Origin of the sequence: Microcoleus sp. Pol12B3, from assembly GCF_036701355.1 — a bacterium.
In the GTDB taxonomy this organism is placed as follows: domain Bacteria; phylum Cyanobacteriota; class Cyanobacteriia; order Cyanobacteriales; family Microcoleaceae; genus Microcoleus.
Map to the genome: position 1 here is coordinate 1 of NZ_JAUBQS010000028.1, position 92949 is coordinate 92949.

Sequence of the window (92949 nt, forward strand, 5' to 3'; positions counted from 1 at the left end):
TACTCGCTCTACTTGAATGGCCGATCCTTTTTTTAAACGAGTAATTAAATGGATATCTCGTTCAATTAATTTGAGCCAAAAGCTAAAATGGTAAAATCCTCTATCCAGTAAGAGTAAGGTTTTAGTTGGTACTAATTGCAGGATGTTTTCTTCAAGCTTAACATGACTAAGCTCGCTTAGTTTTCCTGAAACCAAATATCAACCGGGAGCCTGGTCATTAAATCTATAACTGTTGCCATTTTCCCTGCCAACTGCCCTTTAGGTAGATATTCCAGGCTTTTGATCTTGCAAAACAATGCTTCGAGGGTTGAACTATCTACTATCCAAATTCTCGAAAATTTGGTCAAGGCAAATTGAATGCTTTCTGGTAGGGGTCGTTGTTTTCTCTGGTACCAAGCAGTTCTTAAACTTGGCAATAAGTTTTTAAAGACTCCCTCAAATAATGTGGCGGGAAAACTTAGAAACCTTTGAGACATAGCTTGTTGACTGACTGTCGTAGGTCGGCACCATAAAAAACCTTCTCTTGCCAGCATTCTTGTGAGCTCTGTTACTCCCGCTACATCTCGCCATAGCAGGGTTAATACCGCTGCTACCATCAACGGTAGGTTAAGAATTCTCCCTCGTAAACCTAGTTGGCGGTAGTAATTTTCTTGTGAGGTAATCGCCGGTGTTAGTAACGCCGATAGTTGCGAGGCAATCTCCTCGTCCTCCACCATCGGTTTTGTAGTTTTTTTGGCGTGGTCACGGTTGGTTTTCTGACTTTTAGCCATATTTACTGACCTACACAATCGCTCAATTATTTGTCAATTATATCCTTCGATCGTACCAACGCTCGCCATCGATCTCGCTCGCGGCAACGCTGCCATGTACTTGTGGTGCAACCCGGGATCGATCGCCCGCCATTACTATCGATCGCCCGCCATGATTATCGATCGCCCGCCATGATTAAGCTGTTTCGCATTTAAACTGGTATAATAATAAATCACAAGTCACAGATCAGCAAGAAGTATGCCAGCAAAAAATCATCTAAATGCAGAGCAAGTTAAAAAGCTTCAACAAGCATTAAAACAAGAAGATAATGGAGAAATTAGGGAGAGAATCTTAATCTTACTATTGCTCAATGATGGAAAGACGCAAAAAGAAATTGCTAAATTTATCGGGTGTTCGCCCAACAAAATCTGTTTCTGGTGCGTGCATGGCGAGCCAGATAATTTAGAGAGTCTTAAAGATGAGAAGATGAAAGGAAACCATCACAAAGCCACAGAAAAATATATAGAAATATTACTAGAAACAATTGACAAATCTCCTCAAGAGCTAGGATATGAATTTGGTCGATGGTCAGCTAAAAGATTGGCTACTTATTTAGAAGAAGTGACGGGAATTAAGTTAAGTGGCTCACAAGTATGGAGAATTATTTCAAAAAAAAAGTACGTTTACCTGTGGTCAAAATATAGTCTAGAACACAAACAAGATCCCGAGAAAAGAAAAGCTTTTAAAGAGAAACTAGAGGAATATTTAAGAATAGAAAAAGAAAGTCCTAATCGCCTTCAGGTATGGTTTTGGGACGAAAGCGGATTTAGTTTAAGGGTGATAAAAAGAAAGACGTGGTGCAAAAAAGGACAGCGCAAAAAAGTGAGAGGAGATAGAAGAAAAGGAAGAGTAAATGTCATGGGAGCAATTAGGTATTCAGACAAAAAAAGATTTGTTGAATTTCTCAGTAAAAGTAACTCTAACAGTTTCTATAAAGTCTTGAAACTCTTCTATCAAGATTTAATAAGTGAATGGGTAGAAGCGGGAAACAATCGAGAAGATTTTACAAAAAAAGGGTCTAAAATAGTGATCGTATTAGACAATGCCAGCTTTCACAAGAAACAAGACTATATCCAGATAATAAAAACAGAAATGCCTAATATTCATCTGGAATACTTACCTGAATATAGCCCCGACTATAACTTGATTGAATTGGTATGGCATTCAGCCAAAGAATATATTGCTAATCGACTTTTTAAATCTATTGAAGAATTAGAAGTTTTGTTGCATAAACTTTTAAATGAAGGAGAATTGGTTATTAAATGGGGACGAAAACTCAAAAACAAAGGAAATGCTGTTATCACAATTTAAATGCGAAACAGCTTATCGATCGTGATGCAACGCCACTCGATCGCACAACTTATTAACAATGATAATCGTGCTCTGGTGAGAGAGTCCGCCACAGGCGGACTCTCTCACCCTTTCCCCTATTTGATTATCATTATTATTCCCTAATATTTCTATCTTAAGAGGTATTGACAAAATCTACTTCTTTCTAACTTGTTAGCAATGCGGTGCCCGTAATTGTAAATAATAACCCTGCCTTTGCGCGCAAGCATTCCAGGCAGGGTTATTATGGAGTATTCCGAATTCTCAAGGGTGAAGCGAGGATGCTACTGCCGACTTCGGCTGCCCAGCAGTACACTACTCGCCCAATCGAGTTATTTTAGCGCTGCGTTCGGCCAACATCAGCAGTACATAAATAGTCATTACATAGCCGGCGGCCAGAATGGGAATAATTAGAGGAATATCGCGATAAATCATAATTAGAACCAAAAGTCAAGGACGAGGAGGAGCAGGACAAGTTCAAGACCTACTACATTAAGTCAGCACGCAAGACCATGCCTTGGTTCTGAAGGCTGTTTTTCCATATCAAGCCTGCGGGAACCTTTAGGCGTTCCCGGTCATCAATAATGATTTACTGCTTTACAGATGCTTAAACAGCCTAAAACCATCCACTTGAGCTGCTTTGAGCTACCGTGCACATAAGATGCGCTACTCTTAACTTCTGATAAATTTTAGCTGCGAGGAACTAAAAATCTGTACCAGAAATTTTGGCTGCGATCGACTAACAAGGCTGGCTCTACGAAACTTTTACAGGCACCTAAAAGCTACCTGCCAGTCTGGCTGTACTTAATGTATAGAATTGTTTAAATCCTTAATACCCATAATAACACAGGGTTTCTGGGATTTAGAGATTTTTTGGCAGTGTCCTTAACAATTCGATACAATAGGGGCAACCCCTCTGGCAGCCGGCGACTCGCCTCTGGCAGGCGGGTGACTCCCATCGGGTGGCAGATGACAAATAACTGCCGATCGCCTAGATTTTTCTTTTCTATTGCAGAGAATTACCTTAAAATAAAGATATGATATGTAAAATTTTGTTACTTTACGGCTTGAGTCGGCGTATCCATGATCTCTAGCACTCTCCTATTTTCCTCGGTTGAAGAAGACCTGCGACTGTTGACAGAAAACTTAAAACAGTTAGTGGGTGCCCGTCATCCCATCTTGTACGCGGCTGCAGAATACTTATTCGGCACAAAGGGAAAACGAGTGAGACCCGCAATCGTTCTGTTGATGGCCAAGGCGACTATGCCCGATCGGGAAATCACGGAAAAACACCGCCGGCTCGCTGAAATCACAGAAATGATTCACACAGCTAGTCTCGTGCACGACGACGTGGTGGACGAGTCGGATCTGCGGCGGGGAGTGCCGACGGTTCACAGTCGGTTTAACAACCGAGTGGCAGTATTGGCGGGAGATTTTCTGTTTGCTCAATCTTCCTGGCATTTGGCAAATCTAGACAACCTGCCGGTAGTCAAACTGCTTTCAGAAGTGATTATGGATTTAGCTGAGGGGGAAATTCAACAGGGACTCAATGGATTTGACACCAGCTTGTCGATCGAAGCGTACCTCGAAAAAAGTTATTACAAAACAGCATCTTTAATTGCCAACAGTTCCAAAGCAGCGGGCTGTTTGAGCGAGGTTTCAGCGGAAATAGCAGACGATTTGTACAACTACGGTCGCAACATTGGTTTGGCATTCCAAATAGTAGATGATATATTGGATTTCACCGCTTCAACGGAAACTTTGGGGAAACCTGCAGGCTCGGATCTCAGAAGCGGTAATCTGACAGCACCCGCACTATTCGCCCTAGAAGAAAAACCTTACTTGGAAGTTCTCATAGAACGCGAATTTGCCCAAGAAGGAGATCTAGAGCAGGCCCTGGCGCTGGTAGAAGATTCTAGAGGCATAGAGCGATCGCGAGAACTAGCCACAAATCACGCACAGAAAGCCGTCGAATACTTAGCTGCGGTGCCGCATTCAGAGTCCCGTCAAGCTTTGATTGATTTGGCTGAATACGTTTTGAGCAGACTTTATTAGAGGTTAAAAAGTTACACTTTATTGGTAATGGGGAATTGGTAATGGGTAATTCCCAATGCCTCATGCCCTGTTACCAATTAATAGAAAATTGAGTTGTCTAGGCAATATCCGGCGGTGGAGCCGATCGATACTGTTGCAAGTAAACATTAATTAAACTCTGTACTTGCTCGCGAGGGATTTCCGTCCCGACTTCCTGATTTCCGGGACTTTCAAAAAAAACAATGCTGTCAAGACCTTCCAGAGCTATCATCTGAAATAAAATGTGAGTGACAGGCAAAAGTACCGGTCTGAGGCGATCGCCCCCAGCCGCCGCAGCCTGCGACGCATCTTTAAGACTGTTCCAAGCATAAATCACCCTCTTCTCCCGTCCCGGTTGCTTGAGATTGCTCAAAACCACGATCGCCCAACTTTGGTCTACCGCTTGCAGGATCGAGTATTCGAGGTGCTGTAGCTGTTGCGCAATTAACACCAGTGCCGGGGCGATCGCCTTTAAGATTTGTGGCGTCGAACCGTCGGGCGGAGCTTTTTCGATCAATGCTTGAATCTGTTGGTCTAAATCCATCAGTCAGTTCTTTGATATCTAAAATTAAAAATTTCAGGTTAGCGGGTCCGCATCCAAGTATATATTACCCAGCACTGCCCTATTAAAGATAAGCTGACACCCATCTAAATTTAATATTTTGCAGCCTAGAGTCCTTGTAGCGAGCATTTGGGCAAAAAAAATTAAGTGCGTAACAGCTTACACAATGTCATCCCAAAAGTCTAACGGTAGGGTGCTGAGCGCTAGCGCTGTCAAGGCGTGTTAAATCTGAGGCGGATCAAAAGCCGAAAACGGTTATTTCACGTTCGGATTTTGCACGATTAAAGCTATAAAAACTGTTTGGGGGAGTTTGGTTTCAAAATAAAAACGCCCAAAGTTAGTAACCTCATGAGCGGGCTGGGTGTTTATGGCGCACCTTACCCCAGAGGGCGGCTCAAAGGATTTGTTGGCCGTACTCCTATATATCTATTGTTCATATTTATAGTTGGTCGATCGTCCTTGACGCTACTCCAACCTGCCGCTGCACCTCTGCCTCATCAGCTACACCCCTTACTTTTTCGTTGTTAACAATCCCAGAGTTACCTCAAATGTAACGGAATATTACAAGATGACGCTAAAGCTGCATAGAGGCTTGACAGCAAAGAATTAAGCGGCTAATCTGATATACATACCCGGGTAAGTCAATTCACTGTCATATGCAAGAAAAGCAAAAAGTTACATTGTATCTTCCACCAGAACTGCATCGCCAGCTCAAAATCCGAGCCGCAGTCGAAACTGAACCGATGTCATCAATTGCAGAAAGGGCAATTGTCTTCTACCTAGGAAATCCCGAACTGGTTGACGAAGTAGAAGCCTCCTACGGACAAACCCATCGGGTATACAACTGTCCAGAATGCACGGGTTCAGTAGTAATGCGAGATGGAGAACTGGCATCCGTAACAAGTCAGCCGAGCGTATTGGCTGAACAGGATATTCCAGTAAAGCAGGTGTCGGGCGTCAGCGCCAGCACGGCCAAACCGGGAGAGGAAGAATTGGTTCCCTGCTAAGAATGCCTTGCTTCCCCAAAAAGCTAAAACTGAAATTTTCAGTAAGAGGGCGAAGGGCAGCATTGAGATTCAGCAAAGATAGCACCGTCTCTAGTGGGTCGAGGACTATGCAAGAAGAGATCAGTATTCTAATCCAAGCTCAATATCCTCTGATCTACCTCGTGACATCCGAGGAAGAGCGGTGTGAGCAAGCAATTTCGACAATAGCTCAAGCAAAACCACAGCGACGAGTATTTATCTGGACTGTAACTCACGGCATTGTGGAGTATGGTCAACCCCGCACCACCACCCAACACAACACCGTCTCGCCAGAGGCAGCAATTGAATGGGTGATCAGGCAGCGAGAACCCAACAGTAACGCTAGCATCTACATTTTCAAAGATTTGCATCCTTTTATAGATTCTCCTCCGGTAACGAGGTGGTTGCGCGATGCGATCGCCAACTTCAAAGGAACGCAAAAGACAATTATACTGATGTCTCCTTTGCAGCAAATTCCGATCGAGCTAGAAAAGGAAGTAGTGGTATTAGACTTCGCGTTGCCAGACATGAAAGAACTAAACCAAGTATTGTCTGGTCAGTTGGAGCAAACCAAATCGCGACGCATTACCACAGAAGCGCGAGAAAAACTTTTAAAAGCAGCCTTGGGATTGACCAAGGACGAAGCTGAAAAAGTTTATCGCAAAGCCCAAGTTTCGACTGGGCGCCTCACAGAAGAAGAAGTAGACATAGTTCTTTCGGAGAAAAAGCAATTAATTCGGCGCAACGGCATTCTAGAGTTTATTGAAGAAGACGAAACCCTGGATGCAGTCGGCGGTTTAGAAGAGCTGAAGCGGTGGCTGAGACAGCGTTCCAACGCCTTTACAGAAAGGGCTAGAGAATACGGTCTGCCCCAACCAAAAGGGATGTTAATTCTCGGCGTACCCGGATGCGGAAAATCGCTGATTGCCAAGACCACATCCCGCCTCTGGGGACTGCCCCTGCTGAGGCTAGATATGGGTAGAGTCTACGACGGCTCGATGGTGGGTCGATCGGAAGCCAACCTCCGCAATGCCCTCAAAACCGCAGAATCCATCTCTCCAGCCCTCCTATTCATCGACGAACTAGACAAAGCCTTTGCAGGAGGCACTGGTTCGGCCGACTCAGACGGAGGCACCTCCAGCCGGATTTTCGGTTCCTTCCTCACTTGGATGCAAGAAAAGACTTCCCCTGTCTTCGTAATGGCAACAGCCAACCGAATCGAGCGGTTGCCGGGAGAATTCTTGAGGAAAGGCCGATTCGACGAACTCTTCTTTGTGGATCTGCCAACCAAAGAAGAACGCCAAGATATATTTAAGATTCACCTGTCAAAGCGGCGTCGGGAAATTACTCGCTTCGATTTAGAGCAACTTTCCAATGTTTCCGAGGGCTTTTCAGGTGCAGAGATTGAGCAAGCGCTAGTAGCCGCAATGTACGAAGCCTTCGCTCAAGATCGAGAGTTTACGCAGCTAGACATCATCGCGGCCATTAAATCTACAATGCCACTGTCTAAAACAATGACCGAACAGGTCACCGCCCTTAGAGATTGGGCTAGACAGCGTGCACGGCCCGCTGCGTCTTCCGTCGCTGAATACCAGCGAATGGAATTCTAAAAGCTTTCTCCTGGTCCAAACAGGAGCAAAGGCTAGCAACAGCTAGCAGTTCGATTGAAGAGCCGCCCAGCGGCACCGTTAAATCCAGACCGTTGTTGTTTCTCTCTCAGTTTTATTAGGAGGAAATCCAATGTCTCACTTTAGCACTCTGCGTACCAAAATCACCGACGCCGAAATCCTGAAAGCTTCACTGCGCGACTTGGGCATTTCAGTCAAGTCAGAAGCTGATGTTCGTGGCTATAACGGTCAGCGCGTTCGCTCCGACATCGTAGCGATTCTCGAAGGCGAATATGACCTCGGTTGGTCTCGCAATAGCGATGGTTCCTTTGACCTGATTGCGGACCTCTGGGGCGTCGCCAAAAAACACAATCAAACTGAGTTAATCAACTCCATCAACCAGAAGTACGCAGTTAACAAGACCTTGGCCGCAGTCAAGCAGCGCGGTTTGCAAAATGCCAACGTTAAGCTGGTAGTGCAAAACTAATTGATCTGCAGGTTTCCAAGCTCGCGGGTTAACCAAAAAACGGGTTAACCCGTTTTTCGATCGCTAGGATGTAGAGGGGGGTCTTTGGGCCGCCACATACTTTTTTAGCACCCCCAAGCAGCAGCTCTCCACGTGAAAGCTGCTGCTTTATGCTTTAATGGTCGGCTACTTAATGCTTCGCGCAATCGTCGATCGTTTGTTGATAAACTTCAAGTATTCGATCGACTTTGCGTTCCCAATCAAAATGCTGCCGGACTCGTTCCCCTCCCGCACAACCGATACTCTGCGGCTATTCTGGTGAATGAGCCAGATTGAGGATCGCATCTGTCAGTCCCTGGACAAATCCTTCTTTAGAAGTGGGTTCTACTAAAATACCGCAAGTGGAATTCAGATAATCTACCGGGCCGCCCCAGTTCGTTGCTATGACTGGCAAGCCTACTGCCATTGCCTCCATCACCACTGCCCCGCCGCATTCCCGCAAACTGGGGAAAACCATTGCATCAGCTTCTTGCATTTTGAGAGCGCACTCCTTCTGAGACAGCCACCCACTAAATACAACGCTGCGGTCGATGCCTAAACGAGCTGTTTGAGCTTCAAGTTCCCCTCGGATGTACCCATCACCGATGATTTCCAAGACTGCATCGGTTTGAGCGGCGACGGGCGCGAAGGCTTCCAGCAGCAAATCTACAGCTTTCCAGTCGATCGGCCTGCCTAAAAAAATAAAATGAACCTGCCCGGTCGCTGCTCTTGATAAGCTAAAGTCCGATCGCCACACCGAGAAATCCACGCCGCTTTCCACAAGTTCAATAATTTTACCCTGCACCCCAGATGCAAGTGCCTGCTTTGTGCGATCGTGCCCCCTAACAGCGTCTTGGCTTTGATTTTACCGGGAAAAAGACAGACGATTGCAGAAATCGACGCACTGGTGACCGATCTCGATTAAAATATCAATGGTAGGATTTTGGCGCGATCGAAAAGCCAGAGGAAATTTAACCGACGTGTTCATCGGACCGATAACTACCGGCACCCCCAATCCGAACATCAACGAAGGAACTGTTGCAGAGACTGGTTTCGGTTAGCGTACAACATCAATCTGGTGTTCGCTCACCAGCCGCCGGAGAATACGACGCTGTAGCAATTGGGTGTACAAGTGAGTGAGAAGCCCAAAAGAAAAGTCATTCACTCTTTCAGGGATAAATCGCCCGCAATTGTTAAGCAGCCGGTGCAGCCAAGTGTCTGGTACAAAGTGCATCCGATCGCGCTCTTGTGGAAACAGCTCTGTGAGTTCTGTTTGGGTGCGGGCGTGCGCCACTAACAATGTCTCTATTTGGCGCGATCGAAGTATCCAAAAGTAGTTGAGTGGCAGCAATGACTCGCCGCCGAATTTAGTTAAGGCGTTCTGAGCACCAATTACAATTCGCATAACTTGTATGGGACTCAACGAGATTTATGTACTCTGGGATTAAATTTCTTCTTTGGAATCACTACGACGGGTTAGTTATTCCAAGTTTTTCCAAGCACTGAGCTAAAGTTTCTGCACTGCGGCCGTGGCTAAATTTGGCGATGATTTTTTTGCGAGCTTCCTGACTGATACTCAGAGCAAGTTCTGGATTTTGGAGGAGATTGGCGATCGCATCTGCCATTTCTTCGGGTTTTTCTGATTGGACTAATACAGCATCCACGCCGTCATCTACTAGCTCAGAAGTTCCGCCTACATTAGTAACTACCGCCGGAACCTCCATCGCCATTGCTTCCATCACAGCAACCGGAACTCCTTCATTCAAACTTGCCAAAGCGAAAACGTGAGCTGCTTCTAGACCTTGGCGAATTGCCTGTTCCGAAACAGCCCCAAGTAGCTCCACGCATTCGGACATCGATTTATCTTCAATCATTTTTTGTAGCTCTTGGTGATATCCGCTGCCCCCTTGTTCATCCTCGCCTGCAATTTGCAGCCTCACGTCAAATCCCCGATTTCGCAGCAATTCTACCGCCTCAACCAAGTATTTGTGACCTTTCACCGGGTTGAGGCGACCGCAAGCAAAAATCTTGCACGGACTTCCTTCTTGCCAAGGCGTGTAAGGGCTGCTGCGTTTAATTTCTGCAAAATTAACTCCCATTGGAGCAACAGCTAATTGTTTGGGAAGAAAGTTCGCTAATTTATTTTTGACATCATTGAGAAGCAGTTGAGATATCACGATCGCAAAAGCAGCATTTTTCCATTTTTGTTCCTGATTTGACCCGTACACTTCTAGAGTAGGTCCGTGAAGAGTCATACTGTAAGTACAGCCTGTAAGAATTGAGTTAAATAAGGCTATATTGGCGGCATTGGCACAGGAATGAACGTGGATGTGAGACCAACCTTTTGTTTTTGTTAACCCTGCTAGTTTGCCAGCCACAAAAATCCATGCCAAGAGTCGCACCTTTTCAGATAAGGATGTGCCACTCGCTTTGGCAATAACTGCAAGGCATTGCCACCATGCACCGGGACCAGCTTTGAGAAGCTCTAGGAATGAGTTAATAAAATCTTTCGCAGCAAAGGGAAATAGATAAACAGTATTTTTTTGAGCTTCTTCTGCCCATACGTGAGAAGCGATCGCTCTGGGGGGCGGTTGAGTTGATACTAAATCTGTTTCAATTCCCAGATCTGCAAGAAATTGTCGCTCCCGCCACAAAAATATGTGTGTTTGGCCTGGAAATTGTGGAATAAAGTATCCAATTTTTGCCTTCATTTCGTACCTGCTTTCTATTTTTTAACTAAACAATACCGTTCTACTATGTCTATGCACTAACACTTTTCTCACCGAGCATTTTTTCGTAAATCTCGACGATTTTTATGGCTTTGCTTTCCCACGCAAATTCTCTGGCTTTTTCGATCGCCTTAGCTGACATACGTTCCCGCAGACGATCGTCTTCGACCAACAGCTTAATTTTACTTGTCAACTCCTGGGTGAGATACTCTCTAGAAATCGGCTCTATCTTAAAACCAGTTTCTTCATTCACGTATTCACCAATACCGCCATTATTGGCAACGATGCAGGGAAGCCCGCAAGCCATAGCTTCCATTACCACTGCGCCGCCGAACTCTCGGATCGAAGGGAAGCAAAAAATATCTGCTTTCCTGTAATAATCCAGAGTTTCTTGTTGATTTACCCATCCCGCAAAGCTGATTATTTCCCCTAAATTAAGTTCCTTCACTCTGTTTTCCAAGTTATTTCTTTCTGAACCCTCTCCTACTATGGTTAAGCGTATTTTATTTTGAATTGCCTCCTCTAATTTCCCGATAGACTCAATGACAATATCGGCGCATTTGTAAGGAACTAATCGACCCACAAAAAGCAAATTGATCTGGCTGACATCTTTGTCAAGGATATTTGTCGGATTTAAAAATTTCTCCGAAATGCCATTTTCGTAGAACAAAGCAATTCTTTGATCGGGGATTGCAAACAAATCCTTGAGCATATTTAAAGTATAGGTTGAACCTGCTAAGATTTTGTCTGCTTTTTTGTAAGTTTCTACATAACCTGGAATTAATGCTCGACCAACTGCTCTCAAAAAGTTGAATTGAGCAAATTCTTGTCTGGCAGTTTCTTGAAAACCTGGTGGAAAGGGAATGCCCCCATTCACAGGTCCTAGAATAAAAGGAGTCTGCTGGCACACACTGACTACCTTAAACGGATACCGCGGCATCATCGGGGTAATTGCATGAACTATGTCATAATCTCCGTTGAGGATTTTTCCTTTAAATTTTTGATATACTTGTTGATTGAATTCTTCATAAATTGGGTAACTCAATGCATTATAAAGAGGCCAATTTACGCGCCCGTTGGCGGTAAATTTTTCAACTATCTTATAATATTGTTTGGTTAACTTTCCTTCCTCAAGGTAGAATATTTTTTCGTATTCTGGATGTTTTTCAAGAGCTGGTTTATTTCTAATATGGGTAACGAGTGTTGCATCAACTAAATTGTTTATTTGTTGAAAAAAGTTGTAGCCCACCAAAGGTACTGATGCCCAGTCAGGATTGCACTGCTCTACAATTAGTAAAACTTTTAATTTTTGATCGCTCATTTGTTTACTACTCAGGGGTGGACTTTCTGGGATGTTAGCTGTAATTCTAGCTGGCTGAATTAATAGACTTGGTGGTTTTGTATTCGATTAGCTTGCTCTGCTGCCCCAGCAATCGGCGCTGGTGAAACTGGATTTGACCTTGTAGCTGGGGAAATTTTGCTAATACACATGACAAAGCGTAGATGGCTGCCTCTTTAGTTGTGAGGTACCGATGCTTTATATAATAGTTATAGGTGCGATAGGTTGCTAAGGGGTAGCCACTCAATAGTAACAAGCTCCAGCCTTTTGTCGGCCATGTCATTGCCAAGGCTAGGGCTGGCAAGACTAAGCCCCAAAACCATGTGCTGCGCGTTTCTTTGACCCAATGGCGCTCTGGTTCGCTGCCGTGGAGCCAGGAGCCTTCGGCATAGGCGTAACCCGCTCTTTGAGCCCGCTTCCACCACTGTGCGAAACTCGTCATTTGCGCGTCGTGCAGGGTCATTTCTGCGTCTAAGCGAAGGATTTTCCAACCTTTTTGGCGCAGCCGCAAGCACAGTTCGGGTTCTTCGCCGGCTATTAGTGTGGGATTGAAACCTTCGACTTGCTCAAATGCTGCTACGCGCATCAGGGAGTCGCCACCGCAGGCTTTGGTTTCGCCGATGGGCGTATCCCACTCGATGTCGCACAATTGGTTGTAGATGCTTGCCTCGGGGTATCGCTCACGCCTGCGCCCGCAGACTGCTGCTACGTCTGGTTTGGCTACGAGTTCGCTGTAGGCTCGATCGATCCATCCATCAACTACTTCGCAGTCACCGTCCACAAATTGGACAAATTCGATGTCTGGCCCTAATTCCAGCAAGCGGGCAAAGCCTTCGTTTCTGGCACGTGCTGCGGTAAACGGTATAGATAAGTCTAGTTCTACTGTATCGGCTCCAATCGATCGGGCTAACTCTAGGCTACCGTCTGTTGAGCCGGAATCGACATAGACGACGCGGGCAACTTTGTCTGTGGCGGAGACTAGGCATTGGCGGAGGCGCTGCCCTTCATTTCGTCCGATCGCCACTAATCCCATTTGTTTCAACCTTTACCTCTTGAATTCGACTCGCGAGTTGCTATTTTAATATTTTAGTGACACTTAAGGTAAGTTTACAATATCTTTATATTGTTAACTTACCTTAATCTGCGGTTTTTAGTGTTAAACTGCCTCTAACCTATTCTGTATTAAGAGCCACACAGATCATGTTGAGTAGAGCTTAGTTAACAATGCTAAATTTAAGTTCTTTCTTCGCACTTTACTGTACGAACCTGGGAGCCAGCCATACATTTTTTTCACTCTGCGAACAGTGGAATTACCCTGACTTTAAAGTCCGCATGATTGTTCCGAATTGCGATCCCTCATGTCGCAGACCGAATCTTGTTGAAGCTGTACCCAGATACTTCAAATGGCTATATTACCGCAGCGCTGACAGACCTAGAAATTGTACAGAAAAGCTTTTCCTCAGAGATGTTAAGGATTTTGATGCAATTTACTTGTGGCCTAACACTTCGATCGAAACCTTTAGGAAAGTTAAACAGGAAAGCACACCCATTCTTTTGGAGCGGATCAACTGCTATACAAAGCCGGCTAAATTTATTATTGATGATGCTTACCATCGCTTGGGAATCGATCCCCAACACCCAATTACTACCGATACCATTCAGGAAGAGGATGAACAAATTAGTTTGGCTGATTTCATCTTTTGTCCGAGCCCCGAGGTGAAAAAATCTTTTATGGGAGCGGGAGTTCCCGAACATAAACTGATCCTTACCAGTTACGGGTGGTCTCCCAAGCGCTTCCCGCCTTTTGTGAGCGACAAGCCAGTATCAAACACGATTACTGTTATCTTTGCGGGCAGCGTTTGCGTCAGAAAAGGAGCTCATTTACTGTTGCGGGCTTGGGAAAAAGCAGGAATTAAAGGCAGACTAATGCTTTGCGGAAGTATGGAGCCAGCAATTGCTGAAACTTGCAGCAGCATTTTAGCACGCTCAGATGTAATTCATAGGGATTACACTAGGGATATTGCCCTTGCTTATCGCGAAGCTGACTTTTTTGCCTTTCCCAGTTTGGAAGAAGGCAGCCCGCTCGTTACTTATGAAGCGATGGCTAACGGTTTGCCAGTTTTAACTTCACCTATGGGAGCGGGTGGCGTTGTCCGAGATGGCAAAGATGGCATAATTGTTTCGCCCTATGATGAAGAAGCGCTAGTGACAGGCTTGCAACAGTTAGCTGGTTGTGCCGATTTGCGGCTTCGGATGAGTAAATCTGCCCGCGAGCGGGCACAGGAATTTACGTGGGAAAAAGTGGCACGGCGGCGCGCTGATTTGGTACTCGAAAAATTGAAACCAGCTTGAAAAGTGAGGGAGAAAACTTGAGCTTTTGGACGCTCCCGCGACTGAAAGCCACAGGTTTTTTATTTAATTTTAAATCCCAAATCCTAGCTGTTAGCAAATAATCCAATTTATTTCAAGTTTTACCTCTTGAAAGCGACTACTGAGTAGTTCGTTTTATATTTTAATAAAAGTCCAGCTAATTTCATAATTTTTCTGCGACTTCTAGAAATTATTTTTCAGACTTCCTGGTTTTTTTTTTCGATGATTTTTGCGGGAATTCCCACTGCGGTTGCACCCGGTGGCACATCACAAATCACCACAGCATTAGCACCAATCAAAGCATGATCGCCGATCGTTACGGAGCGAATAATTTTAGCTCCTGCACCAATATCGACATGACCGCCGATTTTGACATCAGCAACAATTGTCACCTGCTGAAGAATCAGACAGTTAGGGCCAATGGAAGCACTGGGATGAATGACAACGCCATTAGGATGAGTCAGCAGCAGTCCTCCTTGTATTTGGCAGTTCAAAGGGATGTCTGTTGCAGTGACAACGCTCCAAAATCGATGCTGGATCACGTTCCAACGGCATAAAATATATCCTCCAATTCCACCCTGCTGCTGCCACTTTTGATAGTTGCGGATAGATTTGAGCAGTTGGCGACTGGGTTCCCACCACTTGCTAAGTTTTTCGCGGCTCCAGTCTGGTTCTGTAGCAGAAATGATTGACTTAGTGATTGACTCAACCATTGTTTGTGCAATTTTTTGATGATGTAGACAATTGTGCCTATTTGTGCGGTTTATCTTAAGATGAATCTCTAACTTGACTAGGAAGATTTATTGAATCTCCGCAGAGTTATAGCATAAGCCATAATGAAGAAAATGATTTAAGCGTTGTTTTCAGCAGGTCGGGATTTGATAATTTTGGCAGGGATACCAACGGCAGTTTGACCGGCTGGAATATCTGATAAAACTACAGCATTGGCACCAATATTTACGTCGTCTCCTAGGTTGACCTTGCCGAGGATTTTTGCACCAGCGCCGACGTTAACCCGATCGCCCAATTGAGGGGATTCTAGCGGTTTGTCCAAATAGCGGTTTCCCAAAGTTACACCTTGGCGGATAATGCAGTCGTCGCCGATCGTACAATATCCGTGAATAATAATAGCGTTTTGATGTTCGATCACCACGCGACGACCGAGCTTCACAGTGTAAGGCAAGTCTATCCCGTAACTATTGCGGACTTTTCGGTAGAGGGAGCGATAAAGAATGCTCAAAGGTGCCCGAAGTAATTTCGGTTCTATTTGCATTCTCCAGACGCCAAAACGCTGCACTGCTACGGCGCGAAATCCCGGTTTTGTCCAATCTCGACCATGAGCAATCCAGTCTTCTTTAATTTGCTGCCACAGTCCCAGGGCGGGGTCTTCTACTTGATTTTCACTGGTGATTAAGTTTTGCTCAGTTACCATAAGCTCTAATTGACACTATTGCTTGTTTACTCTATTGCTAGATGCCGACGATATTAATGGGTCTATCAGGTTTTTGAGGAAGGATCAATCCGGTTTTATCGCTCGATAATACTAATTTCTCGGCTGCATCATAAAATATTTTGCTTGCCTAGGTCAACCTAGTTTAGTTGGCTTTGACCGATTTACCAACTCCCTTTAAAAGTTTTTGGATTTTTGAATCTTACCCCCCTTAAAAAATACACTATTTAATACAAAATCCCTCAGTAATTGTGGTGGATCGCCATCGGGTTTGCCTTGAAGTACGCGGCGCACCCTCCAGGCTGCAAAACCAGAAGCCCAGGATACATCAGTTAATGCTGTGTAAACCAAGCCGTAGTTTTTGATAAAGTACCTACGCCGTGAATCAAACCAATAGGTAGGCAGCCTCTTGGCGGGCTTTTTGGTGTCAGTGACGCCTGAGCTTTGCCCGACTAAGTGGACAACGCGACTTTCGGGTACGTACCAGCAACTCCAGCCAGCTTTGTTCGCTTGCAAGCAAAAGTCCATTTCTTCGCAGTACATGAAATAAGCTTCATCCATCAAGCCAATCTTTTCAAATACTTCGCGACGGACGATCATGCTGGCTCCAGCTACCCAATCAGTTTGACAGGTTTCTTGGGAAATGGGAGGCGCTGCGACCCAGTTGGCTAATAACTTAGATATAAAGCCTGTCCGCCAACCAAAATCGAGTTCGGTCAAAATGTTGTGAAACCGAAAAGCTGACTCCTGGGGCGTGCCGTCGGGGTCTTCCAAGCGGCTGCCGGCGATGCCGGCTTCCGGATGAGTGTCCATGAAATCGACGAGGGTTTTTAAGGCACCGGGGCGAACTATGGTGTCGGGGTTGAGCAGCAGGAAGTAAGGGGGGGGATTGGTGGATTGGAGGGCGGGACGGATCAGGGCGTTGTTGCCGAAGGCAAATCCGCCGTTACGGTCTAGGGGAACGAAGGATGCCCATTCATTCCAGCCTTCTGAGGCGATCGCACTACTAATTTCTTCGACTGAGCGATCGCCTGAAGCATTGTCGCCAACTACAACTCGCATACCGGGCAGCGATTGAACTTCGCTAACTAGAGAGCGCAAGCAGTCAATTGTCAAACTAGAGGTTCGGTAGTTAACAATGACAACCAGCAGTGGATAGGGGTGATTGGACTCGCTGGCCTTCGACATAAGTACCGTTGTTTGTTTAACAACTTTTTAGCTCAAGTTGTACCCATCTGGCAAGCTGGAGCGATCGCTAATAGTATTTTTATTTGTTTGGGTGAGGGAGACTGTTTTTTCGGCCATATTTCGGAAATCTAGCCACTCTCTATCAAAGTCGATACTGCCTGTAGGCTTGACTGGCGGCTCGGTGCAGCAGCGAATGCCGGTAAACTAACCCCTTAGCGTCATCGGAATAGCCCCCGCCAATCACGCAGGCAACGGGATAGCCACCAGCCAAACACGCCATCAAAACTTGCATTTCCCGGCGAAATAAGCCCGTATCAGTTAAAGCTAATTTTCCCAGTTTGTCACCGTGATGAGGGTCTACTCCAGCATCGTACAAAACTAAATCAGGCTTGACACTTGAGAGCAAATCTGGTAAAAATTTATCCAATGTTTGTAAATATTCATCGTCCTCCATACCGGCAGGCAAAGGTACATCTAAATCGCCCTTTTGTTTAGTGCCGGGAAAATTGACTTCGCAGTGCATCGAGAAAGTAAAAACGCTGCTGTCATCTTGGAATATTACAGCGGTTCCGTCTCCTTGGTGGACATCTAAATCGACAATTAAAACTTTGCGAACTAAACCATTTTTTTGCAAGACGCGAGAGGCGATTGCCAAATCATTAAAAATACAAAAACCAGACCCAAAAGCCGGGAAGGCGTGATGAGTTCCGCCCGCAGTATTGCAAGCCAAACCGCAGTCTAAAGCGAGCTTGGCAGTTAGTACAGTTCCTGCAACCGCAGTGCAAGTGCGATTAGCAAGGGCGCGACTCCAAGGCAGACCAATTCGCCGAGTCGCTTTGTTATCGAGCGTCCCGTTGCAGTAAGCTTGAACATACGAGTGGTCGTGGACTAATTCAATCCATTCTTGAGGGGGAAGTTCGGGAGCGTGAAATTGCGATTCCTCTGCTACCCCGTCCGCGAGCAGCATCTGGTAAAGCATCCGAAACTTGGCCATCGGGAAGCGGTGATTCGGTGGCAGAGGTGCAATGTAATCTTCGTGGTAAATAATTGGTAAGTCCATTAAAATTATTGTATAACGAATGAATCTCCAATTGAAAGCCTGCAATCTCAAATTTAAATTCGCTGGAGAACCTGTATATGCAACAACTAAAAACAGTCTGGCAGTCCGGTAGCAGCCACCCCGAAAATGCTGACAATCTCCATAATATCAGTGAGTGGTGGGGAAACCTCAACGGTAAAGAAATTAGCTGGGTAGAGCGACTGATTCCGCAAATCGGCGGTCTGAGCGAAATTCACTGGCACCCCCAGCGTTTTGACGAAACATTTGTGATAGTCAATCCCGAAATTCGAGAGGAAACTCTCTATTGGTACAAGCCCGATTCTCCAGTCCAACGTAACAACACTGTTGACAAACTAGAACTTGACAACTTGCAACAGCAATTGTACATCTATCCTCAGTTGGAAGCGGAACTTGTAATTCGTGTTGGAATTTCCGAAGTTAAATATCAAACACTTGAATTAAATAATCCAGAAATCGCCTTGGGCGAAGATAATATGCTGCTATTATGGGAGGCTGACCAAGAACTAGAAATTAAAATTTACTTTAGTCAGCAAAATTTTGCTAAACTTAAGGAATTGCTGGCATAGAAAAGACCTAAAAAAGAGTTTGTTTCGTAGGCTTTGGAGGCGAGTGGATGAATCTATAGCAATCCTTGCAGGAGTCGTAAATTTTTACCCTACCCGCAACCCTCTCCGAACCCGATCGGGAGTAAGAAATTAACAAATAATTGAGGATTGCTATATACTCTTAGTTACCTAGTAAATATCTTAAGGCTGAGGGGCGGGTGCGTCAAAACCGAGGTTTTTCACCGCTAGACTTTGTTGCAGCGACAAGAGTAAAAAAAACGGTTTCTTCGCCTCGCACTATGTCCAGGTGTGTATCTCTGCTAAAACCCTTTGAATGTGTTAACAGAATATCCATAAACTTGCGTTATCCTCCTGGGAGTTTTAATGCTAAGGTCAAGTAAAAAACTGTTTTGGGCGTATCAACCGGGTTCTACGAAAATATTTTGTCCCAGCCATTGAACAAAAATAAAAAACCCGGTTGCTTTGATTTGGAGTGCCTCAGCGAGGATTGTTGTTCTGCAAAGTTAATTAGGATATCAAATAATGGGATTTGTTTGGGCAATAAGATATGGTTAAATACGGTTAATTTGAGGAGAAACCTTAAGACAAGCAACCAATTAGCTTAAAAAATAGAATGTGCGTTAGTTGATTAGTTAATATCTAAAATTAATCCTCTATTTGCGGATTTTTAAAATGTTTGAAAGAATAATTATATGATGATGGAAGTAATCGCTAAATTCATTAAATCATCAATCTGCTGCTTGCACTAAAAAATTCACAATAATCGGACAAAAGATGATATTTGACAAAGAAACTATTCACATTTTAATTATTGACGATCAGCCCCACAACCTGCGTTTTATGTCAAACCTATTGACGAAAGAAGGATATAAAGTTCAGCGGGCGATTTCGGGAGAAATGGCGGTCAATGCTAATTTTACTGTTCTCCCCGACTTAATTTTGCTAGATATTGCTATGCCCAAAATGAACGGATATGAAGTCTGTACTCGACTGAAATCCAACGAGAGAACGAGGGAAATCCCGGTTATTTTCTTGAGTGTTTTTGATGAAACTTTTCACAAAGTCAAAGCTTTTGAAGTCGGCGGTGTTGACTACATTACTAAGCCTTTTCAAGTGGAAGAAGTTTTAGTGCGTATCGAAAGTCAATTGACTATACAACAGTTATCAAAACAATTAAAACAGCAGAATGCTCAACTGCAACAAGAGGTAGAATTTCGCAAGCGGACAGAAGAATCACTCCGGGAAAGCAAAGCGCGGTTGCAGAAATTGGCGGTCAATATACCGGGAGTTCTTTATCAATTTATAAAGAAATCCCAGGGGAGTTTCAAGTTTGAATATATTAGTTATGCTTGTCGAGAAGTTTACGAATTAGAGAGTGAGGAACTATTAAAAAATCCTTACTTGTGCTTCGATCAAAATCATCCAGATGACCAAGAATATCTAGTCAAACAAATTACTACTAGCGCCCAAAATTTAGAACCTTTTGCCTGTGAATGGCGGATTATTACACCGTCGGGTAAACTCAAATGGCTGCAATCTAATTCTCGGCCAGAAATGCGCGATAATGGCGATATTGTTTGGTATGGGGTACTTTATGATATCAGCGATCGCAAGCACGCAGAAATAGAAATTGCTGGAGCTAAAGCTGCTTTAGAGCGGCAAGTTCAGCGAGAATTGCTGATTGCAAAAATAACTCAAGAAATTCGCTCAAGCTTGCAGCCAGAACAAATATTTCAAATAGCTGCAACTCAAATCGGTCTGGCATTCTGCGTCAATCGCTGTTTGATTCATACTTACGTTACTACTCCCCAAGTCACTATTCCTCTGGCGGCCGAGTATCTAGAACCCGATTGCGAATCTATTCGGAACGTACCTGTTCCAATTTGGGGCAATCCTCACGTCATACAAATGATGATACAAGATCGGGCGATCGCCTCCAACAATGTTTATTCAGACCCTCTGTTGAAAGCTGTTCAACCTATTTGCCAGAAGGTTGGGTTAAAATCGATGTTGGCAATTCGCACTTCCTACCAAGGCAGGGCAAACGGCGCTATCGGTTTGCACCAGTGCGATCGTTACCGGGAATGGACTTCCGAGGAAATCGACTTATTAGAAGCTGTGGCGGCTCAAGTAGGGCTCGCTATCGCTCAAGCCAAACTGATCGAACGAGAAAAAAACCGAATTCAGCAGCTCGATCGGCAAAATAAAGTGCTGCAAGCAGAAATTCGCACCCGCGTCCGCGCCGAGCAAGCTCTGCAAGAATCTGAAACTGAATTGCGGGCGATTTTTGCGGCCATGACTGACACAGTTTTAGTGAGAAATGCAGAAGGGCGCTGTATCAAAATCGCTCCGACAGCATCAACAAATTTGGTGAAACCTCCCAGCGAGATGATTAACAAAACCGCCCATGAAGTCTTGCCGGAACCTGTAGCAGATTTAGTATTAAATGCCATCCAACAAGCTCTAAAAACCAAGCAAAGCATCAATGTAGAATATAGCTTTAAAGTCGGAGATCGTGAAGTTTGCCTCGACGCTAAAGTTTCTCCGCTTACTCCAGATTCAGTAATTATCGTAGCCAGAGATATTAGCGTTCGCAAACAAACAGAATCCGCACTCAGAGAGAGCCAGCACTTCATTCAAGCGATCGCCGATTCCAATCCCAACCTATTGTACGTTTACGATGTAATTGAACAGCGGAATGTTTATACCAACCGACAAATTTCGACGCTACTCGGATACACAGCCCAAGAAATACAAGATATGGGTACAGCAATGATGCCAATTCTGCTCCACTCCGACGATTTGCCAAAGTTTTTTGACAGCATCCAAAAAGTAGATGAAGCCAAAGACGGTGAGGTTATTGAATGTCAATACCGCATGAAACACAAAAACGGTGAATGGCGGTGGATGCACAGTTGGGATACAGTATTTCTCAGAACAGCCGATGGTAAACCCAAACAAATTCTCGGCACTGCTAATGACATTACAGACCGCAAATTAGCCCAAGAAAAACTGCTAGCATCCCAACAAAGAATCTCATTTTTATTGCAGCAAACGCCGATCGCAATTATCGAGTTAAACCTAAATTTAGAAATTATCACTTGGAATCCCGCAGCCGTGGCTATTTTTGGCTACAGTGAGCAAGAAGCGATCGGTCGAGTCGCCTCGGATTTGATCTTACCTGAAAGCTACCACCCGCAATTATCTGATATTTTCAATCATGACTTGAATGCCAAATCCAGCGGCACTACCGAAAATCTGACCAAAGACGGCAGAATTATCATCTGCGAGTGGTACAATACTCACCTAATTGACGATAACGGTACAGCGATCGGCATTGCTTTAATGGCTGTAGATATTACCGAACGCAAGCAGGCAGAAACCGAACTGCAAGAAAGTGCTTTACGACAAAGGGCGATCGCCCGCATTATTGAAAGAATGCGGCAAACTTTAGATATCCGAGAAATTTTTCACGCTACAACCAGAGAATTGCGCCAAACCATGAAGTGCGATCGAGTCGCTATTTACCGTTTCAATCCAGACTGGAGTGGCGAATTTGTAGCCGAATCCCTTGACCGCAAGTGGGTTTCTTTCATCCAAGCACAAGATACCGATTCTAACCTTACTGAAGGCGCTTTAGATAGTGAACTTTGCCTCGTCCAAAAATTAGATAGTATCTCACCAGAAGTCCACGATACCTATTTGCAACAAACCCAAGGCGGAGCATACAGCAGAGGTAAGACTTACCTTTGTGTTCCAGATATTTACAAGCAAGGTTTCGATAATTGTTACATCCAATTGCTAGAAAAATTTCAAGCTAAATCCTACATTATTGTACCAATATTTTCCGGCAAAAAGCTCTGGGGATTACTAGCATCCTATCAAAACTCGGCTCCCCGCCAGTGGAGTGAAGCTGAAATCAACGTTGCAGTTGATGTAGGTACTCAGCTAGGAGTAGCATTACAGCAAGCGGAATTGCTCGCCCGCACTCAAAGGCAGTCGATGGAACTGATTAAATCCAAAGAAAACGCCGAAGTTGCCAACCGCGCCAAAAGCCAATTTCTAGCTTCCATGAGCCACGAACTCCGCACACCCCTCAACGCCATTCTCGGTTTTTCCCAAGTCATGGCGCGCAATAGTTCTATCACAGAAGAACAAAAAGAATACATAGAAATTATTAACCGCAGTGGCGAACATTTGCTAGAACTCATCAATGATGTTTTGTCAATGTCCAAAATAGAAGCAGGTCAAATTACCATCAACCCCAGCCGCTTCAATCTCTACAACCTTCTCAACAGTCTCAAAGAAATGCTGCAACTAAAAGCCAACTCCAAAGGTTTGCACCTCATCTTTGAAAATGCCGAGGATTTGCCGCAGTACATTCAAACAGACGAAGCTAAATTGCGGCAAGTTTTAATTAACCTACTCGGCAATGCGATTAAATTTACTCAGCAGGGAACCGTTACTTTGCGCGTCAGCAGCCAAGCTGAACAAGACGCCACCGAAGAAAACAAATCCCAATTGTATTTTGAAATTGCCGACACGGGCCCCGGCATTTCTCCCTCAGAAATTTCCACATTATTTAAGCCATTTTTACAAACCGAAACGGGTCGAAAATCCATGCAGGGAACTGGTCTGGGGTTGCCCATCAGCCAACAGTTTGTCCAAATTATGGGAGGTGATATTGCTGTTGAAAGTAAACTAGACCAAGGCACAATTTTCAGTTTTAATATCTGGGTAAACCTAGTAACAGAAAGTGATGAACAAGAAAAACCGCCGATTAAACAAGTTATTTCTTTAGAAGCGGGACAAGAAACTTATCGGATATTAATAGTTGAAGATGTAACGGAAAATCGCCAACTGCTGCTTAAGCTGCTGGTACCCCTGGGATTTGAAGTTATGGAAGCAATTAACGGGCAAGAAGCAATTGCTTTGCATTCAACTTGGAAGCCGCACTTGATATTAATGGATATGCTGATGCCTGTGATGGATGGGTATGAAGCGACAAGACAGATTAAGAAAACTATAGAAGGTAAAGAAACAATAATTATTGCTTTGACTGCCAGTGCTTTTGACGAGCAGCGACAAATAATTTTGTCGGCAGGTTGTAACGATTTGATATGTAAACCGTTTCGGGAAGAGGTACTATTTGAAAAGATAGCGCATCACCTCAACCTGCGTTATATTTATGAGAAAGAAAACTTATCTACTTCTTTTTCAACACCGACGCTGCTTAAAAGTTTGACCACCGAGGATTTGAGTGTAATGCCCACAGACTGGGTGGTCGAGCTGCACCGAGCAGCACTTTGTGTAGACGACAACCGCATCCTCGAACTGATCAAGGAAATTCCCGAAACTGAGGCAAATCTCGCTAACGCTTTAACAGATTTAGTCGATAATTTTCGGATAGATATCATTATCGATTTAACTCAATTATATGATGATGAACGACCATCGATTACCAGCGACTCCTAAAGACATTCTGATCGTTGACGATATGCCGGATAATTTGCGACTTTTATCCACTATGCTGACATCTTACGGGTATCATGTCAGGAAGGCTATTAACGGACACTTGGCTCTGCAAGGAGCACAAATATCTCCTCCGGATCTAATTTTACTAGATATTAATATGCCGCAAATGAACGGGTATGAAGTTTGTGAGCAGTTAAAGTTAAGCGAAAAAACTAAAGATATTCCGGTAATTTTTATTAGTGCGCTAGATGACGTGCTGGAAAAAGTTAAAGCTTTTCAAGTAGGAGGAGTGGATTATATTACTAAACCGTTTCAAGTAGAAGAAGTCTTAGCCCGCGTCCAAAACCAACTTTCCCTTCGTTCGCTGCAATCCAAACTGCAACTGCAAGCTAGGGAACTGCACGATCGCAATTCTAGATTGCAGGAAGAAATAGCAGAACGGCAGCGGGCTGAAGAATCAATCCGGTTTTTGCTGGAAACTACGCGGGCGATCGGCGAAGCTGTAGACTTTCACTCAGCTTTAGAAGTAATTTTGCACCAAGTGGGCGAAACAATCGGATGGGATGTAGGAGAAGCTTGGATTCCCAATGCAGAAGGAATTGTGCTGCAATCTGCCAGGGGCTGGTATGCGAGCAACGCGAGGATGGATGCGTTCCGCAAGCAAAGCGAACAACTAACATTTGCCATGAATATAGGGCTGCCGGGACGAGTTTGGGCATCCAAGCAACCGGAATGGGTAGAAGATATTTCCAAGGGCTACCCGCATTTTCTCCGAAGTAAAATAGCACTCGAACTCGGATTCAAAGCTGGTTTTGGCGTGCCGATTTTGGTAGGCGATGAAGTATTGGCAGTGCTAGTTTTCTTTAAAATTTCGTCGGAGGGGAAAGACGCACGATTTATAGACGTTTTTAATGCGGTAGGCACTCAATTAGGTTCTTTAATTCAGCGCAAACAAGCAGAAGAATTGCTGCGTATCGCTCAAGAAAAATATCACAGCATTGTAGAAAATGCGATGGAAGGCATTTTTCAAAGCACGCCTTCAGGAGGCTATCTCAGCGCTAATCCAGCTTTGGCAAAATTGTACGGTTACGACTCGCCAGAAGAACTGATGTCCGAGATTAACAATATTGCTCAGCAACTGTATGTTGACCCGGAACGCCGCCGCGAATTTGTGGCTGCTATGGATACTGAAAATGCCGTTTCGGGGTTTGAATCTATGGTATGTCGCAAAGACGGGCGTCGGATTTGGGTGTCAGAAAATGTTCGGGCTGTTCGAGATTCCAAAGGTGAGCTGCTCTACTATGAGGGTACTGTTTCTGACATTACAGAGCGCAAATTAGCGCAAGAAGCGCTAAAAGTTCAACAAGAGCAAAGCGAGAAGTTGCTGTTAAATATTTTACCCAAACCAATCGCAGAACGCTTGAAGGCAGAGCAAAGCACGATTGCCGACAGTTTTGCCCAAGTAAGTGTTTTGTTTGCTGATATTGTTGGCTTTACTGAGTTGTCTGCTAGAATGTCTCCCACCGAGTTGGTCAAGCGCTTGAACGTAATTTTTTCGCACTTCGACCAGTTAGCTGAAAAGTACGGTGTGGAGAAAATTAAGACTATTGGCGATGCTTACATGGTAGTCGGGGGATTGCCTACGCCGAGACAGGATCACGCCGAGGCGATCGCCCAAATGGCCCTGGGAATGCAGGCAAAAATAGCAAAGTTGTGCGCCGAGACAGGGGAAAAACTTGCAATTCGGGTTGGCATCAATTCCGGGCCGGTGGTTGCGGGAGTAATTGGTGTGAGCAAGTTTACGTATGATTTGTGGGGAGATACGGTGAATGTGGCGGCGAGGATGGAAGCTACGGGTTTTGCAGGCAGCATTCAAGTTACTGATGTTACTTATGAGCTTTTGAAAGATAAGTATTTGTTTGAGAGGCGAGGCGTGATTCCGGTAAAAGGTAAGGGGGATATGATGACTTATTGGTTGCTAGGAAAAAAGTAAAAATTCGGAATAGGGAAGAAAGAAGTTCGGCAACGAGCACTGTACAAGATGTAACGGATGTCAGTCCGATGTCCGTCGGAAGAAGGAAGAAGGAAAAAGGGGTAGAAAGAAGGAAGTATGTTTATTTATTTAACCTGATATCTTCCATCCTTCTCAAGAGTTGAAAGTTTGTGTGCGGCGTTGCTCCGGCGCCGCCCGTAGAGGGATTGTGCTGCTATGATGAAAGAAGTTAATGAAAATTTACATTTAGAGCCGTGACAGCACAACAGCTAGTATCTGCAACAAGTTTTGAAAAGCTAATTTGGACTTGGAAAGGTCACAAAATCCAATATACCGTCCAAGGAACCGGCCGCCCTCTGATCTTGATTCACGGATTTGGCGCTTCGATCGGACATTGGCGGCAAAATATCCCCGTACTCGCAGCCGGCGGCTATCGCGTATTTGCTCTAGACTTGCTGGGATTCGGTGCTTCTGCCAAACCAGCCCTAGATTACACTCTGGAATTGTGGGAAGAATTGCTGACTGATTTCTGGGCGGATCTGGTACAGGAACCGGCGGTATTTGTCGGGAATTCGATCGGCGCTTTGCTGAGTTTGATGGTAGTCGCCAACCATCCAGAAATATCAGCAGGTGGAGTCTTAATCAACTGTGCCGGCGGGCTCAACCACCGGCCGGACGAACTCAATTTCCCGCTGCGAGTAGTGATGGGGACTTTTACTAAATTAGTTCGATCGCCCCTGATCGGCCCCTTTATGTTCAACAACATCCGCCAAAAACACCGCATCCGCAACACTCTGCGCCAAGTCTACGGGAACCGCGAAGCCATCACTGACGAACTCGTAGAACTCCTGCACGCCCCATCCTGCGAGCCCGGAGCTCAACAAGTGTTTGCCTCGATTCTCACAGCCCCTCCAGGCCCTCAACCCTCAGAACTGCTGCCCAAAGTCGATCGTCCGTTATTGGTACTTTGGGGCGCAGACGACCCCTGGACGCCCATCGCCGGCAGCCAGATTTATCAACAATTGGCCGCCAACGATAAACCAGTCAAATTTGTTTCAATTCCCAACACAGGCCACTGTCCCCACGACGAGCGGCCGAGTGAAGTCAACGCTCTGATTTTGGATTGGCTGCTGGAAGTGAAGTAAAATTTTTTCTGCTTGAGGCAACCCTTGGGCGATCGAGTCAAACCCTTGCAGTGCAATAGTTTTGCCTCGCTCCTCCGCACCGACACTCCGGCAGCAGCCGACTCAAAAAACAATTTTTGGAAAAAGTATTGACACAATTTACTGAGTCAGCTATATTGATGGACGTGTGAGGAGCGAACCAGAAGAAGCACCGAGACGAAACACGGCCAGTCGTCGGTGCTTTTTCTGTTGCAAGGCATTTTTAAGAGTTTTAAATTATCTATAATTCACATCCAGAAGATCTGTAAGCCCGCTCGGCTTTCTTCAATTCTTCCTTCGTGTTCTTAGCGTCTTCGCGGTTCGTTAAATAAATATTCTGATCTTGCAAAAAAAGTAATTGACTCCACTTGAGCGGGAAAAATCCGAAAATGTGGATCTTTTTAGATCATCAAAATTTGATTGCATAGAAGTCAAAACTAGACAGTTATATAATAATAAATTGTCGCTGGGTCGGGGCGGGTCGATCTAGATTTTTTCCAGATGTTGGCAAACCCGCCCCTGCGGTATTGGTGGTACAAATATCAACGATCGCCCAAAACAAATTGTTCGATCGCAGCCGCCACCCCATCTTCCTCCACATCCGGCGCCACCCAATCAGCAGCAGCCTTCACGCCATCAGGAGCATTGCCCATCGCCACGCCCACACCCGCATAGGCAATCATTTCTACATCATTAAAATTGTCGCCGATCGCCATCACATTCGCCGCCTGCAAACCCAAAAGTTCCTCCGCTAAATACTGCACCGCATCTCCCTTATTCGCCAAAGGATGCGTAGCTTCAAAAAAAGTAGCAACGGATCGAGTCAAATAAAGCTCTGCAGGCGTGTAGCGCTGCCGCATACTGCTCAGCAAGCCGTCGAGTACCCCCGGATTCTCGCACAATGCCAAAACTTTCGTCGGTTCCCCCGGAAGATCTCGCCGAAAATCTTTAATCACCATTGGTTCAATGCCCGATCGTTCGGCATAAATTCCGGTAGCTGCGGTAATTTCCGGCACGTAAAGTTGGTCCTCAATGTAGAAATGGATCGAAAGTAGCGGTCGCAAATGCGGTTCTTCAAAATAATCTAAAAGTTGCAGAGCAGTTTGTTTCGACAGCGGCAAGTGCCGCAGCCGTTTTTGAGTAGCGTGATCTTGAATCCACGCGCCCTGGTAGCAAATCAGCGGCAATGTTGAGCCGATGTCGCGGTGAAAACGCAAAGCTGAGCGGTACATCCTGCCTGTAGCGACGGCCACTTTCACTCCCCGCGACTCGGCAGCCAAAATTGCCTGCTTGACAGGTTCTCGGATGGTATTTGACAAACCTGCGATCGTGCCGTCTATATCCACTACCAGCAATTGAATGTCTGCGGTGCCAAAAGCGCGATCGGTAGCATTAGCTGGATTTGAGGCAGTTATATTCTGCATGATTTTTTTAGATTTTAGCTGTTGATTTGCACGCACCCGTTTATTTTGGCACTGGGGGGATAGCAAAGTGCGACTTCTGATTTTTTGAAGACTAAAATATAGATAAGTAAATAAGCGACAAAAAAAGTATCTAGGAGGACCCTTTAGGGATGTATTTAGCTCAGCTATATAATAGTAGCCAGTTTACTGCCGTAAAAACCACACTCGATCGTGATATGTATTTTCACTTACTTAATAATACTTGTGGCTAAAAAGAATGTAACTGTAGGTCAGAGCTAAAGACTTATGTCATCAATCATTTCCGATTTAACCTTGAAAATTGTATAACCGCATATTTAAAATTACCCCCAACTATCATGATTTCTATTCCGGGATACCGCATTGACGGAGAACTTTATACAAACTCTCACACCGTTATTTATCGAGGCCTGCAGCTTGAGGAACAAAAACCCGTTATCCTCAAAACTCTCACGCCGCCATACCCTAGCCCAGCGCAAATATCCCAACTCCTGCACGAATCCGAAATTCTTGAAAATTTGAGTTTGCCCGGAATAGTCAAGCTTTACAAAATAGAAACATATAATCACTTTCCTGTTTTAGTTTTAGAAGATTTTGGTGGCATTTCTCTCAAAGACTTTCTCGGCAACAACCAGCTAGAGTTACCACAATTTCTGCATATTGCCATCAAACTAGCAGAAACTATTGGGCAACTTCACGAACACCACATTATTCACAAAGATATTAAACCCAGCAATATTATTGTCAATATCAAGACAGGAGATGTCAAGATTGCTGATTTTGCGATCGCCTCCCTGCTACCGGGCGAAAACCCTGCCCCCAGCCATCCCCATTTACTCGAAGGCACTCTCGCCTATATGTCTCCTGAACAAACGGGACGAATGAATCGGGCGATCGACTACCGCACCGATTTTTATTCTTTAGGCGTCACCTTTTATGAAATGCTTTGTGGCGAATTGCCTTTTAAGGCGATCGATCCCATGGAATTAGTACACTGCCATATTGCTAAAACGCCAGTTTCTCCTTGTGAAAACAGAAAGCAAAAAGTAGAAAGCAGAAGCATCGAAGGCAGAATCAATCAAGTAGGAACCAAGGAGATTCCTCAAGTCGTTTCCGATATCGTCATAAAACTCTTAGCAAAAACAGCCGAAGACAGGTATCAAAGTGCTTTCGGACTTTTGTACGACTTGGAAAATTGTCTCGCTCAACTGCAAAATACAGGCGAAATTTCCCACATAACCCTCGGCGAGCAAGATCAGTCAAGTCACCTGCAAATTTCCCAAAAATTTTACGGGCGAGAAGCAGAAGTTAATATGCTTCTCAGTATCTTCCAGCAGATGAGGCGAGGCAATACAGAAATCGTGCTAATTTCTGGTGGTGCCGGTGTGGGAAAATCTTCGTTAGTATATGAAGTTTACAAGCCGATTCGGTCGGAAAGCGGATATTTTATTGACAGCAAATTTGAGCAATTTAAGCGCGATATTCCCTACGCTTTTTTACTCCAAGCTTTTCAAGATTTGTTGCGACAAATTTTCACCGAAAATGCTGCAGAAATCCATCTTTGGAAAGAAAAAATTTTAAAAGCACTCGGCGGTAACTGCCAAGTCATTATTGAAGCTATTCCAGAATTAGAACTGATTGTCGGTCCGCAGCCCCCCGTTCCAGATTTAGGAGCAAATGAATCTCAAAATCGCTTTAATTTAGTATTTCAAAACTTCATCCGCGTCTTTGCTCAAAAAGAACACCCCCTAGTAATTTTCCTGGACGACTTGCAGTGGGTCGATTCAGCATCTCTCAAGTTAATAGAACTGCTAGCAACTGACCTGGGAACTCAATATTTATTAATAATTGGAGCTTATAGAGAGCAAGAAGTAGATGCAAATCATCCTCTAATGGTGACCGCCTCAGCAATTAAAAAAGCAGGCGGCACTGTAAGGGCGATCGCCCTTTTGCCTTTAGATATAAGCAGCGTCAACCAATTCGTTGCCGATACTTTGAACTGCGCCCCCGAAAACTCGCTAAGTTTAGCCGAGTTGCTTTATCAAAAAACTGATGGAAATCCATTCTTTTTAACTCAATTAATAAAATTTCTGCACTCAAAAAGTTTGATTAAATTTAAACTTTATCCATCGAAGAATGTGAGCCATCTAGCTGAAACTAACCAGTCGGTTTTAGCACAACCAATCTCAAAAAAAGTTGTGAACAAATGCCATATCACAGGCGAATGGCAGTGGGATATCGAACAAATACAAGAAATGGGAATAACGGACAATGTTGTAGAATTAATGATAGATAACATTCAGAAACTTTCAGAGAATACCCAGGAACTGCTTAATTTAGCCGCTTGTATCGGGAACAAATTTGATTTAAAAACTCTCTCGACAATCGCCGAAAAACCTCTGGCGTCCGCAGCAACAGACCTCGGTGAGGCACTTCAGTCCGGTCTGATTTTGCTCGTGAATAACGCCTACAAAATTCCGATCGCACTAGCAGCAAGTACAGAAGTAACAGACACAATATCTAGAGATTTTAGCGACAAATTTTCCCTGCCAGTGGCGAATGTTTCTAGCGAAACTTACAAATTTTTGCACGAGCGAGTGCAGCAGGCAGCTTATGCTTTAATATCCGCTTCTCAGAAACAAGAAATCCATCTAAAAATAGGCAATTTTTTACTCAAAAATGCACCGCCAGAACAATTAGAAGAGCATATTTTTGATACCGTAAACCAACTAAATTTTGCCAAAGAGAGCATCATCAGCCAATTAGAAAAATTTCAATTATGCCAATTAAATTTAATGGCAGGTCGCAAAGCAAAAGCAAGTGCAGCTTACGAACTTGCCCTGAAATATTTAACCACAGGTATTGAACTGCTGGCACCCGAAAGTTGGCAAACTGACTACGACTTGACTCTTGCACTTTACGAGTCAGCAGCAGAAGCTGCTTACCTCAATACCGACTTTGAGCAAATGGAAAAATGGGCTGAAATTGTTCTGCAACACGCAAAAAATGAACTAGACAAAATTAAAGTGTTTGAAATCAGAATCATAGCTTGTGGGATGCAAACCAAACTCCAAGAATCGGTAAAAATTGGTCGCGAAGCGCTAACAATGTTAGGGATAAACTTTCCCGAATCGCCGATTCCCCTCCACATTCAGCAAGCACTGGCTAAAACCGCAGCTTATTTAACCGGAAAGAAAATAGAAGATTTAATTAACTTGCCCATTATGACAAATCCGCATAAATTAGCAACTATGCGCGTGCTTTCCAGTATGTTTTCAGCTACATTTATAGTTGAACCTGTGCTGCTGCCTCTGATTGTGTGCGAGCAAGTTAATTTATCTATTAATTACGGAAATTCTACTTTTTCTGCCTTCGGTTATGCTAATTACGGAGCAATTTTAAAAGGAATAGTTAGAGATATTGAATCGGGCGATCGCTTTGGTCAATTAGCTTTAAATTTGAGCGATAGATTAAATGCGTTAGAATTCAAAAGCAAAACGCTTAATTTAGTAGCATTCATTTTGATGAACGGCAAGCATCACGTTAAAGACTCTTTGCCGCTATTAGAGGACGCCTATCAAAGCGCGCTAGAAAATGGGGATTTAGAATGTGTCGGATATGCAGCCGTAAATATTTGTCAGTCTTTGTATTTTATCGGTCAAGAATTGCCACAACTGGAACGGAGAATGGTAAGTTACAACCATTTGCTGTTTCAACTCAAGCAAGAAACTGTATTGACTTGGAACCAAATATATCGGCAAACTATTTTGCAATTGATGGGAAAATTGGAAAGTCCGCACATTGTATTAGGTAAAGCATACAGCGAAGAAAAATTGTTATCGCTGCTGTTGAAAGCTAACGATCGCGTGGGACTCCAGCACTTTTATTTGCAAAAGCTAATACTAGCATATTTATTTGGAGATACTGCTACAGCACTAGAAAATGCAGCGCAAGCCGAAGTATATTTAGACGGAGTTGCAGGCTTTATTAATGTTTCTGAATACCAGTTTTACGATTCTCTAGCCCGGCTAGCAGCCTATCCATATGCCACAAATGAAGAACAAGAAGAGCATATTTTTTACGCTGTCAGCAACCGGAAAAAACTGCAACAAAAAGCGCTGTCTGCGCCCATGAATCTTCAGCACAAATGCGACTTACTTACGGCAGAAAAAGCGCGCGTTTTGGGCAATGTGGTGAGAGCAATGGAATATTACGATCGCGCAATTGAAGGAGCCAAAGAAAACGGATACATACAAGTACAAGCACTAGCAGCAGAATTGGCAGGAGCATTTTATCTATCCATAGGACGAGAAAAAAATTCTAAAACTTACTTAACAGAAGCGCGTTATTGTTATCAGCGCTGGGGAGCAACAGCCAAAGCAGCGCATTTAGAATCAAAATACTCGCACTTGCTAACTTCAGCCTCGATTTTAACTAATATTGAAACTCACAAATCTACCAGCAGCGCTTCCACTACCAACGACAGTGCAGGCGTGCTAGACTTGACCACAGCAGTTAAAGCATCGCAAACCTTAGCAGGCGAAATAGTTCTAGACAAGCTGCTGGCAAAAATGATGAAAATTGTTATTGAAAATGCGGGGGCGCAAACAGGCTTTTTAATACTAGAAAAAGAGGGTCAATGGGTGATTGAAGCATCAGGATCTGTAGATGTCGATCGCATTGCTGTCATGCAATCAATTCCGATAGATTTTGTAGCCGACGATCGAGAAGTAACTTTGCTGGCAGTTGCAGTTGTGAATTACGTCGCCCGCACCCAAGAAAGTATAGTTTTAAACGATGCCACCCGCGAAGGGCAATTTACTCGCACACCCTATATAATGGCAGTTCAACCTAAATCAATTCTTTGCACTCCGTTAATTAATCAAAGCCAACTCACTGGCATTCTATATTTAGAAAACAATCTGACTACAGGCGCTTTTACACAAGACAGGTTAGAAATATTAAAACTGCTGTCTTCTCAAATTTCTATCTCCATCAAAAATGCTCAACTTTACGCCAACTTGCACCAATTCAATCAGAATCTCGAAAATTTAGTACAGCAGCGTACCTCCGAACTCTCCCAAACTTTAGAAGACTTAAAATCAGCTCAAAATAAACTGGTAGAATCGGAAAAAATGGCTGCTCTCGGAGGGTTAGTTGCAGGTGTTGCCCACGAAATCAATACTCCCATCGGCATCGGCATCACCGCCGCCTCCCTGCTTGCTGAAAAAGCCACAAAGTTTTTTGAGGTTTACAGTAACGGCCAAATAAAACGTTCCGAATTAGAAAAGTTTCTGGATACCGCCGTGCAAAGCAGTAATATGATCTTATCTAACCTCACGCGGGCGGCAGACTTGATTCACAGTTTTAAAGAAGTAGCTGTAGATCAGTCTAGCGAGTTAAAACGCAGGTTTAATGTTAAAAACTATCTAGAGGAAATTTTGACATCCTTAAGTGCCAAACTCAAAAGAACTAAGCACAAAATAGAGATTGAGTGTGATGAAAATATTGTTGTGGACAGTTACCCCGGCGTAGTGTGTCAAATTGTGACAAATCTGGTGTTGAATTCGCTAATTCACGCCTACGAGGTAGAAGACGAAGGAGTTCTGGCTTTTGATTTCAAACTAGAGGGCGATCGGCTAATATTTGAATATGCCGATAACGGCAAAGGAATTGACCCAGAAAATCTCAGTAAAATTTTTGAACCATTTTTTACCACCAAAAGAGGTCAGGGAGGCACGGGATTGGGACTGCACATTATTTATAACCTTGTTACTCAAAAGCTAAAAGGCACAATTAGCTGCACAAGTCAACTAAATAAAGGGACAAGATTTATGATTGAATTTCCCGCTAAAATGAGCAGTTAGTTATTAGACCGCCAACATGGATATAAGTTTTATATAGGAGAACGATATATGTCAGAAGCTAGTAAAAACCTGTTGGCAGCAGGCGATGACGAATTAATCGGGGCGGGGGACGATGAATTAATATTTGCCGAGGAAGACGAGGCGGAACAAAAACCGCTAGAAGAAAGTTGGAAAATATTAATTGTAGATGATGAAATAGAAATTCATAATATTACTAAACTAGCCTTAAACGATTTTAAATTTGAAGGTAAGACTATAACATTTATCAGCGCTTACTCAGGGAAAGAAGCTAAAGAAATTATCCAAAATAATTACGACATAGCATTGATTTTACTCGATGTAGTTATGGAGACAGAAGAAGCAGGCTTGGAAGTAGTTAAATACATCCGCGATATTTTAAATAATCAAATTGTGCGAATTATTTTACGCACTGGACAGCCCGGACAAGTACCAGAAGATGTAGTAATTGTCAGCTACGATATCAATGATTACAAAACCAAAACAGAACTTACTAACAAAAAATTATTTACCACAGTAGTCACCGCACTGAGAGCATTTAGATCGCTCAATCAAATCGAATCCAGCAAAAGCGAACTAGAAAAAATTGCCGCCGCATCAGCTCGTTTTGTACCCCGTGAATTTTTGAAATTTCTCAAAAGAGAAAGCATTGTTGATGCCAGACTAGGAGACTCTGTACAGGCAGAAATGACGATTATGTTTGCCGACATTCGCTCATTTACAAGTCTGTCAGAAAGTATGTCTCCCCGAGAAAACTTTGAATTTCTCAACTCTTACTTAAGCCGAGTTGGCCCAGTTATCCGCGAGTACAACGGTTTTATAGATAAATATATTGGTGACGGGATTATGGCTTTGTTTCCTAACAGGGCTGAAGATGCTGTGCAAGCAGCAATTGAGATGCAGCAGCAAGTAAAAATTTATAATAGACACAGGCAAAATAGTGGCTATCAACCTATTTCGATAGGGATTGGCTTGCATACGGGGACTTTAATGTTAGGTACGATTGGCGAAGCGGAACGAATGGAAAGTACGGTGATTTCTGATGCTGTTAATTTAGCTTCCCGTGTGGAAGGATTGACAAAGCTTTATGGAGTTGCTATTGTAGCTAGCGTCCAAACCCTTTGCCGGATAGACGATCCTCAACATTACAAGTGCAGGTTTCTCGATCGCGTTCAAGTCAAAGGAAAACAAACACCTGTTGCGGTATTTGAAATTTACGATGGCGACTCGCCGACAATGATCGAATTAAAAGCACAAACTCAAACTTATTTTGAACAGGGAATTTTTTTTCACTACCAGCAGCAATTCGCGCAAGCAAGGCAAATGTTTTTGCGGGTTTTGCAAATCAACAAGTATGATAAGGCAGCATCTTTTTATGCAGAACGCTGCGATATGTTGATGAAAAATGCAGTCATAATGACTCTGGAAGGTATTGAAATTTAGCTAATAGGTAATTGGGCATGGGGCATGGGGCATGGGGAATTGGGAATTGGGCTGAAAAGAATTAGGAAATGGGCATCCGCTAAGATAGTGAACAGTGAACAGTGAACAGTGAACAAATAACTTAATTTATGCGCTTCAAATCCCTTGATGTTTTTCGCGGAATTGCGATCGCCTCGATGATTCTAGTCAACAACCCCGGTAGTTGGGAACACGTTTATCCACCGCTAGATCACGCAGAATGGCACGGCTGCACCCCGACAGACTTAGTATTTCCGTTTTTCTTGTTCATCGTTGGCTGCGCGATGTCTTTCTCGCTGCCTAAGTATATTCAAAATTATCCAAAAACTGCAATAGAAACCTCAAAAATTACACAAACAAAGGAAAAATCAGAATCCACCAAAAACCCTGTTCCTTCTTCCTTTTTTCTTCTTCCTTCTTCAAATATCTACTGGCGAATTGCGCGCCGCGCCGCGATTCTATTTATATTAGGATTGCTGCTAAATACATCTTCGATCGCCCTTGACGTACTTCTCAACAGCGCCCCGGTCGAAAACTTCGGTAAAATCCGCATCATGGGAGTATTGCAGCGCATCGGCTTAGCTTATTTCATCAGTGCGATCGCCATTCTCAACCTTTCCCCCCGCAATCAAAAACTGCTCGCTGTTGCCGTGCTTTTGGGCTATTGGGGCGCACTAACCGTATTTGCTGTAGGGGGGTACACTGCCGGCGAACTCACGCCAGAAGGAAATTTAGGGGGATATGTCGATCGGCTAATTCTCGGTAGCCAACACCTGTACAAAGGCGGCCCCTTCGACCCCGAAGGACTGTTGAGTACCTTACCCGCAGTTGTCACAGTCCTCACAGGCTACTTTACCGGAGAATGGCTGCGAGTGCAGCCCATCAAAACCCGCACCAGTATCAACTTAGCAATCGGCGGCATCTGTTGTGTGGTAATCGGCCATTTGTGGGGATTTTTATTTCCGATCAACAAACAACTTTGGACGAGTTCCTATGTAGTGTTTACCGCAGGTTGGACCTTGCTATTGCTAGCAGCTTGCTACGAAACAATAGAAGTGCGGGATTGGAAATGGGGGAGGCCGTTTGAAATCATGGGATTGAATGCAATTTTCTTGTTTGTCGCTTCCGGTATAGTTGCCAGAATTCTCTTAAAAACTCATATCGGTACTGGTGGAAATGTTCCAACAACTTACAGTTGGATTTACGAAAACTGGTTTGTGCCGTGGGCGGGGCCACTGAATGGTTCCCTGGCATTTGCCGTGACTGCGGTATTATTTTGGTGGTTAATTTTGTATGGAATGTACCGCCGAGGTTGGCAGATTAAAATTTGAGTAGTCAGCAATAAGTAAGCCTGCCTAAAAAAACAGAATAACCAGATACCCCAGATATCGGACTTCTTGAAGAAGTCTGGTATCTAAGAGCTAGTAGGTCTTGACATCCACAGTCTTTAGCGGTTAACGTTTGAAAAAAGTGTTTCAATGTTGGAAGGGAGAGAGCAATGAACGACTTCTTAGATAGCTTGCTCAGTAGGCAGACATTTGATACGCAAGCTCTGATGAATTCTCACCCACCAAAATTTTACCACCCTAATAAGAAGCTCGTTTATGACATTTGTTGTCCACCTGGATGCACTCATCGAGGTCAATTAGCTTTTTCTCGATGGTATGCAATGCCACTTCCCGAATATTTTTCTCCTCTCGAACATCAGACCGATCTTTCTGAGCGAAAGGGATATTTTGAGTACGAGCCATCCCAAGATAACACTCAGATGGAGTGGTATCTCAATTTCGCTCATCACGATCTTTTTTGTGCTTATGGGGGTTCGCTATTTGCCCAAGATGAAATGCAGGTCGCCGAACATCCATCACTCAGTTCACTGCGAGAAGCTTTACTAGATTATAACATTAAGCCATTGACAGTTGAGAGCGAACAACCTACACCGATTCTGATTCGTGGGGCGGAACGGAGGTGTGCAATTTCTACCGATCGCAATCCAGAACAAGGGCGACCTTTTGGTCTTTACGGCAACAACTTTGGACGAGCTACATCAGATGCGATCGGACAAGCTACAAAACCTCTAAACCCGCCTACAATCACAAACATCATTGCGATAGAAGCTCCTTCCTATGGCGAGGATTCTTATAGCAGTGCAGAAATTGAATACATCCTGAAAACAGCCTTTACTGGATTTTCAGCAGCACGAATTGAGTCACATTTAGAGTTGTCTAAAGCACCCAGGTTGATTATTCATACAGGGTTTTGGGGATGCGGAGCTTATGGTGGTAATCGTGTCCTGATGGCCCTTTTGCAACTCCTGTCGGCTCGTCTTAGTCAAGTGAATTGTCTCGTCTTTCATACGAGTGATGATATAGGAAGTCAAAATCTTGCCACGGCTCAACAAATAGTCGATCGGGATTTAGTACCTGATAATTCACCCGTTAAAGTTTCAGCTTTGATAGAAAAGATTCATGCGATGGACTTTCAGTGGGGATTTAGCGATGGAAACTAACAGGCTATTCGAGCCAAGTGATACCTGGATTGAGGAAGATTTTCTTGATGTCACAACCTTTTCTTTGCAATACGCAGCTACTATCGTTCATAGCGACCCCGATATTTTAGGTGGAACTCCTGTCTTTATTGGTACTCGCGTCCTGATGAAAACTCTGCTTGATTGTCTCGAAGCTGGTGATTCGCTAAATGAGTTTCTAGACCATTTTCCTACTGTCAGCCGCGATCGAGCGATTTGAGTTTTCGCAATGATACGATCGCCACATAACAACATTTAACGTTTATTGATGTCCGCTGCCTCAACATCGATCGCCTGCAGGATCGGAAATCCGATCGCACCCCCGCCACAACTTCCACAAATTACCGCCCCAACCCCGCCCAGTTCAAGGATTTTGCCGATTTCTCGATCGCAAGCCACCGATCGCTAACTATAACTGAGCCCTAATCGCTAAAATTAAAAAAAGATACGTAATAGGCAGGCAGGCGTCAATGATCCCAACAGTTATAGAACAATCCGGTCGCGGCGAACGCGCCTTTGACATTTACTCGCGACTCCTGCGCGATCGCATCGTCTTCTTGGGCCAACAGGTTGACTCAGACTTGGCTAACCTGATCGTTGCCCAATTGCTATTTTTAGACGCCGAAGACCCGGAGAAAGATATTTACCTCTATATCAACTCCCCAGGGGGTTCGGTAACAGCAGGTATGGGCATTTTTGACACGATGAACCACATCCGCCCCGACATTTGCACTATTTGTCTCGGTTTGGCAGCCAGCATGGGCGCTTTTCTGTTGAGTGCCGGCGCTAAAGGCAAGCGGATGAGTTTGCCTCACTCCCGGATTATGATCCACCAACCTCTAGGCGGAGCTCAAGGACAAGCAACCGATATTGAAATTCAGGCAAAAGAAATTTTGTACCACAAACGCCGCCTGAACGAACATCTTGCCAACCATACCGGTCAGCCGCTTTCCCGCATTGAAGAAGATACCGAACGGGATTTCTTCATGTCCGCTGAAGAAGCAAAGGACTACGGATTAGTCGATCAAGTGATCGATCGCCGTCCTTCCGCCAGCCGCCCGATCGTCGCTGTCGTCTAAATGAAAAGTTAAAAATCAAAAATGAAGAATATTTCCTCATTTTTGATTTTTAATTTTTAACTTTCATATAGCAGTTTTCTGTTAATTGAAGTACAGATGCTGGGGCGCATGACACGGCGTCATAGTGAAGTCCTTACTGTATTTCATACAATTGAAAACTGCTATATGTAGCTTTTTATCAAAAAACATCATACCTAGAAACCCTACATAATTACTAGGGCAAAGATTCGAGATATTGCAGAAAGTCGAGCAATTCTACTTGATTTAAGAAATGGCGCGCTTCTTTGCCATAACCTTGTTTGAGATAATCTTTTCCTTGGTTGGGAGTCCAGCCCAACCGCTTGATTTCCTCAGTAGTTCTGCTGTAGATTTCCAGATATTCTAGGAAATCTACCAACTGTTCGCTAGAAAGCTCTCTCTGCGACGACTTGCCGTAATTTTGTTCGAGACAGTCGCTTTCCTGTTTTTTCTTCCATTGCAGGCGTTTGAGGATGGCGTCTATTTCGGCGATCGTATCAGAATTATCCTCGATCGCATCGCTGGGGATTCCCACTGCGATCGGTTGCAATTCCCTGACTTCGGCCGCACCCTGTAGCAGTTCACTTTGGCTAGCAGTCGGCACCTCCAGTTCCTGAAGTGGTTCGCCGTAGCTAGAAGAAAGCCAAGCGTCCGAGTCTAACTGCTTCGGTACAAATCCAGTAGCCTCCGTCCGATCGACCTTTGGCGGCAGCGGTTCCGGTACAGGTGCGATCGGCTCTTCATTTAATTTCGTTTCAGTCTTGACAAAATTGCTGTGATGTGTTTCAGGCGATTTGTCAACAACAGGCATTTCTAGAACAGGAAGAGGAACACTTGTCGGGCCAACAGGAACCAGAACAGCAGGAGGGGGAGGGGGAACAGCAGCAACGGGGGAAACAGCAGAAGGAGAGGGAACAGCAGGAGGAGAGGGAACAGCAGCAACACTCGCGATCGCACTTGCGGGCTGAGCAAATCCAAGAATAGCGATCGCTCGCAACCGGGCGCGGTCTTCAGCATCCTCAACAGACTCAGCAGCCGACATAGCCGTAACAAGAGTTTTGCCGTCAACCTGAACCAGACAGCGAACAACAAACTTACCGTGATGAACAGTCAGCAACTCACAGATTAACTGTCCAGCGGGATAAAGGGCGCGAAATTCAGCAAACATAATTTTTTGACCCCGAAACCAGAAGGGGCTTATGACTTAAGTGTAGTACAGCCTAGAGAAAACAATTTTCTCAAAGCACCTATTCAACATACAATAAATTAAAGGTGAGTCATCCGCGCCACCTTACACGCCACTAAACCCCATGCCACATCCAGCGGTTTAAGCTAACAAGCATCGGGCGTCATTATCTATATATAGAAGATGACACAGCAACTAAGCAAAAGTAGTAAAAGTCTCCGGTTTTGTGTACCTTGCACTTTCTACAGCACAGATTGCTCCCGACCCGCTCGTTGCACCTCTGTCCGCAAGGGCAGATCGCGTGCAAAAAAACAGGGGCATCGCAGCGGCGAGCTACTAGCAATTTTGCCTCGATCCGGTAAGTTCTTTGCTAAAGCAAGAGGCAAGAGGCACTTCAAAAGGAAGAAGGAACAAGGCAGAAGGAAACAAGGCAGAAGGAAGAAATGCACATTTTCTCCATCTCCATCCCTCCATCGGCTCATCCTCGACTCAAGCCGTTGCTTTCAGTATCGAGCCATCTTTTAAGAACCGACAGGGGCTTTCTAATTCGCGAATTGCTCGGCGCTGCTGACCTAAAAGCAAATAAACCAACGCTAAAAAATTGTATTGGGGAATAGCGTGCGGGACATTTGTCTGCACCGTCAGCAGTCAGTTCAAGACAGACAGCAGACAATTAGCACCAAGCCGGTGTCGGGAGAGAATCTCAAAAAAACCTCGCGATGAAACAAGGTGGCTGTGCTCGCGTCTCCACCTATCAACCCGCGCATTTGTTGGGAAGCAGGCACTACGAGGGCCCGAGGGGGTGCGGCTGATTTCGCCAAAATTAGACTAATTGCTGGAAACAAGAGGATCGATCGCTACATGGAATTTTCTATCGCTGCACTGCTGGCAAATTTTACAGAAGACAAATTAGTGGCCCCAAAAGCATTGGAGAAAAAACTCGACTGCAACGACGCCACCAGTCAACTCAAACTTCAAATCGCATTAGAAGCTCTAGAGAAAATTGGCATATTAGTCAAAGACAAAGGCCGCTACCGCCGAGTAGCTGAAGACGACGTAGTAGAAGCAAAACTGCGCTGTTCTAGCAAAGGATTTTGCTTTGCAATTCAAGACGCCGAAGGCTCAGAAGACGTTTACGTGCGGGAAAGTCACCTCTCGACAGCTTGGAATGGCGATCGAGTCTTAGTCAAAATCATCAAAGAAGGTAGCCGCCGCCGATCGCCCGAAGGCGAAGTCATGCTCATCCTCGAACGCGCCAACCCCTCGGTACTGGCGCGAGTCAAGCAAACCGCCACCCCCACCGGCCGAGTCAGTTACAGAGCAATCCCCCTGGACGATCGCCTGTTGTTTGAACTAGACTTGCTCGCAAACGGCACAAATCTCCAAGAGGCGATCGACCACCTAGTACACGTCGAAGTCAAACGCTACCCCCTCGGCACGCACCGCCCAGTCGGCAAAGTAGTACAGGTACTCGGTTCCGACGCCGAAGCCGCTGACGACCTCGACATCGTATGCTGCAAACACGACTTGCCGCGATCGTTCCCCGCCGCCGTCATCAAAGCAGCCGAAAATTTGCCCAGCAAAGTCAAAAAAACCGACATCAAAAAACGCCTAGATTTGCGTAACATTCTGACTGTTAGCTTCAGCAAAAACGAACCGGGAACAACCAAGAGCGCAAACGATGCCCCTCAAGTTGAGGAGGAAAATCTCTCCGAGGGAGGAGCCGAAAACGAGTTCGATCCGACATCATTCCTGTCCGATCCGCCAGTGGAACGCGCTTTGTCGATCGAAACCCTGAAGCCCGGCCGCTGGCAAATAGGAATCCACATCAGCGACGCCGCCGAGTACGTGCAGCCAGAAACCCCGATCGACCGCGAAGCCCGCAAGCGAGGCACCGCCGCCCATCTGGGAGAAAAAATCATCGCCGTACTGCCAGAAACCCTCAACGAGCGCTGCTCTCTGCTGCCAGATACCGAACGGCTGGCCTTCAGCATACTGCTCACCCTCGACGAATCAGGAGAACTCCTAGAATACGAAATTCAAACCAGCGTCATTCAAATTGACTACCACCTCACCTACGAGCAAGCTCAAGCAATTCTCGAACCAGGCGATGCCGAAGAGCACCCTTTGTCCTCCGCCCTCCGTCCTTTCCTCGATCAACTTGGTGCCGCCTCACAGGCAGCCAGACAGACAAGGCTGAAGCGGGGAGCTTTTGAACTAAATTTGCCCGATGCTAACTCTCACTTCGACGATGAAGGCGAATTAGGAGCTTTTGCAGTCGCTCCCCCCGCGCAGTCCGCTGTGTCAGAGTTGGTGGTACTTGCCAACCAAGCCGTCGCCACTCACCTGCAAGCCTTGGGAGTCCCAGCAATTTACCGCGTCCAGCCGATGCCAGACCCGGCAGACATTCAAGAGTTCATCAAACTCTCCAACAACCTCGGAGGCGAACTGTATCTCGAAACCGAAGAAGAAGTTTTGCCCTTGGACTTTCAGCGATTTACCCAGCAGTTTGCCGGCCTTAAGTCCGAAAGAGTTCTCACCTACCTGCTAGAAGACACCATGAAGCCCGCTGTTTACAGCACCACTCCCAAGCCCCACTTCGGTTTGGGGCTGTCAGAGGGTTACACGCGCTGCACTTCGCCGCTTTCCCGCTACGCCGATTTGCTGGTACTGCGGGTGTTGCAAGCGGTGTTCGAGCAAGGCCGCAGCAGCCGCACAACACGGGCTAAGGAAAAAGTTGACTTGCACCATTCCTCCTGTCACGGTCAAATTACTTGGAATGTTCTCCCCCCAGATTTGCACCACGAATTTGAGACGGAGTTTGCATCGGTAGTAGTACACCTAACCGAACGCGAAAGGGTTGCTGAGGATGCTGAAAGCGATTTGCAGGGATTGAAGAAAACCGGATTGATGAAAGAACGCACCGGGCAAACTTTCCAGGGTTTGATTACAGGTGTACAGTCTTACGGTTTCTTTGTGGAAATTGAGGTGCGGCCGCCGGAGAGCGACATCTTGCGTGTTGAGGGATTGGTGCACGTTTCTTCGCTGAAGGATGACTGGTACGAATATCGATCGCGCCAGCAAACTCTGGTGGGCCGCAAAAACCGCAATCAGTACCGTTTGGGCGATCGGGTAGAAGTTCAAGTCAAGAGCGTTGACTACTACCGCCAGCAAATTGATTTAGTTGCAGTTGGCGGTGGCAGTCAAGCTTTTGATGATGATGAATAATCAGTTGACTGTTGACTGTTAACTGTTAACTTTTCTAAATACTTAGTTGTCATTGTCTGGCAACTAAGTATTTAGAAGTGGGCGGCAAACTATACTAAGCAATCATCAATAAACAATTAATGACTAATATCCAATCCGATAGCATCGTCTGGCGTAAAATCCAGTCAAAACTAAACAATTACGGACTGTGCAACCGCAATTTCTATAATTCATCTGCGTTAATCTGTGTTAATCGGCCTTCGGCGGTAAAAAAATAGAATGTATTAACCTCAGATGACAATGGATTCACGCAGATCAAGAAAATAGAGATAGGAAGAATTACGATATTAACAGATTTGATCTAACAACTAATTACTAACAACAGTCAACCGACAAGTAACAAATAACTAATGACGAATAACTACCCCCTAATTGTAGGAGTGACTGGTGCATCGGGACTGATTTATGCGGTGCGAACATTGAAATATTTGTTGGAAGCCGATCGCGCGATCGAACTGGTCGCTTCCAAGTCTACTTACATGGTTTGGCAAAGCGAACAGAACACCAGAATGCCCGCAGAGTCGACGCTTCAAGAGGAATTCTGGCGGGAACAAGCAGGAGTAGCCACAATGGGTAAACTTCGGTGCCATCCCTGGCAAGATGTCGGTGCTAATATTGCTAGTGGCTCCTTTCGCACCCAAGGAATGATCGTTATTCCCTGTAGCATGAGTACGCTGGGCAAATTGGCGGCTGGCTTGAGTTCGGATTTGCTCGAAAGGGCGGCCGACGTTCAGCTCAAGGAAGGGAGAAAATTGGTACTCGTGCCTCGCGAAACGCCTTTTAGCTTGATTCACCTGCGGAATTTGACTACCTTGGCGGAAGCTGGAGCTAGAATTGTACCAGCGATTCCTGCTTGGTATCACAATCCGCAAACTATTGAAGATTTGGTAGACTTTGTGGTGGCTCGCGCTTTAGACCAGTTGGGGATTGATTGCGTTCCTCTCAAACGCTGGAAGGAAGAAGAAGGGAGTTAGTTGACAGTTGACAGTTGACAGTTGGTTACTGGTTATTGATGATGTGTTAGTTTCAATTAGCAATTTCCAATTAGCAATACTTCGGCTACGCTCAGCACAAGTTCCCAATTACCAATTACCAATATTTTTAATATGCGACCTGTATTTTTGCTAGTAATTGTGGTAGGGCTGACTATTTTTGCCCTGCAAAATGTGGAGCCGGCATTATCGCTGGTATTTTTGGGAGTTCGATCGCCTGCTTTGCCCTTATCTATTTGGATTTTGCTCAGCATGGCGGTGGGAGCTCTCACATCTTTATTGATTTCTGGTTTGCTGGCTTTTTCAAATTACCTATCTGCAACGCGGACCCGCACCGGCCGCGACAGTCGCAGCCGTCCCGATACTTTCCCAGAGGACAGGAGAACACCTTACACGCCACCTCCCCCTCCTAGAAAAGAGGGAATTGACCCGGATATGAATAGGGAAAATAGCCAAACTCAGACTGCTGGTTCCTACCGAACAGACTACGGTACGCCGGCGGGTTACAGTTCCCGGACTTTCCTGCAAGAAACTCCGAACCCGGATGGGGCGAAGGATTACGCTCAGCCGGGGAGTTATGCAGCGGCAGACGATGAGGATGATTGGGTCTCAGATGGCTCAAAATCCGGCTCTCAAGGGGGTGATGACGATTGGGGGGACGATCGCGATTTTCCCGATCGACCGCAGGTAAATGATGTTCCAGCGGCAAATCCGAGGGCTTACGAAGCTCAGCAGGAACCGAAAAGCAAATCTTGGGCTGGCTCAGTATATTCTTACGGCTATCGAGATCCGAGCCAGTCTGGGGTGGGGCAAACTGAGTCTGTATACGATGCGGAGTATCGAGTGCTGGTTCCTCCGGGAGGGGAGATTCCTAAACCCGCTGATGAAGCACAAATAAATCCTCTTGCAGAAGCAGAGGATGATTGGGGATTGGATGAGGGTGATGAGTTTGATGACGAGGATAGCCCCAGTGGCGGCTCGATTAACCTGAAAAAATAGAAAAATATCGGAGGATTTGGCCGTGGAGGGGTTGAGGGGAGTAAATATTTATCTCGTCGGGATGATGGGTGCGGGAAAAACAACGGTAGGGCGGATTTTGGCAAGAAAATTAAAATACCGTTTTTTTGATACTGATGAACTAATTGTTCGAGTTGCTAATCAGTCAATTGCTGAGATTTTCGAGCGAGAAGGGGAAGAGGCTTTTCGGGAACTAGAAAGTAAAGTGCTCGGCGAATTGTCTGCTTATCAAAATTCGGTTGTGGCTACGGGCGGAGGCATTGTGGCCCGATCGATGAATTGGGGTTACTTGCACTACGGTGTAGTAGTTTGGCTGGATGTGCCTGTAGATCAATTGTACGATCGACTGCGTTCGGACACCGCTCGACCCCTACTGCAGGAGGGCGAGATCAAATCTAAGCTGCAAAGCCTTTGGAAAGAGCGAGAGCGTTTCTACATTCAAGCAGATGTCCGAGTCTGTGCTGGTGTGGGAGAAAGGCCTGAAGCAGTCGCGACTAGGGCGATGGAGGAAATCCAAAAAGTTATCAAACCAGAAACCGGGCCCGATCTCAATTGATACATTGAGAAATTGGGTTGCTGACAAAATAACAGGTTTCTGAGGAATTTTGGTATTAGTTCCCAAAAATAATGCAACCCTACACAAGCTCCAAACAACCAGATTCATCAGTCATTCCCAAAATCTAAAATCTAAAATGGTATGACTTCGGTAAAAATACTGATTTTTGTCTCAGTGTGTCCGTTTAACCACCCAATATTTTGAAATCCACCGGGTTTGAGTGGATGTGAATCGTAACTTTTATATGTATGAGGATGTGGCGATGCCGAGATTTTATACAACAACTAATGGCAGACTCATCTGATGCGTTAAAATCGGCTATTGAGTTCTCCCTAAAAATAAAAGGGCCCCACCGCTGAAGGGCTGTAGGGCGCAAGGACAGTTAAACGCTAACTTGATTGTCGGGAAATTTAGCATCAATGCTATCCTCCTATGTGACGATTTTACGATCGTCCATTCACTCATCAACTCTCCCGTATCAAAAAATGTAACCCAGCACCGATCTAATTCAACCTGTCCTATTCTAAGAACAATACCTCATGCATTCTGACTAGCAGCTCCCGAAAGCTGCTTTTTTATTGCGATCGAGTTTTTGGCTGCGGGACTTGCGGGATCCTAGCAATAACATTTTGAGCAACAGTCGCTACAATTCAATACAGTCCTAGGGGTTTTGATTTCGACTCCGGGTTCGTCGGTAATTAGTAATTAGGAATTAGTAACGCTAAACGGAGAATCGATCATTGACAACCTATACCTCACTAGGCTTAAAAACTGCTATGATTGCGGCGCGGAACGGGTAATTAATCCGAGTGGGAAATTCAAAAAAGTAAGCTGTATTTTTATTGATGGGCTATCTGATAGTTGTCGGCTAAATATCCGTTGCAAGTTATAGAATTTTGTTGGGTTAATTTCCCGTTCTTCATTAAGAGAATACGAGCTTGCCTGTTTTTAACCAAAACTCCAGGACTCCGCCCAACGCTACACCAGTTAAACAAATGCTAGCTAATACCGCAAAAGCCCGCCAATTTTTCCAACCAGATATTTGAATATCGAGTCTTGCCAAAGCTCCGGCTGAAATCAAGAGTAAGCAAGTAGCAAAAAGGTGCATCCAGGCAAAAACTACCACGGCCACGAAAGCTCCTACAATAATAGAAAGAAAAGCACCAATATCACTGGAAAACCACCGCATTATTAAGGCTTTTATCCCTTTCAGCGGGAACGACAAGGCAACAGCTAACACTAAAATTGAAGCTATGGCTAAAAACCAAGTTAGGTGCGGGGGCACATCAAACTCAGACAATTTCCAGCCAAAAGTGAAATAAGTAACAAAAAGTAGTGTTAGGGAAACCCAAGAGTTTTTTTTCATCCTATGGCACAATTAGTGGAACCACGACGCAAAAAACATGATAATCATGATGAGTTTGTACAAGACCTAAAGGTTAGTAGAAATAGCTTGCACCGGACAAGTAGGGATGCACTGCTCACAAACGATACACCGCGATCGAGCAAAACTTAGTTTAAAGCTTTCGGGGTCAAGGGTCAAGGCTTCGGTCGGGCAAACCCCAGTACACAAACCGCAGTGAACGCAGATATCTTCGTCTATGAGTATTTCCCGGCTAGCTAGGGAAACGCCGATGTTTTGCGATCGCATCCAGTCGATCGCCGCTTCTAGTTGGTCGATGTCCCCTGATAACTCTAGCACCAGTTTGCCCACTTGATTCGGAGCCACCTGAGCACGGATAATGTTGGCGGCAACATTAAAATCCTTTGCCAGTCGATAGGTAACAGGCATTTGGATCGATCGTTGCGGAAACGTCAGTGTTACCCGTTTTTTCACCCTGCAAGTCCTCGGTAATTTACAAACAATCTTTGGTATCTTCTGTTTTAGCGCACTTGGTCTAATTACTGCCTTTAGCTAGCACAAATTTTTATGAGATGGGTCTGATTATCTCAAAATGTGCTATAATCTAAATCTATTATTTAAAATAAAAACATAAAAATCAAACCGTAATTTATTTTATGACCCAGAATTCGCCCAAGTCAACTGTCGCCCCCGCAGTCAAAAATCCCGAAACAAAAGTCGCCGCGCGCCTCAGAAACTTATTGATCGTGTTAACAGCGATCGCCCTTTCAATATCCATCTTCTTAGGGCTGCAAACCCAAACGCCGTCAAGCAGCCTCACCGACATGGCAAAAGCTTCAACGCCATTAGAAACAGCTTTGGTAAATGGCAAACCGACACTCATGGAATTTTATGCTAATTGGTGCGGTAGCTGTCAGGCAATGGCTAAAGATCTGAGCGAGATAAAACAGAAATACGCCGAACCGATGAATTTTGTGATGCTGAATGTAGACAATGACAAATGGCTGCCAGAAATCACCAAATATCGAGTAGATGGCATTCCGCACTTTGTCTATTTGAATGATAAAGGCAGCCCCGTTGCGGAAACGATGGGCGAAATGCCGCGCAGTATTATGGAAGCTAACTTAGAAGCTTTAATTGCAGGAAAACCTCTGCCACACGCCCAAGGTGGCGGTCAAGTTTCTAATTTTACTCCCCCCACAGGACCTGTGAAAACAAGTAGCTCTGACCCCCGCGCTCACGGCTCTCAAGTACAGTAAAAGAAGTCATTAGTCAGTAGTCCGTAGGAATAAGAGGCGTTGCTGGTTTACGGTATGAAAGGCTAAATATGCCAGTCATAGAAACCAGTATTGACAAAGCTTGGGGATTTTCAACTTATTTTTTTCATACCCTGATTAAGCAAGGCCCAGTTTCAATAGAGCAATTGGTACAAAATGCCGAGTTATCGCCCTCGGAGTTATTCAACGGGCTGCAATCTTTGGGCAGGCGATCGTTAGTTGAAATAGAAGAACAGGAGAATGAAATGCTATTGAGCGTTTGTCCTGTGGTAAGACAATATGTGCTCTCAAATCCAGTAGGTTTATACTTTCCGACAGTCCGACATTCCGACAGGGGTTTCAACCCTTGCCTCAAAGCTAAAGTCGGTTAAAACCGACTGAAGAATGTGATGAAAAGGAAATTAATTGTTGTAGTCCTCTAAAAGAGGACTTTCGCTGTGAGACAGGGGTTTTTAACCCCTGTCGGACTGGAACTAAAACGAGAGATTCGATCGAAAATATGAATACTGCTGAACCTTCATTAACTAAAACTGAATTAAGAAAATCGCTCCTCCACACCCGCAAGTCCCTATCAGCACAAGAATGGAGAAAAAAAAGCGCGAGCATCTGCAATCATCTGCAAAACTCGCCCCTATTTACCCAAGCAAAAACAATCCTCGCCTACTTCAGTTGTCGCCAAGAACCAGATTTAAGTCCCCTATTTGTAACTCCCCGCAAATGGGGATTTCCCCGCTGTGTCGGTAAAGAGCTATCGTGGCACATCTGGCAGGCCGGAGATGCTTTACATACTGGAGCTTATGGCATACTTGAACCCGTACCCGATGCTCCTAAAATAGATTACTTAGAAGTAGATTTAATCCTCGTACCTGCTGTAGGCTGCGACGTTCGCGGCTGTCGCTTGGGCTACGGCGGCGGCTATTACGACAGAATGCTCAGTTTAGCTGAGTGGGAATCAAAAGTTACGATCGGCACAATCTTTGAATTTGCCTTGCTGGCCCAACTACCCGTTGACTCCTGGGACAAACCGCTTCACGGAATTTGCACGGAAAGCGGGTTAAAAATAATACAGCAAAAATCTTAAAGGTCGATCGAGCAATAAATTTTCAGAAATTATCCCTAGATCCATGTTTATATGTATTATGACTAACGCACTCGCCTACAAAGAAATCCGGTTTTTTAACCGAGATTGAGGGTTTTAATCAAATACTTTGGTTAAAAAACCCGGTTTCTGGACACCCGTGCGTCAGTCCTATGTATTTTACAGAAAGTCCTATTCCCGTTATCGGGAAGTAGTCAGTCTGTTTTAATCTAAAATCTAAAATCTAAAATAGTATGGCCCAGCGCTACGTTCGAGTAAAAACAACACAAGGACACATCCATTACGGTTTACTGCAACTCAGCCACAGTGTTCAAGTATTTGATGCACCGCCCTGGTTAAAAGGACAACCAACCGATTTGGAACTTGCACCAGATACTTACCAAATTCTCGCCCCGTGCTCTCCCTCAAAAATTGTAGCCGTAGGCAAAAATTATGTCGATCACGCCGCCGAGATGGGAACCCCCGTACCGGAAGAACCCCTGTTGTTTTTCAAGCCTCCAAGTGCAGTCATCCCTGCAGGTGCAGCGATTCGTTATCCGCAGCAGTCGGAAAGGGTAGACTACGAGGGAGAATTGGCCCTGGTAATTGGCGAACATTGTACCAACTGCACTCCCGAACAAGCACACAGCAAAATTTGGGGCTATACGATCGCCAACGACGTAACAGCCAGAGATTTGCAAAAGCGGGACAACCAGTGGGCGAGGGCCAAAGGTTTCGATACATTTTGTCCCTTGGGGCCTTGGATTGTCCGCGAACTGAGTCCTGCTGCACAATTGCAGACTTTTGTCAATGAGAGCGAGCGACCGGTACAGTCATCCCAGATCGATCGCATGGTATTTTCGCCAGACTTTCTTGTCTCCTACATCAGTCAAGTAATGACCCTAATTCCCGGCGATGTGATACTGACTGGAACGCCGCAAGGAGTAGGACCGCTACAAATAGGCGATCGAGTCCGCATCGAAATTGAAGGCATCGGCAGTCTTGAAAATACAGTAGTTATTAGTAATGGGTAATTGGTAATTATCACCAACAACTAACAACTGCAAACTGTCAACTGCCAATGGACTAACGTACCTGCATATAAACAGCATCCGAAAGCGGAGGAATCTCTGCATAGCGTCCCAAAAGCGACTGCACGACTGCATAGACAAATGCAGCAAAAGCGCCCAAAAACACCATGTTATACAGAGTTTCCGCAATAAATGCGACTTGGACACCGTTAGAAAAAATCGGCAAAACCAGACCGCACAGCATCAAAACAATGTCTAAAAGAATCGCCTGCATCGCATTAAAACGAATGAAGTGACTGATGTTTTCGTTTCTAACTACTCCTAAATACAGGGCAAAGAAGATAATCAAGCTAGCAAAGGGCAAACTATAAATTTGCATCAATGGAGCTAGCGGTATCAACAACAGTTGCAGGACAGGAAACTGTTGAAACAGAAACCTGCCAAAGGCAAGCCCGTCAACCAACGGGAGCAAATAAGGCAAAGAAGCAAAAATCCGGTCTGGAACAGTTGTAGATCCGCGCCAAGTCATAATGAACTCTCCTGAGTCGATCGATTAACTATGAATTCCATTAAACTCAGGATAACGCAGCAGCAGGGTTTGTGTTTCGACTCTGCCGGAACTTGCTTTTCACTCAGCAGGGAGCAGCCTCAACTACCAACGGCAGGCTTTCTTATTTAATATTGGCAATGACGAAGCCCATTTGACACTCGTACCGATCGGGCAAATTTTCCGTAGGTTTAGCAACTGGATGTCCGCAGCGAAGCTCTCCACCGCTCCAGCGGGGTTGACCAGTGCGATCTGCCAGCAAACAACTTTGGCAAACACACTGAGGGGCAAGCATCTGATTTTCCATTAAAATGACTAACATTTGATACCTCCGGCAGGTTTCACACCAGTAATTTCATTGTATGTCAGGAGTTGGGGACAAACCGCTTAACCTGAACACAACGTAATATTTATGTCAATGGTGCGAAATCCGTAGTACGGTATAAGATCCCCAATTCCCAATCCCAAAACTGTCAAGAGGTTGATTATTGTGACGGACACTAACTTAGAATTCCTTTCCAAAACCGATCCGCTGATTGCCGATTTAATCGGGCAAGAGCTCCAGCGGCAGCGAGACCACCTAGAACTCATCGCCAGCGAAAACTTTACCTCCGCAGCGGTAATGGCCGCTCAAGGCTCAGTGCTGACCAATAAATACGCCGAAGGACTGCCAGCGAAACGGTACTACGGCGGCTGCGAATTTATTGACGGCATCGAGCAAATTGCGATCGATCGCGCCAAACAGCTATTTGGAGCCGCTCACGCCAACGTCCAGCCCCACTCCGGCGCTCAAGCCAACTTTGCAGTATTTTTGAGCTTGCTGGAACCCGGAGACGGAATAATGGGCATGGATTTGTCCCACGGCGGACACTTGACCCACGGTTCGCCGGTCAACGTATCCGGCAAATGGTTCAAAGCTTTTCACTACGGCGTCAGCCAAGAAACAGAACAGCTTGACTATGACGAAATTTTGGCACTCGCCAAAGAAAACCGACCGAAATTGCTAATTTGTGGCTATTCAGCATATTCACGAATTATCGACTTTGAGAAGTTTAGAGCGATCGCCGACGAAATTGGAGCCTACCTACTGGCCGATATCGCCCACATCGCCGGGTTAGTCGCCACAGGACATCACCCCAACCCCCTCCCCCACTGTCACGCAGTCACCACCACCACTCACAAAACCCTGCGCGGCCCCCGTGGTGGCTTGATTATGACTAATGACCCGGAATTAGGTAAAAAATTTGACAAAGCAGTTTTCCCCGGCACTCAAGGTGGCCCCTTAGAACACGTCATTGCGGGCAAAGCAGTAGCTTTTGGCGAAGCATTAAAGCCTGAATTTAAAACTTATTCGGGTCAAGTAATTGAAAATGCACGCGCTTTAGCGGAACGGTTGCAGCAGCGGGGTTTAAAACTCGTTTCCGGCGGCACGGACAATCACTTAATGCTAGTTGATTTGCGATCGGTAAACATGACAGGCAAGCTAGCGGACCAATTAGTCAGCGGTGTGAATATTACTGCTAATAAAAATACCGTTCCTTTCGATCCGGCATCGCCATTTGTCACCAGCGGTTTGAGACTCGGTTCGCCGGCGATGACCACCAGGGGAATGGGAACAGCAGAATTTACCGAGATTGGCAATATTATTGCCGATCGCCTGCTAAATCCAGATGATGAAAGCGTCGCAGCCGACTGCCTGCGTCGAGTAGCAGCACTGTGCGATCGCTTCCCCTTATATCCCCACTTGTACTTGAAAGTGCCTGCCTTAGCTTAATTTTCCTGATCGGCAATGGGAAATTGGTAGTTGGAAGTGTACGGGTAAAAGGGTAAAAGAGCAGGAAAAGATTGAGAGTTGCCGGTAGCGATATTGACAACTGGTTTTCACCAAAAATATCGATCGCCAATACGGTTTTTAGTAAAGATATTTGTCGGGCGGGGCTGGTTTGACTAACGGTATTTGTCGGTTGCGAAAGATACCGCTAGGGCTGGACCCGCTCGCCAAATATCGACTTTTTTGCTCGCGAAAAAGTCGATATTTCAAATCGTTAATTCGAGAGTTATGAATGAACAACCTGACAATTCGCCCCAGGGCAACTGCCATTGCGGCAAATCTCCGACTCCCAAACCCCCAGTCGCTCTTCAAGATGTTTCCTTGTTATAAGCCATCTGAAATGTAGTAGACTCTGCCTGACAGCCTAATTGCCCCGCACTATTTAAAATTGATTTCAGATGCCGTACCAGTATCTGTACCACATACTCGCTTTTCTGGTTTCTGCGATCGTCGTCCTCTGGAGTACGCCAATAGTCAAAAAAATTGGTCTCAAAAGCGGGCGAGTCGATCGGCCAGGCGAGCGAAAAGTCCATAAGCGCCCTATGGTGCGCTTAGGAGGAGTTTCCATCTTTCTCGGCACTATCACTGCCCTCTTATTTGTCTGGCTCTCAGGAGGCTTTATCGATGCTAACGGACAAGTTCTCAATCCCAAAGATGAATACGAAATTTGGGGAGTCACCCTCGGCGGCATCGGATTCTTCCTCATCGGTTTAGCAGACGACCTATTTTCGCTCTCGGCCTTAAAACGCTTGCTCATGCAAATTGGCGTATCCACCATCGTTTGGATGGCAGGCGTACAAATTGAGTTTCTCACAGTTCCCTCCCTGGGGCTGACTAATATTGGCTGGCTGAGCTTGCCAATTACCGTGATTTGGCTCGTCGGCATGGCGAATGCCATCAACTGGATTGACGGTTTGGACGGTTTAGCTGCCGGAGTTTCAGGGATTGCAGCAGTTGTAATGCTGATTGTCAGTCTGTCGATGCACCAACCGGCGGCGGCCCTGATTGCAGCGGCTTTAGCTGGCGGGGCCTTGGGATTTCTGCGCTACAACTTCAATCCGGCTCAAATCTTTATGGGAGATGGCGGGGCTTATTTTATCGGGTTTACTCTCGCTGGAGTGGGAGTAATTGGGTTAGTTAAAACTACGGCTGTTACTTCTGTGTTGCTGCCCTATTTAATTTTAGCTGTACCGATTTTAGATATGTCCGCGGTGATTCTCGATCGGCTTCGCAACGGCAAGTCACCGTTTATTGCTGACAAGCGCCACCTCCACCACCGACTTCTAGAAGCCGGACTATCCCATCGATTTGCGGTTTTATTTATTTACTCACTGACACTGTGGGTGGGAAGTTTAGCCCTAGCTTTTTCGCTTCCCAGCGGCGTAATTTACGCTATGGGTGCAACAAGTTTGCTGGGATATGCTAGTTGGAAAGTTTGGAGACACGCTCGATAGTTAGTTGACTGTTGACTGTTGACTGTTGACTGTTATCGTTACCCAATTAATTCTCCAATCTAAAATCCAAAATCTAAAATCTAAAATAGAATGGTTGCTGAAATTATTTGTGTTGGCACTGAATTGCTGTTAGGCGATATTCTTAATAGCAATGCCCAGTTTTTAGCCAAAGAATTAGCGAGTCTGGGAATCCCTCACTACTATCAAACAGTGGTGGGGGACAATCCAGAACGTATCAAACAAGTGTTAGAAATCGCCGTCAGTCGATCGCAGCTTTTGCTCTTCACCGGAGGCCTGGGCCCCACACCAGACGACCTGACAGTCGAAACAATCGCCGATTTTTTTGGGGTTCCTCTCATCGAAAAGCCGGAAATTATCGCAGATATCGAATACAAATTTGCCCAGCGGGGACGCACCATGAGTCCCAGCAATCGCAAACAAGCTTTAATTCCAGAAAGTGCGGACATTCTGCCAAACCGCTGCGGTTCTGCACCGGGGATTATTTGGCAGCCAGTTTCTAACGTGACAGTAATGACATTTCCCGGTGTACCGGCGGAAATGCACTTGATGTGGCAAGAAACCGCGGTTCCTTACCTAAAAAATGGCGGCTGGTGCAGCGAAACTATTTACAGCCGCATATTGAAATTTTGGGGTATTGCTGAGTCGGAATTGGCGGAAAAAGTAGATAGTTTTCTGAATTTAACTAATCCTACTGTGGCTCCCTACGCCAATCACGGCGAAGTCAAACTGAGGATTTCGGCCCGCGCGGAGTCCTCCGCGGCTGCGAAAAACTTGATTGAGCCGATCGAACAACAATTGCGGCAAATTGCCGGCTCGGACTGTTACGGTGCTGATAGCGATACCCTCGCTTCGACTGTGGGCCAATTGTTGCTGGATGCAGGGCAAACTCTTAGCGTTGCTGAATCCTGCACCGGAGGAGGATTGGGGGCGATGCTGACAGGTGTTCCCGGCAGTTCTTGCTACTTTTTAGGCGGGATTATTTCTTACGACAATCGAATTAAGGAAGGATTATTAGGTGTTAATCCGCAAGATTTAGCCGAATTTGGGGCAGTCAGCCACCAAGTGGCAAAACAAATGGCTGCGGGAGTTCGTGCCAGCCTCAATACACACTGGGGATTGAGCATTACAGGCATCGCCGGGCCCGGAGGCGGCACAGATGCTAAACCTGTCGGACTGGTTTATGTTGGTTTAGCGGGGCCCCACGGGGACGCAGAAAGTTTTGAATACCGTTTTGGCGATGCCAGAGGCCGCGATTGGATTCGGAATCTGAGTAGCTGTACGGCCCTCGATCGGCTCCGGCGTAAATTATTGTTGGCAAAAGCATAGAAAAAATCCTACGATTGGTCAATTGTCAACAGTCAACCGTAAGCTTAAGCTTTATTTAACACTCTCTACTCCGATATAATTTGGCAATTTTCCTTTTCCCTCTTGATTATCTGTAAAGATTCGTTATGATAATAAGATAGGACTGATTGGCCAATATACTGACTCTCTCCATTGCTCATAACAACCAGCAAGCGAGAAATCAAGTGTGACCTTTGGTTTCAAAGTCGTGCTTGCTTATTTTCAGATATTTAGCCGTCGGTTTAGCAATCTAGACTATAAAAAAAGGAGCTATCCGTTCAATGGAAGACATTGAAAAGGTGCTGGAACAAATTAAAGAATGGGTTCGCAAGCTGATAGAAGGATTGCTGAATCCTGAAGCTCAACCGGAACTCGAACCGATTCGTATTCCTGTCAACCAACCGAGAAATCGCCGATAGTCGGGACTGGATTGGAAGTTTGAGCTTTGAGCTTTGAGGTTGGAGACTGGTTATAAATACCATGTCAAAACTCTCCTAATTTTTGTTGCGCTGGAAATTTTAAAATTGTTAAATATCCTGGTACTTCACGGCCCTAATCTGAATCTATTGGGTCAGCGAGAACCTGGAGTTTATGGTTCTGCAACTTTAAATGATATCAACAAGTTGCTAGAACGAGAAGCGCAAGCCCTCCAGGTGAAAGTCTCAATTCAGCAGTCGAATCATGAAGGGGTATTGGTGGATGCCATTCACTCGATGTTAGGGCAGCACCAAGGCTTATTGATTAATGCTGGAGCTTATACTCATACGAGTGTGGCAATTAGAGACGCGATCGCTGCGGTGAATATCCCTGCGGTAGAAGTTCATCTGAGCAATATTTACCGACGGGAAGCTTTTCGCCACCACTCGTTTATCGCAGCGGTGGCGATCGGGCAAATCAGCGGTTTTGGCTCAGAAAGTTATCGGCTGGGGCTGCAAGCTCTAGTAAGTTACCTGATTAAAAATTAAAAATTTACCGATTGTAGCGATCGGATGAGGGCAGGTTTTAGATGGAAAACCAGCCCTTATATGTTTGGGCTGAATTCAAATTAATCACAAGAGTTAGGCAAAGAAGTACACTAGGAAAAATTCTAAATTACCAATTACCAATTACTAACAAATTGAGTTAAATTCAAATGCGGCATTCCCTGTTGAGCAAGTTTCAAGGAACCATCCTGGGGGCAGTTTTAGGAGACTTTATAGGCCTGCAATACCAGAGGCAACTCGTGGGTATTCCCCCTCAAACAGAAGACTTGCAGCCGATTTTACAACTGACGAAAAACCAACAATTGACCGTAAGTGGCGCCACATTGGCGTTGAATTCTGTCAACAGTAAAATCCCAACTGGCAAAGACTCATCGGCATCCGGGAGACTTGCGGTAGCGTGCGCTCAAAGTTTAATTCGGTGTAGGGGTTTAGATTTAAAAGATTGGCGCGATACTTGGGAAGCATTTGCCAAGTCGGAAATCTACCATCCCCGCAACAGTGAGTTTCAAACCCTGCTTAACCCTGGTGAAGCTGCCGTCGCTGCGCTGCCATCCGCGATGTTTTTTCACGAAAATAAAGCCAAGCTGCGAGAAAAAATCATGCTGGCGATAGAGGTGTGGCACAACGAAAACCAGCCAGAATGGGAAACAGCAATTTTAGCAGTAGCATTTACGATCGCCCGATCTCTTAAAGAAAAACTTGACCCCGCGACAGCGATCGAGCAAACACTTGCCTACCTGAAAACAGATAATGCCATAACAGAGCTGCTGCTGCAAGTGCAAATACTACTAGAAAAGGGAGCCGATTTAGAAACAGCCGCCACTCATCTATGCAAAAGTGCCACAGCTTTGCGAGAAAGACAGGGCGAAGCCGAGAAAAAATTACAAACCGAGTCAATTGTCAACCCAGGAAATTTGGTTCCCATTGCCTTAGCTTTCTACTGCTTCTTGAACACCCCAGAAGACTTGCGCTTGTCAGTGGTGCGCGCTGCCCGCTGTGGTATAGCCGGACAAATAACCTGCGCTTTGACGGGAGCTTTGTCTGGAGCCTATAACGGTGTTGCTGGGATTCCTGTAGAATGGCGGCAGGTATCTCTGGCTGAGGTTAAATCCCAGCAGCTAGCCGACGGCCGAGAAACTTCGCTTTGGGGAACTGGCAGCGATGCAAAAATTTTAGAGTTAGCAGATAACCTGTTTGCTGTTTGGGCCGGAGTTTACAGACCCGATGCCGGACTGGATTCCGCAGCGCTAGCCCGATCTGTGGCTGCACCTTATGTCATTAGACCTCGTAAAATATAAAGTTTGGAGCTTTTAACGCTAAGGGGAAACCAGAAATTAGCAATTAGTCATTAACAAGTCAAAAGCGAAAGTGGAAGGAGAGCGACCATTAAAAATTAAAAAGTGAAAAATTAAATCGGACGCGCCTACCCCAACAAGCCATGTTTAAACGAGAATATGGGGTTGGGAACGAAAAATCTACGGAGAAACAAGTTTTTTATCTATCACGCGCGAGTTCTGTTCAAAATAGACAAGGGAAGCAAAGAACCTGCTTGCGTTGTTGGTCACCGTCAGGAAAGCCAAATGCTGGCGATAGTCACGCAAAGCAGCCTGAAGGTTTGAACTCTTGAGCCAGGGTAGTTCGGATAAAATCAATCAAGATGCATAGTTAGAGATTCTGACAAAGCTGCTGGATAACAGTGATATATCTTCGACACAAATGAATACGATCTCCTCATTGATGCGGCAGATTGAGCAGCTAGGGGCTGCGCGCTCACTGCGCCAACACATTGCTAAAGTGCAAAATGGCTGTAGCAAAGCAGATACCGATCGCGCTAGCGGGCCTCTCCTGAGCCGTTTGTCGCGCCCGAAATGGATTCTTCCGGAGACTTTTACTACTAGATTTACAAGTAAAACCTCCAAATCAACCCTCAAAAATCAAGCTCGTTCCCCTATGTTGGCGCTGGTGGCGGTAGTTTCTCTAAGTAGCACTCTGGGCCATCGCTTCTACAACCAGCCGAAACTTGATGTGGGAACGAAAGCTCCTCAGACGATTAAGGCTCCTGATACTGCTAATGTCGCGGATTACAAAACTACTGAAGAACAGCGGAAAGCAGCGCGGATCGGGGCTGTAGCGATATTAATGCTAGATCCTGCGGTCGATCGACAAATTTATCAAGAATTGCAACAATTTTTGCAGAAGGGAAGCGAGCTGCGGGAGGCGGTAGGCCTGTTTCCGTTTGCGAGTCCCTCGGTGCTCTCAAATGCTGCTCAGGTTTACTTGCGGGGCTGTCCCGAGTGGGAGTGGCGATCAATTTTGGCGCAAGCTGGGGACAAAAGTGCAAGTTCCGAGCGATTGAGTTTGAGTTCCCCTGCAGTTGCTGGGCAGACGGAGAACAAGTCTCGGCAAGATGCTATCGCTCAACTGCAAGCTTATAGCCGATCGGTCGGGGAAGCAGACTTTCAAAGCCTGACAGACAGTATTTCCTCTGCTCGTCGGCGCTATCTCAATGCTGTCGAGGCGCTGGGAAAACCTTCGGTTTCAGAGTTCCCACAGATTTACGATACTTCGTTGTTTGATTTGTCGGATGCAGCTTGGCAGAAAACCCAAACCGGCATGAGTCGGGCGGCAAAAAGGATGGTGGCTCAAGGTATCCCGCAGGGCTTGCCAAAAGACATTTTGAAAGAAGCTGTGAAGCTGCAAGTGGCTGATGAAGTGCCGTTAGAGTCTCAATCTTTGGCGGTGGAGGGTTTAACAGCGATTTTGCAGCCAAATCTGGTGAGAGATCGCGAGGAAACCAAACAGCTAGCTGAATTAGCGGCGCAAAAGGTGAAACCGGTGATGATCGCAGTCGATCAGGGCGAGATAATTGTTGCACAAGGACAAGAGATCTCGCAGCAAGATTTCCTGTTGCTGGACTATTTTGGTTTAAGTCGGCGGGGGGTGAATTGGCTGGGGCTGACGGGCTTTGTTTGTTTAGTGGCGGGGGCAATAGCGATCGTACTGCTGGTGGAAAGGCACTACCGCTTGCGCCGCAGAGATCATTTGCTATTGTTGCTGCTGACTTTGAGCGCGCCGGTGCTGGTTAGTTTGGGCCTGCCTTGGACGAGTTTGCCCGCGATCGGGATTTTAGCGGGCGGCTTCTACGGTTCGGCGGTGGGAGTGACTGTGGTGGGGCTGCTGTCGGCGCTGCTGCCCATTGGCTTAAATGTGGAGTTGATTCATTTGGTTGCTAGCGGGGCCGGCGGTTTGCTGGGCGCTTTTATGGCCGGGCGGCTGCGATCGCGTGAGGAATTGGCTCTTTTGGGCTTGGCTGTCGGCTTGAGTCAGGGTACGGTTTATCTGGTGGGGACTTTGATTGCCAGCGCGGCTGCCGGTGCGATTTGGTACGTCGTGCTCGGTACGGTGGGCGCGCAAAGTTTAGCCGGTTTGGCTTGGAGCGTTGTGGCGATCGGTATCAGCCCTTATTTGGAACACGTTTTTGACTTGATTACGCCGATCCGACTGGCGGAACTTGCCAATCCCAACCGCCCGCTGTTGAAGAAGTTGGCTGCCGAGGCTCCGGGCACTTTTCAGCACACGCTGTTTGTGGCGAGTTTGGCGGAGGCTGCTGCCCGGGAGCTCGGCTGCAATGTTGAGCTGGTCAGAACTGGTACATTATACCACGATATTGGAAAAATGCACGACCCCCTCGGATTTTGTGAAAATCAAATGGGCGGAACCAACAAACACGATGAAATAAATGACCCTTGGGCGAGCGCGGAGATTATTAAAAAGCACGTTACCGAGGGCTTGGTGATGGCGCGGAAGCATCGATTGCCGAAGGCGATTCAGGCATTTATTCCCGAACACCAAGGTACAATGTTAATTGCTTATTTCTACCACCAAGCGCAGCAAATTGCTGCAAAAGAAATAGAAGATTTAAAGAGGGCTTTGCCAGATGCGGATAATTCAAAGTTAACGATCGCAAGTCGGGAAGTGAGGGAGGAGGATTTTCGCTACGACGGGCCGATTCCGCAGTCGCGGGAAACGGGGATTCTGATGCTGGCGGATTCTTGCGAGGCTGCTTTGCGATCGCTCAAGGATGCTACTCATGAAGAGGCTTTGAATATGGTTAATCGGATTTTGAGGGCTCGCTGGCAGGATAATCAGTTGATTGATTCGGATTTAACGCGGGAGGATATGTCTCTAATTGCCGAGATTTTTGTGCGGGTTTGGGAACAGTTCAATCACAAGCGGATTGCTTACCCCAGTGCAGTTTTCACTCCCAGATAGGAGGAAATTTTTACTTATGAAAAATCAGTTCGCATTTCAGTTGTGAATCAGATTTCATTGCGATTTGCCCGGTAAAGCGCCATGCACTTCAGGATTGTGGCTGACAATTACCACAGTTTGTTTGATTCCTCAAAATTCCGAAGAGTCGATCTCTCTTTCGGCAGCTAAGTGCGATCGCAATTTTTGCCAGTCTTCGGCATCGATCGCATTTGCGAAAGCGATGATATCTACGACCCCAGCGCGGTCAACAATCCAGCGGATTTATTGCCGTTCCTCCATCACAAATAAATTTGGTTAGTTGTGAATTCAAAAGATTTTAATTTTTAACCGCAGATGAACGCGGATAAACGCACATTTTTTGTGTTGATTCTATCCTTTGACTCCCGCCGCAGTTTCTGTTGGTACAATATATTTTTGCAATAGCAAAAATACTCCCAAAACTGGAACAATAGAAATAATAGAACCCGCCGCAACTAAACGCCAATCTAAAGAAAATGTCCCGGCTAAATTGGCTACCCCTAAAGGTAAAGTGTAATATTCCGGCCTGTCTAAAACTAGCAGTGGCCACAGAAAGTCGCTCCAAGAACCGATAAATACGAAAATTCCTAGGGTAACTAAAGCTGGCTTAATTGCCGGAATCATGACGTGCCACCAAATTCCTAATTCGCTGCAGCCGTCGATGCGAGCGGCTTCTTCTAATTCTTTGGGAACTGCTAGGAATGCTTGTCGTAATAAAAATATGCCGAAGGCTGAGGCTAGTCCGGGAAATATGACGCCTAAATAACTATTTTTTAGTCCGAGTTGTACTGTCAATATGTATAGGGGAATCATGACTATTTGGAAGGGAATCATGATTGTGGAAATGATTGTGATTAAGATGGCTTCGCGGCCGCGAAATTTGAGTCTGGCTAAGGGGTAAGCGGCGAGGGCGCAAAAGAGGACGTTGATGCTAACTGTGAGGCAGGCAATTAGAGTGCTGTTGAACAGGTAGCGGCCGAAGGGGTTGGTTTGCCAAACTTTGATGAAGTTTTCGAGGGTTGGCTGTTGTGGCCACAGTTGCGGGGGAAATTGAAAGATGTTTTCGTTGGGGGATTTGAGGGAGGTACTGAGCAGCCACAGCAAGGGAAACAGCATTAAAAGTGCGATGGCGCTCATGATGCTGTACGTCCACAGGGTACTCCACCGCGAGGGAGTGTTGTTTGGGGAATTTGGTTTTTTAGTTTTGAGATTGTTCATTGTTGGGATATGATAATAAGTCCTTGCTTCGTGAGAAGCCTTGTTGTCCATAAGGGGATTATTGCCATGAAACCGTTTATTTACGAAACTATGTACATTCTGCGCCCTGATTTGGGTGAAGAAATGACAGACCAGGCGATCGCTAAATATCAAACTATTTTGCGAGATCAAGGTGCTGAAAACATCGAAACTCAGCACCGTGGCAAGCGCCGTTTGGCTTACGAAATCGGCAAGCACCGGGACGGAGTATACGTTCAAATGAACTATACAGCTCCGGGCGCTGCAATTTTTACCCTGGAGCGCGCGATGCGTCTGAGCGAAGAAGTGATTCGCTATTTGACAATCAAGCAAGATGTGCCCGATGCACCTGAAGCGGAAGCTGAAGCTGAAGTCGCCGAGTAGCATTCGTGTCAACTTAACGTCTTATGTAGTACCAGTCTACTGTTTGACGATTAGGGCCGCTTATTCCCCGGCACGCATTTTTTAAGGGCTACCCTGTACCCACAACTTGAAAAACTAACGTCAGAGCCTTTGGCTCCTCCTGGCATCCTTCTGAAAAAGAGGCTAGGGGGAGCTCTGTAATTGTGGGTACAGCATCGTTTCTTAAGGGCGGGACTTGAAGTTAATTGAAATTATTAAGTAGGCAAGCGGGATTAAAGCCAGTTATGTAACAATATGTAAACATTGCTCAGTCAGCCACGCTTAGGGCATTTGGATACTTTACCATCCTTAACATAATTGTGTTTGACAGCGCCTACCTACTTACTAGATTGAGAAAATTACGAAAGTCCTTTAATATTTAAACAGTGAGGATTAAATGCTATCTAAAAAAAAACTTCATGATTAGAAAAACCGTTCATAGGTTCATCACGTTAGTATTAGCAGGATTTCTCTTATCGATTAGTGGCGACTGCTGGATCTCGCGAACTTTAGCACAAATCCATCCTCATGTTTTTTATGTTTCACCAAATGGTAGTGATACAAATAACGGTTCACTTGAGCATCCTTGGTCAACAATTAATCACGCAGCGTCGGTATTAAAAGCGGGTGAAACAGTTTATATTCGGGCGGGAACTTATCACCTCATGGAACAAATTCAAGCTAAAAATTCAGGGACAGAAAAGGCTTGGATTACTTATCGAGCATATCCTGAAGAACGAGTTATTATTGATGCGGATGCGGTTAAAGTAGAGCCTACCTCTGCTAATAAATACCCTCATCCTCACGATCAAGGTGCATTTTTGTTACAAAATGTTAGTTATATTAAAGTAGAAAAGTTAGAAATTATTAATTCTCATAATTCTGGAATAACAGTTAGAAATAGCCATTTTATTAACCTTTATAATAATAAAACAGAAAATACATTTTCCCCAGGTATTGGTGTTTGGTGGGGCGATCACTATAAAGTCATGGGAAATACGGTTGTCAATGCAAACGACCTGAAGATGGCTGACTTTTTAAATGATTTCCCCTAAGCTCCCCATGAAGCAATTTCAATCGGTGGGGTTGAAAATTTTGAAGTTGCTTATAACTTAGTTAAGGATGGGAAAAAAGAAGGGATTGATGTTAAAGAAAAGAGTAAATATGGAACCGTCCATCATAACTATATTTACCACATGGCACGACAAGGATTATATGTTGATAGTTGGTTTGGAGTCTTAGAAGATGTTGAGGTCTTTAATAATGTTGTTCATGATTGTAAAGGGGCAGGATTTGCTTTAGCAGTAGAAGGAGGAGCAGAAGCAAAAAATATTCGATTTCACCATAACTTAATTTATGATAACTGGGGAACCGGAATTCTCTTTGCCCGATGGGGAAATGATGGGTTACGGCATAATATTAAAATTTATAATAATACGGTTCATCATAATGGTTATGGTAAACCGAACCCAGGAGATAGCTTTTTTTGGATTACTGGAGGATTATATTTATTTTCTGATAATTTTCAAAATGTTGAAATCAAGAATAATATTTTTAGCAAGAATAGGGGATTTCAAATCGGTTATAGCGATCGCTATTTGGCGGCTAATTCTGACATCGAAAAGATTTTTCGTCAAAAAGATATTGAGATTAGCCAGAACTTAATCTTTTTTGGAGAAAATAACACCATCCGTCCGATTTATGCTGGATGGCTTCCTGATAACTATGCTAATATTTATGGAACGAGTGGAACTGCTGCAGTCAGAGAAGAACCTCAATTTGTTAATCCTGAAGAAGGAAATTTTTACTTAAAATCTCCGGTCAGTAACCCAACCTCATTAACTGCTAATTATAACACATCTCAGATGAGAGTTGGAGCTTTTCCCCATGGAGAAAAACCCCATTTTTGGTGGTAGGGTAAGTTCCCACCTCAATTTCCTGATTTACCCCAATAAACTCTTCATTAAAATAAGTTGTGTCTGTAATAATTAATTGTTAATAGTTGTATTAAGTAGCTAAACAAAATTAATTACGCAACTCAATAATAATGATTTAAGTAGGTAAGCGGGATTAAACCGACCTATGTAACAATATATAAACAGGGCTACCTTAGCCACGCTTAGGGATAGGAATACTTTACAATCCTTAACATAATTGTGTTTGACAGCGCCTACCTACTTAGCTACTTATTAAATTTACTGTTAACTAAGGCAAATTCGACTTTCTTGAGAGGCAAAATTCTGCATCTATCACTCTGAACCAAACTATAAAGTTATTTTGGCCCTTGGCAATTACGTAGCCGCTAAAGTGTGGCTCTTAGAAGATGAATATTGTCAAATTTTGCCAACGGCTGCTTGAGGTTGGGCCTGAATCTACTAGCCCAAGCTCGATCGCACTCCCCGCAACCTCGATCGAGACTCTCGCCCCATAGCGCAATTGTAAAGTTTTGTGACAATTTTGATTTGGTAGCTTTAGATACAGAATTGTCTGTTATAGTGATAGAAGAGAAGAAAACACCAGCCCAAAATTAATCTAAAGAATACGGAGGAACCGCATATGTCTACCGAAAATCAAGCTCGCTCTCTGATGATGCGCCACCACCAACTGGTGAAAAACCGCCAGCAATCCATGCTCAACCGCACCGCCACCGAAGTCGGGATGGAAGATACGCACTACTGGGGTCACATTCAAGGCAAACCGCAGCCCAGCTTTCAAGCCAGTTACGATCGCAGCAACGCCACTATGAGCTAGGCCAAGCTCAATTTCGACAATTGCCTACGAAGTTATTACCTATAAATTGGAGAAATCAGTTATGTCAACTCAAGAACAAGCCCGCAACCTGATGATGCGCCACCAACACGTCGTCAAAAACCGTCAGGAATCCATGCTGAGCCGTGTGGCTGCTGAAGTTGGTTTAGATGCTGGTTCTCCAGCGAGTATCGATCGCAAATAACTCGTTTTTTCAACGGCGAGATAGTTGAATCGAGTGTGTTGTTTGCCAGCTAAAAATTAATAATGTCAATTACAAAACCGTCGCGACTTCTTCTTGAGTTCTAACTCTAGATTGGAAGCCGCGATTAGTTTTATGGGAATTAGGAATTGGGAATTGGTAATATCTCGATCGTACTGCTTGTATAGAGAGCCGTTTGAGCAAAGGGTGAGCTAAGCGAGAGTTGGATAGCCTCAAAAGTCTACATCACAAACAATAAAAGACGTTTGTGCCGAGAAACTTGATATAATCCCCTTTCAGCAGATTGAAGGCTACTAGGGAGGTCATCATGTCGGACTGGAAAGAAATTGACGGCGGAGTTACAGCACCCAGAGGGTATCGAGCATCGGGAATTACAGCGGGTTTGAAGCCTTCAGGCTTGCCGGATTTAAGTTTAATTTTGTCAGAGGTAGACGCGATCGCCGCCGGAGTTTTCACCACATCGACTGTCCGGGCCGCTTGCGTGGACTACTGCCGTCAGCGTTTGCAAGCTAAACCCAGCGCGAAAGCAATTTTGTGCAATGCGGGACAAGCTAATGCTGCTACTGGCGAACAAGGTTTGGCAGATGCCCTCGAAAGTGCCAAATTGTTGGGAGAAGCGCTGAATATTCCTCCAGAATCTATTCTTTTGGCCTCCACTGGCGTCATAGGACAGCGGATTAAAATGGAGCCGCTGAGGGCGGGAATTCCCCGATTAGTTGCTGAGGCATCGGAAACTGGTTCCGATGCGGCGGCTAAGGCTATTTGTACGACTGATTTAGTGCCGAAAACGATCGCCCTGGAAACCATGTTTGGCGATCGACCCGTCCGCATCGGCGGCATCTGCAAAGGTTCGGGAATGATTCACCCGAATATGGCAACAATGCTGGCATTTGTAACTTGCGATGCAGCAGTGTCGTCGCATTTGTGGCAAGAAATGCTGAGTCGGGCGGCTAACAGAAGTTTCAATCAAATTACTGTTGACGGCGATACCAGTACCAACGATTCGCTAATTGCTTTGGCGAACGGTCAATCCCGCACGCCTGCAATTACAGAAATGGGGGCGGATGCTGAAAAACTAGAGGCCATGCTGACAGAAGTTTGCGTGCATTTAGCAAAGGCGATCGCCCGTGACGGCGAAGGTGCAACTTGTTTGGTGGAAGTGCAAGTTAGCGGCGCGCTGGATGAAGTTTCTGCGAGTAAAATTGCCAAAACAATTGTCGGTTCTTCTTTGGTGAAAGCTGCTATTTTCGGACGCGATCCGAATTGGGGCAGAATTGCGGCGGCGGCTGGGCGCGCTGGTGTACCTTTCGATCAAGAGAATTTGCGGATTCAATTAGGGGACTTTTTGATGATGGAAAACGGACAACCTAAAGAGTTCGATCGCGCTGCTGCGAGTAATTATATGAAAGCGGCTGCGGAGGGAGAATATTTGAAGGCTGATACGGTTGTAATTCAGGTTAGTGTGGGGAATGGCAGCGGTTTTGCGAAAGCTTGGGGATGCGATTTGAGTTACGACTACGTGAAGATTAATGCGGAGTATACGACTTAAATAAGTCCCGGCGGTGAGAAGTCCGGGCGGTTAGAAACCGCGCCTACACAAACAAAACCAGACGAGAGCGGGTTAAAGGCAAATTTTACACAATTTAAACTAAACTTCCCCCCCTGGGGGGAAGTGAAAAAGTCTGAAACCTTTACTCACCGAGTTAATCTCAGCTTTTTTGCTCTTCATTGTAAAATCGCTACAGCCCTTACAGGATAAGCTTTTTATGATTTTAGCTAAAGCTCGCTAAAAATCTTATTCAGACTAAGTTTCAAGACTTTTTAAGCTTATTATTAATAAGTCTAATATAAAGTTTGAAAACGCGCCCTAACCAAAACTATCGGAGACAAACACATAGCCGCCGCCATATCCAACATTATCATCCACTAATATTAAGCCGTTATTGGTCTGCCGATCGCCACTTTGAGCAAGTCCGTAATTCACTACGCGCAACAACCGCTGCGGCGTAAACGATTCCAATTCCACAAAATTGCCTGCATCCAGCCATGCTAGTTCTTCTGCTGTTAAACTTTGCCTTACAGCGTCGGGTAATTGACGGGCGGTTTGTGTCATTGTTTGAGATTGCTGCACAAACATATCGCGGGTTGCTAAGATTTGACCGGGAGAAATTCCCAAATCAAAAATTGTCACCTGTTGATTCGCAAACCAGTTTGGATTAGTTCGTAATTGATGCACTAAACCAACGCCAGCAGGGCTCGCATTGTGCAGTGCATAGACTTTTAAATCGGCATTACGGCGCAGCATTTCTATTACGGTACTGAAGATGCTTTGGGGATAGCCACTAATACTAAGAATGGCGCAGTTATTTTCAAAATGGACATTGTTAGCAATGAGGAATTGAGCTATTTCGTCACTGTCACAGACAATTGCGCGATCGAAGCTGTAGGCGCTGACTTCGGGATCTATGGTTGCGGGCAAAGCCTCTTGACGAGCAGCAGGGAGCAGTTTTTCTAATGTGCCGTTTACTGTTTGCCAGTCTCGCAGCCATTTATCGCTTTGCGCTTGATTAACCAGAAATATTTCACCCGTTATCTGTGGGCGAGTTTTTTGTGAAATACCGAGCCCGTAGGAAAATAGCCCTAGTGTAATCGCTACGATGTATCCTGAAGAATAATCAAATATTAGGCTTCCTGAAATGCCCAGCACTAAAATAATCCCCCCTAAAATCTGGAGATTTTTAGCATTATTTCTTCTGCCGCGAATACCTTGAGCAGGAGACTTGCTGTAGTATAAAAATAGCCCTATCCAAATCAAATTGTAGAGAGCGAAGGGAATAATAACTGCCAATTGTGACGAAAAAATAGCAGAAGCCCAGTTAATGCCGAAGATGCCCATAAATAGGCCATAAAAGAAGTAGAGAAAAAACCAACTGGTTTCTGGCGCGCGAGATTTAAGCTTTTGGTCAATAAAATACCAAAACTGTTTGTGCGTAAAAAACAACATATTTTGGCTGGAAATATTTTCGATCGCCTTTTTGAAAAAGGGATCGGTGAATGCCAACTTTTTATCAGTGACGGTAGTGGGTTCAAAGACAAACGGATGGTTGCACTGTTTACAGCGACCTGAGTTCCTGGTACGATCGCTCAAAATGTTGTCGGTATTACACTGGACGCATTTCATTCCCATTTCGGTTACTCCTGATTGATTTAATGGATTTATATTGTTGACGGTTGTTTTGGAATGATTTAACCGCAGAGGGCGCAGAGGGCGCAGAGGAAGAGAAGAGAGATAATAAGTAGAAGGAAGAAGGAAGAAGGAAGAAGGAAGAAACTATGCCCAATGCCCAATGCCCTATTAAAATATTTGCCCGTTTAACAAGATAGAATAGTCTTCTCGCTGTCGAATTAATCGATCGCCCTTAGCATCAATCAACACCTCAGCAGGGCGGGGGCGGTGCAGAAAATGTGACGACATCGCATAGCCGTAAGCCCCGCTATCTAAAATCAGGATCGCATCTCCAATTTTGAGTTTCGGTAGCCAACAGTTGCGCCCCAAATAATCCCGCGAATAAGTCGTGTTGCCGCAAATATCCGTTTCATGTCGCGATACATCGTCGGTTTCCCAAGTTGCGATCGCCCGATAGCCCCCGTGCACCGCAGGCACCGATAGATTTGATACAGTCGTATCCACGCCGACAATTTGCCTATCGCCCAACCACTTCACCGACACAACTTTCGCAAGCAAAACGCCACAACCTGCGATCGCCGATCGTCCCGGTTCAATCACCAACTCGATCGGGCGAGATAGCGCACTCAATCGTTCAGTAATCGCCGCACCAAACTCCCGCCAGTCAAACACTGCACCGCCTCGATAGGGATAGCCAAAACCACCGCCAAAATCGAGGGTTCGCCAATCGGGCAACAGTTGGGCGATCGCAATTAGGCGATCGATCGCCTGCGTAAAAGCACTCGTGGCGTTAGTTCCAGTCCCCCGATAAAAATGCAATCCGGTAATCCTCAACCCTTGCTGCTGCGCGATTTTGTTGGCTTTCTCAAATTCGGCGGCACGTACTCCAATCCGACTGTCTCCCGTCAATTCCGGTGAGTTGAGGCGCAGTCCAATTTCGGCACGGATCGATCGCGGTTGACTCCCGAAATATTCGCAAAAATCTTGGAGTTGCGACAGACTATCGAAATTAAATCGATCGATCTTCCACTCGATCAATTGCTGAATATCCGCCCTGTTGAGGTTACTGCCGGTGTAGACAATGCGATCGCTCGTAAAACCCGCTTTCAGTCCCAAAAAAACATCCCCTGGTGTATTCGCGTGTAGCCCCCAACCAGCTTGCTGAATCAGTTGCAACAGAGCAATATTGCCGTTGGTGACGCTAGCAAAATGAAACTGAACGTGCGGATAGTCGATCGATCGCGTAATATGGTCAAGGGTTTGACGGAGGATATCGGTCTGATACACATATAAGGGCGAACCATAAGTTGACAAAAGTCGCTGGGCCATTGCTTCGGAGAACGGCGGCGAATGTGTTTTGGTTTCATTCTGTAGCAAAGATTCAGTCATAAGGAAGAAGTTCGGCAACGGATTTTGTAACGGATGTAACGGATGTTCGGCAACGGATTATTTAACGGATGTAACGGATGTTCGGAACAGGGAAGATTGTAAAATCAACAGTCAACAGTCAACAGTCAACCGTCAACCGTCAACCTCTTTCGATATTTCCAAATGCGCTGCCCGATCGCCGGTGGCAACCAAAACACATGATCGAGCGATCGCTTAACCGGAATTTCGCCTAAAACCTCGGTTCGCCATGCCTGCCACATCAGCAGCAGCCAGAGATTATTGCCAATATAGCGATCGCGCATGGCAACTCCGAGTTGTCCCGATAACATCGAGTCGGCCAAATGGGGCTGCCAGCAATTTTGCGATCGCAACAGATTTGGATTCAGCCGATCGCCGATCGCAGCCCAAAACTCGCGGTAATACCAAACCTTCAACGGCACACCCATCCCGCGCTTTTCCCGCCAGATAATTTCCGGCGGCAACCAGCGTTCGGCAGCTTTTTTGAGGATGTATTTTTCGCACGCACCTTGCAGTAGCAGCTCTCCTGGCAGTTGAAACGTCCATGCTGTGAGGTCGGGGTCGCAGAAGGGCGATCGCACCCACAAACCGCAAGCAAACGCCAATGCCGTTGCCCTCGGCTGAATATTTTGGGCACCTTTGAGCATCAGCGAAGCGCGCCGCAGCCTCGCTAGCAGGGAAGGACAGGTTTTGGGATCGATCGCGTCTTCCAGGTAAACGCTCAAATCGTGAGATTGGATGCGATCGAGCATTTCTGGCGAAAAAATCTGTTTTTCATAACCATAAAATCGCTGAAATGTACGCAAATACTGCTGTTCAAAGGTTTCTTGTCCGGCAGGATGTTCTGCACTGTAAACTCCGTTGGCAATCAAAGGCTTGTTTGTCCATCCGGCAAATAGCTGATCGCCATTCTCGCCATTGAATACAACTCGCACGTCTTGCGCCGCCGCCTGTTTGAGCAAAAACAGTGCAGCCGTGGTGCCGTCTCCATAGGGTAAATCGAGGGCTTTGGCGGTTGGCCCGATCGCCCGCAACACTGCATCGCCCGTCGCCGCCACTCGGATCAGCGGAATCTGAAAAAAGTCCGCCACCTGTTGGGCGTAAGGCAGTTCGGAATAGGCTTCGACACCAAAATCGAGGGCATAGGCGCGCACCTGCAAGCCTGCTTTCACTAGCAGCGCCGTCACTAGGGAAGAATCGATGCCACCGGAGAGTAAAACGCCTACGGGTTCGTCGATCGGCAAATCTGCAACCTGTCGATCGATCGCCTGTTGCAACAGCCCTTGCAATTGTGCGATCGCCTCATCCTCACGGCGCAGTAGTTGGGGCGCTTCTTGCCAAGCCGATGGCAGCGATCTCACTTTCGGCAGATCCTTAATATCGGCGATTTCCCAAATCATTTCGGTTCCGGCTGCTACGGATGCAATTTGGTCGATCGGCGTTAACGGCGTGGGCACGTAGGAAAAGCAAGCATAACTGTGTAGGGCGATCGGGCTAATTTGAGGGGAAGCCATCAGCGGTAGCAGCAATTGCATTTGCGTCGAAAACCAAATCGTTTCTCCCAACTGCATCCAATAAAGCGGCACTCGCCCAAACGGATCGCGCCCCAGCCTTAGCTGGTGGGCTTCTACCGCCGCCCAAGCATCTCCCGGAAAATCCGTCGCCCGATCGCGCCCGCAAGCATTCAGCGTCACTCGATCGCCCGCGAGGGCTGATGCAGAGGCGATCGCCCATTCTGATAATTTGCCCTGTCGGATGAAGTAGTCAGGCACTAAATGGCTGAGCGTTTTTGTGCGATCGTCCTCTCCCCAGTAGCCTATGAAATGTGAAGGTTTTTCGATCGCACCCATTAGATGTCTCCAATAATTATTGTGGAACAGGCATCTTGCCTGTTCAAAACAGGCTGTTTTTGGATAAGTCTATGTAGATATCTCCCATAATCGTTGTGGAACAGGCATCTTGCCTGTTCAAAACAGGCTTTTTTGGATAAGTCTATTTATTTCACCGTGAAAGGTTCACTGCTGATGACGCGCCCATCCAGGGACATCCGAACTTCCCATTTGCCTGGGGCTGCAGCAGATCCGAGATCGTAAAAGCAGTGCGTATTCCAAACCGCAGTATAGATCGTGCGAGTTTGATACCTGCCCTGATGAACAATGTCACCGCTGGGAGTAATCCAATCGCATTGCAGAGACAACTGATTGCCGATCGGAGCATTTTTCAACGTCACCTGGTAGTAGATGCGGGGGTTGATTTGACGGTTGACTTGAGTGAGACTGTCACCGCCCTTTTGAGAGAGCGCAATCCTGTCTTCTCCTCCCACAACTCGAGCAGTTTTTTGTTGCTGATTTTGCCCGAACAGCACGCCTATACCGATCGCAGAGATGACAACGGCTGTCGAGGCGATCGCGATCCAGCGGTTGCGTCGCTGCTGTTTTTCTAGGACTTCGCGGCGGCGCATTTGCGCGATCGCATCTTCTAAAAGCTCATCAGGCAGATTCAACTCCCGTAAAATTTCTCTTACCTGATCAGGGGCCAATTCTAACTCGCGCTGCTGCGATAACTTGTCGATTTCAGCGACTACCTGTGCTAATTGAGTTGGAGTGAGTCGAGGTTCCATAGAGTTATTTCCAGTTAAAATTATATATATAAATCACCCCTTTCTTCTCTTCCTCAGCGCCCTCTGCGCTCTCTATGGTTAAATTACTCATATTATTCAATAAACAGCTCTCTAAGTCAATTCATAAAAATCATAACCTTAACCTCATAAAATTCATATTTACAGTCCTGGACGCATCGGGACTCATGCGAAACCGGGTTTTTTTACGAAAAGACGCCTTGCCACCCGCAGATTAGGGAAAAAACCCGGTTTCTTTGTCGGAGTGCGTCCAGGACTGACTTATATAAAATCCAGACTCGGAAACTCTTCTACTTTTTGGGAATCAGTTAAATTCAACTTTCCTGAATCTATTTTTTCCTGGTGGCGATTCAACCAAACTGCATTTAAACCCGCAGCTTTAGCACCGCAATAATCAGCCTTAAAACTATCGCCGATATGCAAAACGTTTTCAGCAATGCAGTTGTGTTTCTGCAAAGCTGCGGTAAAAATTTGAGACTCTGGTTTGGCTGCACCAACTTCGGTAGAAATTGTCACTGATGTGAAATATTCGGCTAAATTGAGTGCTTTTAATACTGGATAAAGTCGCGAATCGAAATTCGAGACTACTGCTAATTCAATTCCTTGTTGCTGCCACCTCTTTAATGCTGGCAATACGTCGGGATAGACGAACCAAGGTTCGGCGGTGGCAAAATGAGCGTAGAGTTCCGCAAAGAACTTTGGAAAGTCTGAGAATTGATTGAAAACGCCTGCTATTTGAAAAGCGTTCGCGCAAACTGCTTGCCACCATTCAAATTCTAGCTGGGGAATTTTGGCTAATTCTCTTCCGGGAAATGCCATCTGATTTGATTCGGCAAAACTTTGGAAAAATGCAGCATTTAACTCTTCATTCTTAACTGTTACTCCAAACCTTTGGGCAAATTTTCCGTAGACTTCGCCGACGCTGCCCCGAACATCAAATAGTGTACCTGCAGCGTCTAAAAAAATTACTTTGGTCATTTGTTATTTGTTATTTGTTATGGGTTTGTAGTAAGGACTTTAGTGCTGATTGCCTAGGATTTTACATTTGAGGACTTCAGTTCTCACTACAAACTTTTTCAGTTGTGAGTTGTTTGCGGATTCACCACACCACAATGATTAGCAATATTGTCCGCAGGTTCAAATCGACCGCCTAAATATTTGGCGAGGAATTCTTCGGCGATCGCATAAAAGTGCAGGCGATTTTCTGGCCTCGCAAATCCGTGTCCTTCGTCTGTATAAAGCACGTATTCTACAGGTTTGCCGGCTTGTTTCATGGCATTGACAATTTGCTCGCTTTCTGCTACTTTGACTCGCGGGTCGTTGGCACCTTGGGCGATTAGTAAAGGTTTCTGGATGCGATCGACAAAAGATAAAGGCGAGATCGATTTCAAAAACTCTGGTTCTGTTTCCAAATTGCCCACGCGGTGATACAGACTTGCTTTTCTCGGTTCCCAGTAAGGCGGAATAGTTTGCAGCAGTGTAATCAAATTGCTTGGCCCGACAATATCGACGGCGCAGGCAAAAACATCGGGAGTAAAAGTCACTCCGACTAATGCAGCATAACCACCGTAGGAACCGCCCATAATCGCAATTTTATCTGGCTGGGAAATTCCTGTTTCTACAAGCAAATTAACCCCATCTAGCAAGTCGTCGTGCATTTTAGCTGCCCATTCGCGATTGCCGGCATTGAGAAAGGCTTTGCCGTAGCCGGTGGAACCGCGAAAATTGATTTGCAAAACGGCGTAACCTCGGTTTGCCAGCCATTGGGCTTGTGGATTGTATCCCCAGGTATCGCGTGCCCAGGGGCCACCGTGAACTAGCAAGACTGTCGGTACGGGTGTGGCGACGCCAACAGGTTTAGTCAGGTAGCCGTGAATGGTTAAACCATCTCTTGCGGTGTAAGAAATGGGTTCCATTGATGATAGTGGTAGCCCTTCGAGTTTGGGTTGATTGCTGAACAGAAAGGTGAAGGTTTTGGAGGCGCGATCGTACACATAGTAGTAAACTGGGCCGTCGTCTGTCCTGTAAGCGATTAGCCAAGTAGTGTCGGCGAGGTTGCGGCTGGTGAGGTCGAATTCGCCGGGACGGAATTTGCCGATCGCCTCAAAATCCTCTGCTATGCTTTGATCTAAAATTTGCCACTCTTGCTTGTCCTTGTAGAACGAAACCGCCTGAATCTCTCGCTTGGTGGGGTGTATCAAAATATCGCCGACATCGTATTCTGAATCAGAGGCGAGATCGGTTTCTTGTTTGGTTTCTAAGTCTAATGCGATCAAACGTTTGGCGTTAGCATCGTGATTGCCGATGATGTAAAGAATTTTGCCGTTTTCTGAGAACATGACGGCACCGCCTTCATCGTCGGGCCCCCAGCTTCGCAGGCTTTCCCAAGACTTGTCCGCAGTTTCCCGAAACACTAATTCTGATCCGCCGTCGGCAGTGGTGGCTGTGGCCGCCCGCACTTGGAATTGGGCGTCAACAGTCCAACCGACGATGTTACCTGGGTTGTCGGTGTCGAATTCAACGGCACCGTTTTCCAGGTTGATGCGGTAAACATCGTGTTTGCGCCGATCGCTGATGTTCATTTCCACTAAAATTTCATTAGGGAAGTTGCGGTCAAGGGCGATCGGATGAGCTCGAACACCTTGAAATGGTGTCAAGTCGCGAACCAGGTTTGACTGGATATTGACTGAGAATAAATGCCATTTTTCATCACCATCAATATCTTGCTGATAAATGAGCTCTTCGCCGCTGTAAGTCCAGTAAAAGATGCGGATGCCTCGTTTTTTATCTGCTGTCAGTTGGCGATCGTCTGCTTGACCGACGGTACGCAATTGCACTTGCAAAACGTTGTTTTCGTCGGGTGCAATGTAGGCGATATACTTGCCGTCGGGTGAAATTTTGGGGCTGGTTCTTTCAGGATTTCCGAACAGAATCTCCCGCTCTATCAACGGTGGAATTTCAGTTTTTGGCTGTTGAAATGTGGAATTTTGCATTTTTTCTCGTGCCTAATATTCTCTGAATCTACACTCCGACAGAAAAAACCAGGTTTTTACCAAATATGCGCGTAGTAGTGAAGTATTTTCGTGAAAAACCCGGTTTCGGAACCGCCCTCATAAGTCCTACAATCAATAATAAACCGTCAACTGTAAACAGTTAACAGTCTACAATCAACTAACTTTTAAGCAAATCCTGAATCGGCTTGCTAATCCAATTAAAACCAACTTTTAGTTGATGATCGAAGGTTGGCATCCGATAGAGATAAGCTAAGCGGCGAGCAATGTGGGCTAGTTGTCCGTCGAGTTTAATTCCTAAACCGGCGAGGGTGGCGTTGTCAATGCCTAATGTCATCATTTCTCCTAGCGGCTGATAGCGGAAAGGAAGTAATGGGCGATCGGTGAGGGAGGCCCAAATGTTCCAGGCGGTGTAGTCAGCTTGCTGGAAGGCTGTTTGGGCTGTTCCGGGGACTTTTTGATTAGTTGCATCGTGACATTCCGCTAAGTCTCCCAAGGCAAATATATCTGGATGGTCAATAATTTGCATTTGCGAATTGACTATTAATTGACCGCGGCGGTTTTGTTTGAGGGGTAGCGATCGCACAGCTTGACTAACTTGAGTTCCTACTGTCCACAGCACTATGTCTACGGGCAGAACATCTAATTGTCCTTTGTAAAGTAAGGATATTGTGTCCGCTTCGATCGCCTCTACTTCTGTTTCTAAGTCGATCCACACTTTCCGTTTTTCTAAAGCTTGGCTGGCGGCTTCGCGGTTAAACTCCGGTGATGTCCGCAGAATCATGTCGCTTTGCTCAACTAACCGCACGCGACCTTTGTCTCCGAGTCGATCGGCTAATTTACAAGCTAATTCTACTCCTGAATAACCGGCGCCGACGATCGCCACCCGAATTTTGTCGGTGTTGCTGGCTTCTAAAAACCGCAGTCTTTCTTCTAAGCGGTAGGCGTCGTCGAGAGTGCGGAACGAGTAAGCGTATTCAACCGCACCCTTGACCATATCTAGAGGGGTTTCGCCACCTAAAGCTAAAACCAGGCGATCGCACGGAATTTCTGGCCCGTCGTGCAACTGCACTCGCTTTTCCTCCACATCGATGCCGGAGACAGTACCTTGACAAAAGCGCACGCCTGTGTTTTCCAAGAGTTCGGCAAACGGTGGGGCAATTTCCCAGGTTTGGAGTTCGCCGGTCAGGAGTTCGTACAGCAGGGGAACGAACAAAAATCGATCGCGGCGGTCAACTAGGACAATTTCGGGTTTTTCGGTTTTGGAGAAGGGTAACTGACTCAAGCGCAGGGCTGTGTAGAGTCCGCCGAAGCCTCCGCCGAGAATGCAAATCCGGGGTTGTTGTTGAGTCATGGTGTTTTGTTTGAGGGGCTCACGGTAGCAAGGAAACTTATCTTATTCTAACGAGAGCGGGGAAGGGGGGAGTGGGAGACTGGGAGACTGGGAAAATGGCAAAATCTTCCCTCTTTCCCTAGAACCTCAACATCCATCTGTTGAATCCGTTAAACTCACACCTAGAGCACCATTCTCAATAAGCTTTTTATGAGCGGACTCTTCTGCCCACCCATAAGAAAATGCACTTGTTGTGGAACAGGCCGGAAAGCCTGTTCTTGAGTATGGTGCTCTGGCCGTGAGTTAAATCCATTAAATCCGTTAAACAATGCGTTTCCGAACTGTTTTCTATATCTCTAGCCTTGATTAGCTTTACCTATTACCCGCCCTCAAATTTTCTGAAGGTTCGCAGAACTAATTTTGTACTATATTAGTTTATAACGAATTATTTCGCACATTAAATTCACTTTTTATAGGGTCATCTACTCTACCACTTGCCCCCGCACTCACAAGTGAAAAAAAACCATGCAAATTTCTTCCAATTCTTCTAAATTTAAGAACGGCGATCGTAATAACGAAGACGGCTCATCTTTGTTAAAAAGCGAAGAACGATATAAAAATTTAGTAGCTAATATTCCCGGTGCTGTCTACCGCTGTACCTGCGAGTTGACGGACGACGGGGAATTAACACGGACAATGGCGTTTTTGAGCGAGGCTGTTCATGAAATATCAGGCTATCCCTCTTCTGATTTTATCAACGATCGCGTCCGTTCTTTTGCCAGCATTATCCATCCTCAAGACCGCAAAAATGTGGATTCTGCTGTCAAAAAAAGTGTAGCAACCAGAACTTCGTACATCCTTGAATACCGGATTGTCCGCGCTGACGGCGAAATTAGCTGGGTTTATGAAAAAGGCAAAGCTGTTTGCTGCGAGGCGGAAGAGGCTAGAGGAAAACAAGAGGAACAAGGGGAAATGGAGGGCTTTTTGTCGGCTGTGGTTCCGTCGGTTTCGCCGATCGCAAATTCTCTGTCTGGGGTTGTCTATCTCGACGGAGTGATTTTGGATATTACTGAACGAAAGCGAGCTGAGGAGAACCTGCGAAACACTCAAGATTTTCTGAATGCGGTACTCCAAAATCTGCCGATTAGCGTCTTTATTAAAGATGCTGTAGAGCAAAAATTTATTTATTGGAATACTGCTAGCGAAGAATTGTTTGGCTATTCGAGGGATGAAGTGCTCTTAAACAATGCTGCTGACTTGTTAACCTCAGAGGAAGCAAATTACTTGCAAGCACAAGATTTAGAAGTGCTAGCAACGAGAAAAGGTATCGATTTGCCAGAAGAAACTATCCAACTTCCCCACCGAGGAAAGCGGATTTTGCACACGAAAAAAGTTCCTTTGTTTGACGATTCGGGCGCGCCTAAGTACATTCTGGGTATTGCTGAAGATATTACGGAAAGAAAAAAAAATGAAACCGAATTGTCCCGGTTGGCTATTGTGGCTCAAAAAACGCAAAATGGTGTGATTATTACTGATGCTCAAGGCTGCATTGAATGGGTAAATGAAGGATTTACTCGGATTAGCGGTTATGTGCTGGCAGAAATGCAGGGAAAAAAACCGGGTGATGTACTGCAAGGCTCTCAAACAGACCCGCTAACTATTGCTCAACTGCGATCGGCTTTGGCTGCAGGCGTGCCGTTTAATCAGGAAATCTACAATTACAAAAAGGATGGAAAGGGTTATTGGGTGGCACTTTCGATTGCCCCAATTTATGAAGAAACTGGTGAACTCGAAGGTTTTATTGCGGTGCAAACTGATATTACGGATCGCAAGCAAGCAGAGGAAACACTCAGGCAGAGGGAGAATTATTATCGCTGCATTGTCGAGACGGCTTCGGAGGGTGTTTGGATGTTTGACCGCGAAAGCATCACGACTTTTGCTAACTCTCGGATGGCCGAAATGCTGGGGTATACTGTAGAGGAAATGCAGGGGCGATCGCTATTTGAGTTTATAGACTGCGAGTCTAGGAAAATAGCAGAAAGTTACGTGCAGCGCAGGCGGCAAGGCATTCGCGAACGACACGATTTTAAGTTTACTCGCAAAGACGGATCTCACTTGTGGGCGATCGTGTCGGCGACGCCGATGTTCGATGCGGATGGCGAATTTTCGGGGGTGTTGCGGATGATTACCGATATTAGCGATCGCAAACAAGCCGAAGCAGAATTGCGCCAAACTCTCCAAGAATTAGAATTTGAAAAATTTGCCTTAGATCAATCGGCGATAGTCTCGAATACCGACGAATTCGGAGTCATTACCTATGTCAACGATCAATTTTGCGAACAATTTAAATATTCCCGAGAAGAACTGATCGGCAAAACCCACAGACTTGTCAATTCTGGTTATCACCCAGCAGAGTTTTTTAAGCAGCTTTGGTCAACCATCCGCCAGGGAAAGGTTTGGCGGGGAGAAATGAAAAATCAAGCTAAAGACGGTACATTATTCTGGTTGGATACTACGATTGTACCTTGCTTAAATACCAGCGGAGAACCTCATCAATATGTAGCAATTCGCAAAGATATTACCAAGCGCAAACACGCCGAAGAAGCGGTGCAGCTTTCCGAAAGTCAATTGAGGGCTAAAAATCTAGAATTGGCAAAAGCCCTACGGGACGTGCATAAAACTCAAAGCATGATGGTTCAAAATGAAAAAATGGTAAGTTTGGGGCAATTAGTCGCTGGCGTTGCTCACGAAATCAACAATCCAGTTAGCTTTATTTACGGCAACGTCATGCACGCTGACGATTACTTTAAAGACTTGCTAAAAATGCTGCAACTTTACCAGCAGGAATACCCGAACCCAACACCGGCAATTAAACAAGAGATAGATGATGTAGATTTAAATTTTCTGCTCAAAGATTTGCCTAACTTGTTAAATTCGATGAAAATGGGAGCCGAGCGAATTCGGCAAATTGTGCTGTCATTAAAGAATTTTTCGCGATTAGATGAAGCCGAACAAAAGCAGGTGGATATTCACGAAGGGATTGAAAGCACTTTGTTGATTTTGCAGCACAGGTTGAAAGAAACGGCAGGGCGTCCTAAAATTGTGCTCCTTAAAGAGTTCGGCAATTTGCCCCGCGTACAGTGTTATGCAGGACAGTTGAATCAGGTTTTTATGAATATTATTGGCAATGCAATTGATGCTTTGGAAGAGGCAATGGAGACTGGACACTGGGCAGAGGGACAACTGGCGCCTATTCCTTATTGTCCTTCGCCGACGCTGCGGATTTGTACGGATGTAAAATATGAACAGGATGCTTTGATGCAGGCAGATTCTGCTGTTTCTGAGGATTCAATGCGCCATCCCTCTCATATTGTGATTCGGATTGCTGACAACGGGCCGGGGATTCCGATAGATGTTCACAAAAGGCTGTTCGATCCGTTTTTTACTACGAAAGAACCTGGTAAAGGTACTGGTTTGGGGCTGTCTATCAGCTATCAAATAGTGGTGGAAAAGCACGGCGGGCAGCTTAGATGCGATTCCGCACCGGGTCAAGGCACGGAATTTGCGATCGAGATTCCTGTGGGGAATAGTCAGTAGTCAGTAGTCAACAGTCAACAGTCAACAGTCAACTAATGAAATATAACGTAATTTACGACGGCAATTGCAATCTCTGCGTTACCTTGGTGCAGTTACTAGAAAATTTAGATAAAGGCCAGAATTTTGAGTATATTTCCATGCAAGATCTAGAGGAATTAGAGCGCTTTGGAATAACTTCTGGTGACTGCGAAATGGGGATGATTTTGATAGATGCAGAGAATCCAGAACGTCGCTGGCAGGGCAGCGATGCGGCGGAGGAAATCGGACGGATATTGCCTGCTGGCGAGGTGTTTGTGGCTGCTTATCGGGCAATGCCGGGGATGAAGTGGATGGGCGATCGCGTGTACGAACAAGTCCGCGATAACCGCTATACTTTGTTTGGCAAGCGATCGACTACTTACAAATCTGTTTATCCGGTTGGCTGTAGATCGATCGACAATTGCGATAATAGCAAGGACTAAAGTCCTTACTACAAACAGGTTCGCAGGGAAAACTGAAGTCCTCAAAAAGATTAATTAAACAAATCGAATATCTGCTGGCAAAAGTCTTTGAGTTTTTGCGCCGACTCCACCGCAGGTTCGGTTTGGCCGAGAAAATTCCAATTTTCCACGGTAGAAAAGTGCCACTGCTGACCGCTATGATCGTAACCCGCGGCCTCAACTCCGATCGCCCGCCGATATCCTTCCACCGGATCTTGGTAAAATCGGATTTGAATCAAAATGCTGCGGCTTTGCAATAAGCGGCTTCTACCGGGAAAATGGAAGCCAATGTCGATCGAATCTGGATCTACAAGTTCTCTGGTATCGTGGTCATTCATCCAAGGTTTCAAATCGACTTTTGCATCCGGGAATTCGGACTTGAATAAATTAACAACCGCAGCAATTTTGCTGGCAACTTCTATATTTTTGGCTTGTTCGGCAGCGTTCACTTGAAAAACTCCTATCAAATACAGTTATTACATGATTTAGCTAACAATGTAACTGCATACTGCCTGCTTTAAACAGTGAACTGTGGACTATTTGATAGATATTTAGGAATTGACAAATTTCCAATTGTGTGTTAAGCACAAGTCATACCATTTGAGATTTGAGATGTGAGATTAAACAATTGGCAATGACTGATTGCGTAAGTGTGGTGAATAAATTTTATCAAAGCGGCAGGGCGATCGCAAATTCCGTACCTTCTCCCAGCACCGATTCGCAAGTTAATTTACCGCCGTGGGTTTCTTCCACAATTTGCCTGCTGATAGACAACCCCAAACCCGTACCTTTCCCTACTCCTTTGGTAGTAAATAAATGGTCAAATATTTTCGACTTGACCTCCGGTGACATCCCTTGACCGTTATCTTTGATTTTAATCACCACGCTGTTACTATCCTCGGAGACTTGAGTGATAATGGCGATCGTATTCGGTAAAGCTGCAATTTCAGCGTAAGTGCGGCCCTGATTGGATTCCTCAAAACAGTCGATCGCATTTGCCAGCAAATTCATAAATACCTGATTCAGTTGCCCAAAATAACATTTAACTGGCGGGATATCTCCGTATTCTTTGATAATCTTAATCGTAGGGCGAGTATCTTTAGCTTTCAGGCGATACTGTAAAATCATCAAAGTGCTGTCGATGCCCTCATGAATATTTGCTGACACTTTATTCGCACTGTCAGCGCGGGAAAAAGTCCGCAAAGACTTGCTAATATTGCGGATGCGCTCTGTACCTGATTTCATAGATAAAAGCATTTTCGGCAAATCTTCCATCAAATATTCTAAATCAATCTCCGATGCTTTATCCTCTAATTCATCTCCAGGATTAGGAAATTTTTCTTGGTAAAGTTGCAAGTAATCAATCAAATCTAAGCTACCCTCAGCAGCAGCATCAAGATTGCCCGCAATAAAACCAAGCGGATTATTAATTTCGTGAGCAACCCCTGCAATCAAGTTGCCGAGAGCAGACATTTTTTCGCTTTGAATAAGTTGCAGTTGCGCCTGTTGCAATTCATTGAAAGATTTTTCTAACTGTTGAGATTTTTCTTTCTCACGCGCGTACAAACCAGCATTTTCTACAGCAATAGCAACTTGAGAAATTAACACTTTGAATACTTCTACTCTCTCTGCTGTAAAAGCTCCTAATGTCAAAGCATTTTCTAAATAAATTATTCCGCGCCGCTGAGATTGATAAATAATCGGCAAACAGAGAATTGATTTTGGTTGATATTTCTGAATGTAGGGATCTACCTTAAAAGGTTCAGCGACAGTGGCATTGTCTAAAACCAGATGCTTTTGACTGCGGTGTACGTAATTAATCACAGACAGTGGTACATCTTGACAATTTTCTACGGGAATAGACGGTAAAAGTGTCACTTTATCCTCCGCAAAAGTGCCAGTAGCTTCTATGCAGAGGATATCGTTTTTCAGCAGCAGCAGCACTACTTTTTGAGCCGCCGCATTTTCTAAAATAATTTTGATTAATTTGGTCAACAATTTTTCTAGAACAATTTCACCGTTAATGGCTTGCGCCGACTTAATAAAAGTAGCTAAGTCTAATAAATCGCCTAAACTACTACTGGTAGTATTTCCCGTGGTTGTGCGAGTTACATCGAGGGTTGGGGTGTAAATTATGCGCGTCTGTGCTGCTAAGAAAGGATGTGTTAATTCCAAGTGTTTAACTTTAGCTGTTGCTCCCCAATGGATATATCCATAATAGGCTTTAGTCAGATATGCTTGAGAAACTATCTCTTTACCCAAAGCTTGATAAAATTCTCCTGCTAATTCATAGGCTAATGCTTCCTCTTGAATATAACTATTTTTGGCAGCTCCATCAATTGCGCGATCGTACAATTCCATTGCTTCGATATTTTTCCCCAACACTCGCGCTTTCTCGGCTGCTACCAAGTCGTATTTGTGTTGATAATTCATCGGAGCATGAACTGCCCATTTTTTCATCTTCTTTTGGTTGTGCAGCACTTTTTTCAGATATTGTTTTTGTTCCCCTTTGCGAGTTGCTGGATACAAAGCGAGGAGACTGAGAGAAAAGTAAAAATTATTCACGGCAACTACATAAAGTCCGGATGCGGCTTCTGCGTATTTCTCAAATAAGCTTGTATTTTCCCAGGCTTCCGCGTAGTTTCGGAAGAGAAAATTAAGCATAGTTTTGGCATTGTAGACCAAACAAACTACCATAAAGCTTTTAGCTTCTATTAAAATTGGGAGGGTTTTGAATTCATTAAAGCTCTCCCCAACTAAATTACATGGTTCGACAGTTGTGCTACACAAATTGAGGGCTGTCTGTCTCTCTACACTTATATACTGTACAGCCATTTCTAGTTGAGATTGCTGCATTAATTTCACATACTTATCAGTCTCCTGTTCAACCAGATCGAGACGCTCTCCCATCGACAGTTTATAAGTACAATATATATTAATAGAATAAGCAGCATATTCTAACTCTCCAGTTTCCATCCCGGTTTGAAAACCTTCCTTAATATCGCCTAATCCTGACTTGAGATCGGTTTTCCATTGTTGAATAAAAGAACCAAAGACTGCATAAACTCTACTTTTGATTGAACGGGATGGAAATTTGCCTAACAGCCTAATTGCCAGTTGGCCGAATTGGTATGCCAAACTAATGTCCCCTAGTCTGCACAGAATTACGCCATAATAAACGTAGGCAATACTTGCATAAGGCGAATTGCCATATTTAATGCACAGCTTGACCATCCTAAAGGTAAGCAGCGGTACCAGTAGGGGTTTAGCCTGAATAGCACTGCTGAGAATCCTTGATAAAATTCCCATGGCTGCTTTTTTGTCGGGATCTGTCATTTCGGGCAAGTTAGCTAAATCCTCAATTCGTTTTAATCCCAAGCTCAGTTTTGTATTAATCAGTCCCGCCACAATATTTAGCGCCTTGGGATTTTGAGGAAAAGAAATGCCTAACAGTTTCAGGACTTCCAGTCCTGTATTGAGAGCTTCTAACGGTCTATTCTGAGCATTATAAGACTGGATTTGAAGTTCATAAACATTCACTTTTTCCAGTAAATTATTAGATTTATTGATTACGATATCAACCAATTTTTTTGATTTTTCATAGTTAATGTTTAAGTATTCAGCTTCTGCCGTTGACTCGTAAATTGCTAACGTTAATTCATAGTGACTTTGCCAACAATCCGCAGGCAATAACTCCATAGCAACCCGCAAATACCTAACGGCAGCTTCATAAGCAGTCGCCGCTTTTGCCTTGCGTCCAGCAGTTAAATTTAATTGTGCCAACTGAGTTTTTTCTGACTGTTGGCTAATCGTGTCAATTCCGACATTCAATTGATTGACGATATCAAAGATGTTTTCTTCTAGCTTGTCTGGTAGAGTATTTTTTAACAGTAATTGACCGATTTTTAAATGGGTGGATTGCTTTTGATCTTCGGGAATTAGCGAATAGGCGGCTTGCTGAACGCGATCGTGCAAAAATTTGTAACTAACGCGCGAAGTATCTAAATTGAGATTGATTGATTCGGCTCGATCGAAAACTAAAGGAATACGATAGGCATCGTTCAAGGGCAGAATTAACCCGGCTTGCAAAGCTGAATAAAGTTCAGTAGCTGTAGTATTAGCTGACTCTTCGCTGACAAGTGACAGCACATCTAGAGCAAATTTATCTCCCACGCAAGCTGCTAGCTTCAACACTTCTTGCGTGGGTGCGGGCAGCTTTTCAATGCGAGAAGCTACCAGTTCCACTACACTTTTATCGGTGATTCCAATGGCTTGGATTTCATTGATACTCCAATACCAGCCACTTTGACTTCCCTCATTTGTAATTTGATTAAATTCAAACTTTAAAAGAGAGTCTTGATAAAGTGCTTGAAGTAATTGGGTCAAGAAAAAAGGATTGCCACCCGTTTTATTCCCGATTAACTCGGCTAAATTTGTTACTTTTTCTGTGCAACTGTTAAGTGTTTCAGTGACTAATTCTGTCACATTGGCTAAATCCAGCGGCTGCAACACGATATTGTTGACTATTGTACCAGTTTTTTCAATTTCTTCTACAGTCTGAATTAAGGGGTGGCTCGGACTAACTTCATTGTCTCGATAGGCACCGATTAGCAACAAATATTCTTGATCTGGGTCAGTTATCAGTATTTGCATCAACTTTAATGTTGCTGAATCTGCCCACTGCAAATCGTCTAAAAAGATAACTAGGGGGTGTTCTTTTTGGGTGAAAACACGAATAAATTCTTTGAATACCTGATTGAAGCGATTTTGGGATTCTACAGGGGCGAGTTCTGGGACTTCTGGCTGTTTGCCGATGATTAATTCAACTTTGGGAATTACGTCGGCAATTACTTTGCCGTCTGTTCCCACTGCTGTTAAAATTTTAGTGCGCCATATTTCTAATGAAAGTGAAGTTTCTGTTAGCAATTGTCGCAGCAAGGAGTTAAATGCTTGGATTAATGAGGCATAAGGAATGTTGCGTTTTAATTGGTCAAATTTGCCGCTGATGAAGTAACCTTTGGATCTGGTAATTGGTTTGCTAACTTCGTTGACTACGGCTGATTTACCGATACCGGAGTAGCCTGATACTAGCATTAATTCGCTGCTTCCTGACGGGGGCTGGTTTTGGTCTAAGGTTGCTGGTTTTCCTAAAAAATTGTTAGCTAAGCCCCCTCTTACACGTTCAAATGCTGCTAGCAATTCATTAACCTGATTTTCCCGACCGTACAATTTTTGGGGTATTAACAATTGGCTGAGAATATCTAAGCGTCCGGGGAGAAAGTCGGCAATTTGTCCTGTGGTTTCTAACTGATGCAAACAAATTTCTAAGTCTGCTAACAATCCGGCAGCACTTTGATATCTATCTTCAGCATTCTTTGCCATCAATTTCATCACTATCTCTGAGATGGCTACAGGTATTTCTGAATTGATTTGATGGGGATATATTGGTTGAACTGCGATGTGGCTGTAAACTATTTCTAAGGGGTCGTTGCTGGGGAAAGGCAATTTGCCTGTCAGCATTTCATAGAATGTGATACCAAAGGAATAAAAATCTGTCCGGTAGTCGAGGGTTCGGTTCATTCTCCCGGTTTGTTCGGGTGACATATAGGCTAATGTGCCTTCGACTGAGTTGGGATTGTTAAATTGCGGATTTTCTTTGTTGAGTGTTGTAGCAATACCGAAGTCTGTGAGTTTTACTTGTTTTGTTTGCGAGTTAATTATGATGTTGCTGGGTTTGATGTCTTTGTGAATAATGTGCTGAAAATGCAGGTACTGTAAGGCTTTGACAATTTGGATGGCGATGTTTAAATTTGCTTGCAGGCTCAAGGTTTCTCTTTCCAGCAGTTTTGCGAGGGATTCGCCACCAAAGTCTTCTAAAACGATTCCTAATCCGTGGTCAAATGTTTCAAGACTGATGGCTTTGACGATTTGTTCGCTGTCTAAATTTTGGCGGATTTGATATTCGTGTTTGAGCCTGGTAATGGCTTCGAGGGTGGGATATTCAGCTTTGAGGACTTTCAGAATTGCTGGGGCAGCTTCTGTCGGTGTTTGTCCGCGATAGACTATTGTTTCGACGCCTTCGTGCAGAGTAGAATTTATTTGGTATTCGGATAAGGTTAACATCACTTAATTTAGAAATTACAGGAGCTAATAATTATTAGATTAACACTACTTGATATTAATTTTGTGTGATTGTGAGCGTGTATTTTGCAAGTCCCAATCACCCGAAATATACACTAAGTGAAAATGTGGGCTTGCTCGTTGGTGTCAACAAACATCTTAAATGTAATCTCGGTCTTGTGTTTGAGTCCCGAATGCTTTCGTTCCACCGTTTTTCCGGGGATGGGAGCGATCGCACTGGGTCTCAAACAGCAGGAGATGGGAGCGATCGCACTGCGCCTCAAACAGGCAATTAAACGGGTTCTCAATCGCTGACTACCGTAACTTCACAAATAATAGTAGAAATAGATTCCGGTTCAGGCAAAATACGCACGCGGGCGAATTTTAAACCGCTGACTCCTTGTTGTGATTCTACCATGCCCGTCTGAACTTTGGACTCTACCCAACCTTCGCGAGACAAGTACCGCAAGTATTGCTGATATTCTTCCCACTCCTCCTCGGTGGAATAAACAACAGTCAACATCCCTGACTGGGTAATTCGCTCTTGTGCATCTTTGTCCACGGCTTTTTCAATCCGCTTTTTGACAAGTTCGTAGCGGATGTCGCGAGTGCCTTTGACATCAAACATTTTTTCGGTATTTTCGTTGTGAAAAATGTCGATCGTGGTATTCTGCACTAAGACTAAATGTGCGAGTTCCATGTTAATTTGAGACTCGGCTTGCAGGCGAAAAACAGTGCGACCGCAGTCGCAAATTGCTCGCAGTTGTTCGTACCGCAAACTGTGCAGGTGAAACTGGCTAAATTTGGGGTCGATCGATTTTCCTACATAAATCATGTGATCCATGCCATCGGTGCATTCGATGTCGCAGTAGTGGGGCAAAATTTGCTGCATTTTTTCTTGCCAGCGGGCCCAAGTTTCTTGGAGTTTGGTGCTGATTAAGTTCAGCATTTGGTCGTAGCGATTGCGATCGCTGTAAACGCAGTTATGTTCATTTTCACAGGCTGCTTGGTAAGCTTCAACGGCTTCCTGAACCTTGGATCCGCACTGCACAAAATAGTCAAAATATACTTCTAAATGCTCGTTTAAATACTCGGCGGCTCGCACCTCCATATCAACTGTTACTTTTTGTTTTAAATGCTGGATGTAGTCGAGCAAGTCGAGCCGCAGTTGCTCTCCGAGGTGGGTAGTTTGTGTTTCGCAAACGGCATCAACTATGACTAAACCTAAGCGGAATTGTTCCAGCAAATCTGTTTGAATGGCTCGGTTTCTTTCGTCGCTAGAACCGCGAATGTCCGAAATTCCGTACAGCGGATGAACATCAGCAAATACGATTGTTTCTGGAGGTAGTCCCCAACTTCGCCTTTCTGCTTCTTGGGCGAACCGCCACTCAACTGCGGGGTGGATGTTGTGAATGTGGGTAAACCTTTCCTGGATGGCTTGCCGCAGGGCTGCAATGAAGGCGGGAATGAGCTCTTGGGCGTGTTGAGCGTCAATGCCGTTGAAGTGGTTTGGCCGATCGCACAACAGCCCCACGACTCCCAAAATCCGCTGCCCGCACCCCTCGCGGGTGACGGATTTGACTACCAGGGGCACCAGCAGCATCGATCGAGTTCCCATTCTCCGCAAAGTTCGATCGCACTCGGTTTCGCACTCCCTACGCAAGTCTGGCACGTTCCAAACTTGATTTGCTGCTGTGGCCTTCAAAAAGTGAGAAGCTTCTAGGGAGTGCATTGAATAAAGAATCGGCTGCAAATGTTGGCCGTCTTTTGCAACTAATAGCTGTACCTGATCGCCGTCGGGGCGCAGCAGCAAAGTGCCGTCAGCATTGAAGAGCGATCGCAAACACCGATCGATTTTCTCAAATTTGTCTGGCCGCAGCATCGAATCTCGATCGATCAATAGCTGAGTCAGCCGCCGAATTTGCTCCTGTACGGTGACATCAAAACCTTCTAGCAGCAGCAAACCTTCTACGCGATAATTATCCAACTGCAATCGATCGGCTAAATTTTCCAGTTGATTCGGCTGCATCAGCCAAGCTTCCCGTTCCGCACCAGGCATTAATCTTAAAGAAACATCCGCAAATTCATCTATTTTTGAGTCAATTCGAGTAATTTTTAACTGTTCCGAACCCAGCCAAAATTCAATGAATCTGGGTTCTCGGTGTTTGGGGTTTTTTACACTCGCCGTGACAGGTTCTTCTAGCACCCGCAAACCGTCGATGTCAATTTGATAATATTGCTTAAATACCCAGTGCAAAAGATGGCGGTGGTACAACTGTTCTACTGTTTTGCCGTCCCCATCCTCGAACAGTTGCAGCAGAGTGATGTCGGTTTCTGCAAACAAACCGTTGGTAGATTGAGTTGCCAAGGACGTTTCCTCCCAACCGGCCAAGCGGCAAAATGCTGCGTTAGCGTACCGCAGGGCAAAAGTTCCCGGTTGCATTACTGCGATTAAAACGCGGCGGTCGCCGAGAAATTGAAACAGTCGCTGTAAATCTTGTTTCCACGTTTTCAAGGGTTCAATTTCAGAAGATTGACTGGGTACTTGACCCGCCAAAGCTTCCAGTAGCTGTTCTATACTTGGTTCGCTGGGCAGATTGTTACTGTCTTGCTTTGTTGGGACGATATCTGTCGCTGGCGATTTTACGGAGTTGTTGTTTTGATGGGAAGACGATTTAGGAGTAGACATGAGTAAAACACCTGAAAGCAGTGGATTTTGCCAAAAAATGTCAGCGATCGGCGATTATGGCTTTGTAAAGAGCTTAGATCCTGTGTGTAAAGTTTGTGTATGGGTCTCGGAAACTGGGTTTTTTCTCGGACGATGGGCCCAGGGACTTTTACTTTTATTCACAAACAACCTCTCAGTCTCGACGTTATAGGTGATATTAACGTGTTTACCGCCTGGGGGGTAACACCCATTATAAGCGGTACGCAGTAGCGGATAGTGTCAGCAACTAATGCTATTTGACTCTGATGCGAGATCTATAGCAGGTTTGGGTTGAATGAAGCACAGCCCTGGTAATTGGGAATTGGGAATTGGGAATTGATAACTTATACGCTCGCGTAGGCGAAGTATTGGTAATTGTAATTGACTATAGACCAGCAGGTTGCTGGTCATTAATTGAGAAAATAAAAGTTGCCACCCAAATTCAAACATCCTTGCTATTTGGCTAGGGAATAATTAAAATGTATAATACAGCTAACAGGATTTTTTAAAGGACATAGTTATGGCTTTAACGGTTAACAATCTTATCAGCAATGTGGCGGGATTTCCTGTATTTGCTGGCGGCGGGCCACGTCTTTTGGCATTCGCTACACCCGATGAGATTAACGTAGGGAATGGAAATTTGTCCTCTTTTCCCTGGGGAGTTTGGGGACTTGATGGCAACGATACTATAGGAGGTTCATCGGATTCCAACGAACGTCTGTTAGGAAATAATGGCAATGATATTATCGGTGGTGGCGGCGGAAATGACATCATTTACGGCGGGAAAGATGACGATCGCCTGGATGGAAATGATGGCAACGACGTAGTTAGGGGCGACGCCGGAAATGACCTGATCTTCGGAGGGTTCGGGAACGATATCCTGCGGGGAGGGCAAGGAGACGACGATTTAGAAGGCAATGAAGGCGACGATTTCTTAGCAGGCGATCGGGGAGTTGACGTACTCACGGGAGGCCTCGGTGGTGATATATTCGTGCTCAGAAGCAACGATGAAGCATTTGGTATAAATGGAGCAGATGTCATTACCGATTTTAACTTTGACGAGGGCGATCGCATCGGTTTGACGGACGGTTTAACAGAACTAGACCTTTTCTTTGAAGACAACAATTTGATTGCTTACGATAATGACGGAATTATCAACGACATGGTGATTGAGAACATAATTACCGGACAGATTGTCGGGATAGTTTTAAATACCAACAGCTTTGAACTTACTGGTGCATTTGAACAAGCGAGTCCGTTTGCATTGGCAGTTAACGGTTCTCAATTCCAGTTTTTAGCTTAGTTATGTGTAGGGAATTAGACGAGCGATCGGGCTAGTTCTGGGTAGGGAAACAGCAGTGCCGTTTCCCTACAGATAGCGGGCAGGCTATCTATACGCCACCGTACTTTGCAGCATTGATATTACAACATTTATCCCGTTAGAGATTTTTTAGCCTCATCTAAAAGTAGAAATTTAAAATCGGGGAAAGTAAATACAGCACTTGCCGATTTTATGAGATTCAATGAAGTGAAAAGCACCTGATAGCTAAAGCTCATGAAATCCTATTATTGAGACCTCCGCTCAAAAATAGTGACAGCGCATTTGGCAGAGAAGATGTCAAGCGAGAAAAGTAGCTGCCCGCTTAGACGTTACTAAAAGTCTAGTTCAAAAACTGGTCAAGCAACAACAAACTGAGGAAAATTTACCTCCCAAACAGAGGGGAAAACCCTGACGGGGTGACAACCGCGTCGAAAGCATTCCCTGTAGAGCTTTGGGACGTTTTGTGGTAAAAAAAGATGGGGTCGTGATTGTAAAAAAGCCCCATCTGTTAAATATGTTTCCTTTATTTTACCAAATCCACCTACAACAACAACTAAAAGCCACCGAATATCTGACTCTAAAGATTTTGGTATATCTGGTTGCTTGCCATAAACAAGTAAGCCTGG

Annotated in this window: 72 protein-coding genes and 2 pseudogenes; 45 read left to right on the forward strand and 29 right to left on the reverse strand. The window is 45.2% G+C overall.

What is annotated here, in order from left to right; translation table 11 throughout:
• Positions 1-716: pseudogene (locus QUA53_RS15845) on the reverse strand (IS4 family transposase); the annotation flags it as partial.
• 84 nt (positions 717-800) lie between these two features.
• Here QUA53_RS15845 and QUA53_RS15850 point away from each other — a divergent pair.
• The 4 genes from QUA53_RS15850 (at position 801) to sds (ending at position 4194) form a co-directional block, all read left to right on the forward strand.
• Entirely contained in the window at positions 801-965 is a 165-nt protein-coding gene (locus tag QUA53_RS15850) for a hypothetical protein (protein WP_333098336.1), read from the forward strand.
• A gap of 43 nt (positions 966-1008) precedes the next feature.
• Positions 1009-2121 carry an IS630 family transposase gene (locus tag QUA53_RS15855; RefSeq protein ID WP_333098338.1) on the forward strand — a complete coding sequence of 371 codons (1113 nt, stop codon included), beginning with the start codon at positions 1009-1011 and terminating at the stop codon, positions 2119-2121.
• Positions 2122-2265, forward strand: a complete 144-nt coding sequence (locus tag QUA53_RS15860; RefSeq protein WP_333098340.1) for a hypothetical protein — start codon at positions 2122-2124, stop codon at positions 2263-2265. It begins immediately after the preceding gene.
• A 957-nt stretch (positions 2266-3222) separates the two neighbouring features.
• On the forward strand, positions 3223-4194 hold the full coding sequence (gene sds / locus QUA53_RS15865) for a solanesyl diphosphate synthase (RefSeq protein ID WP_333098341.1): 972 nt from the start codon (positions 3223-3225) through the stop codon (positions 4192-4194).
• 97 nt (positions 4195-4291) lie between these two features.
• On the opposite strand, the gene QUA53_RS15870 is transcribed toward sds, so the two are convergent.
• The gene (locus QUA53_RS15870) at positions 4292-4756 is read right to left on the reverse strand and encodes a hypothetical protein (protein WP_006635784.1); all 465 of its coding nucleotides are present in this window, start codon (positions 4754-4756) and stop codon (positions 4292-4294) included.
• Between the two features lie 674 nt (positions 4757-5430).
• Between QUA53_RS15870 and QUA53_RS15875 the strand changes: the two genes are divergently transcribed.
• From QUA53_RS15875 to QUA53_RS15885, 3 genes are all read left to right on the forward strand, one after another.
• Positions 5431-5781, forward strand: a complete 351-nt coding sequence (locus QUA53_RS15875; RefSeq protein ID WP_333098343.1) for a hypothetical protein — start codon at positions 5431-5433, stop codon at positions 5779-5781.
• Positions 5782-5888: 107 nt separating this feature from the next.
• Positions 5889-7409 (forward strand): stress-responsive protein Ycf46, encoded by a 1521-nt coding sequence (gene ycf46, locus QUA53_RS15880; protein ID WP_006635782.1) that lies wholly within the window; start codon positions 5889-5891, stop codon positions 7407-7409.
• A 130-nt stretch (positions 7410-7539) separates the two neighbouring features.
• Complete coding sequence (locus tag QUA53_RS15885) at positions 7540-7893, forward strand: DUF1257 domain-containing protein (RefSeq protein ID WP_006635781.1); 354 nt, start codon at positions 7540-7542, stop codon at positions 7891-7893.
• Positions 7894-8182: 289 nt separating this feature from the next.
• Here QUA53_RS15885 and QUA53_RS15890 read toward each other — a convergent pair.
• A pseudogene (locus tag QUA53_RS15890) lies at positions 8183-8734 on the reverse strand (glycosyltransferase family 4 protein); the annotation flags it as partial.
• 109 nt (positions 8735-8843) lie between these two features.
• Here QUA53_RS15890 and QUA53_RS15895 point away from each other — a divergent pair.
• Positions 8844-8972, forward strand: a complete 129-nt coding sequence (locus QUA53_RS15895) for a hypothetical protein (protein ID WP_333098345.1) — start codon at positions 8844-8846, stop codon at positions 8970-8972.
• On the opposite strand, the gene QUA53_RS15900 is transcribed toward QUA53_RS15895, so the two are convergent.
• From QUA53_RS15900 to QUA53_RS15915, 4 genes are all read right to left on the reverse strand, one after another.
• Complete coding sequence (locus tag QUA53_RS15900; RefSeq protein WP_333098347.1) at positions 8969-9316, reverse strand: hypothetical protein; 348 nt, start codon at positions 9314-9316, stop codon at positions 8969-8971. The genes QUA53_RS15895 and QUA53_RS15900 overlap by 4 nt on opposite strands.
• 61 nt (positions 9317-9377) lie before the next feature.
• Positions 9378-10622 carry an exopolysaccharide biosynthesis GT4 family glycosyltransferase EpsE gene (epsE, locus tag QUA53_RS15905; RefSeq protein ID WP_333098348.1) on the reverse strand — a complete coding sequence of 415 codons (1245 nt, stop codon included), beginning with the start codon at positions 10620-10622 and terminating at the stop codon, positions 9378-9380.
• A gap of 49 nt (positions 10623-10671) precedes the next feature.
• Positions 10672-11961: a glycosyltransferase family 4 protein gene (locus QUA53_RS15910; protein ID WP_333098349.1), complete on the reverse strand. Its 1290-nt coding sequence runs from the start codon at positions 11959-11961 to the stop codon at positions 10672-10674.
• A 46-nt stretch (positions 11962-12007) separates the two neighbouring features.
• Complete coding sequence (locus QUA53_RS15915; RefSeq protein WP_333098351.1) at positions 12008-13021, reverse strand: glycosyltransferase; 1014 nt, start codon at positions 13019-13021, stop codon at positions 12008-12010.
• 182 nt (positions 13022-13203) lie between these two features.
• On the opposite strand from QUA53_RS15915, the gene QUA53_RS15920 reads away from it, so the two are divergent.
• Positions 13204-14331, forward strand: a complete 1128-nt coding sequence (locus QUA53_RS15920; RefSeq protein ID WP_333098353.1) for a glycosyltransferase family 4 protein — start codon at positions 13204-13206, stop codon at positions 14329-14331.
• A gap of 215 nt (positions 14332-14546) precedes the next feature.
• Here QUA53_RS15920 and QUA53_RS15925 read toward each other — a convergent pair whose 3' ends face one another.
• The 4 genes from QUA53_RS15925 to QUA53_RS15940 form a co-directional block, all read right to left on the reverse strand.
• On the reverse strand, positions 14547-15062 hold the full coding sequence (locus QUA53_RS15925) for a serine acetyltransferase (protein WP_333098355.1): 516 nt from the start codon (positions 15060-15062) through the stop codon (positions 14547-14549).
• 137 nt (positions 15063-15199) lie between these two features.
• Entirely contained in the window at positions 15200-15781 is a 582-nt protein-coding gene (locus QUA53_RS15930) for a serine acetyltransferase (protein WP_333098357.1), read from the reverse strand.
• A gap of 195 nt (positions 15782-15976) precedes the next feature.
• Positions 15977-16987 carry a glycosyltransferase family 2 protein gene (locus tag QUA53_RS15935; protein WP_333098358.1) on the reverse strand — a complete coding sequence of 337 codons (1011 nt, stop codon included), beginning with the start codon at positions 16985-16987 and terminating at the stop codon, positions 15977-15979.
• Positions 16988-17129: 142 nt separating this feature from the next.
• Positions 17130-18047, reverse strand: a complete 918-nt coding sequence (locus QUA53_RS15940; RefSeq protein ID WP_333098360.1) for a histone deacetylase — start codon at positions 18045-18047, stop codon at positions 17130-17132.
• 77 nt (positions 18048-18124) lie between these two features.
• Here QUA53_RS15940 and QUA53_RS15945 point away from each other — a divergent pair, with 77 nt between their 5' ends.
• From QUA53_RS15945 to QUA53_RS15960, 4 genes are all read left to right on the forward strand, one after another.
• Entirely contained in the window at positions 18125-18634 is a 510-nt protein-coding gene (locus QUA53_RS15945) for a hypothetical protein (protein WP_333098361.1), read from the forward strand.
• Between the two features lie 774 nt (positions 18635-19408).
• Positions 19409-24109, forward strand: coding sequence for a PAS domain S-box protein (locus QUA53_RS15950; protein WP_333098363.1), 4701 nt, complete (start codon positions 19409-19411; stop codon positions 24107-24109).
• A complete protein-coding gene (locus tag QUA53_RS15955) occupies positions 24075-26102 on the forward strand; it encodes an adenylate/guanylate cyclase domain-containing protein (RefSeq protein WP_333098446.1) in 2028 nt (675 codons plus the stop codon). Before QUA53_RS15950 ends, QUA53_RS15955 begins: the two co-directional genes overlap by 35 nt.
• Before the next feature lie 254 nt (positions 26103-26356).
• Entirely contained in the window at positions 26357-27247 is an 891-nt protein-coding gene (locus tag QUA53_RS15960) for an alpha/beta fold hydrolase (protein WP_333098364.1), read from the forward strand.
• A gap of 560 nt (positions 27248-27807) precedes the next feature.
• Here the strand turns inward: QUA53_RS15960 and QUA53_RS15965 are convergent.
• Positions 27808-28689 (reverse strand): Cof-type HAD-IIB family hydrolase, encoded by an 882-nt coding sequence (locus QUA53_RS15965; RefSeq protein WP_333098367.1) that lies wholly within the window; start codon positions 28687-28689, stop codon positions 27808-27810.
• Positions 28690-29045: 356 nt separating this feature from the next.
• Here QUA53_RS15965 and QUA53_RS15970 point away from each other — a divergent pair, with 356 nt between their 5' ends.
• The 7 genes from QUA53_RS15970 to clpP all read left to right on the forward strand — a co-directional run bounded on the left by QUA53_RS15970 (position 29046) and on the right by clpP (position 39659).
• Positions 29046-34574 carry an ATP-binding sensor histidine kinase gene (locus tag QUA53_RS15970; RefSeq protein WP_333098370.1) on the forward strand — a complete coding sequence of 1843 codons (5529 nt, stop codon included), beginning with the start codon at positions 29046-29048 and terminating at the stop codon, positions 34572-34574.
• A 48-nt stretch (positions 34575-34622) separates the two neighbouring features.
• Positions 34623-36035, forward strand: coding sequence for an adenylate/guanylate cyclase domain-containing protein (locus QUA53_RS15975; protein ID WP_333098372.1), 1413 nt, complete (start codon positions 34623-34625; stop codon positions 36033-36035).
• Between the two features lie 128 nt (positions 36036-36163).
• On the forward strand, positions 36164-37384 hold the full coding sequence (locus QUA53_RS15980; protein WP_333098375.1) for a heparan-alpha-glucosaminide N-acetyltransferase domain-containing protein: 1221 nt from the start codon (positions 36164-36166) through the stop codon (positions 37382-37384).
• A 338-nt stretch (positions 37385-37722) separates the two neighbouring features.
• Positions 37723-38562 (forward strand): hypothetical protein, encoded by an 840-nt coding sequence (locus QUA53_RS15985; RefSeq protein ID WP_333248951.1) that lies wholly within the window; start codon positions 37723-37725, stop codon positions 38560-38562.
• The gene (locus tag QUA53_RS15990; protein ID WP_333098379.1) at positions 38552-38800 is read left to right on the forward strand and encodes a DUF433 domain-containing protein; all 249 of its coding nucleotides are present in this window, start codon (positions 38552-38554) and stop codon (positions 38798-38800) included. The genes QUA53_RS15985 and QUA53_RS15990 overlap by 11 nt, the downstream gene beginning before the upstream one ends.
• Positions 38801-38848: 48 nt before the next feature.
• Positions 38849-38989: a hypothetical protein gene (locus tag QUA53_RS15995; protein WP_333098381.1), complete on the forward strand. Its 141-nt coding sequence runs from the start codon at positions 38849-38851 to the stop codon at positions 38987-38989.
• Positions 38990-39050: 61 nt separating this feature from the next.
• Positions 39051-39659, forward strand: a complete 609-nt coding sequence (gene clpP, locus QUA53_RS16000; RefSeq protein WP_333098383.1) for an ATP-dependent Clp endopeptidase proteolytic subunit ClpP — start codon at positions 39051-39053, stop codon at positions 39657-39659.
• A gap of 214 nt (positions 39660-39873) precedes the next feature.
• Here clpP and QUA53_RS16005 read toward each other — a convergent pair whose 3' ends face one another.
• The gene (locus tag QUA53_RS16005) at positions 39874-40845 is read right to left on the reverse strand and encodes a hypothetical protein (protein ID WP_333098385.1); all 972 of its coding nucleotides are present in this window, start codon (positions 40843-40845) and stop codon (positions 39874-39876) included.
• A gap of 879 nt (positions 40846-41724) precedes the next feature.
• On the opposite strand from QUA53_RS16005, the gene QUA53_RS16010 reads away from it, so the two are divergent.
• The 4 genes from QUA53_RS16010 (at position 41725) to QUA53_RS16025 (ending at position 46695) form a co-directional block, all read left to right on the forward strand.
• The gene (locus QUA53_RS16010; protein WP_333098387.1) at positions 41725-44091 is read left to right on the forward strand and encodes a ribonuclease R family protein; all 2367 of its coding nucleotides are present in this window, start codon (positions 41725-41727) and stop codon (positions 44089-44091) included.
• Between the two features lie 389 nt (positions 44092-44480).
• On the forward strand, positions 44481-45104 hold the full coding sequence (locus tag QUA53_RS16015; protein ID WP_333098389.1) for a flavin prenyltransferase UbiX: 624 nt from the start codon (positions 44481-44483) through the stop codon (positions 45102-45104).
• A gap of 132 nt (positions 45105-45236) precedes the next feature.
• Positions 45237-46121 carry a LapA family protein gene (locus QUA53_RS16020; RefSeq protein ID WP_333098391.1) on the forward strand — a complete coding sequence of 295 codons (885 nt, stop codon included), beginning with the start codon at positions 45237-45239 and terminating at the stop codon, positions 46119-46121.
• Between the two features lie 22 nt (positions 46122-46143).
• Positions 46144-46695 carry a shikimate kinase gene (locus QUA53_RS16025; protein WP_333098393.1) on the forward strand — a complete coding sequence of 184 codons (552 nt, stop codon included), beginning with the start codon at positions 46144-46146 and terminating at the stop codon, positions 46693-46695.
• A gap of 922 nt (positions 46696-47617) precedes the next feature.
• Here QUA53_RS16025 and QUA53_RS16030 read toward each other — a convergent pair.
• Together QUA53_RS16030 and QUA53_RS16035 are read right to left on the reverse strand one after the other, a co-directional pair.
• Complete coding sequence (locus tag QUA53_RS16030; RefSeq protein ID WP_333098395.1) at positions 47618-48061, reverse strand: hypothetical protein; 444 nt, start codon at positions 48059-48061, stop codon at positions 47618-47620.
• Between the two features lie 66 nt (positions 48062-48127).
• A complete protein-coding gene (locus tag QUA53_RS16035; protein WP_006635751.1) occupies positions 48128-48532 on the reverse strand; it encodes an NIL domain-containing protein in 405 nt (134 codons plus the stop codon).
• Between the two features lie 182 nt (positions 48533-48714).
• Between QUA53_RS16035 and QUA53_RS16040 the strand changes: the two genes are divergently transcribed.
• The 4 genes from QUA53_RS16040 to QUA53_RS16055 all read left to right on the forward strand — a co-directional run bounded on the left by QUA53_RS16040 (position 48715) and on the right by QUA53_RS16055 (position 51447).
• A complete protein-coding gene (locus QUA53_RS16040; protein ID WP_333098396.1) occupies positions 48715-49317 on the forward strand; it encodes a thioredoxin family protein in 603 nt (200 codons plus the stop codon).
• Positions 49318-49385: 68 nt separating this feature from the next.
• Positions 49386-49706 carry a hypothetical protein gene (locus tag QUA53_RS16045; RefSeq protein WP_333098398.1) on the forward strand — a complete coding sequence of 107 codons (321 nt, stop codon included), beginning with the start codon at positions 49386-49388 and terminating at the stop codon, positions 49704-49706.
• A gap of 128 nt (positions 49707-49834) precedes the next feature.
• Positions 49835-50416 carry a 5-formyltetrahydrofolate cyclo-ligase gene (locus QUA53_RS16050; protein ID WP_333098400.1) on the forward strand — a complete coding sequence of 194 codons (582 nt, stop codon included), beginning with the start codon at positions 49835-49837 and terminating at the stop codon, positions 50414-50416.
• Between the two features lie 251 nt (positions 50417-50667).
• Positions 50668-51447, forward strand: coding sequence for a fumarylacetoacetate hydrolase family protein (locus tag QUA53_RS16055; protein WP_333098402.1), 780 nt, complete (start codon positions 50668-50670; stop codon positions 51445-51447).
• A gap of 52 nt (positions 51448-51499) precedes the next feature.
• On the opposite strand, the gene QUA53_RS16060 is transcribed toward QUA53_RS16055, so the two are convergent.
• Together QUA53_RS16060 and QUA53_RS16065 are read right to left on the reverse strand one after the other, a co-directional pair.
• The gene (locus tag QUA53_RS16060) at positions 51500-51973 is read right to left on the reverse strand and encodes a Tic20 family protein (RefSeq protein ID WP_333068559.1); all 474 of its coding nucleotides are present in this window, start codon (positions 51971-51973) and stop codon (positions 51500-51502) included.
• Between the two features lie 142 nt (positions 51974-52115).
• On the reverse strand, positions 52116-52313 hold the full coding sequence (locus tag QUA53_RS16065) for a hypothetical protein (protein WP_006631916.1): 198 nt from the start codon (positions 52311-52313) through the stop codon (positions 52116-52118).
• A gap of 168 nt (positions 52314-52481) precedes the next feature.
• On the opposite strand from QUA53_RS16065, the gene glyA reads away from it, so the two are divergent.
• The 7 genes from glyA (at position 52482) to QUA53_RS16100 (ending at position 61896) form a co-directional block, all read left to right on the forward strand.
• Positions 52482-53765, forward strand: a complete 1284-nt coding sequence (gene glyA, locus QUA53_RS16070) for a serine hydroxymethyltransferase (protein ID WP_333098404.1) — start codon at positions 52482-52484, stop codon at positions 53763-53765.
• A 455-nt stretch (positions 53766-54220) separates the two neighbouring features.
• Positions 54221-55276, forward strand: coding sequence for an MraY family glycosyltransferase (locus QUA53_RS16075; RefSeq protein WP_333098407.1), 1056 nt, complete (start codon positions 54221-54223; stop codon positions 55274-55276).
• A gap of 90 nt (positions 55277-55366) precedes the next feature.
• Complete coding sequence (locus tag QUA53_RS16080; RefSeq protein WP_333098409.1) at positions 55367-56623, forward strand: competence/damage-inducible protein A; 1257 nt, start codon at positions 55367-55369, stop codon at positions 56621-56623.
• Positions 56624-56922: 299 nt separating this feature from the next.
• Entirely contained in the window at positions 56923-57060 is a 138-nt protein-coding gene (locus QUA53_RS16085; protein ID WP_333054680.1) for a hypothetical protein, read from the forward strand.
• 105 nt (positions 57061-57165) lie between these two features.
• Positions 57166-57606 carry a type II 3-dehydroquinate dehydratase gene (aroQ, locus tag QUA53_RS16090; RefSeq protein WP_332983027.1) on the forward strand — a complete coding sequence of 147 codons (441 nt, stop codon included), beginning with the start codon at positions 57166-57168 and terminating at the stop codon, positions 57604-57606.
• A 167-nt stretch (positions 57607-57773) separates the two neighbouring features.
• A complete protein-coding gene (locus QUA53_RS16095; RefSeq protein ID WP_333098410.1) occupies positions 57774-58922 on the forward strand; it encodes an ADP-ribosylglycohydrolase family protein in 1149 nt (382 codons plus the stop codon).
• Positions 58923-59340: 418 nt separating this feature from the next.
• A complete protein-coding gene (locus QUA53_RS16100; RefSeq protein ID WP_333098413.1) occupies positions 59341-61896 on the forward strand; it encodes an HDIG domain-containing metalloprotein in 2556 nt (851 codons plus the stop codon).
• A 369-nt stretch (positions 61897-62265) separates the two neighbouring features.
• Here QUA53_RS16100 and QUA53_RS16105 read toward each other — a convergent pair whose 3' ends face one another.
• A complete protein-coding gene (locus QUA53_RS16105; protein WP_333220608.1) occupies positions 62266-63183 on the reverse strand; it encodes a carbohydrate ABC transporter permease in 918 nt (305 codons plus the stop codon).
• Between the two features lie 15 nt (positions 63184-63198).
• On the opposite strand from QUA53_RS16105, the gene rpsF reads away from it, so the two are divergent.
• The 6 genes from rpsF (at position 63199) to argJ (ending at position 68072) form a co-directional block, all read left to right on the forward strand.
• Positions 63199-63534: a 30S ribosomal protein S6 gene (gene rpsF / locus QUA53_RS16110; RefSeq protein WP_015176119.1), complete on the forward strand. Its 336-nt coding sequence runs from the start codon at positions 63199-63201 to the stop codon at positions 63532-63534.
• Positions 63535-63971: 437 nt separating this feature from the next.
• Positions 63972-64607 carry a right-handed parallel beta-helix repeat-containing protein gene (locus QUA53_RS16115; protein WP_333098417.1) on the forward strand — a complete coding sequence of 212 codons (636 nt, stop codon included), beginning with the start codon at positions 63972-63974 and terminating at the stop codon, positions 64605-64607.
• 21 nt (positions 64608-64628) lie between these two features.
• Positions 64629-65468, forward strand: a complete 840-nt coding sequence (locus tag QUA53_RS16120) for a right-handed parallel beta-helix repeat-containing protein (RefSeq protein WP_333098448.1) — start codon at positions 64629-64631, stop codon at positions 65466-65468.
• 640 nt (positions 65469-66108) lie between these two features.
• A complete protein-coding gene (locus QUA53_RS16125; RefSeq protein WP_006631905.1) occupies positions 66109-66303 on the forward strand; it encodes a hypothetical protein in 195 nt (64 codons plus the stop codon).
• A 61-nt stretch (positions 66304-66364) separates the two neighbouring features.
• Positions 66365-66505 carry a hypothetical protein gene (locus QUA53_RS16130; protein WP_015176121.1) on the forward strand — a complete coding sequence of 47 codons (141 nt, stop codon included), beginning with the start codon at positions 66365-66367 and terminating at the stop codon, positions 66503-66505.
• Between the two features lie 325 nt (positions 66506-66830).
• Entirely contained in the window at positions 66831-68072 is a 1242-nt protein-coding gene (gene argJ, locus QUA53_RS16135; RefSeq protein WP_333081021.1) for a bifunctional ornithine acetyltransferase/N-acetylglutamate synthase, read from the forward strand.
• A 318-nt stretch (positions 68073-68390) separates the two neighbouring features.
• Here argJ and QUA53_RS16140 read toward each other — a convergent pair whose 3' ends face one another.
• The 7 genes from QUA53_RS16140 to QUA53_RS16170 form a co-directional block, all read right to left on the reverse strand.
• The gene (locus QUA53_RS16140) at positions 68391-69704 is read right to left on the reverse strand and encodes a hypothetical protein (RefSeq protein ID WP_333248955.1); all 1314 of its coding nucleotides are present in this window, start codon (positions 69702-69704) and stop codon (positions 68391-68393) included.
• A 174-nt stretch (positions 69705-69878) separates the two neighbouring features.
• A complete protein-coding gene (locus QUA53_RS16145) occupies positions 69879-71099 on the reverse strand; it encodes a decarboxylase (protein WP_333098420.1) in 1221 nt (406 codons plus the stop codon).
• 125 nt (positions 71100-71224) lie between these two features.
• Positions 71225-72967 (reverse strand): asparagine synthetase B family protein, encoded by a 1743-nt coding sequence (locus tag QUA53_RS16150; RefSeq protein WP_333098421.1) that lies wholly within the window; start codon positions 72965-72967, stop codon positions 71225-71227.
• Positions 72968-73113: 146 nt separating this feature from the next.
• Positions 73114-73737, reverse strand: coding sequence for a DUF3859 domain-containing protein (locus QUA53_RS16155; RefSeq protein WP_333098422.1), 624 nt, complete (start codon positions 73735-73737; stop codon positions 73114-73116).
• A 279-nt stretch (positions 73738-74016) separates the two neighbouring features.
• Positions 74017-74733: an HAD family hydrolase gene (locus QUA53_RS16160; RefSeq protein WP_333098424.1), complete on the reverse strand. Its 717-nt coding sequence runs from the start codon at positions 74731-74733 to the stop codon at positions 74017-74019.
• Between the two features lie 98 nt (positions 74734-74831).
• A complete protein-coding gene (locus QUA53_RS16165; protein WP_333098426.1) occupies positions 74832-76748 on the reverse strand; it encodes a S9 family peptidase in 1917 nt (638 codons plus the stop codon).
• 178 nt (positions 76749-76926) lie between these two features.
• Positions 76927-78120, reverse strand: a complete 1194-nt coding sequence (locus tag QUA53_RS16170) for an NAD(P)/FAD-dependent oxidoreductase (RefSeq protein WP_333098428.1) — start codon at positions 78118-78120, stop codon at positions 76927-76929.
• 504 nt (positions 78121-78624) lie between these two features.
• On the opposite strand from QUA53_RS16170, the gene QUA53_RS16175 reads away from it, so the two are divergent.
• Both QUA53_RS16175 and QUA53_RS16180 read left to right on the forward strand, forming a co-directional pair.
• A complete protein-coding gene (locus QUA53_RS16175; protein ID WP_333098431.1) occupies positions 78625-81696 on the forward strand; it encodes a PAS domain S-box protein in 3072 nt (1023 codons plus the stop codon).
• A 35-nt stretch (positions 81697-81731) separates the two neighbouring features.
• Positions 81732-82157 (forward strand): DCC1-like thiol-disulfide oxidoreductase family protein, encoded by a 426-nt coding sequence (locus QUA53_RS16180; RefSeq protein WP_333098433.1) that lies wholly within the window; start codon positions 81732-81734, stop codon positions 82155-82157.
• A 50-nt stretch (positions 82158-82207) separates the two neighbouring features.
• On the opposite strand, the gene QUA53_RS16185 is transcribed toward QUA53_RS16180, so the two are convergent.
• Together QUA53_RS16185 and QUA53_RS16190 are read right to left on the reverse strand one after the other, a co-directional pair.
• Positions 82208-82624, reverse strand: a complete 417-nt coding sequence (locus tag QUA53_RS16185) for a hypothetical protein (protein WP_333098435.1) — start codon at positions 82622-82624, stop codon at positions 82208-82210.
• Positions 82625-82844: 220 nt separating this feature from the next.
• Entirely contained in the window at positions 82845-88298 is a 5454-nt protein-coding gene (locus QUA53_RS16190) for an AAA family ATPase (protein ID WP_333098437.1), read from the reverse strand.
• Positions 88299-88439: 141 nt separating this feature from the next.
• Here QUA53_RS16190 and QUA53_RS16195 point away from each other — a divergent pair, with 141 nt between their 5' ends.
• Entirely contained in the window at positions 88440-88610 is a 171-nt protein-coding gene (locus QUA53_RS16195) for a hypothetical protein (protein WP_333248960.1), read from the forward strand.
• Here QUA53_RS16195 and QUA53_RS16200 read toward each other — a convergent pair.
• Positions 88600-90984: a GAF domain-containing protein gene (locus QUA53_RS16200; RefSeq protein ID WP_333098440.1), complete on the reverse strand. Its 2385-nt coding sequence runs from the start codon at positions 90982-90984 to the stop codon at positions 88600-88602. The two genes, QUA53_RS16195 and QUA53_RS16200, sit on opposite strands and share 11 nt — an antisense overlap.
• Positions 90985-91522: 538 nt before the next feature.
• On the opposite strand from QUA53_RS16200, the gene QUA53_RS16205 reads away from it, so the two are divergent.
• Positions 91523-92305: a calcium-binding protein gene (locus QUA53_RS16205; protein ID WP_333098442.1), complete on the forward strand. Its 783-nt coding sequence runs from the start codon at positions 91523-91525 to the stop codon at positions 92303-92305.
• A gap of 374 nt (positions 92306-92679) precedes the next feature.
• Here QUA53_RS16205 and QUA53_RS16210 read toward each other — a convergent pair.
• Positions 92680-92949: hypothetical protein (locus tag QUA53_RS16210; protein ID WP_333098444.1), on the reverse strand; the 270-nt coding region annotated here is incomplete at its 5' end.

Coding starts and splice junctions, on each gene's coding strand:
- QUA53_RS16125 (WP_006631905.1), top strand. CDS start 66,109: ATGTCTACCGAAAATCAAGCTCGCTCTCTGATGATGCGCCACCACCAA.
- QUA53_RS15860 (WP_333098340.1), top strand. CDS start 2,122: ATGCGAAACAGCTTATCGATCGTGATGCAACGCCACTCGATCGCACAA.
- QUA53_RS15965 (WP_333098367.1), bottom strand. CDS start 28,689: ATGCAGAATATAACTGCCTCAAATCCAGCTAATGCTACCGATCGCGCT.
- QUA53_RS15995 (WP_333098381.1), top strand. CDS start 38,849: ATGTCCGCTGCCTCAACATCGATCGCCTGCAGGATCGGAAATCCGATC.
- QUA53_RS16150 (WP_333098421.1), bottom strand. CDS start 72,967: ATGGGTGCGATCGAAAAACCTTCACATTTCATAGGCTACTGGGGAGAG.
- QUA53_RS16160 (WP_333098424.1), bottom strand. CDS start 74,733: ATGACCAAAGTAATTTTTTTAGACGCTGCAGGTACACTATTTGATGTT.
- QUA53_RS15945 (WP_333098361.1), top strand. CDS start 18,125: ATGCAACAACTAAAAACAGTCTGGCAGTCCGGTAGCAGCCACCCCGAA.
- QUA53_RS15985 (WP_333248951.1), top strand. CDS start 37,723: ATGCCACTTCCCGAATATTTTTCTCCTCTCGAACATCAGACCGATCTT.
- QUA53_RS15910 (WP_333098349.1), bottom strand. CDS start 11,961: ATGAGCGATCAAAAATTAAAAGTTTTACTAATTGTAGAGCAGTGCAAT.
- QUA53_RS15855 (WP_333098338.1), top strand. CDS start 1,009: ATGCCAGCAAAAAATCATCTAAATGCAGAGCAAGTTAAAAAGCTTCAA.
- QUA53_RS16065 (WP_006631916.1), bottom strand. CDS start 52,313: ATGTTAGTCATTTTAATGGAAAATCAGATGCTTGCCCCTCAGTGTGTT.
- QUA53_RS16095 (WP_333098410.1), top strand. CDS start 57,774: ATGCGGCATTCCCTGTTGAGCAAGTTTCAAGGAACCATCCTGGGGGCA.
- QUA53_RS16030 (WP_333098395.1), bottom strand. CDS start 48,061: ATGAAAAAAAACTCTTGGGTTTCCCTAACACTACTTTTTGTTACTTAT.
- QUA53_RS16040 (WP_333098396.1), top strand. CDS start 48,715: ATGACCCAGAATTCGCCCAAGTCAACTGTCGCCCCCGCAGTCAAAAAT.
- QUA53_RS15940 (WP_333098360.1), bottom strand. CDS start 18,047: ATGGACTTACCAATTATTTACCACGAAGATTACATTGCACCTCTGCCA.
- QUA53_RS16075 (WP_333098407.1), top strand. CDS start 54,221: ATGCCGTACCAGTATCTGTACCACATACTCGCTTTTCTGGTTTCTGCG.
- QUA53_RS15870 (WP_006635784.1), bottom strand. CDS start 4,756: ATGGATTTAGACCAACAGATTCAAGCATTGATCGAAAAAGCTCCGCCC.
- QUA53_RS15875 (WP_333098343.1), top strand. CDS start 5,431: ATGCAAGAAAAGCAAAAAGTTACATTGTATCTTCCACCAGAACTGCAT.
- QUA53_RS15955 (WP_333098446.1), top strand. CDS start 24,075: ATGATGAACGACCATCGATTACCAGCGACTCCTAAAGACATTCTGATC.
- QUA53_RS16055 (WP_333098402.1), top strand. CDS start 50,668: ATGGCCCAGCGCTACGTTCGAGTAAAAACAACACAAGGACACATCCAT.
- QUA53_RS15975 (WP_333098372.1), top strand. CDS start 34,623: ATGTCAGAAGCTAGTAAAAACCTGTTGGCAGCAGGCGATGACGAATTA.
- QUA53_RS16175 (WP_333098431.1), top strand. CDS start 78,625: ATGCAAATTTCTTCCAATTCTTCTAAATTTAAGAACGGCGATCGTAAT.
- QUA53_RS16100 (WP_333098413.1), top strand. CDS start 59,341: ATGAATACGATCTCCTCATTGATGCGGCAGATTGAGCAGCTAGGGGCT.
- QUA53_RS15920 (WP_333098353.1), top strand. CDS start 13,204: ATGCTAAATTTAAGTTCTTTCTTCGCACTTTACTGTACGAACCTGGGA.
- QUA53_RS16140 (WP_333248955.1), bottom strand. CDS start 69,704: ATGAAATGCGTCCAGTGTAATACCGACAACATTTTGAGCGATCGTACC.
- QUA53_RS15900 (WP_333098347.1), bottom strand. CDS start 9,316: ATGCGAATTGTAATTGGTGCTCAGAACGCCTTAACTAAATTCGGCGGC.
- QUA53_RS16155 (WP_333098422.1), bottom strand. CDS start 73,737: ATGGAACCTCGACTCACTCCAACTCAATTAGCACAGGTAGTCGCTGAA.
- QUA53_RS15970 (WP_333098370.1), top strand. CDS start 29,046: ATGATTTCTATTCCGGGATACCGCATTGACGGAGAACTTTATACAAAC.
- sds (WP_333098341.1), top strand. CDS start 3,223: ATGATCTCTAGCACTCTCCTATTTTCCTCGGTTGAAGAAGACCTGCGA.
- clpP (WP_333098383.1), top strand. CDS start 39,051: ATGATCCCAACAGTTATAGAACAATCCGGTCGCGGCGAACGCGCCTTT.
- QUA53_RS16200 (WP_333098440.1), bottom strand. CDS start 90,984: ATGTCTACTCCTAAATCGTCTTCCCATCAAAACAACAACTCCGTAAAA.
- QUA53_RS16050 (WP_333098400.1), top strand. CDS start 49,835: ATGAATACTGCTGAACCTTCATTAACTAAAACTGAATTAAGAAAATCG.
- QUA53_RS16060 (WP_333068559.1), bottom strand. CDS start 51,973: ATGACTTGGCGCGGATCTACAACTGTTCCAGACCGGATTTTTGCTTCT.
- QUA53_RS16005 (WP_333098385.1), bottom strand. CDS start 40,845: ATGTTTGCTGAATTTCGCGCCCTTTATCCCGCTGGACAGTTAATCTGT.
- QUA53_RS16085 (WP_333054680.1), top strand. CDS start 56,923: ATGGAAGACATTGAAAAGGTGCTGGAACAAATTAAAGAATGGGTTCGC.
- argJ (WP_333081021.1), top strand. CDS start 66,831: ATGTCGGACTGGAAAGAAATTGACGGCGGAGTTACAGCACCCAGAGGG.
- epsE (WP_333098348.1), bottom strand. CDS start 10,622: ATGAAGGCAAAAATTGGATACTTTATTCCACAATTTCCAGGCCAAACA.
- QUA53_RS16180 (WP_333098433.1), top strand. CDS start 81,732: ATGAAATATAACGTAATTTACGACGGCAATTGCAATCTCTGCGTTACC.
- QUA53_RS16010 (WP_333098387.1), top strand. CDS start 41,725: ATGGAATTTTCTATCGCTGCACTGCTGGCAAATTTTACAGAAGACAAA.
- ycf46 (WP_006635782.1), top strand. CDS start 5,889: ATGCAAGAAGAGATCAGTATTCTAATCCAAGCTCAATATCCTCTGATC.
- QUA53_RS15895 (WP_333098345.1), top strand. CDS start 8,844: ATGGTAGGATTTTGGCGCGATCGAAAAGCCAGAGGAAATTTAACCGAC.
- QUA53_RS16105 (WP_333220608.1), bottom strand. CDS start 63,183: ATGGACAACAAGGCTTCTCACGAAGCAAGGACTTATTATCATATCCCA.
- QUA53_RS16020 (WP_333098391.1), top strand. CDS start 45,237: ATGCGACCTGTATTTTTGCTAGTAATTGTGGTAGGGCTGACTATTTTT.
- rpsF (WP_015176119.1), top strand. CDS start 63,199: ATGAAACCGTTTATTTACGAAACTATGTACATTCTGCGCCCTGATTTG.
- QUA53_RS16130 (WP_015176121.1), top strand. CDS start 66,365: ATGTCAACTCAAGAACAAGCCCGCAACCTGATGATGCGCCACCAACAC.
- QUA53_RS16190 (WP_333098437.1), bottom strand. CDS start 88,298: ATGTTAACCTTATCCGAATACCAAATAAATTCTACTCTGCACGAAGGC.
- QUA53_RS15885 (WP_006635781.1), top strand. CDS start 7,540: ATGTCTCACTTTAGCACTCTGCGTACCAAAATCACCGACGCCGAAATC.
- QUA53_RS16145 (WP_333098420.1), bottom strand. CDS start 71,099: ATGACTGAATCTTTGCTACAGAATGAAACCAAAACACATTCGCCGCCG.
- QUA53_RS16170 (WP_333098428.1), bottom strand. CDS start 78,120: ATGACTCAACAACAACCCCGGATTTGCATTCTCGGCGGAGGCTTCGGC.
- QUA53_RS15990 (WP_333098379.1), top strand. CDS start 38,552: ATGGAAACTAACAGGCTATTCGAGCCAAGTGATACCTGGATTGAGGAA.
- QUA53_RS15980 (WP_333098375.1), top strand. CDS start 36,164: ATGCGCTTCAAATCCCTTGATGTTTTTCGCGGAATTGCGATCGCCTCG.
- QUA53_RS15950 (WP_333098363.1), top strand. CDS start 19,409: ATGATATTTGACAAAGAAACTATTCACATTTTAATTATTGACGATCAG.
- QUA53_RS16165 (WP_333098426.1), bottom strand. CDS start 76,748: ATGCAAAATTCCACATTTCAACAGCCAAAAACTGAAATTCCACCGTTG.
- QUA53_RS16045 (WP_333098398.1), top strand. CDS start 49,386: ATGCCAGTCATAGAAACCAGTATTGACAAAGCTTGGGGATTTTCAACT.
- QUA53_RS15930 (WP_333098357.1), bottom strand. CDS start 15,781: ATGGTAACTGAGCAAAACTTAATCACCAGTGAAAATCAAGTAGAAGAC.
- QUA53_RS15925 (WP_333098355.1), bottom strand. CDS start 15,062: ATGGTTGAGTCAATCACTAAGTCAATCATTTCTGCTACAGAACCAGAC.
- QUA53_RS16080 (WP_333098409.1), top strand. CDS start 55,367: ATGGTTGCTGAAATTATTTGTGTTGGCACTGAATTGCTGTTAGGCGAT.
- QUA53_RS16015 (WP_333098389.1), top strand. CDS start 44,481: ATGACGAATAACTACCCCCTAATTGTAGGAGTGACTGGTGCATCGGGA.
- QUA53_RS16115 (WP_333098417.1), top strand. CDS start 63,972: ATGATTAGAAAAACCGTTCATAGGTTCATCACGTTAGTATTAGCAGGA.
- QUA53_RS15935 (WP_333098358.1), bottom strand. CDS start 16,987: ATGTCGAAGGCCAGCGAGTCCAATCACCCCTATCCACTGCTGGTTGTC.
- QUA53_RS16205 (WP_333098442.1), top strand. CDS start 91,523: ATGGCTTTAACGGTTAACAATCTTATCAGCAATGTGGCGGGATTTCCT.